The organism is Gordonia effusa NBRC 100432, from assembly GCF_000241305.1.
Lineage (GTDB): Bacteria > Actinomycetota > Actinomycetes > Mycobacteriales > Mycobacteriaceae > Gordonia > Gordonia effusa.
On sequence record NZ_BAEH01000036.1, the window covers coordinates 57,672 to 158,645 of the forward strand.

92 protein-coding genes, 1 tRNA gene and 1 riboswitch (1 of these 94 cut by a window edge) are annotated in these 100,974 nt (G+C 62.2%); of the genes, 38 read left to right on the top strand and 55 right to left on the bottom strand.

The genetic code is table 11. The features are described from left to right. The 10 genes in view from GOEFS_RS05720 to GOEFS_RS05765 are tightly spaced (at most 44 nt apart) and all read right to left on the bottom strand, a layout consistent with a single transcriptional unit that may run on beyond the window. Positions 1-4,328, bottom strand: partial view of a non-ribosomal peptide synthetase gene (locus GOEFS_RS05720; protein ID WP_007316945.1) — the 5' portion only. The gene continues 103 nt to the left of window position 1, outside the view; 4,328 of the gene's 4,431 nt are visible here — the first part of the coding sequence; it begins with the start codon at positions 4,326-4,328; its stop codon lies beyond the left edge, outside the window. After that, positions 4,325-5,272 carry a methionyl-tRNA formyltransferase gene (locus GOEFS_RS05725; RefSeq protein ID WP_007316946.1) on the bottom strand — a complete coding sequence of 316 codons (948 nt, stop codon included), beginning with the start codon at positions 5,270-5,272 and terminating at the stop codon, positions 4,325-4,327. Before GOEFS_RS05725 ends, GOEFS_RS05720 begins: the two co-directional genes overlap by 4 nt. 5 nt (positions 5,273-5,277) lie before the next feature. Beyond that, positions 5,278-6,591: a SidA/IucD/PvdA family monooxygenase gene (locus tag GOEFS_RS05730; protein WP_007316947.1), complete on the bottom strand. Its 1,314-nt coding sequence runs from the start codon at positions 6,589-6,591 to the stop codon at positions 5,278-5,280. An 8-nt stretch (positions 6,592-6,599) separates the two neighbouring features. Further along, complete coding sequence (locus GOEFS_RS05735; protein ID WP_007316948.1) at positions 6,600-7,976, bottom strand: acyltransferase domain-containing protein; 1,377 nt, start codon at positions 7,974-7,976, stop codon at positions 6,600-6,602. After that, positions 7,969-9,294 carry a beta-ketoacyl [acyl carrier protein] synthase domain-containing protein gene (locus GOEFS_RS05740; RefSeq protein WP_007316949.1) on the bottom strand — a complete coding sequence of 442 codons (1,326 nt, stop codon included), beginning with the start codon at positions 9,292-9,294 and terminating at the stop codon, positions 7,969-7,971. Before GOEFS_RS05740 ends, GOEFS_RS05735 begins: the two co-directional genes overlap by 8 nt. Beyond that, positions 9,291-12,779: a non-ribosomal peptide synthetase gene (locus tag GOEFS_RS05745; protein WP_007316950.1), complete on the bottom strand. Its 3,489-nt coding sequence runs from the start codon at positions 12,777-12,779 to the stop codon at positions 9,291-9,293. Before GOEFS_RS05745 ends, GOEFS_RS05740 begins: the two co-directional genes overlap by 4 nt. A 24-nt stretch (positions 12,780-12,803) precedes the next feature. Further along, complete coding sequence (locus GOEFS_RS05750; protein ID WP_007316951.1) at positions 12,804-13,607, bottom strand: ABC transporter permease; 804 nt, start codon at positions 13,605-13,607, stop codon at positions 12,804-12,806. Beyond that, positions 13,604-14,407, bottom strand: a complete 804-nt coding sequence (locus GOEFS_RS05755) for an ABC transporter permease (RefSeq protein ID WP_007316952.1) — start codon at positions 14,405-14,407, stop codon at positions 13,604-13,606. The genes GOEFS_RS05750 and GOEFS_RS05755 overlap by 4 nt, the downstream gene beginning before the upstream one ends. Continuing rightward, positions 14,404-15,357, bottom strand: a complete 954-nt coding sequence (locus tag GOEFS_RS05760) for a daunorubicin resistance protein DrrA family ABC transporter ATP-binding protein (RefSeq protein WP_007316953.1) — start codon at positions 15,355-15,357, stop codon at positions 14,404-14,406. The genes GOEFS_RS05755 and GOEFS_RS05760 overlap by 4 nt, the downstream gene beginning before the upstream one ends. Positions 15,358-15,401: 44 nt before the next feature. Further along, positions 15,402-16,733 (bottom strand): salicylate synthase, encoded by a 1,332-nt coding sequence (locus GOEFS_RS05765; RefSeq protein ID WP_007316954.1) that lies wholly within the window; start codon positions 16,731-16,733, stop codon positions 15,402-15,404. Between the two features lie 162 nt (positions 16,734-16,895). Here GOEFS_RS05765 and GOEFS_RS05770 point away from each other — a divergent pair, with 162 nt between their 5' ends. Together GOEFS_RS05770 and GOEFS_RS05775 are read left to right on the top strand one after the other, a co-directional pair. Then, entirely contained in the window at positions 16,896-18,548 is a 1,653-nt protein-coding gene (locus GOEFS_RS05770; protein ID WP_007316955.1) for a (2,3-dihydroxybenzoyl)adenylate synthase, read from the top strand. Between the two features lie 283 nt (positions 18,549-18,831). Further along, positions 18,832-19,329, top strand: coding sequence for a lipoprotein LpqH (locus GOEFS_RS05775; protein ID WP_007316956.1), 498 nt, complete (start codon positions 18,832-18,834; stop codon positions 19,327-19,329). Positions 19,330-19,357: 28 nt separating this feature from the next. On the opposite strand, the gene GOEFS_RS05780 is transcribed toward GOEFS_RS05775, so the two are convergent. Further along, on the bottom strand, positions 19,358-20,119 hold the full coding sequence (locus tag GOEFS_RS05780; protein WP_007316957.1) for a siderophore-interacting protein: 762 nt from the start codon (positions 20,117-20,119) through the stop codon (positions 19,358-19,360). A gap of 239 nt (positions 20,120-20,358) precedes the next feature. On the opposite strand from GOEFS_RS05780, the gene GOEFS_RS05785 reads away from it, so the two are divergent. Then, entirely contained in the window at positions 20,359-20,628 is a 270-nt protein-coding gene (locus tag GOEFS_RS05785) for a hypothetical protein (protein WP_007316958.1), read from the top strand. A 12-nt stretch (positions 20,629-20,640) separates the two neighbouring features. On the opposite strand, the gene GOEFS_RS05790 is transcribed toward GOEFS_RS05785, so the two are convergent. Continuing rightward, positions 20,641-20,985, bottom strand: coding sequence for a GNAT family N-acetyltransferase (locus GOEFS_RS05790; RefSeq protein WP_007316959.1), 345 nt, complete (start codon positions 20,983-20,985; stop codon positions 20,641-20,643). Between the two features lie 255 nt (positions 20,986-21,240). Continuing rightward, a riboswitch (TPP riboswitch) is annotated at positions 21,241-21,354 on the top strand. Here GOEFS_RS05790 and thiC point away from each other — a divergent pair. Then, positions 21,347-23,014: a phosphomethylpyrimidine synthase ThiC gene (gene thiC / locus GOEFS_RS05795; RefSeq protein WP_007316960.1), complete on the top strand. Its 1,668-nt coding sequence runs from the start codon at positions 21,347-21,349 to the stop codon at positions 23,012-23,014. It overlaps the preceding riboswitch by 8 nt. Before the next feature lie 59 nt (positions 23,015-23,073). Further along, complete coding sequence (gene thiD / locus GOEFS_RS05800; protein WP_050949800.1) at positions 23,074-23,874, top strand: bifunctional hydroxymethylpyrimidine kinase/phosphomethylpyrimidine kinase; 801 nt, start codon at positions 23,074-23,076, stop codon at positions 23,872-23,874. Positions 23,875-23,972: 98 nt separating this feature from the next. On the opposite strand, the gene GOEFS_RS05805 is transcribed toward thiD, so the two are convergent. From GOEFS_RS05805 to GOEFS_RS05835, 8 genes are all read right to left on the bottom strand, one after another. Continuing rightward, complete coding sequence (locus GOEFS_RS05805) at positions 23,973-24,671, bottom strand: response regulator (protein WP_007316962.1); 699 nt, start codon at positions 24,669-24,671, stop codon at positions 23,973-23,975. Continuing rightward, positions 24,655-27,231, bottom strand: a complete 2,577-nt coding sequence (locus tag GOEFS_RS05810; RefSeq protein ID WP_007316963.1) for a sensor histidine kinase — start codon at positions 27,229-27,231, stop codon at positions 24,655-24,657. Before GOEFS_RS05810 ends, GOEFS_RS05805 begins: the two co-directional genes overlap by 17 nt. A gap of 41 nt (positions 27,232-27,272) precedes the next feature. After that, on the bottom strand, positions 27,273-27,905 hold the full coding sequence (locus tag GOEFS_RS05815) for a potassium-transporting ATPase subunit C (RefSeq protein WP_007316964.1): 633 nt from the start codon (positions 27,903-27,905) through the stop codon (positions 27,273-27,275). An 8-nt stretch (positions 27,906-27,913) separates the two neighbouring features. After that, positions 27,914-29,995: a potassium-transporting ATPase subunit KdpB gene (kdpB, locus tag GOEFS_RS05820; protein ID WP_050949801.1), complete on the bottom strand. Its 2,082-nt coding sequence runs from the start codon at positions 29,993-29,995 to the stop codon at positions 27,914-27,916. A 53-nt stretch (positions 29,996-30,048) separates the two neighbouring features. Next, on the bottom strand, positions 30,049-31,734 hold the full coding sequence (gene kdpA, locus GOEFS_RS05825) for a potassium-transporting ATPase subunit KdpA (protein WP_007316966.1): 1,686 nt from the start codon (positions 31,732-31,734) through the stop codon (positions 30,049-30,051). Next, positions 31,734-31,832 (bottom strand): potassium-transporting ATPase subunit F, encoded by a 99-nt coding sequence (locus GOEFS_RS22790; RefSeq protein WP_083837245.1) that lies wholly within the window; start codon positions 31,830-31,832, stop codon positions 31,734-31,736. Before GOEFS_RS22790 ends, kdpA begins: the two co-directional genes overlap by 1 nt. Before the next feature lie 425 nt (positions 31,833-32,257). Beyond that, positions 32,258-33,196: an ABC transporter ATP-binding protein gene (locus tag GOEFS_RS05830; protein WP_007316967.1), complete on the bottom strand. Its 939-nt coding sequence runs from the start codon at positions 33,194-33,196 to the stop codon at positions 32,258-32,260. A gap of 19 nt (positions 33,197-33,215) precedes the next feature. Then, a complete protein-coding gene (locus tag GOEFS_RS05835) occupies positions 33,216-33,593 on the bottom strand; it encodes a cupin domain-containing protein (protein WP_007316968.1) in 378 nt (125 codons plus the stop codon). A gap of 23 nt (positions 33,594-33,616) precedes the next feature. Between GOEFS_RS05835 and GOEFS_RS05840 the strand changes: the two genes are divergently transcribed. Continuing rightward, entirely contained in the window at positions 33,617-34,102 is a 486-nt protein-coding gene (locus GOEFS_RS05840) for a MarR family winged helix-turn-helix transcriptional regulator (RefSeq protein WP_007316969.1), read from the top strand. 15 nt (positions 34,103-34,117) lie between these two features. On the opposite strand, the gene GOEFS_RS05845 is transcribed toward GOEFS_RS05840, so the two are convergent. Genes GOEFS_RS05845 through thiO form a run of 3 tightly spaced genes read right to left on the bottom strand, consistent with a single transcriptional unit; the run spans position 34,118 to position 36,098 of the window. Next, positions 34,118-34,876, bottom strand: a complete 759-nt coding sequence (locus tag GOEFS_RS05845) for a thiazole synthase (RefSeq protein WP_007316970.1) — start codon at positions 34,874-34,876, stop codon at positions 34,118-34,120. Further along, positions 34,869-35,066, bottom strand: a complete 198-nt coding sequence (gene thiS / locus GOEFS_RS05850) for a sulfur carrier protein ThiS (protein ID WP_007316971.1) — start codon at positions 35,064-35,066, stop codon at positions 34,869-34,871. The genes GOEFS_RS05845 and thiS overlap by 8 nt, the downstream gene beginning before the upstream one ends. Before the next feature lie 18 nt (positions 35,067-35,084). Next, positions 35,085-36,098 (bottom strand): glycine oxidase ThiO, encoded by a 1,014-nt coding sequence (gene thiO / locus GOEFS_RS05855; RefSeq protein ID WP_007316972.1) that lies wholly within the window; start codon positions 36,096-36,098, stop codon positions 35,085-35,087. 145 nt (positions 36,099-36,243) lie between these two features. Here thiO and thiE point away from each other — a divergent pair, with 145 nt between their 5' ends. Beyond that, a complete protein-coding gene (thiE, locus tag GOEFS_RS05860; protein WP_007316973.1) occupies positions 36,244-36,912 on the top strand; it encodes a thiamine phosphate synthase in 669 nt (222 codons plus the stop codon). On the opposite strand, the gene GOEFS_RS05865 is transcribed toward thiE, so the two are convergent. Then, positions 36,904-37,311 carry a winged helix-turn-helix transcriptional regulator gene (locus GOEFS_RS05865; protein WP_007316974.1) on the bottom strand — a complete coding sequence of 136 codons (408 nt, stop codon included), beginning with the start codon at positions 37,309-37,311 and terminating at the stop codon, positions 36,904-36,906. The two genes, thiE and GOEFS_RS05865, sit on opposite strands and share 9 nt — an antisense overlap. A 132-nt stretch (positions 37,312-37,443) precedes the next feature. On the opposite strand from GOEFS_RS05865, the gene GOEFS_RS23605 reads away from it, so the two are divergent. After that, the gene (locus GOEFS_RS23605; protein WP_007316975.1) at positions 37,444-38,013 is read left to right on the top strand and encodes an alcohol dehydrogenase catalytic domain-containing protein; all 570 of its coding nucleotides are present in this window, start codon (positions 37,444-37,446) and stop codon (positions 38,011-38,013) included. A 131-nt stretch (positions 38,014-38,144) separates the two neighbouring features. After that, positions 38,145-38,351 carry a zinc-binding dehydrogenase gene (locus GOEFS_RS23955; protein WP_373278185.1) on the top strand — a complete coding sequence of 69 codons (207 nt, stop codon included), beginning with the start codon at positions 38,145-38,147 and terminating at the stop codon, positions 38,349-38,351. Between the two features lie 2 nt (positions 38,352-38,353). Here the strand turns inward: GOEFS_RS23955 and GOEFS_RS05875 are convergent, their stop codons facing one another. Both GOEFS_RS05875 and GOEFS_RS05880 read right to left on the bottom strand, forming a co-directional pair. After that, positions 38,354-39,676, bottom strand: a complete 1,323-nt coding sequence (locus tag GOEFS_RS05875; protein WP_007316976.1) for a lipase family protein — start codon at positions 39,674-39,676, stop codon at positions 38,354-38,356. Further along, positions 39,673-40,470 (bottom strand): MBL fold metallo-hydrolase, encoded by a 798-nt coding sequence (locus GOEFS_RS05880; protein ID WP_007316977.1) that lies wholly within the window; start codon positions 40,468-40,470, stop codon positions 39,673-39,675. The genes GOEFS_RS05875 and GOEFS_RS05880 overlap by 4 nt, the downstream gene beginning before the upstream one ends. A gap of 111 nt (positions 40,471-40,581) precedes the next feature. On the opposite strand from GOEFS_RS05880, the gene GOEFS_RS22360 reads away from it, so the two are divergent. Further along, complete coding sequence (locus GOEFS_RS22360) at positions 40,582-41,172, top strand: TetR/AcrR family transcriptional regulator (protein ID WP_007316978.1); 591 nt, start codon at positions 40,582-40,584, stop codon at positions 41,170-41,172. Between the two features lie 297 nt (positions 41,173-41,469). Beyond that, positions 41,470-41,847: an alpha-isopropylmalate synthase regulatory domain-containing protein gene (locus GOEFS_RS05890; protein ID WP_007316979.1), complete on the top strand. Its 378-nt coding sequence runs from the start codon at positions 41,470-41,472 to the stop codon at positions 41,845-41,847. A 115-nt stretch (positions 41,848-41,962) separates the two neighbouring features. On the opposite strand, the gene GOEFS_RS23390 is transcribed toward GOEFS_RS05890, so the two are convergent. Beyond that, the gene (locus GOEFS_RS23390; RefSeq protein ID WP_170323132.1) at positions 41,963-42,115 is read right to left on the bottom strand and encodes a hypothetical protein; all 153 of its coding nucleotides are present in this window, start codon (positions 42,113-42,115) and stop codon (positions 41,963-41,965) included. Between the two features lie 836 nt (positions 42,116-42,951). On the opposite strand from GOEFS_RS23390, the gene GOEFS_RS05900 reads away from it, so the two are divergent. Next, on the top strand, positions 42,952-43,308 hold the full coding sequence (locus tag GOEFS_RS05900; RefSeq protein ID WP_138917903.1) for a hypothetical protein: 357 nt from the start codon (positions 42,952-42,954) through the stop codon (positions 43,306-43,308). 22 nt (positions 43,309-43,330) lie between these two features. Here GOEFS_RS05900 and GOEFS_RS05905 read toward each other — a convergent pair whose 3' ends face one another. Next, positions 43,331-43,810 (bottom strand): NUDIX hydrolase, encoded by a 480-nt coding sequence (locus GOEFS_RS05905; RefSeq protein WP_007316983.1) that lies wholly within the window; start codon positions 43,808-43,810, stop codon positions 43,331-43,333. 179 nt (positions 43,811-43,989) lie between these two features. Here GOEFS_RS05905 and GOEFS_RS23395 point away from each other — a divergent pair, with 179 nt between their 5' ends. The 4 genes from GOEFS_RS23395 (at position 43,990) to GOEFS_RS05925 (ending at position 50,050) form a co-directional block, all read left to right on the top strand. Continuing rightward, positions 43,990-45,531 carry a GlnX family signal transduction membrane protein gene (locus GOEFS_RS23395; RefSeq protein WP_007316984.1) on the top strand — a complete coding sequence of 514 codons (1,542 nt, stop codon included), beginning with the start codon at positions 43,990-43,992 and terminating at the stop codon, positions 45,529-45,531. After that, positions 45,531-46,532 (top strand): glutamate ABC transporter substrate-binding protein, encoded by a 1,002-nt coding sequence (locus GOEFS_RS05915; RefSeq protein ID WP_040524555.1) that lies wholly within the window; start codon positions 45,531-45,533, stop codon positions 46,530-46,532. Before GOEFS_RS23395 ends, GOEFS_RS05915 begins: the two co-directional genes overlap by 1 nt. A gap of 5 nt (positions 46,533-46,537) precedes the next feature. Continuing rightward, entirely contained in the window at positions 46,538-48,967 is a 2,430-nt protein-coding gene (locus tag GOEFS_RS05920) for a serine/threonine-protein kinase (protein ID WP_007316986.1), read from the top strand. 156 nt (positions 48,968-49,123) lie between these two features. Continuing rightward, complete coding sequence (locus GOEFS_RS05925) at positions 49,124-50,050, top strand: TIGR03564 family F420-dependent LLM class oxidoreductase (protein WP_007316987.1); 927 nt, start codon at positions 49,124-49,126, stop codon at positions 50,048-50,050. 32 nt (positions 50,051-50,082) lie between these two features. Here the strand turns inward: GOEFS_RS05925 and GOEFS_RS05930 are convergent, their stop codons facing one another. The 6 genes from GOEFS_RS05930 to fgd all read right to left on the bottom strand — a co-directional run bounded on the left by GOEFS_RS05930 (position 50,083) and on the right by fgd (position 56,186). After that, positions 50,083-50,481: a DUF2834 domain-containing protein gene (locus GOEFS_RS05930; RefSeq protein WP_007316988.1), complete on the bottom strand. Its 399-nt coding sequence runs from the start codon at positions 50,479-50,481 to the stop codon at positions 50,083-50,085. A gap of 118 nt (positions 50,482-50,599) precedes the next feature. Next, positions 50,600-51,817, bottom strand: coding sequence for an acetate kinase (locus GOEFS_RS05935; protein WP_007316989.1), 1,218 nt, complete (start codon positions 51,815-51,817; stop codon positions 50,600-50,602). Next, the gene (gene pta, locus GOEFS_RS05940) at positions 51,814-53,925 is read right to left on the bottom strand and encodes a phosphate acetyltransferase (RefSeq protein WP_007316990.1); all 2,112 of its coding nucleotides are present in this window, start codon (positions 53,923-53,925) and stop codon (positions 51,814-51,816) included. The genes GOEFS_RS05935 and pta overlap by 4 nt, the downstream gene beginning before the upstream one ends. Before the next feature lie 46 nt (positions 53,926-53,971). Beyond that, entirely contained in the window at positions 53,972-54,520 is a 549-nt protein-coding gene (locus GOEFS_RS05945; protein ID WP_007316991.1) for a TetR/AcrR family transcriptional regulator, read from the bottom strand. Between the two features lie 42 nt (positions 54,521-54,562). Further along, the gene (locus GOEFS_RS23400) at positions 54,563-55,129 is read right to left on the bottom strand and encodes a hypothetical protein (RefSeq protein WP_040524556.1); all 567 of its coding nucleotides are present in this window, start codon (positions 55,127-55,129) and stop codon (positions 54,563-54,565) included. Positions 55,130-55,169: 40 nt separating this feature from the next. Then, positions 55,170-56,186 carry a glucose-6-phosphate dehydrogenase (coenzyme-F420) gene (gene fgd, locus GOEFS_RS05955; protein ID WP_007316993.1) on the bottom strand — a complete coding sequence of 339 codons (1,017 nt, stop codon included), beginning with the start codon at positions 56,184-56,186 and terminating at the stop codon, positions 55,170-55,172. A 162-nt stretch (positions 56,187-56,348) separates the two neighbouring features. Here fgd and GOEFS_RS05960 point away from each other — a divergent pair, with 162 nt between their 5' ends. Further along, positions 56,349-58,223 carry an ABC transporter ATP-binding protein gene (locus GOEFS_RS05960; protein ID WP_007316994.1) on the top strand — a complete coding sequence of 625 codons (1,875 nt, stop codon included), beginning with the start codon at positions 56,349-56,351 and terminating at the stop codon, positions 58,221-58,223. Positions 58,224-58,260: 37 nt separating this feature from the next. Here the strand turns inward: GOEFS_RS05960 and GOEFS_RS05965 are convergent, their stop codons facing one another. Genes GOEFS_RS05965 through GOEFS_RS05980 form a run of 4 tightly spaced genes read right to left on the bottom strand, consistent with a single transcriptional unit; the run spans position 58,261 to position 61,060 of the window. Then, positions 58,261-58,509: a hypothetical protein gene (locus GOEFS_RS05965; RefSeq protein WP_007316995.1), complete on the bottom strand. Its 249-nt coding sequence runs from the start codon at positions 58,507-58,509 to the stop codon at positions 58,261-58,263. Then, positions 58,506-59,693: an acyl-CoA dehydrogenase family protein gene (locus tag GOEFS_RS05970; RefSeq protein WP_007316996.1), complete on the bottom strand. Its 1,188-nt coding sequence runs from the start codon at positions 59,691-59,693 to the stop codon at positions 58,506-58,508. The genes GOEFS_RS05965 and GOEFS_RS05970 overlap by 4 nt, the downstream gene beginning before the upstream one ends. A 37-nt stretch (positions 59,694-59,730) precedes the next feature. Next, a complete protein-coding gene (locus GOEFS_RS05975) occupies positions 59,731-60,111 on the bottom strand; it encodes a YidH family protein (RefSeq protein ID WP_007316997.1) in 381 nt (126 codons plus the stop codon). Beyond that, positions 60,086-61,060 carry an alpha/beta hydrolase gene (locus GOEFS_RS05980; protein WP_007316998.1) on the bottom strand — a complete coding sequence of 325 codons (975 nt, stop codon included), beginning with the start codon at positions 61,058-61,060 and terminating at the stop codon, positions 60,086-60,088. Before GOEFS_RS05980 ends, GOEFS_RS05975 begins: the two co-directional genes overlap by 26 nt. A gap of 310 nt (positions 61,061-61,370) precedes the next feature. Between GOEFS_RS05980 and GOEFS_RS05985 the strand changes: the two genes are divergently transcribed. Both GOEFS_RS05985 and GOEFS_RS05990 read left to right on the top strand, forming a co-directional pair. Beyond that, positions 61,371-65,273: a Pls/PosA family non-ribosomal peptide synthetase gene (locus GOEFS_RS05985; protein ID WP_007316999.1), complete on the top strand. Its 3,903-nt coding sequence runs from the start codon at positions 61,371-61,373 to the stop codon at positions 65,271-65,273. Between the two features lie 48 nt (positions 65,274-65,321). After that, positions 65,322-66,377 (top strand): LLM class flavin-dependent oxidoreductase, encoded by a 1,056-nt coding sequence (locus tag GOEFS_RS05990; RefSeq protein ID WP_007317000.1) that lies wholly within the window; start codon positions 65,322-65,324, stop codon positions 66,375-66,377. Here GOEFS_RS05990 and GOEFS_RS05995 read toward each other — a convergent pair. Continuing rightward, positions 66,374-66,787, bottom strand: a complete 414-nt coding sequence (locus GOEFS_RS05995; RefSeq protein WP_007317001.1) for a DoxX family protein — start codon at positions 66,785-66,787, stop codon at positions 66,374-66,376. The genes GOEFS_RS05990 and GOEFS_RS05995 overlap by 4 nt on opposite strands. Positions 66,788-66,923: 136 nt before the next feature. Here GOEFS_RS05995 and GOEFS_RS06000 point away from each other — a divergent pair, with 136 nt between their 5' ends. Together GOEFS_RS06000 and GOEFS_RS06005 are read left to right on the top strand one after the other, a co-directional pair. Beyond that, positions 66,924-68,276 carry a M1 family metallopeptidase gene (locus GOEFS_RS06000; protein ID WP_040524589.1) on the top strand — a complete coding sequence of 451 codons (1,353 nt, stop codon included), beginning with the start codon at positions 66,924-66,926 and terminating at the stop codon, positions 68,274-68,276. After that, positions 68,273-69,568 (top strand): lipopolysaccharide biosynthesis protein, encoded by a 1,296-nt coding sequence (locus GOEFS_RS06005; protein WP_007317003.1) that lies wholly within the window; start codon positions 68,273-68,275, stop codon positions 69,566-69,568. Before GOEFS_RS06000 ends, GOEFS_RS06005 begins: the two co-directional genes overlap by 4 nt. Positions 69,569-69,665: 97 nt before the next feature. Here GOEFS_RS06005 and GOEFS_RS06010 read toward each other — a convergent pair whose 3' ends face one another. Continuing rightward, complete coding sequence (locus GOEFS_RS06010) at positions 69,666-70,499, bottom strand: glycosyltransferase family 2 protein (RefSeq protein WP_040524557.1); 834 nt, start codon at positions 70,497-70,499, stop codon at positions 69,666-69,668. A gap of 67 nt (positions 70,500-70,566) precedes the next feature. On the opposite strand from GOEFS_RS06010, the gene ppgS reads away from it, so the two are divergent. From ppgS to GOEFS_RS06040, 6 genes are all read left to right on the top strand, one after another. Next, positions 70,567-71,277: a polyprenyl-phospho-N-acetylgalactosaminyl synthase PpgS gene (ppgS, locus tag GOEFS_RS06015; RefSeq protein ID WP_007317005.1), complete on the top strand. Its 711-nt coding sequence runs from the start codon at positions 70,567-70,569 to the stop codon at positions 71,275-71,277. A 4-nt stretch (positions 71,278-71,281) separates the two neighbouring features. After that, positions 71,282-71,626 carry a DUF2304 domain-containing protein gene (locus tag GOEFS_RS06020; RefSeq protein WP_007317006.1) on the top strand — a complete coding sequence of 115 codons (345 nt, stop codon included), beginning with the start codon at positions 71,282-71,284 and terminating at the stop codon, positions 71,624-71,626. A gap of 68 nt (positions 71,627-71,694) precedes the next feature. Next, positions 71,695-72,237, top strand: a complete 543-nt coding sequence (locus GOEFS_RS06025; RefSeq protein WP_040524590.1) for a Uma2 family endonuclease — start codon at positions 71,695-71,697, stop codon at positions 72,235-72,237. A gap of 69 nt (positions 72,238-72,306) precedes the next feature. Then, positions 72,307-72,699 carry a guanyl-specific ribonuclease gene (locus GOEFS_RS06030; RefSeq protein ID WP_007317008.1) on the top strand — a complete coding sequence of 131 codons (393 nt, stop codon included), beginning with the start codon at positions 72,307-72,309 and terminating at the stop codon, positions 72,697-72,699. A gap of 17 nt (positions 72,700-72,716) precedes the next feature. Beyond that, the gene (locus GOEFS_RS06035) at positions 72,717-72,986 is read left to right on the top strand and encodes a barstar family protein (RefSeq protein WP_007317009.1); all 270 of its coding nucleotides are present in this window, start codon (positions 72,717-72,719) and stop codon (positions 72,984-72,986) included. A 108-nt stretch (positions 72,987-73,094) separates the two neighbouring features. Then, entirely contained in the window at positions 73,095-73,691 is a 597-nt protein-coding gene (locus GOEFS_RS06040; protein ID WP_007317010.1) for an LGFP repeat-containing protein, read from the top strand. 26 nt (positions 73,692-73,717) lie between these two features. Here GOEFS_RS06040 and GOEFS_RS06045 read toward each other — a convergent pair whose 3' ends face one another. Both GOEFS_RS06045 and rfbA read right to left on the bottom strand, forming a co-directional pair. Next, positions 73,718-74,302 carry a dTDP-4-dehydrorhamnose 3,5-epimerase family protein gene (locus GOEFS_RS06045; RefSeq protein WP_007317011.1) on the bottom strand — a complete coding sequence of 195 codons (585 nt, stop codon included), beginning with the start codon at positions 74,300-74,302 and terminating at the stop codon, positions 73,718-73,720. A gap of 3 nt (positions 74,303-74,305) precedes the next feature. After that, positions 74,306-75,181: a glucose-1-phosphate thymidylyltransferase RfbA gene (gene rfbA / locus GOEFS_RS06050; protein ID WP_007317012.1), complete on the bottom strand. Its 876-nt coding sequence runs from the start codon at positions 75,179-75,181 to the stop codon at positions 74,306-74,308. Between the two features lie 95 nt (positions 75,182-75,276). Between rfbA and rfbB the strand changes: the two genes are divergently transcribed. Together rfbB and galE are read left to right on the top strand one after the other, a co-directional pair. Next, positions 75,277-76,281: a dTDP-glucose 4,6-dehydratase gene (gene rfbB, locus GOEFS_RS06055; RefSeq protein WP_007317013.1), complete on the top strand. Its 1,005-nt coding sequence runs from the start codon at positions 75,277-75,279 to the stop codon at positions 76,279-76,281. Positions 76,282-76,283: 2 nt separating this feature from the next. After that, on the top strand, positions 76,284-77,303 hold the full coding sequence (gene galE, locus GOEFS_RS06060; RefSeq protein ID WP_007317014.1) for a UDP-glucose 4-epimerase GalE: 1,020 nt from the start codon (positions 76,284-76,286) through the stop codon (positions 77,301-77,303). Positions 77,304-77,427: 124 nt separating this feature from the next. Here galE and GOEFS_RS06065 read toward each other — a convergent pair whose 3' ends face one another. Beyond that, positions 77,428-79,497 (bottom strand): DUF6541 family protein, encoded by a 2,070-nt coding sequence (locus GOEFS_RS06065; protein ID WP_007317015.1) that lies wholly within the window; start codon positions 79,495-79,497, stop codon positions 77,428-77,430. A 343-nt stretch (positions 79,498-79,840) separates the two neighbouring features. Here GOEFS_RS06065 and GOEFS_RS06070 point away from each other — a divergent pair, with 343 nt between their 5' ends. Continuing rightward, complete coding sequence (locus tag GOEFS_RS06070) at positions 79,841-80,443, top strand: class I SAM-dependent methyltransferase (protein WP_007317016.1); 603 nt, start codon at positions 79,841-79,843, stop codon at positions 80,441-80,443. Between the two features lie 44 nt (positions 80,444-80,487). Here GOEFS_RS06070 and GOEFS_RS06075 read toward each other — a convergent pair whose 3' ends face one another. Next, on the bottom strand, positions 80,488-81,708 hold the full coding sequence (locus GOEFS_RS06075) for an MFS transporter (RefSeq protein WP_040524558.1): 1,221 nt from the start codon (positions 81,706-81,708) through the stop codon (positions 80,488-80,490). A 29-nt stretch (positions 81,709-81,737) separates the two neighbouring features. Further along, positions 81,738-82,394, bottom strand: a complete 657-nt coding sequence (locus tag GOEFS_RS06080; protein WP_083837247.1) for a GntR family transcriptional regulator — start codon at positions 82,392-82,394, stop codon at positions 81,738-81,740. Positions 82,395-82,670: 276 nt separating this feature from the next. Here GOEFS_RS06080 and GOEFS_RS06085 point away from each other — a divergent pair, with 276 nt between their 5' ends. After that, a complete protein-coding gene (locus tag GOEFS_RS06085) occupies positions 82,671-83,873 on the top strand; it encodes an NAD(P)-dependent malic enzyme (RefSeq protein WP_007317019.1) in 1,203 nt (400 codons plus the stop codon). Positions 83,874-83,931: 58 nt separating this feature from the next. On the opposite strand, the gene GOEFS_RS06090 is transcribed toward GOEFS_RS06085, so the two are convergent. Beyond that, a complete protein-coding gene (locus tag GOEFS_RS06090; RefSeq protein ID WP_040524559.1) occupies positions 83,932-84,243 on the bottom strand; it encodes a 4a-hydroxytetrahydrobiopterin dehydratase in 312 nt (103 codons plus the stop codon). A gap of 95 nt (positions 84,244-84,338) precedes the next feature. Here GOEFS_RS06090 and GOEFS_RS06095 point away from each other — a divergent pair. From GOEFS_RS06095 to GOEFS_RS23405, 4 genes are all read left to right on the top strand, one after another. Continuing rightward, a tRNA-Thr gene (locus tag GOEFS_RS06095) sits at positions 84,339-84,411 on the top strand. Between the two features lie 324 nt (positions 84,412-84,735). Next, entirely contained in the window at positions 84,736-85,380 is a 645-nt protein-coding gene (locus GOEFS_RS06100; protein WP_007317021.1) for a hypothetical protein, read from the top strand. 139 nt (positions 85,381-85,519) lie between these two features. After that, complete coding sequence (locus GOEFS_RS06105) at positions 85,520-85,726, top strand: cold-shock protein (protein ID WP_007317022.1); 207 nt, start codon at positions 85,520-85,522, stop codon at positions 85,724-85,726. A gap of 138 nt (positions 85,727-85,864) precedes the next feature. After that, positions 85,865-86,029 (top strand): hypothetical protein, encoded by a 165-nt coding sequence (locus tag GOEFS_RS23405; RefSeq protein ID WP_007317023.1) that lies wholly within the window; start codon positions 85,865-85,867, stop codon positions 86,027-86,029. Between the two features lie 10 nt (positions 86,030-86,039). On the opposite strand, the gene GOEFS_RS06115 is transcribed toward GOEFS_RS23405, so the two are convergent. Beyond that, positions 86,040-86,924: a LysR family transcriptional regulator gene (locus GOEFS_RS06115; RefSeq protein WP_007317024.1), complete on the bottom strand. Its 885-nt coding sequence runs from the start codon at positions 86,922-86,924 to the stop codon at positions 86,040-86,042. 134 nt (positions 86,925-87,058) lie between these two features. On the opposite strand from GOEFS_RS06115, the gene GOEFS_RS06120 reads away from it, so the two are divergent. Beyond that, entirely contained in the window at positions 87,059-88,336 is a 1,278-nt protein-coding gene (locus GOEFS_RS06120) for an NAD(P)/FAD-dependent oxidoreductase (RefSeq protein WP_007317025.1), read from the top strand. 8 nt (positions 88,337-88,344) lie between these two features. Here the strand turns inward: GOEFS_RS06120 and GOEFS_RS06125 are convergent, their stop codons facing one another. After that, positions 88,345-89,856, bottom strand: coding sequence for an FAD-dependent oxidoreductase (locus GOEFS_RS06125; protein ID WP_007317026.1), 1,512 nt, complete (start codon positions 89,854-89,856; stop codon positions 88,345-88,347). Between the two features lie 51 nt (positions 89,857-89,907). After that, positions 89,908-91,194: a DNA polymerase III subunit delta' gene (locus tag GOEFS_RS06130; RefSeq protein WP_040524563.1), complete on the bottom strand. Its 1,287-nt coding sequence runs from the start codon at positions 91,192-91,194 to the stop codon at positions 89,908-89,910. A 117-nt stretch (positions 91,195-91,311) separates the two neighbouring features. Here GOEFS_RS06130 and GOEFS_RS06135 point away from each other — a divergent pair, with 117 nt between their 5' ends. Further along, positions 91,312-92,826: an adenylate/guanylate cyclase domain-containing protein gene (locus tag GOEFS_RS06135; protein WP_007317028.1), complete on the top strand. Its 1,515-nt coding sequence runs from the start codon at positions 91,312-91,314 to the stop codon at positions 92,824-92,826. A 135-nt stretch (positions 92,827-92,961) separates the two neighbouring features. On the opposite strand, the gene topA is transcribed toward GOEFS_RS06135, so the two are convergent. From topA to GOEFS_RS06150, 3 genes are all read right to left on the bottom strand, one after another. Continuing rightward, entirely contained in the window at positions 92,962-96,054 is a 3,093-nt protein-coding gene (gene topA / locus GOEFS_RS06140) for a type I DNA topoisomerase (protein WP_007317029.1), read from the bottom strand. A 160-nt stretch (positions 96,055-96,214) separates the two neighbouring features. Beyond that, on the bottom strand, positions 96,215-96,802 hold the full coding sequence (locus GOEFS_RS06145) for a hypothetical protein (RefSeq protein ID WP_007317030.1): 588 nt from the start codon (positions 96,800-96,802) through the stop codon (positions 96,215-96,217). Between the two features lie 106 nt (positions 96,803-96,908). Beyond that, on the bottom strand, positions 96,909-97,112 hold the full coding sequence (locus GOEFS_RS06150) for a cold-shock protein (RefSeq protein ID WP_004022110.1): 204 nt from the start codon (positions 97,110-97,112) through the stop codon (positions 96,909-96,911). Between the two features lie 415 nt (positions 97,113-97,527). On the opposite strand from GOEFS_RS06150, the gene sftH reads away from it, so the two are divergent. Beyond that, positions 97,528-99,840 (top strand): Zn-binding domain-containing protein, encoded by a 2,313-nt coding sequence (gene sftH / locus GOEFS_RS06155; protein ID WP_040524566.1) that lies wholly within the window; start codon positions 97,528-97,530, stop codon positions 99,838-99,840. A gap of 3 nt (positions 99,841-99,843) precedes the next feature. Here sftH and GOEFS_RS06160 read toward each other — a convergent pair whose 3' ends face one another. The 3 genes from GOEFS_RS06160 to GOEFS_RS06170 are packed head-to-tail and all read right to left on the bottom strand — an operon-like array spanning position 99,844 to position 100,762. Further along, positions 99,844-100,200: an Rv3654c family TadE-like protein gene (locus GOEFS_RS06160; RefSeq protein WP_007317032.1), complete on the bottom strand. Its 357-nt coding sequence runs from the start codon at positions 100,198-100,200 to the stop codon at positions 99,844-99,846. After that, entirely contained in the window at positions 100,181-100,570 is a 390-nt protein-coding gene (locus tag GOEFS_RS06165) for a TadE family type IV pilus minor pilin (RefSeq protein WP_007317033.1), read from the bottom strand. The genes GOEFS_RS06160 and GOEFS_RS06165 overlap by 20 nt, the downstream gene beginning before the upstream one ends. 3 nt (positions 100,571-100,573) lie before the next feature. Further along, positions 100,574-100,762 (bottom strand): DUF4244 domain-containing protein, encoded by a 189-nt coding sequence (locus GOEFS_RS06170; RefSeq protein ID WP_007317034.1) that lies wholly within the window; start codon positions 100,760-100,762, stop codon positions 100,574-100,576. Positions 100,763-100,974: the final 212 nt, after the last annotated feature.

The following is a 100,974-nucleotide window of genomic DNA, read 5'->3' on the forward strand; positions in this document are numbered from 1 at the left end:
TCCAGTGCGCGCTTCACGGTCCGGGCGAAGACGTCAAGTTCTCCGTGTCGGTAGCCGCTGTCGCCGGCGGTTACCCGAACCTGGAAGCCGCCGTGGGGCGCATCGATGAACTCAAATCGCAAGCCATCGCCCGGGCCGATGCGCGAAGTCCGCACCTCGCCGAGCAACCCCGGACCGAACTGAACCTGCGACGGCCAGTTCTCTTCTCGCACTTCAACAGTCGCCCAGACATTCGGCCGCGACCGCTGCTGCGCAATAGCCTGTGCCGCGAGGACCTCCGCCGGAAGGTCGCCGACGCCATACGCGCCGAGAGCCGCATCTCGGGACTGTTCGAGCACCATGCGCAAGGTCGGCGAGCCCGAAAGGTCATGGCGCAACACGAGCACGCCGGAGAGCGGTCCGACCATAGTCGCCATCGCCGCATCGGCTCGACCGGAAACCGATCCGGCGAGCGCGATAGTCGTACCAGCACCGAGCGCGTTGAGCGCGACGGCAACCATCGCCTGGTAGAACATGAACTCGGACGCGCCGTCGGCGGTAGCGAGCCCGCGCAGTCTGCGTCGCAGACCGGCGTCGATCTCGAAATTCGCCGGATCCGGCGAAATATCCTGTCCTCCAGCGATTTCGGTATCCGATAGCAGCAGGGTTGGCTCCGGGATACTCGCCAACATGGCATCGAGTCGGTCCACTTCCGCGGCGAAGATTTCTACGCACTCAGCCTGCCAGTAGACGTGATCGGTGTAGTCGAACTCAGCGGCGGCTCGTCCGGGCCGTGGCGCGGCGTCCTCGTGACGCCCATATGCGTGCGCCAGTTCGTCCACGATGACCTGCAACGACCAGCTATCGGTGATCGAGCGATGCATTGCCAGGGTAAACACCCCGGTAGTTCCATCGGTGAATAGCCTGGCCCGCCAGAGCTTTTCACTTCCCAGATCGAATCCCCGCCGCTCATCCTCGACGAGGACCGTGGCGAGGTCGTCGGCTTCCACTCGCTCAACCGAGAAATCGATGGGCGCCATGCCCAAAATCTCATGCCGCGCAACGACCTCAGAGAGCGCATTCGCCACCAGTGCCGAATCGGGCTCAGCATCGAAGGTGACTGTCGCCCGTACCTGAGCATCACCGCCGTGGGCGGACGCAATGTGTTGCGCGGGAGACGGCGGCACCTGACCGGTACGTGCGTAACTGCGGATCGCAGGTGCACGGCGCGTTGGCAAAGTCTTCGGGGCGGCCTCAACCAGGGCCGCGAGGCCCGCGACGGTGGGATGTTCAAAAAGGTCGCGGATCGCAGTCGCTACCCCAAACTCCGTTCGCAGCGTATTGACCAAACGACTCGCGATCAGCGAATGCCCGCCGAGTTCGAAGAACGAATCGTCGGCGGATACCTCTTCGGCTCCGAGCAATTCAGCGAAGATTTCAGCGATACGGCGTTCTGCACGCGACTTTGGACGCCTGCGGTCTCTGGTTCCTACCCGCTGGGCTGGCGGCAGAGTCGCCTTGTCGAGTTTGCCCGCGACCGATCGCGGTATGTCGGCGAGTACTGCGTAACGCCCTGGAATCATGTAGTCCGGCAAAGTCTTCGCCGCGTAGGCGCGCAGCTCTGCGAGGTCGATTTCGGTATCAGCCGCAGTGAGGTAGGCGGTGAGCCCGCCCAGGGGGTCGTGGTCGTCGTCGACGACCACGACAGCGTCACGCACCGTTGGGTGACTGTTCAGCGTCGCTGCGATTTCACCGAGTTCCACTCGATGACCGCGGATCTTTACCTGCTGGTCCGCACGGCCCACGAACTCTATGTCACCCCGGTGACTTCGTCTCGCGAGATCACCGGTCCGGTATAACCGCCGCCCGGAGCAGAACGGGTCGGCTACGAAATGTTCGGCGGTCATCGTCGGCCGAGAAAGGTATCCGCGGGCCAATTGTGGCCCGCCGAGATAGATCTCGCCGACCACGTTGTCGGCGACGAGTTGCAGACGCTCATCGAGGATATAGGCGGTGACGTTGCGATTGGGCTGCCCGATCGGCACGATCTGGCTTCCCTGAATATCGCGGATCGAGTAGTGGGTCGCCGACACCACCGCTTCGGTTGGTCCGTAATAGTTGCGCAGATCAGCCTCGTAGACTGCCGCGAACCGATCGGCGACATCGCCGGGCAGGGCTTCACCGCCTACCGGAACATGGGTCAAATCACGCCACTCACGCGATTCGGGAAGCGCCAACAGTGCGCGTAGCAGCGACGGAACCACATGAAGTACGGATATGCGATGACGCGTAATGACTTCTGCCAGATAGGACATGTCGCGGATCCGCTCCGCATCGGGAACCACTAGTGTCGCACCATGATTCAGAGTGACGAATAGGTCAAGCATCGATGCGTCGAAGCTGACCGACGATATCTGCAGTACCCGTGCGGCGGCTGTCAGATCCCACTGAGCGCCGAATCCCGTGATGTGGTCGCAGATCGCGGCGTGCGAAACCGGCACGCCTTTGGGTGTGCCCGTCGAACCCGAGGTGTACATGACGTAGGCCAGATTGTCCGCCATGAGCGGTCGCACTCGTTCGGCGTCGGTGACCCGATCCACCGATTCGGTGCGGGCCTGCGCTTGGGCGTCGGCCAGCGCCGCCGCGTCGATGACAATCCGCGGCTTCGCATCCGCGATCAGATGTTCGATACGTCCTTCTGGATATGCCGGATCGATCGGCAGGTAAGCGGCACCAGATTTGAGCACCGCGAGCATGGCAACTACGAATTCAGCCGACCCGGACAGCCGGAGCCCGACTAAGTCTTCGGTTCCAATTCCGCGAGCGATTAAGTTGCGCGCCAATTGATTTGACTGAGCATCGAGGTCACGGTAGGTGAGCCCACATTCGTTGACGGCAACGTCGGAGACGATCGCCAACGAATCAGATTCAGCTCGCGCGGAGACCAGATCTACCAAGGTGCCGGCTGCGGGGCGAGCTTGTACGCCGGTGGATCGCGCAATGATGTTGGCTCGCTCCGCGTCGCCCAACATATCGAGTTCGGCGACCGCGCACGATGGTTCGCGTGACGCCGACTCCACTAGCCGCCGAAAATGGCGAAGCACCTGCTCGACCATCGCGTCGTCGAGATGGCCCGTCTGCGCGTCGAGCACCAAGGCCGCGCCGTCGACGCCGACATCGACGCTCAACTGTATCGGTACACCGACAAGGGTGGGGCCGGCATGTCGCAGTGAAGCCCGGTTACCGTCGAGGGCAAGGACACCAGATCGATCGACCATGGAGAAGCCCAGGCGCACAACCTGTTCCATGCCATCGCGATATCGGCTACGAGTAGGATTCAGCGCGCGGACAACATCGTCGATACCCACCGCGCGGTGGGTATCGGCGTCGGACAGCGCCGCATCGACTCGCGTCACAAGCTCGGCGAACGACTCACCGGGATCGACACCTGCGCGCAGTAGCATCGTATTGGCATAGCAACCAATGGAATTCGCGCTACCGGCGTCGCGTGTCGAGGTTCCCACCGCGATCGCGAAATCTGCCGCGCCGGTATACCGCTGAATGAGCACCGCATATACGGACAGCAACACAGCTTGAAGTGGAAAGCCACCCGAGGCAGCGAACTGATTGGCCGTTTCGATCTCGGCGCCAGCATCCACTCGAATGCGGACCGCCTCGCGCGATGGCGTGGACCGTATACCGCCGGACAGGTCAACGGGTTCGGGCAGTGGCTGAAATTGCCTGCGCCAGAACGTGACATCGGTCGACGCACTCGAGTCAGGGGTGGACTGCGGCGAGATCGCGGGGAGCTTCGCCGAGTGGTCGGTATAGAGCGCACTGATGTCACTGGCAACCACCGACAACGACTCGTCGTCAAACGCGATTGCGTGCGCCGAAAGAGCAATAATCGCGTCATCCCCGTTGCGATGAATCAGGGTGATTCGCAACGGTGCTTCAATCCGCAGGTCGAACGGCCGCATGGCGTCACGCCGCAGCAGTACCTCCGCCCGACGGCGGGCCGCTCCGGGCGAGAGGTCGGCCAGATCAACGGTGTCCCACCGCGGTGCGACCCCGCTGATAACCCGCGAGGGTTCGCCGTCGGCGGCCTCGGCAAATGTACTGCGCAGCACGTCGTGGCGAATCGCCAACGCGTCGAACGCGCGGCGTAGCCGGTCGGCATCGACCGGACCTGCCAATTCGTAGACCGCGCGGAAGTTGTGCACCGCCGACCCAGGCTCGCACAGATACCGGAACCATGCCCGGCGTTGCGCCGCGGTCAGCGGATATCGCGGTGCTACATCGGGTGATTGGACCTCCGGCGCTTTCCTACCGGCCACCGACGCCGTCATGAAAGTTGGGGGGTATCACACAGATACCCGCCGCGCCGGAAGAAGTCGGCGCCCTCGTGTTCTGTGCCGTCAGCGGTACGGATGCGGTTGACGACGAGCGCATAGTTGTTGCCACGCTTGGGATCCGGTCCGCAAACGACCGCACCGCCACCTTCTTGGACGATGACGCGACCCGCGGTTCCGCCGTAACGTGCCGTGGAAATTGCCGCCGCGAGGATTTCGATCTTCTCGCCGCGATAGAAGGAGTACGCGCGCGGGTACGGCTCGGACAGGGCACGCACGAATCGCTCAAGGTCCTCTGCGGTATCGGTCCAGTCGACAAGACTGTCTCGTTCCGAACGCTTATGGAAGTAGGTTCGTGCGGCCTTATCTTGCGGTCGCCACTGTGGTTCACCCGACTCAACCGCCGCCAGCGCCTCTTCCACCGCCCCAGGGATGAGATCCATTCCGGCGTAAACCAATTCGGTTCCAGTGATTCCGGGCGGTATGGGTAGTCGCTTCTGTACCAGGATGTCTCCGGTGTCGAGTTGTTCATCCATCCGGTGCACGGTGAGCCCAAATTCCTCCGCGCCGCTGATGAGTGCCCACAGCACCGGCGAGAAGCCGGTGAATTTCGGCAGCAACGAGTCGTGCAGGTTCAGGGTGCCGTGTGGTGGAAGGTCGTAGAGTTCCTTGGGCATCCAGGTGTACCAGCTATTGACCACGATAAGGTCCGGCTCGGCGCGCTTGACGATATCGATCGTCTCGGCGTCGGCGCGCTCGGTCAGATGGACCGGAATGTCGTTGGCGCGCGCGAGATCCTCGACCGAATCAGCCCAGCTTCCCTTGTACGCATCGTCGCTCGCCGGGTGGGTCACGGCGAGCACTACGTCGTGGCTGGACGCGATTAGTGCGGCGAGGGTGCGTTGGCCCCACGTTTGGAAGCCGAATGACACGATGCGCATATGATCTAAACCTTCTGGTTGGGAGTTGGACGTATGTCGGCACCAGCACGCGTGGCACTTAGTGCGGCGGCATTCGACAGGACTCGATCGGATAGTTCGCCGAGGCAGCTCAGATTCGGAAAACCGGGCCCTTGAGCGAGACCGGCAAGACTGGGCAAATGAAGTCTCGCCGCTAGCCCGTCGATCGCGAGGTCGTGTCCGATTGATGTCTCGATGCGGTCCTGGGTGATCGGACCGCCGACAGCTAGTTCGATGAAATCGGTTGCCTCAGCGTCGAATAGATCGAAGAACCACAGCGGCTGGCCACCGGTGGCATCGACCACCAAGTCGTAGCCGTGCACCTGGTCGGGGCGGAATTCGTTACGCAGGGTCAGCGCTACACCATCCCCTTCGGGCAGCACACGTATTACCCTGCCTTGCAAGTGATGCACCCGATCGTCATTGAGTAACGATTCTTGTACGCGAACCGAGAACACCCCGCGATCGGTGCGCCGCACCACATCTCGCCGTTCGGCCAGACTCAGGGCGCGCCACTTGATCGGGTCGCTATAGAGCGAATTCTCGAAGAAGCTCTCGCCACGCGTGTATATCGTGGCGCCCGGCGAGATGACCGACACGGTAAGCACGTCATGCCGAACCAGTTCGTCGAGTGCGGACCCGGCGGTTTCGCCGCCACCGATCACCGCGGCCCGCGAGGATACCGGCAGTTCCCGACGACCGGCACGGCGCCAGAATTCGGCGACGCTCAACACCCGGGGATGCTCGGCGAGTGCACGGGTGGACTGTCCGGGCCCGGTGAGCATCAGCCGTTCTGCCTCGACGGTCGACACATTGCCATCGGCCCCGACGACGGTGACCGACCAGCGAAAGCCGCCGCGATCGTCGGTCGATGTGCAACCGATCGCAGTAGCGCGACCGCGGATCAGATCCAGGTCAGCCTTTTTCGCCACCCATTGCAGGTACTTCGCCCACAGGTTGTGTTCCGGGCTAGGCCGGCCACGATCGACCCACTCGGCGTAGGTTCCGCGTTCGACCAGAAAGGTAGTCCAACTGAACGCGAGCATCGCCTCGTTGATCTCATGATTGTGACCGCGCGCCCAGGTGGAGTGATACGGAAAGCCCACATCCTTTTCGGGGTTGGTACCGAGGCGGTGCCGCCCATCGGTCCAACCGCCCGATTCCATCCAATTGCCGCCTACCGCAAGCGGTTCGATGACGCTGACACGCGGAGCGGGCAGACCGAGTCGACGAAGTACATGAGCCTTCGCCGCGACTGCCATTGCCTTGGGGCCGGCACCGATCACCACTAGTCGTTCCATGAGTGCGCTCACTTCCTCACCATGTCGGGGGCCCAGTAGGTGGACGTATCGAATCGGGTGTGGGGGAAATCGGGTAGCGGCAATCCGTCGCCCGTCTGCGGCCAGGTATATCCGGCATCGTCGACGATTACCCGGGCGAGATTCGCACTGAACTCGGTAAGTGGGTCGGTACCGCGTTTCGCGGTGCCGACGGTCACCGTCCGCTCCGGCGCGGTTACCTCGGCGGCATAGACATTTTCCTGAATCGACAGCAACATGGTGGGGTGCTCAGACATCTCGACGAAGGTGTCGACGCCGGCTCGTACCGCATTGATGATCGCCAAGTCAAAGCGGACCGTATTGCGCAGATTCCAGAACCAATAGTCGTTCAACGGCTCGGCGGGGGTGATCCGATTGCCAAGTGTCGCACCGAAACACGGCAATGTCCCAGGAAGGAACTCAGTGGCGGTCAGACCGGCGTTGGCCCCACCGAATTCCTCACGGAAGTCGTTCACGTAACTCGTGTGCCCCGGATAGTCGACTTTGATCCGACGAGCGAAGGCGCCCGCCGCTTCGGCTCGCGCCAGAATCTCGACGACAGCATCCTTTTCACCCGATATCGCATGAATATGGCCGGAATTGACCACCGCGAGTTCGGCCCAGCCCGAACATCGGGCGAGAAGATCCTCCACTTGGTCGCGGGTCTGCCCGATCACACCCATCGTGTGGTTCATGAGACCGGCAACGTCAAGTTTGCGAATCTCTTTGGCACGCATAGTGACTACTCGGATCGCGTCGGCGACGCTCATCAATCCGGACACCGCGGCCGCGGCGATCTCGCCTTGACTGTGCCCGATCGTCGCGGCCGGCACGACGCCAGCTTCCCGCCACATCTCGTACAGTCCGAGGGTCAGGAGAAAGATGGCAGGCTGCACCAACGTGACCTCGTCGGCCGCGTTGTCATCGAGCAGGTAGCGCAGCGGCGACAGTCCCACCGTGGCCTGGAAGTCGCGGTCAACATCGTCGACCCGCGCACGGAACACCGTCGACGCCTCGTACAGTGCAGCACCCATCCCGGCGCGTTGGCTGCCCTGACCGGGAAACACGAAACCTATCTGACGGTTGATCGCCGGCTTTGAAGCGACCACAACGTCGGGGTGAGGTCGCGACGTCGCTAGTGCCTGTAGGGCGCCGAGTGTGTGGTCACGATCGCCCGCGATGATCAGCGCTCGATGTCGGCGGACCGGACGTGCGCGCATCAACGCCGCCGCGAGGTCTGCCGCCCTCACCTCGGAATGTATGTCGAGGTAGTCCGCCAAAGCCGCGGCCTCGAGCGCCACACCATCCTGCCGCTCAGATGAGACTAACAGCGGCACAAGACCATTGGGCATCGTCATGTCAGACATTCGCACTGTCCGCCGTATTCATCGCGATGATCGCGTGTGCGTTGGTGCCCGCTATGCCGAACGACGACACCGCCGCATAGCGCGACTGGTCCTCGACCGCCCACTCGGTGAGCGAATCGGCCAGTCGTAGCCCGGTCGATGACCAGTCGATGGATTCAGTGGGAGTCTGCACGTGTCGAGTCGGCGCGATCTGACCGTGGAGACCACACAACAGCACCTTGACGAGTCCGAGCATCCCCGACGCCGCCTGCGCGTGGCCGAGATTCGATTTGACCGACCCGACGTAGGCTGGTCGAGCCTCGTCGCCGCGTTCGCCGTAGATCTGTTGCAGCGCTTCAAGTTCCAGCGGGTCACCAACCGCGGTGCCGGTACCGTGTCCCTCAATCAAGTCAATCTTGCGGGGGTCGACTCCGGCTAGGTTAACCACCCTGTCCATCAATCGCTCCTGGGCGGTGGCGCTGGGCACCGCGATCCCCAAGCCGCCACCGTTGTGGTTGACGCCGGTAGCCAGTACCTCACCATAGATTCGATGACGATCGCGCAGTGCGGCGGACCGACGCTGCACTACAACAACTCCCGCGCCTTCGCCCCACAGTGTGCCGTCGGCCTGTGCCGAGTAGGGGCGGCATTGTCCGCCCGACGCCAGCGCATTATTCTTCGAGAACTCGTAAAACGCTGCGGGCGAACCCATTACGCAGACACCGCCCACGATCGCGGTTTCCGCCTCTCCGGCCCGGATCGATTTGACCGCGAGATCGAGGGCGGTCAACGACGACGCGCACGCGGTGTCGACGGTCATCGACGGGCCGGTCAACTCAAGACAGTGCGAGATGCGACCAGCCAATGCCCCCAGTGCCGTACCACTCGCGCGGTATCCCGAATACTCATTGATCTCGGCTGCACGTGGGCCATACTCGGTGATTGAACCACCAACGAAGACCGCCGTATCAGTGCCGGACAACGACTCCGGATTGATGCCGGTGTTCTCCAATGCCCGCCAAGCCGTCCGCAGGATTACCCGCTGTTGCGGATCCATCGCGACAGCCTCGCGTGGTGAGATTCCAAAGAAGAGTGGATCGAACTCGCTCGCCGACTCCAGAAAGCCGCCCGCATCGGTGACCTTCGACCATCCATCAACGTCGGCCAATGCAAACAATTCGTCGATGTCCCAGCCGCGGTCCCGCGGGAATGGGCCAATGAGGTCGGCCCCTTCCGACAGTGCCGACCAGTACGCCGCGAGGGTGTCTATCCGCCCCGGCGCTTCGACTGCCATTCCGACGATGACAATCGGATCATGGTCAGTTTCGGTGGAACTCATTGGTGCACTTCCTCTTCGATGGAGATGTCGGCGAGTTCGAGGAGGATTTCAGCAACCCGCGATAGCCGCTGATCACTGCCTTCAGCCTCAACGAGCCTGATAGAGATGTCCCGCGCCGTGCGCGCAGAGAACACCTCCGCTGCACGAAAACCGCTGAGCGACAACAATCCACGCAGTCGCGCGGTCAACGTGGTCGCCAGAATGGAGTTGCCGCCCTGGGCAAAGAAGTCCGACTCAACACCGAGCCGGTCCACCTGCAAGACCTGGGCCATCACATAAGCGACTGCCGCTTCGATCGCATTGCGCGGCGCCACATACTCATCCGGCGCCGGACCGCCCCGTGCCGCGGCAATTCGCGCCGCCGCAGCTCGGTCGAATTTTCCGTTGGCGGTCAGTGGAACGGTATCCAGAATGTTGATTTGGTCAGGAATCATATAGTGCGGCAACAGAATTCCCGCCTGAATGAACAGATCGTCCGCATTGGGCGTCGCGGCCGTTTCGGCGACAATGACTGCTGTCAGACCATCGCCGGCATTCTTTACCACGACCGCGTCACGCACGCCGTCGACCGACATCAACGCCGCCTCGACTTCGCCCAGTTCGACGCGATGTCCGCGAACCTTCACTTGGTGATCGGCGCGCCCCTGGAAGTCTAGCGAGCCATCGGGGCGGTAGCGCGCGAGGTCTCCGGTCCGGTACCACCGAAGCCCGGCATGGGTGACAAACCGCGCCGCTGTACGCTCCGCGTCACCGCGATATCCGTCCGCGACACTTGCCCCACCGATCCACAGTTCTCCGACAACCCAATCCGGGCAGTCGTGACCCGACCCATTGACGACGCGGCACGCCACTCCGCGCAGCGGGACTCCATAGGGCACCGACGTCGCGTCGGCCGGAAAATCATCTCGCACTTCGCAGATCGTCGAATGGATAGCCGCCTCGGTGGCGCCGCCCAATCCGGCGAATCGCAAGCCGGGCACGGCTTTTCGGAGTGCACGCGCCGATGCCGCGGGTACCCGGTCACCGCCGGTGATCACGGTCCGCAGGGTGCGCAACTGCTCTGGGCGGGCAGTGTCGACGATCATGCCGATCAGGCCGGGTGCCGCATTGAGAACGCTTACTCGCGACCGCTCGATGGCATCACTCCACACCTGCGCGTCCCGGCGGTCGGCCTCGTCGATGCACACGATCGCGCCACCCGAACTCAGGGGACTGAACAGATCGAACACCGAAAGGTCGAAGTCTAGGGCCGACAGCGCTAGCGTCCGGTCGTCCGCGGTGAGACCGAACTCGGTGCCAATGGCGTCGATCGTGTTGGCGGCAGCGCGATGACTGACCTGCACGCCCTTGGGTTCGCCGGTAGAACCGGAAGTAAATAGCACATACGCCGGCGACTCCGGGGAGACGACTGCCGGCACGGAAAGCGCGGCTCCCTGCGCCGCATCGGCCAGGGCGATTGATGTGACGCCGGCCAGCTCGTCGGCGGCGGTCGCCACCAACGCGACCCGGGCCCCACTTCGCTCGAGCACGCGTTCTGCTCGCGCGGCTGGTTGGTCCACACCGATCGGGACATACTGTGCCCCGGCCGCGAGTACCCCCAGAACCGCGGCGACCTGATCGGCTCCCTTAGGCAGAACGATGGCGACGGTGTCACCAGCGCGTACACCCGCGTCGGCGAGTGTTTGTCCAACAGAGAGAGCACGCGTCGCTAGGTCACCGTAGGTGATCTCGCCGTCACTGGCCACCACGGCGATACGATCGGGCTCCGACAGCGCGTTTCCGAAGAATCCCTGATGCAGGGTCCGCGACGGAAATGCCTGTGTGACAACCGAATTGACGCGGTCCCGTACTGACCGCGCCGGTTCGGATAGTTCCGACGGCCCGGCGTCGTCCCAGGTCCGCGGAGCGGCGATGAGGGTGTCGAGGATTCGACAGAACTCGGCGAACATCTCTTCGGCGACGCCATCGGGCAATGCGTCCCGCCGGATATCCCAGTTGGTCAGCAGTCCGCCGCCCATCTCCACGACCTGCGCGTCGATGTCGACCTGCGGACCCTGCGAGATGATCCACACCGGCTCTCCGAACCGCTCGGTCACTCGCGGGGAGAAGACTTCACCCAACCCCAGGCCGGAGGTAAAGACCACCGACGCGGTCACCGGGCCGCCGCGCAGACTACCGAGGTCACGCAGCACGTCGAGGCCGCGATAGGCCGAATGTGAAGCGGCCGTGTGGAGCTCACGCTGCACCTGGCGGGCGGTTTCAACTAGCGACGTTGTTGCCGAGGTGTCGACATCCACCAGCACAGAGTTGGTGAAGTCACCCACGACCAGATCGACGTCGGGGTGCAACGCTTCTCGGTTGAATAGCGGTACGTTGAGCAGGAACCGTTGCTCCGACGACCAGCGTGCGATCACTTCCGAGAAGACCGTCGCCAAGGCAACCGCGATGGTCACACCACGCGAGCGGGCCGCCGACTCCAACGCCGACATTGCCTCGGCGTCGAAATGCCGTGCCAATCGGAAGCTGCGCGACGGGTCGGCGCGTTCGGCTTCGGGGACGAATGGCAACGACGCTGGCTCGGGCAACTGCTCGTACCGCTGCGCCCACCACTGCCGGTCGGCGTCGATGTCCTCTGAGGTCGAGGCGGAATCCCCTTCGCGCGCTTGGAGATACTCGCGAAAGGTGTAGCCGATCGGCGGCAGCTCGATGCCGTCGTACAAAGCGGCGAGATCGTCGAGCAGGCGCCGATAGCTCTGCGCGTCGGCGGCGAGCATGTCGACGTCGAGTTGCAGACGATGCCGGTTGTCGGGCAGGAGAGTCAGCGTGATGTCGATGACCTGCCCGGCGGCGACATCCATTCGCTGGTGGCTCTTCGCATCACGGATTTGGTCCAGTCGTGCAGCGATCACCGTCGAACTTTTGTCCCGCAAATCCTCGGTCGACAACACCGGGATCGTCGGTGCCGGCAGGATACGTTGCGTGCCATCATCGGTGATGGCCGCGCGCAGCATCGGGTGCCGGGCGACGAGTTCGCGTACCGCGGTGGCTAACCGTTCAGGATCTATTGGGTCGACATCCGGTCCGCCACCATCGAATTCGGCGTAGAGGTGAGCGGCCACACCGCCGAGAGTCTGTTCGTCGCCTCGACCGATCCAGTACGCGTGCTGCATACCCGCCAGTGGGAAATCGTCGGATTGTTGTTCGGGCTGACTCGGTGCGGATTCGACCGGCGTCGCCACCACCGCTTTACGCTTCTTGGCGAGCCCGCCAGCCTTGGCGAATACTCCCGACCAGGCTTCGATAGTGGGCTCGAGCACAAGTGCCGAATAGTGGACGCGCGCGCCGCTGGCTCGCCAGCGTGAGGTCAGCGCCATGAGCTTGAGCGAATCCAGCCCCAGTTCCAACAGGTCTTGATCGTCATCGATGTCGTCGATCGGCAAATCCAGCGTCTGCGCGACGACTGCCCGAAGTTCGTCCTTTGTCACGTGTCTTCCTCTATCCCTAACCTGCTATCCCTGGACCGCACGGCGGTAACCACGCGCGGCAAGTACTCCGAAGACCGCCGAGATCGCCACGGCCCACCCCACGGTCAACGACAGCGGCACCGCGATCGGACCGCCTTCGGTCAGCGCGACCATGGTGTCGATCGCCGGGCTCATCGGCTGATATTCGACAATCGGCTGTAGCCACCCCGGATATTCGGTCGCCGGAGCGAAACCCGTATTGAAGAACAGCAGCACCAAGAACAGCACGCCGAGGTACTGGATCTGCGCCTTGCCGGATACGGTCGCGAGCGCTATCACCACCCACGCCCACGCCACTCCGAACAACACCGGAACCAATACCGCGCCGAGGCCAGCCAACAATCCCTGCTCGAACCGAAAGCCCATCGTCATCGCGAATACGAGCAGAACGACGGTGCCCGCCAGAATGCGGACAGCTTCGGCGAGAATTCTCCCGAGCAGAAATCCCGATCGCGGTACCGGCAGCGTCCACAATCTGCTGAGCAGTCCACTGTCACGGTCGTTGATCAGGGCGACGCCAGTCAGCATGGTGCCTTGCATCGCGCCAACGAGCGCGACCAGTCCGGCATTGCCGAAGATGCTCTGCCCAGCACCGATCGCGGTGGTCGACTTGCCGAAGACCACCTGGAACATGATGAGCAGGAAGGCGGGAAAGACTAATGCCTGAATGATCACACCGGGATCACGGAGCCACGCGCGAAGCAGCGCACCACAATGCACCGCCGACTGAGTAAGTACATCCACCGGGGCGCGCGACGCCGATACCGGAGGTGTGGACAGCGTCGTCATCGTCGGACCTCCGACCGTGCCGCAACCATCACCGCGACCACCCCGGCGACGAGCAATCCGAGCGACCACGCCACGACCGGAAGGTAGTGCGGCGCAACACCGTTACTGAGCGTGCGCATCGAATCGGAGAAGATTGACACCGGCTGGTTGCGCACCACCGGGGCGATCCAGTCCGGAAACGCTTGTGCGGGAACCAGTCCGGTGGACAGCATGACTAGAAGCAATTGCGGAATCATCAGGATCTGCACCAGGCTGTCCGGATGGGCCGCGATCTGCGCGAGCGAATCGGTCAGCATCGACAGACCAACCGCGAACACGATAGCGAGTACTACGAATTGCGCACTCTGCCACCATGATCCGTGGAATCTGAACCCAAACGCCGAGCCGATCACGACCGCACCGGCGGTAGCGACGAGAATTCGTACGGCCGCGTAGAGAATTCTGGAGGCTACCGGCAGCCATCGTTCCATCGGCAACGAGGCAAGTCGGTCGCGGACACCGTCCTGCGCCTCGGCAGCGGCGATCTCCGCCGAGATGATCGCCGCGAACATCGCGGCCTGCAGGATGATCACCGGGGTCAGATATTGCGCGTACCCGCCGTCGTAGGCGGCGAAGCGACGGTACAGCGGCACGTACAGGCAGACGAAGAACACGATCGGCGAACCGAACGAGAAGAAGAATTGCCCTTCGCGCACCCCGGCCCGCATCAATCGGGCCGTCAGCACCGAGAGTGCGGTCGGCGCGGCGATCGAATCGCGCGCCGGCACCCGGCCGTCCGGCCGGGTGTCGAGAAGGGTCATGATCGTTGCTCCGCGGGCACATCGGAGACGAATCGGAAGAACACTTCGTCCAACGACGGCCGACGCAACGCGATGTCGGAGACGTCGATAGCGGCCTCCTGCAACACCGAGACAACCGTGCCGATCGAATCGAGTCCGTCCGGCGCGGCCAGCGAAATCTTCGGGCGCGCACCGGCGACGGTATCGCCGGGAGCCGGATCGAACCGTGCCAATACCTCCTCGGCGCGTGGCAGATCGGCGCCGTCAGCCAGGGTGACGTCGCAAATCGCCGCGCCGGCAAGGCCTTTCAACTGCTCGGGAGTTCCGGACAGCACGACCGAGCCGTGATCGAGCATGACGATATTGTCCGCGAGCCGGTCGGCTTCCTCCAGATATTGGGTCGTCAGCAGTACCGTGATGCCCTCGTCGCGTAGCGCGGCCACGGTCTGCCAGACCGCCGCCCTACTCTGTGGGTCCAAGCCGGTTGTCGGCTCGTCGAGAAACAACACTCGCGGGCGAGTAACCAGCGCGCAGGCGATATCCGCGCGGCGACGCATACCGCCCGACAACGCCGAAACTTTGCGATCGACGAACTCTCCGAGTCCAAATGTCTCGATGACCTCGTCGATCCGTCCCGCGACGTCGCGGCGGCCCAGACCGGTCAGCCGCCCGAACATCGTCACATTCTCGCGAACAGTCAACGCACCGTCGAGCGACGCGTACTGGCCGGTGAGCGAGATAACCTCGCGGACCTTCGCAGCCTGCGATGCGACGTCGTAGCCGCAGATCGACGCACGCCCGCCGTCGGGCCGCAGCAAGGTCGACAGGATGGATACCGTCGTGGTCTTTCCGCTTCCGTTGGGGCCGAGCAACCCAAGGATTTGCCCCTCAGAAATCTCCATCGAGACACCATCGAGGACCCGCGGTCCGCCATAGCTCTTGACCAAGTCTTCGAGTTCAACAATGGGCATGGCTACGCCCTCCTTAGGTGATTCATCGGCACGTGTTGACCAGATCAGTCGGCGGCGGGCACCACGAAAGGTGCGACGCTGCCGAGCTTTTCGCAGGTCTCCTCGAATTCGCGGTCGGGGGTGGACTGATCGACGACGCCCGCGCCCGCGCAGAGCCATGCCTGGCCGTCGTCGGAGAAGGCGGTCCGCAGCGCGAGCGTCGCTTCGAGGTCACCGGCCGACGACGCCGTCAGCACCGCGCCGGAATACAACTCACGGCCATGCGGTTCGAGGCGGTAGATCGCTTCGATAGCTTCCCGCTTCGGGATACCGGAGGCGGTAATCGACGGGAACAACACGGCCAGCGCGCGCCACGGTCCGGCGGCGGGATCGAGCGAGCCGCGCACCGTCGATGCGAGGTGCTGCACGCTGCCCCGCTCGCGGACCACCATAAACTCACTCACCGCGGTGGAGTCGGCAACCGCGATCGACTCGATCTCGTCAAAGCACGCTCGTACCGAAATCGCATGCTCGGCGATCTCTTTCGAATCCGAGACCAATTCCGCGCGCGCCGACGAGTCCTGCTGTGCCGATCGTCCGAATGCGCGTGTTCCGGCCAGGGGCTCGGTTACCACCGTGCCGCGCTCGTCGACGGCCACCACGAGTTCCGGGCTGAATCCGGCTGCCTCTAGTGACCCCAGGGAGAGCAGGAAAGACCGCGCCGGGTTATTTCCCGCTCGGCCCCGCGCGTAGGTCGCGGGCATATCGACCGAAAATGGGATGGACACCCGGCGCGACATGATGACCTTCTGATAGTCACCGCGACGGATCTCGGCGACCGCGGTAGCGACCCGGCCTCGGTAGTCGTCAACGTCGGCGGTCACGTCGATCGGCGCCGATTCCGCCAATTGGCCAGTGTTACTTGCGATTTCATGTAGCCGCTCGGCACGGACCGGGTCAACCGAACTAGTATCGATACCTGTCGCGTCGACATAGGCTTCAAACTCGGGAACGATCAGATGCGCCAGAACCGCATCGTCGAGCACCCGGTCGGTCAGGTCGTGGTGTGAAGCACAGAAGTCGAAACCCACCCAGCCATAGACCCGCCACTGTGGCAGATCAAGAGCACGCAGCGCGGCGTCGAGCGCGATAGACGGATCACCGGCCCATCCGCGCGAAGTCTGGTCGGCGTCGCGAGTGACCGTGATCGTATCTTTGGTCAATACGATGCGGACCCGAGCACCGGCCGCAAATACCCATCGCCCGTCACGTTCGTATACAACGTGATCGCCGAAACTTCCTTCGTCGGCCCATGCTGCACAAATCCGAGCAGCCTGCTCAGGAGTGATCGCGGATAGCGAGTGATCGACATTCTGCTGGTCGGTGGTCAGCGACATGATGTTTCATTCCTCGAACATGGGTTGACGTGGGGTTATCGGAGGCAAGGACTCGGCTGGGTCTTAGGTCAGCCTAACCTAGAATCGTACAAAACCCACTGTTAGCTTCGTCGCAGGAATTATCATAAGGCTAACCTAAAGATCCATGTTTTAATAACCCCCGTGGATTCCCCCAGCGACCTCACCGTCGGCTATCACGCACATCCTGAAATTGCGGCACAGACATACCGAAAAGCGGACATATTCGACAATCAGCCTCTTTGGCGAATCTACGAGTGGGCAGTTGCCAATCGAGCGAATTCACCCGCGATTACCGATGCGTCGATCGATGGGCCAGTCACGCTTACCTACGCCGAGTTGGATGCCGCGGTAGCACGCCGAGCCGCGGGATTCGCCAACGCCGGGCTACGCCCCGGCCAGCGGATAGTTCTGCAGTTGAATAACTCCGGCGCGTTCGCTATCACGTTGTTGGCCCTGCTGCGTGCCGGAGTGGTCCCGGTGATGACTCTTCCCGCTCATCGAATCTCCGAGATCGCCGGACTCGCAGACCGATCGGGGGCGGTCGCGTATATCGGCGAGGATCGTCGGCGCGGCTTCGACTACCGAACACTCGCCGCCGAACTGCGCATCAGGGTGCCCACCGTCGAGCACGTCTTTATCGACGGCGACCCGGGCGAGTTCATCGCGCTGCCCGATGCGGACCCCGGCTCGATCGCCCTCCCCTCACCCGCCGATCCCGACCTCCCCGCGTTATTCCTCGTCTCCGGCGGCACCACTGGACTCCCCAAGCTGATCGCGCGCACCCACAACGACTACACCTACAACGCGCGACAATCGGCCGCGATAGCGGAACTGTCAGCCGACGATACCTACCTGGTCGTGCTGCCCGGCGCACACAACTTCCCGCTATGCTGCCCAGGCCTGCTCGGAATGCTCTCAGTCGGCGGCCACATCGTGTTCACCGACGTCGCCAGCCCGGACAACACCTTCGACCTGATCGAGGACTATGGCGTCACCGTCACCGCGTTGGTTCCGGCGCTGACCCAATTATGGTGTGCCGCAAGCGAATGGGAGCCCGCCGATATCAGCTCGCTGCGGCTGCTCCAGGTCGGCGGCGCCAAACTGGCCCGCCCGGACGCACAGGCCGCGGACGCCGCGTTTCCGAACGCCATCCAACAAGTCTTCGGCATGGCCGAGGGCCTCATCTGTTACACCCGACTCGACGATCCCCGCGAACTGGTCCACGAGGTCCAGGGGCAACCGATGTCGGAATACGACGAGGTACGCGTCGTCGACGAACAGGGCAACGACGTCCCCGATGGGACCGATGGCGAATTGCTCGTCCGCGGCCCCTACACGATTCGCGGTTACTACCGCGCCGACGAACATAACGCGCGATCGTTTACCGAAGATGGCTTCTATCGATCCGGCGATCAGGTTCGGCGTCTGCTCTCGGGACACCTCGCGGTGACCGGTCGGATCAAAGACACCATCGTCCGCGCCGGCGAGAACGTAGCGGCCGACGACATCGAAGAGGCGCTGTTGGCACATCCGAATATCAGTCAGGCCGCCGTCGTCGGCTTGCCCGACGACATGCTCGGCGAAAAGATCTGCGCCGTTCTTGTGCCGCCTTTCGATCGATCCGATGCCGATGGACTTGACCTACCCGCGGTCCGGAAGTATCTCACCGACCGCGGGCTCGCCTCGTTCAAACTTCCCGACGCCATCGCTATCGCCGGCAAATTGCCGGTGACCGCGGTCGGAAAGATCGATAAGTCGGCACTGCGCGCCGAATTGCTCGCCGACACCCAGTAGTGCCGACCCCAATTATGGTGTTCCACACCTAGTCTCGGTTGATGTCGACGACGTGCTACGGCACCGCGAATGGAAAATGTAAATCACCACACATTATTTCGTGTTCACGCGCCCGTTCGGAATCGAGCAAAGCCGAAATACTAAGCAGCACAAACGATTATCTAGATCTGGACCGATCCAAGTATTCCGATCTACGATCGGTTTGCCCCTTTCCCGATTAGTTTTTATTCCAGCTCGCCGGCATGGCAGCAGCACCGAGTACATCAACCAATCAGGAGTAGTCATGCGAAAGATTCAGATCCTCGTCGCCAGCGTCGGCGCTATCGGCCTTGTCGGCGCCCTGGGTGCGTGTTCCGATGATTCGTCAAGCGATAGCGGCGATAACACCGGAAATACCACTGCGATGAGCACCGCGATGGGTACGGGCGGTGAGGCCTCGGTGACTGTCGATGGCAAGCCGCTGGAAATGTCGTCAAAGACGGTGGTCTGCAACGAAACCGCGGGCAAAGTCATGATCGCCATCGGCGACAGCACCTCGGCCGGGAGCGCCGCCGTTGGCGCCACGCTGACTACTGGAGATAACCCTGAGGTTGAGTCGGTCGGCCTCGGCGCCACCAACGGGCAGGCGCTGGGCTGGTCCAAGGGCGTCCCCGGAGGGGATGCCAAGGCCACCAAAGACGGCAAGAACTACACGATTACCGGCAATGTAACCGGCGTCGATATGGCCAATCCCACCGCGCCATCGAAGAAGTCCTTCGAAATCAAGGTCACCTGCCCCTAATCCAACCTCTGTCGGACCGATGGCGGGTCTACCCGAATGAACGCCCGTAGATCCAATACGCCTGCGACTTAACGCCTTTGCGGCCAAGTTTGTAGTCGTTGCGCAAGACCGCGGTAATAGCTCTTGTCGATACCGATTCTGTTGCTACCCAACCGAATTGACCCGTGGCGTCAAAAGCTTGCGCGGTGACCGCGGCGATCAGATCGGCACCGCCATCGGTTCGGTCGACGTAATGAACAGTGTCCTGCGCGCGCGTCTTCATGGGCAGCGTGCGCTCGGAGGCGTGGCTTACTTCGAACCAAATAGTCGCCGCCGCAGCCGGATTCGACGATCCGTCGATGGCTTCGAGAAGTGAATTGATCGCCGGGAGCGCAGCGGAATCTCCGACAATCAGCCATCCCGACGGCGCCGGTTCCGGGTATGCGAACTTCGATCCCATGAAGGTGGCGTTGATCTGGTCGCCAGGTTCGGCGGCCTGCGCCCACCGCGCCGCGGTGCCGTCGTGGATGGCGAACTCGATGTAGAAGGTGTCGGCGGCAAGATCGGTATCGACGAGCGTGTACCCACGCTGGTGCAGTTTGCCGTTGTCCTCGAACCAAAGTCGCACCCACATCGTCGGATGGATCGGCCGTGAGGCCAGCAGCCCGCCGCCGGTGAAACCGAGCCGCACGTAGTCGTCGGTAATCGACTCGTTGCTGGTAACAGTGAAGACGAAGTCATCAGCTCCCAAGAGCTTGAGTACTCGCCCCTGCCAACCGCGGGACAATGTTTGTGTTGACGCGTCAGCCATTTGGCGCACCCTTCGCTAGATTCGACGGCCACCCTACCTGAAGTAACTTAGGCTAACCTATCTAACCAACCCGGAGCGGTCGCGGCCTCGGGGCAACACGCCGTAAACGCACAGGTCATCGGCATTGCTCATCATTTGCTCAGCGACCCGGGGCATGCTCGAGTGATGAGCCCGCAATCAGTTCAGGCGATCTCGCGACTTCCCCAGCCGACAATCCCCATCAACGTTAGGATCGCGCAATGAGCACCCGAAAGCGCGACCGGCAAATCCCGCAATGGCTCGGTGTGATGATGACCGCCTACGGCTCACTGGCCTCGCTCGCTTTGGTGGTGCTGTACGCAAAGGCCGGCACCGGCTCGTCATCTGGAACCCTCACCGCGATTGGGGCGAGTTGGTCGGCAGCAATTAGTGTCGCCCTCGTCGTGGCCGCGACGATGACCGCTGGAATTCGCTTGGCCAACAGTCGTTTACAGCCAGCAGCGCTGCGTGAGGGCCGGACGCGTCAATAGTCGATCTGCGCGTCACGCCGCAATCGGCACAACCCCCGGATGGGCGTCAAGGTACTGCTTGGTGAAGGTGCAGACCGGGCGGATGCGCGCACCTTGTTCCCGCGCGTAGTCGAGTGCTCCACGGGTAAGTCTGGTACCCAGACCATGCCCGGTGTATTCGTCGTAGATAACGGTGTGGAGCACGGTTATCACCGACCCCTCGGGTGATGTCTCGGTCTGATATCCGAGCACACCTACCAGGTCGCCGGCGACCCACAACTCGAAGCGTTCACGCGTTGGATTGTGCACAACCTCGGCGATTCGCTGCAGGATGGCCTGCGCCGATTGCGGCGGGCGATGACGACGTTTGAACTGCACTCTGACTCCTTACTCCCAGGAAAGCCGGCCAAGTTGTGACTCTAGTCACAGCATAGCGGCGAATATCCACGCCAGCGAGCCAACGTGACGTCGATTTGTCACCTGTTTCCGTTCTGTATGCAAAATGCGATCAATTTCCCCATTAATTAATCTTTACCACTTGCGTCACATCCGATAACTCGGACATTGCGCGCATTCGGTGGCGAGGTGACGCATCTTGACGGCCACAGCGGTAACGTGTTGGGCGCACATCACAAATGAACACGCGGGGGCTCTCACGAACCGAGGGCTGAGATGGCGACAGGACGGTCGCCGACCGCCGGAACCTGTCCGGATAATGCCGGCGTAGGGAGTTGAAATTATGGGCACACCTGTATCCGCTACCGAGATCACCACTGGACCGATCGAAGGCAGCAACAAGCGCTACCTCGAACTCGACCATCTGAGAGTTCCCCAACGTCGGGTGAATCTGACCAACGGCGAGTACCTCGATCTGTACGACACGTCCGGTCCCTATACCGACACCAACGCCGTTATCGACGTCGAAGCCGGACTTGCCCGCACTCGCGAATCATGGACCAAACCCCAGGCCGTCGGCGGCGCGGCTACGCAACTGGCCTGGGCTCGCGCTGGCATCATTACCGACGAAATGCGTTTCATCGCCGCGCGCGAAGGCGTCGATCCCGAGTTGGTCCGTAGCGAGGTCGCCATCGGACGCGCCGTCATTCCCGCGAATCATCGCCACCCCGAATGCGAGCCGATGATCATCGGCAAGGCATTCGCGGTCAAAGTCAATGCGAATATCGGCAACTCCGCGGTAACCTCATCGATCGCGGAGGAGGTCGAGAAGATGGTGTGGGCGACCCGATGGGGTGCCGACACAGTCATGGATCTGTCCACCGGCAAAGACATTCATCAGACCCGCGAGTGGATCATGCGCAATTCACCGGTACCCGTCGGGACGGTCCCGATCTATCAAGCGTTGGAAAAGGTCAACGGTGATCCAACCAAACTCACCTGGGAGTTGTACCGCGACACCGTAATCGAGCAGGCAGAGCAGGGCGTCGACTACATGACCGTGCACGCCGGAGTTCTGCTTCGCTATGTGCCGCTGACGGCACGTCGGGTCACCGGAATCGTGTCGCGCGGCGGATCGATCATGGCGGCCTGGTGCCTTGCGCACCACGAAGAATCCTTCCTCTATACGCATTTCAACGAACTCTGCGAGATCTTCGCGCAGTACGACATCACGTTCTCACTCGGCGACGGCCTGCGTCCCGGTTCCATCGCCGACGCGAACGACGAGGCCCAGTTCGCCGAGTTGCGCACCCTTGGAGAACTCACGAAGATCGCGAAATCCTTTGGCGTGCAGGTAATGATCGAGGGACCCGGCCACGTGCCAATGCACAAGATCGCTGAGAATGTTCGCCTCGAGGAAGAACTCTGCGAGGAGGCGCCGTTCTACACACTTGGGCCACTCGCCACCGATATCGCACCGGCGTATGACCACATCACCTCCGCGATCGGCGCTGCGATGATCGCCCAGGCCGGTACCGCGATGCTCTGCTACGTAACGCCGAAGGAGCACCTCGGGCTGCCCAATCGCGACGACGTGAAGGTAGGCGTGATCACCTACAAGATCGCCGCGCATTCGGCCGATCTCGCGAAAGGCCATCCTCGCGCGCAAGACCGCGACAACGCATTGAGCAAGGCGCGCTTCGAGTTTCGCTGGACCGACCAGTTCAATCTTGCTCTGGACCCCGACACCGCCCGCGAGTACCACGACGAGACGATGCCGGCCGAGCCCGCGAAGACGGCTCACTTCTGCTCGATGTGCGGCCCAAAGTTCTGCTCGATGCGTATCTCCGCTGACGTGCGTGCCTACGCCGAAGAGAACAACTTGGTGACCACCGAGGATATCGACCGCAAGATCGCCGCGGAGATGGCAGCCAAATCGCAGGAGTTCATCGACGCCGGCAATCGGGTCTATCTGCCGCTGGACACCGTCGAGAGTATCGGAACCGCTTGAGCCACAACAGTATTCCGCTGCTCCCCACCGCCCGGATCGGTGCGACGCCGATCCGGGTGATGACCGTCGCCGGCTCAGATTCCGGCGGCGGAGCTGGGATTCAGGCGGATATGCGAACGTTCGCACTCCTCGGTCTTCATGCGTGTGTCGCCGTCACCGCTGTGACGGTGCAAAACACTGTCGGCGTGAGTGACTTCGTCGCCATCGATCCGGAAATCGTTGCCGCTCAAATGACTTCGGTCGTCACCGACATCGGGGTGAATGCCGCGAAGACTGGCATGTTGGCATCAGGGGCGATTATCGAATCGGTCGCGCATACCGCCGACGACCTCGGCATCGGGCGCGACCACGACACACCGCTGGTCGTCGATCCGGTGGCAGCCTCGATGCATGGCGACCCGCTGCTGGCAGCTGAGGCATTCGATGCGTTGCGTACCAAGTTAATTCCGCGCGCCACCGTGGTGACCCCGAACCTGGACGAGGTACGTCTGATCACCGGTATCGAGGTCAACGACCCTGCGTCACAACATGATGCCGCACGAGCACTGCTGGATCTCGGAGCACGGTGGGCGTTGGTCAAAGGTGGCCACCTACGGAGTTCTCAATACAGTCCCGACCTCCTCAGCGACGGTAGCGAACAGCACGAGTTCACCGCCGAGCGCATCGCGACCGGCCACGACCACGGAGCGGGAGACACCCTGGCGGCGGCGATCACAGCGGCTCTGGCACATGGGTTTTCCGTCCCCGACGCCGTCCGGTTCGCCAAATCATGGGTCACCGAAGGGTTGCGGTGGGCCTATCCCCTCGGTGCCGGGCATGGTCCGGTGAACCCGCTGTGGCGGGTGTCGGAAGCGGAGTAGCCGAGGTTGATCGCCTTGTCGCACACTCTTCCAACGCCTTCTCGATTGGCATGCGCGCCTGATGAACTCAGCAAGAATCTAGTCCCCACTGGACATCCCTACTCGACCAACCGGTACCCCATCCCCTGTTCGGTGATCAGGTGTCGGGGGTGAGTGGGGTCTGTTTCCAGCTTTCGTCGCAGCCCTGCCAAATAGACTCGTAGGTAGTGGTTTTGGCCGGCGTACGCTGGCCCCCATACCGAATTCAGCAGTTCCGCCTGGGTGACCAGCTGCCCGACGTTGTTGGCCAGTAACTCGAGGATTCCCCACTCGGTGGGTGTCAGGTGAACATCGACACCGTCGCGGGTCACACGTTTCGCGCCGAGATCGACGGTGAAGGTTTGGGTGGTCACCACCGGTTTGTCGACCCGCGTTCCGACCGCACCACGACGCACCGCGGCGCGCAACCGAGCCAGAAACTCTTCCATGCCAAAGGGTTTCGTCACGTAGTCGTCGGCGCCGGCGTCGAGAGCATCGACTTTGTCCATCGCATCGGTACGAGCCGACAGTACGATCACAGGCACGTTGGTCCAGCCTCGCAACCCGTCCAGCACGGTCCGACCATCCATATCCGGCAAGCCGAGATCCAGCACCACAACGTCGGGTCGATGGCGGGCGGCCAGTGTGAGCGCCTGAGCCCCGGTAGCCGCCACCGCCACGTCAAATCCCCTGGCGTTGAGATTGATTCGCAACGCACGTAGCAACGCGGGTTCGTCATCGACGATCAACACGCGGACTCGTTCAGGCGACGACGCCATCGATTCCCTCCTCGCTCGGCAACTCGATCACCATGGTCAATCCGCCGCCCGCGGTCTGCCCGGCGTGGATGGTGCCGGCCATCGCCTCAACGAAACCACGCGCCACCGAGAGCCCCAGTCCCACACCAGCGCTAGCATTGCGATCGCCAAGTCGAGTGAATGCCGCGAACATCGCCTGACGTTCCCGTTCCGAGACGCCGGCGCCATGGTCGACGACCAGGATGCGACATCGCCCGCCCGCCGTCGCAACATAGCGCGCGGTAACTTCGACCGCGGGTCGGCCGGCATCATTCTGTCCGGAGCCGCTGTGCCGCACGGCATTGTCGATCACGTTGGCCAAGACGCGTTCTAGCAGACCGACATCGGCGAAGGCCACGATGCCAGCGGTGCGATTTTCAATCAGTGCTGACACGGGTGTGCCGTCAACAGTGGGCGGCAATGTGGCGATCACGCGGTCAACGATCTCCTCGACCGCGACTAACTGCGGATGGGCGGTTACCACCCCGGCCGCGAGGCGGGAGGAATCAAGCAGGTTGCCGACGATGGCGGTGAGATGATCAGTTGATTCTTCGATACCGGCCAATAGTTCCGCGGTGTCGTAGGCGCTGAACGTGACGTCGGTCGCGCGCAAACTCGATGCGGCCGCTTTGATCGCGGCGAGCGGCGTCCGCAGATCGTGGCTCACCGCGGACAACAGCGCCCCGCGCAACTGGTCGGCAGCCGCGACCGCCTGGGCATCGGCGGCACGTTCGGCCAGTTCGCGGCGAGTGACCACACCGGCGACCTGGGCGGCGACCGCATCCAACACACGCCGCTCGCGGACCGCTACCACCGGCCCGCGCAACAGCAGGGCGAACTCACCGTCAGAAACCGAACACACCGTGTCAGCATCGGCCACCCCGGTGGGAGCGTCACCGACGCCCGCGACGACCGTCTGGCCGCCACCATGGTCGCGCAACAAGCAAACACCTTGCTGCGCATAGGCTTCGCGCACTTGAGCGAGCAACGATTCGATGCCGTCGCCGCGCATCGCCGCAGACGAGAACGTGGCGATGACCTCGGCATCGCGCGCGGCACGCTGCGCCTCGACACGTCGAGCGGCCACCGAATCCACCAGTACCGCAACAGCTATCGCGACCGCGAACATGACGACGATCGTGATCACGTTGGCTGGCTCGGAGATCGTCAACGTGTGGCGCGGGGCGGTAAAGAGCCAGTTGAGCAGCAAAGCCGACACCAGCGCGGACAGCGCCGCCGGTCCCCAGCCGCCCAGCAAGGACACCGCCAAGATCACCGCGAAGAAGATCGCCGACTCGCTACCGACGTTGAGCCACCGGTCGACGACACTGATCGCCGCCGACGCCGCGAGCGGAACCACAACTGCCGCAGCCCAACTCAAGGGACGGCGGAAGCGAGATCGCCGGATATCCAAGTAGTTGCGTCGCTTCGCGGATTGGTCGTGGGTGACCATGTGAACGTCGATCTTCCCGGAATCTCGCACGACGGCAGCGCCCGCACCTTCGGAGAGCAGCCGTCGCCACCGCGAGCGACGCGAGGTGCCCAGCACCAACTGTGTCGCGTTGACCGACCGAGCGAAGTCCAATAGTGCGCTGGGAATGTCGTCGCCGACGACGGTGTGCACCTGAGCGGAGAATCCTTGTGCCAGTCGAGTGAGTTCGGCGAGATCCGAGGTGGCCGGATCCATCAGACCATCGTCGGAGATCACATGCACGACAATGAGTTCGGCGCCCGATCGCGAAGCGATCCGACTGGCCCGCCGCAGCAGCGTCGCCGATTCCGGCCCGCCGGTGACCGCCACCACCACACGCTCGCGCGCCTCCCAGGTGGCGGTGATGTTATGTTCGGCGCGATAGGTCGCGAGCGATTCGTCTACTCGATCGGCGAGCCACAAGAGTGCCAACTCACGCAGCGCGGTCAGATTCCCGCGGCGGAAGTAGTTCGCCAGCGCACCATGTACCCGCTCAGCCGGATACACCTTTCCGGCAGTGAGCCTCTGCTGCAACGCTTCTGGCGCGATATCGACCAACTCGATTTGGTCGGCGGCACGTACGACGGCGTCGGGTACGGTTTCCCGCTGTGTGACACCGGTAATCTGCTCGACGACGTCATTGAGCGAGTCGAGATGCTGAATATTCACCGTCGTGACGACATCGATGCCGGCCGCGCGTAACGCGTCGATGTCTTGCCAACGTTTGGCATGCTTGGCTCCGACCGCATTGGTGTGCGCGAGTTCGTCGACCAGCACCACCTCCGGTGTCCGCTCAAGCACCGCGGTCAGGTCCATCTCCCACAGCACGGTATCCCGGTACGAATAGGACGTCGGGGCAATGACCTCCAACCCGTCGACGAGAGCCGCCGTCGCCGCACGCCCGTGTGACTCCACGACACCTACAACGACGTCGCGTCCCTCGGAGACAAGTGCGTGTGCGTGCTGCAGCATCTCGTATGTCTTTCCGACGCCGGGGGCGCAGCCGAGGAACACCGTGAGTGCACCACGCTGGTGTCCTTCACCGTCCTTCGGTGACGCGCCCTCGGTCATAGATTCGACGATACTGTTCGCCCTATCCGCCGGTCGCGCACCTACGTGTGACACACCGCTGCGACATGCCCCAGCGCGAGGTTGACCCGCATAACGTTCACCCTGGGCTGTCCGAGAAAGCCCCACTGCCGGCCCGTCGTGTTGTCGTCGAGGATCTGCCGCACCTTCGATTCCGGCAGCCGCCCCTCCCGAGCGATCCGCGCTACCTGGAGATTCGCGTAAGCGGCGCTGATGTCGGGGTCGAGCCCAGAACCGGAACCGGTTACGGCGTCCACGGGAACGGCGGACGGCGCCACCCCGTCGCGCGCGGCGATATAGCTCCGGCGCAGCTCGATCCGTGTCTGCAGATCTGGATTGTTCGGGCCGAGATTGCTCGCGGCCGACGACGCTGGGTCGCCCGCGGCCATGGCATCGTCCGCTGTTCCCGCGACTCGGGAGTGCAGGTACCAATCTGGCTGCCCTGCGGCTGGTTTCGGATCCACCCCGATCAATGCCGACCCGACCCCACAGCCTTTCGCATCGGTCAGTTGATCGCCTTCGGCGGCATGGGAATCGATGCGCGAGACGAGCCATACTCCCGCCGGGTAGGCCACTCCCAACAGCACGGTCAACGCCGCTAGCACCGCGAAACCGACGGCCAGTTGTCGTCCGAATGTCTTCAGAAGGTTGGTCATCGTTGCTCCTAGCCCATGCCCGGCAACAGCCGGACTATCAGATCGATAAGCCATATCCCGACGAACGGTGTGATCACGCCGCCCAGTCCGTACACCACGAGATTGCGCCCCAACAAGCGTTGGGCCGAACTCGGTCGGTATCGAACCCCTTTGAGCGACAACGGAATCAGCGCGATGATGATGAGCGCGTTGAAGATGACCGCGGAGATGATCGCAGAATTCGGTGAGCCCAACCGCATGATGTTGAGACTGTCCAGTTGCGGATAGACGGCGCTGAACATCGCGGGCAAGATGGCGAAATACTTTGCGAGATCGTTTGCCAACGAGAATGTGGTCAAGGCGCCTCGGGTGATCAGCAACTGTTTGCCGATCGCGACCACCTCGATGAGTTTGGACGGGTCCGAATCCAGGTCGACCATGTTGCCAGCCTCTTTGGCGGCGGACGTTCCGGTGTTCATCGCCAGCCCGACATCGGCCTGCGCCAGTGCCGGTGCGTCATTGGTGCCATCACCGGTCATCGCGACGAGGCGGCCGCCGGACTGCTCCGATCGAATCAACGCCAACTTGTCTTCCGGAGTAGCCTCCGCGACGAAGTCGTCGACACCGGCCTGCTCGGCAATCGACGCAGCGGTCAGCGGGTTGTCACCGGTGACCATAACGGTACGAATACCCATCGCACGAAGCTCGGCGAACCGTTGCGCCATACCGGGTTTCACCACGTCGGTAAGCTCGATGACGCCTACCACCTCGGGTGCGGTGCTGTCGTCGGCATACGCCACCACCAACGGGGTACCGCCGGCCGAGGCGATCTCCTCGACGCGGATCTCGGTTTCGGTCGGCACGGCGCCATCGGCGTCGCGGACCCAGGAGAGGACGGCGTCGGCGGCCCCCTTGCGAAGTCGGCGGATTCCGGTGCCCTCGGGGATATCTCGCCCGCTCATCCGGGTCTGCGCGGTGAAGGGCACAATCACCACACCCTCGGCATCGTCGGCGCGGTCGACGATGCTGGCAGTCTGAGCACCGCCGCGCTCGAGGCACAGTTCGATGATGCTGCGGCCCTCGGGAGTGTCATCGGCGAGGCTCGATTCGCATGCGGCACGGGTCATTTGGTCGTCAGTTACTCCAGGAGACGGCCAGAGCGCGGTTGCGCGGCGGTTCCCGAAGGTGATGGTTCCGGTCTTGTCCATGAGCAGGGTGTCGACGTCGCCGGCAGCCTCCACAGCGCGGCCGGACATCGCGAGAACGTTCCGCTGAACCAGCCGATCCATACCGGCGATTCCGATCGAACTGAGTAACGCGCCAATCGTAGTCGGAATCAAACACACCAGCAGCGCAATGAGTTTCACCGGATCAGCCTGCGCACCGCTGTAGGACTGCATAGGTCCGATGGCGACAACGGCAAGCAGGAATACGACTGTGAGTCCGGCTAGCAGAATGTCGAGCGCGATCTCGTTGGGCGTCTTCTTTCGCGAGGCCCCCTCGACGAGTGCGATCATCCGGTCGACGAAGGACTCACCTGGCGGAGTCATTATCTCGACAACGATTCGGTCCGAGAGAACTGTCGTGCCGCCAGTGACCGCACTGCGATCACCGCCCGATTCGCGGATGACCGGTGCCGACTCGCCAGTGATCGCCGACTCGTCAACAGTCGCGATGCCTTCGACGACATCGCCGTCACCGGCGATCACTTCGCCGGCTTCCACGACGATGCGGTCGCCGATAACCAGTTCTGCGCCGGGCACCTCTGTGATGGTGCCATCTGCGTTGAGTCGGCGGCCGATGGTGTCGCGCTTGACTTTTCGCAGGCTGTCGGCCTGCGCTCGACCGCGCCCTTCAGCCACTGCCTCGGCGAGGTTGGCGAACAGAACGGTGAACCACAGCCAGATGGTGACGCCGAACGCGAATACCGAGGGATGCCAGCACGCGAGCACGAGAGTGAGCACAGATCCCAGGTAGACGACAAACATCACCGGGTTGCGCGCCTGCGCTCGCGGTGTCAGCTTGCGCACCGCCAGCGGCAGGGCGGTGAGCATCTGGCGCGGCGAGAACGCGCCGGCCGACACCCGGTGCGCATCCGCGCCCGAATCGATGACTTTCCCGGATTCCGTTGTCTCGGTGTGTGTTTGAGGTTCACGCGTCGTTGTCACGCCAGTGCCTCCGCGATCGGTCCCAGCGCCATCGCTGGGAAGAAGGTCAATCCGGCAACGAGTACCACCGTGCCGGTAAGCAAGGTGCCATACAGAGCACCGTGTGTCGGCAAAGTAGCGCTTGACGTCGAGGATCTGGGTTTCTGCGACGCCAACAGACCGGCAAGCGCGAGGGTGAAGATAATCGGCAGTAGCCGGCCAAACAGCATGGCCAGTCCCAGTGATGTCTGGAACCAATCGCTGGTGACGGTGAGGCCGCCGAACGCACTGCCGTTGTTGTTGGCGGCGGATGCGTATGCGTAGAGCACTTCGCTGAAGCCGTGGATGGCGTTCACCGAACCGGGATCACCACCATTGCTCTGAAACCCACTGGTAGACGGCAAGATCAACGTAATCGCCGCTCCCGTCAGCACTAGCATCGGCATAACCAAGATCGACAGGACCGCGACGGTGATCTCCCGCTGTCCAATATGTTTGCCTCGGAACAGCGGCGTGCGTCCGACGAGTAGACCGCCCACGAAGACGGCGATTATTGCCAGCACCAGGAGGCCGTACAGGCCGGTGCCAACGCCGCCGGGCGCGACCTCGCCGAGGAGCATGTTCCATAACAGGGCACCGCCACCGGCTGGCGAAAAGCTGTCATGGGCCGAATTGACCGCGCCAGTTGATGTTCCGGTCGTAGCAACACCGAACAGCACCGATGCCGGTACTCCGAATCGCTGTTCTTTGCCCTCGAGCATGGCACCCGCGGCATTTCCGGCAACGCCCGAGGAGCGCGACTCCGCAAGCCACGCAACACTGAGCACGATGCCGAATAGAACTGTCATGACGCCGAGCAGAGTCAGACCCTGGCGATGGTCGCGAACCAGCGAACCGTAAGTCCGGGTGAGACAGACGGGTATCAACAGGATCGCCAGAATCTGCACGATATTGCTCAGCGGCGTCGGGTTGGAGAATGGATGGGCCGAGTTGGCGGCTAAGGTACCACCACCGTTGGTGCCCAACAGTTTTATGGATTCCTGTGAGGCGAACGGACCGACGACACTTCGGTGATCGACGCCGTCGAGCCCGGTGAAACCGAATCCTGAGTGGAAGGATTGAATGGCTCCTTGAGTGAGAAAGACCAACGCGATAAGTGCGGCGATCGGCAACAGGATACGTACGCAGCCACGCACCAAGTCGACCCAAAAATTGCCCAATTGCGGATCGCCGCGACTGATGATGCCCCGGATGAGGGCGATGGCGACCGCCAATCCGACTGCGGCAGAGACGAAGTTCTGGACCGCGAGTCCAGCCATCTGGGTCAGGTTTCCCATCACCTGCTCCGGTGAGTAGGACTGCCAGTTGGTATTGGCCACGAATGAGATGGCAGTGTTGAAGGCGGTCGCGGGATTGATCGAGGAATGTCCGCCCGACATCGGCAGCCACTGCTGAATACGTTGCAGTACATAGAGAAACACGATCCCTGCACCACTGAAGGCGACGACCGCAACGGCATAGCCGATCCAGGTCTGGCCGCGGGCCGGGTCAACGCGAGCTGCTCGGTAGATCCACCGTTCGGGTGCAAGGTCTCGGGTTCCGGTATAGACACGGGCCATATAGTCGCCGAGCGGAACGTACGCGGCCGCCAGAAAGAAGACGACAAGCAAGATCTGCAGTGTCGCGGCAAGTGCGGGTGACATTAGAACCTTTCCGGATACACCAGAGCCGCCAGCAGATAGCCGACGACGGCGAGCGCGATGATGACCAGCACAACACTGGTCACTCCGGCGGCGGTCATGATTGGTTCCGGCGCGCTACGGCACGGATCACCAACAGGCACAACAGGATTCCAACGACTATCGCGCACAGGTAGGCAACGTCCGCCATCGTGCTTCACTCTCCACTCACTCGCTGATCATCTCGGCGCGATGAGGATCGCGGCCGCAGATCTCACTGTGCGACCGAATACAGCCAGCGGGCGCGTTCTTAACGCATTCCGCACACTGTGACCTGGGATCTCTACGAAATCTTTACGCTCGCGATCGACGACGCAGGATCGCCGACACACCTATTCCGACGATGGCCGCGACCGCCAATCCGAGCAACGTCTCGGCGGCGGTCGAGGTATCGGGCTCAGGCGATTGCGAGGACGGCGACGGTCGCACCCGGCCGTTCAGGCGAATAGCGGAGTAAGTGGCGGGTCGGGCGTCGTCGCGCCTCCGGTCATCGCTTCGCGGGAGGCTGCCCAACGCCCGGCGCACGATACTGCACGGCGTCGGCCGTCATCGCCATGAAGACGTCTTCGAGCGACGCCGTAACCGCGGACAGTTCATGCAAGGTAATCGCGTGTTGCGCAGCGAGTTCGCCGACCTGTTCGGTACTCGCGCCGTCGATGACGATCGCGGGCGTGCCGTCGGCGGTGTTGTCCGGGCGCACGGCGATACCGCCACGCACCAGAGTATCGCCGAGCTGCTGAAGCTGAGGACTGCGCACTCGCACGGTCTGTCGAGCCGAGCTGGTGAACTCGCCAATCGTGCAGTTCGCGATGATTCGTCCCCGGCCAATCACCACCACATGATCCGCGGTCAACGACATCTCGGTGAGCAGATGGGAAGATACGAGCACCGTCCGGCCTTGCGCGGCAAGCTGTTTCATGAAATTTCTGATCCAGACGATCCCCTCGGGATCGAGTCCGTTCACCGGCTCGTCGAACAGCAGAACCGCCGGGTCACCGATCAGCGCGGCGGCCAGTCCAAGTCGCTGCGACATACCGAGCGAGAAGCCGCCAGCACGTTTCCCGGCCACATCGGAAAGGCCAACCATGTCGAGGACCTGGTCGACTCGACCACGGTCGATCCCGTTCGACGCGGCAAGCCAGCGCAGGTGTGACCGCGCACTGCGATTGGGGTGCACCCACTTCGCGTCGAGTAAAGCGCCGACATGCCGCAGTGGCGTGGTGAATTTGGTGTAGGGCTGACCGTCGAAGGTGACCCTACCGTCGGTCGGGCGGTCCAGACCGAGCATCATTCGCATGGTTGTCGTCTTCCCGGCACCGTTGGGCCCGAGGAACCCGGTCACCACGCCGGGGCGCACGTCGAAGGAGACATGGTCCACAGCGACTGTGTTGCCGTAGACCTTGGTCAAATTCTCGACGGAGATCATGTAGGCAGCGTAATGGAGTTCACCGCACCCACGGCGGCACCGCGACCGTGTCGGGGTCGCCGTCGCGCCATACGCCTCCGGGCGCCGAGGTTGTGACGAGCGCGATGAAGCCATCGGCGCCCGCAATCCACGTGCGCGGCACGTCGGCTGGGAGCACCGCGGTATCTCCAGCGCGAACTTCGGACTCCACGCCCGCGAGGATGAGCGTGGCGGTTCCCTCGGTAATCGTCCAGAGAACCTCGCCGACAAAAGCGTGTTCGGGCCCCTGGGCGCCAGGTTCCATCTCAACTCTCCACAAACTCGCCGACGCCTCGCCCAACGTCGGTGAGGCCAACGTCGTCATAGTGGCATTCGGGGTGGTAACGGAACGATGGCTATCCGCCGCAACGATCGTCATTGCGTCCTCCTATAATAGACAACATGGTTGACTATAACGACAACCCGGTTGTCTATCAAGATTTTGGCGGAGAGTTGGCCTTCGCGCTGATGGGGGCGTTCCGGACCTTTGTCGACGAGGCGCACGAGTTGCTGGCAGAAGGCGGGTTCGAGGACGCCCGACCAATCCACGGATTCACCTTGCAGGCAATCGGTTCCGGCCGGACTGCCGCTCAGCTGGCGGACAGACTCGGTGTGACCAAACAGGCGGTCGCCAAAACTATTGCGCGCCTAGAAGAAGGCGGCTACGTCACACGGACAGTCGACTCGGCAGACTCGCGTCGCAAGGTAATCACCCCTACCGCGCGCGGCCAAGCTTTCCTGGCGGCATCCGCGCACGCATTCGACAAGGTGGTGGGCCGATGGCAGATCAGAGCCGGCACAGACGAGGTGAACAAGTTACTCACGACACTTCGAATCATAGTGTCCGGCAAACCAATACCTCTGGATCTTGCGGCCTGGTCCGAATAGGTCGCCTGGCCTGCCTTAACTCCGCGACGGCGACGACGCCTGTGCCCAGAAACGCTTGGGAATCCGGCCAGCCAAGAGCGCCTGGCGCCCGGCGAGGACAGCGTGCCGCATCGCGCTCGCCATCAACTCCGGGTCGTCGGCGCGGGTGACCGCGGTCGCGAGAAGCACTGCGTCACAACCTAACTCCATCGCCAGCGCGGCGTCGCTGGCGGTTCCGATACCGGCATCGAGTACCACTGGCACCGACGCTCGCGACACGATCATTTCGATATTGTGAGGATTCCGGATACCTAACCCGGTCCCGATCGGCGAACCTAGTGGCATTACGGCTGCCACACCGGCATCCTCAAGTCGCGACGCCAATACCGGATCGTCGTTTGTGTATGCCAACACCACGAAGCCATCGGCGACGAGTGTCCGTGCGGCGTCAAGTAATTCGACGGGGTCAGGCAGCAAGGTGGTGTCGTCGGCGATGACCTCGAGTTTCACCAGATCAGTCCCGATAGCCTCACGCCCCAGTTGCGCCGTCAGCACGGCCTCCGCAGTCGTATGACACCCGGCGGTGTTGGGTAACACCGCAATCTCCAATCGGCGCAACATATCCAGCAGCCCGGTCCCGCTCGACGGCGATATCCGCCGCATCGCGACGGTGGTTAGCTCGGTGCCCGATGCCACCAATGCCCGTTCCAGCACAGCAAGATTCGACGCCCCACCGGTTCCGGTGATCAGCCGCGACGTGAACTCGCGGCCAGCGACGGTGAACACATCAGCCACCCTGCACCGCCGTCACGATGTCCACTTTCGCTCCAATGGGGATCTGCCTGTTCCAATTTCCCTGCGGCACAACAAATCCATCAACCGCGACGGCGATACCGGTTTCCGGCAACTCCAACTGAACAACAAGTCCCGCAACGGTCACATCGGCCGCCACTTCGGTGTCATCGCCGTTGACGGTGATTGTCATGGATTCTCCTAAGTCTTTCTACGACGTCAATAACTCTGCGACCCGGTCAGCGGTGTGGGGCGCTAACAGAATTCCGTTGCGGCCGTGGCCAGCGGCTACGACAACACGGTCATCCACTCGCTCGACGACAGGTACGCCGTCGTCGGTCATTGGTCGTAGGCCCGCGCCAACTTCTGTCAGGTCGTAGGTCCGTAATCCCGGCATGATCTCGCACGCGTCGCTCAACAAATCAGCAACGCCACCCACCTGCGGTGTCCGATCATCTGGGTCGGCCGATTCATACTGCGTCGCGCCGACTACAACACCGTCGCCTCTCGGCACCAGATATACATTGCGGTTGTCGATCCGCCCGCGGATCACGTGCCGAGGCGGGGCGACCGACCACCGGGTGCGACCCAATCGCAGGACCTCACCCTTGGCTTCGTATATTCGCAGCCCCGGCCACAACCTGGCCGCATCCACGCCAGCCGCCAACAGAATCCGATCTGCCCGCACATCGGCGAGGTCAGTCACCCGGGCGTCGATGAACTCGACGCCCACGTCGGCAAGCGCGCGGCGCAACGCCGACAACAGGCGCCGATTGTCGACCGCCATCTCCCCGCGTGCCTGATACCCGCCCTGCAATCGCCCGCTGAGCATCGGCTCTTTCGCCCGTACCTGCGTCGCGCTGACCTCGGTCAATCTCGATGCCACCTCATCGTCGGACGACCAGACGAAGCGCGCCAATTGATGCAGATACTTCATGTCGGCCGCGGTGAACGCGACGAACAGCGAATCGCGGGCCGCGACGATGTCGGGATCATCGAGTCTGCGCAACAGTTCGGGCCAGAGCCTTACCGAGGCGGCCGACAGTTCAAGCAGCGCCTCTTCGCCGGGGTGGCCCTCGCCGAGGGAGCCGAGCATGCCGGCTGCGACGTCGGAGGCTCGACGCGACACGCCGGCGTCGAATACGGTGACCCGCCACCCGGCGTCGGCGGCACGCAACGCACAGGTCAACCCGATGACACCGCCACCGACGACCGCGAGATTCATGATGTGATTCCTCCCTTCGCCGGCATGACCCGGATCAGGTTGTAACGGTCAGCGGATAGAAGGTCCGCACTCTCAGTCCAGCCCGTGCCCGCTTTCGGCACCCTCGGACTCCCGTGATCTCGCCGTCTAGCCTACCGTTGCGCGGGTGGACCTTCGCGCGCGACTTTCCCGAGCCCGCCTCTACCTATGCACCGACGCCCGCCGCGAACGCGGCGATCTGATCGAATTCGTCAGTGCCGCAATAGCGGGCGGCGTCGACATCGTGCAATTGCGCGACAAAGGTTCACCTGGTGAGCGCGAATTCGGGGCGCTGGAAGCCGGCGAAGAGCTGCAACTGCTCGCAAAACTCCGTGAGGTGACCGAGGCTTCGGGCGCTCTTCTCTCAGTTAACGACCGTGCCGATATCGCCGCGGCGGCGCGGGCCGATGTGCTGCATCTCGGCCAGGGCGACTTACCGATTGCCGTTGCCCGCGACATCGTCGGCGATGACATGATCGTCGGCTTGTCCACCCACGACGCTGAGCAAGCACGGGCTGCCGCGACGGCACCCGGCGTCGACTATTTCTGTGTCGGACCGTGCTGGCCGACACCGACTAAACCCGACCGCAGCGCGCCCGGACTGGGCCTGGTCCGCACCGCGGCGTCGTTGGATACCGATCGCCCGTGGTTCGCGATCGGCGGTATTGACGAACGACGCCTGCCCGAGGTGCTCGACGCCGGCGCCCGACGCATCGTCGTCGTGCGGGCGATCACGCACGCGCCGGATGCTCAGGTGGCCGCTCGACAGCTGCGGTCGGCGACAGCTTCAGTCTGATCGGTTGTCGTAACTGTCCCGAGCGGCGAGTATCTCGTCCATGTGCGCCTGCGCCCATGTCTTGAGTTGCCCGCACAGGATGCGCAGCGACGCGCCGAGTGGAGTGAGCGCGTAGTGCACCGTCACCGGAACGGTCGGGGTGACCGTGCGAGTAACCAAGCCGTCACGTTCGAGGTTGCGCAACGTCTGAGTCAACATCTTCTGACTTACCCCCGCGATACTGCGGGACAGCTCGGAAAACCGTTGTGGCTCACCAGCTTCATCGATGGAGCAGAGCACCAACGCGACCCATTTGTCGGCGATCCGCTCAAGTAGCTGACGGCTCTTGCAGCCTGCCATGAACGCGTCGTAGGAACTCTTCTCCGCAGCCTTCTTCTGTGCCGCGGTCATGGTCGGCATAAGCGATAACCTTTCCTCACAGATACCTACTTACTTCTGGGTGCCTACTTACCAATAGAGACTTACTCGTCCAGAGTGGACTACGCATCGCACACAAGGCAAGCGTCCCCACGGACGAGAAGGTAGGAAATCATGCGGGCGGCAATAATCAACTCACCCGGCGGGCCGGAGCAGATCGAGATCATCGAGGTCGCCCCTCCGATTCCCGGCCCCGGAGAAACGCTATTGAAGGTCGCGGCGGCGGCAATAAATCCGGTGGATCTGGCTACCAGAGCGGGAGTCTTCCACCAAGCTGGAGTAATTACGTCCGTGGGCTCAATCGGACTGGGCTGGGATGTCGCGGGCGCCGTCGTCGCGCACGGACCTGACGTCGAAGACGCCATACCTGTCGGCACCCGCGTCGCAGCGCTCGCCGTCGGCATGGATCGACCGTTGGGCTCGCACGCGGACTACGTCATCGTGCCGGCGAGTTCGGTCGCCGTGATACCCAATGAGATCAGCGATGTCGATGCGGCCTCGATTCCGTTGAACACCCTTACCGCGGCGCAGGCTCTCGACATATTCGGCGCAGCGCGCGATCGAACCTTGCTGATCACCGGGGCGGCGGGCGCTGTCGGTTGTTATGCGGCCCAGTTGGCTACGGCGCTGGGCTGGCGAGTCACCGGACTCGCGCGCCGGACCGACGCTGCACTGCTCACCTAATTCGGCGTCGAGTTCATCGAATCCCTCAATGCCACAATTCAATTCGATGCCATTCTCGATGCGGCTGGCCTCGACGATGACGCACTGAGCGCACTGCGTCCGGGCGGACACTACGTTGGGGTGACACCTCCATCTCCGACCACTCCCCCAACGGATCACGTGTCGACCTAGTCGGCGTCGTCCCTGACGGAGCGCGGCTGGCCACTCTATTGACCAGGTCGGCAGCGGGTGAACTGACTACCCGCGTCGCGACAACCCTGCCGCTCGCCGACGCGGCCGAGGGGCACCGACTCGTCGCCAAGGGCGGCCTACGAGGCCGAGTGGTGCTGGTCCCGTAGTCTCACCTAGCCCGCACCGGCTGCAGCGAATTCCCTCGCGGAATGTGGCCGCAGCTGGTGGGGGCAGGTTTGCCGGCGAACCGGTCGTTGATCCAAGGGAGTGCCTGTGCCGCCCAGACCAGTGCCGCGGTCTGATGGCTGGCATATTCCACCTGCTCATAGCGCACGCTCCGATTGCCGTCCGCACAGTACTGACGCGCCAACGATCGGACATCGCCCGCGATCATCACACCGTCGCCCACACCTACACCCGGTAGGTTTCCGGCGGTGCCTTCTAATTCGCCGCGGGTGGACTGCACCAACAGGAGCGGCATCGTCGGAGTGGGCGCCTGACCCAGGTTGAGCTTGTTGGCGATCTCGACGAAGGGTTTCACGCTCGCCGGGTCGGCATACTGCGGTTTCACAATGTCGCGCCAGGCCAACAGCGGGTGGCGGTACAGCACGTCGGCGATCGACGCATGCGACAGCTGCCGCGTCAGTGCACGGCCTCGCGCACTGAGATACGGCGTGAGATCGGCGTCGTACGCGCGAATCGCACCGATGATCGCCATGACGGCGACACCCGACCAACCCAGACTTCCACTGACATAGCGCAGATTGTTGAACGGCGCGACCAGCAGACCACCGCCTGCGGCACCTACGAGTCGGGTGTTCACGTCTGGCGCGTACTTGGGCGCCAGGGTCGCGGCCCAGTTGGTCGCGATCGATCCGCCCGAATAGCCCATCAGAGCGACCTTGGTGCGACTAGTCAGACCGGTGTGCGCCGCGCGGCCGGCGGCCCGGATCGCGTCCAGAGTGTTGGTTCCGTATTCGGGTCCGGCCGCGAAGTCGGCGCGCTGTCCCTGGGTGTCGGTGACGATGACCGGGTAACCCTGCAGGAGCAGCGGGGTGATGAATGAGGTCTCGACCGTATTGATCAATCCGCCGAAAGTGACGTCGCCCGCGATCGATCGCGACGGGCTGTCAGCCGGATTGAGCGAGTCATAGAACGAGTTGTAGGCGATCGCCTGACCGCGTCGCGGCTTGCCAGGGGGCCTGAGGATCGACGTCACGTTCGCCGACGGCCGGCCTTGCGCATCAATGGTCCGATAGACGAGTTGGACTACCGAGACTGGCGTAGAGATACCGCTCAGGTGGTAGCTGAGCTGCCGCGTCGCTAGGACATCGCCCGGCTGGGAATGCCCGATCTCTGCTGTCGATCGACTGTAGAACGGGTCAGCCTCGGCGATGCTGGCCGGCAGCGCGGTGATCAGCCCGATGGCGACGAGCGTGCACACTACGCGCACAACGACTCGGCGGGTCTTTGAACCCGATTCGATGCTCATCGGCCGCCAACCTCCGTCTGCTGCGCCTCCGCGAGCATGACCGGATCATGTGCGCACACGATTCGCAGATCCGAATCTCCACGCTGATACAGATCAGCCAGCGTCGCGTGATTACGCCTCACCGCGCGCATATCCTCGGCGACGGCCTTCTCGAATAGTCGAAGGGACAGCGGCGTTTTCGTCGTGCCGTCGACCGTGCCGCGATGAAAGAACGCGTCGCCGCAGTGCAGAATCCAATGGTCTCCAGCGTCGACGGCGACCGCCGCATGGCCAAGTGTGTGTCCCGGCATCGCGATGAGGGCGATGCCTTCGGAGATTTCGGCCAGTTGCATAACGTCGGTGAATCCCCGCCACCAATCTCCGCGCGGTGTATGCGTCACGATGCGGTCGGCAACCGAATCAAGTTGTCGGCGACGGTATCTGGCGCGAGAGCGAAAGCCCGAGGAGAATGCCACCGCATTCTCGACCGCCGTGGTGTGCACCTTGGCATCGGGAAAGTCAGACGCGCCGCCGATGTGATCGACGTCCAGATGGGTGGCGATTACGTGACGGACGTCGGCGACGTCGTAGCCGAGCGCGACCACCTGCGCTGCCGCTGTCTCCTGAGTAACTAAGTCGGGCCTGATCACCCTCTTAATCGCGCCGATGCGGGCAGGGTCGGTTCGGTCGTCGTGCCCGTACCCGCTATCGACTAAAACCAAACCCTCGTCGGTCTCGATCAGTAGCACGTGACAGATCACCGGATCCGCTCCTGGTGGGCGCATGGTGCCGCAATTGAGATGATGGACTTTCATTCGAACACTCCTATTGAACTCAGTTCAATGAACGAGGTTCACTCTGGCAGAGATACTCGAACAATGTCAACAGCGCACAGTTGGTCGACACGTCGCAGCTACAATTCGGCTATGGCCCGGCGAGTCGACAAGTCCGCGCGTCGCGCGGAGATCCTGCGGGCGGGCGACAGACTCCTGCGCGACCGCGGACTTCAAGCGTTGCAAATCCGGGAAGTGGCCCGCGAGGCCGGCGTCGCGGCTGGCACCGTCTACACCTACTTCGCGACCAAAGAGTCACTGTTCGCCGCGTTGTACGCCGAGCAGATTCTGCGGACCGTCGAAGAATTCAAGCCATACCTCGATTCTCCGCCGAGGGAGCAGTTCATCAGATTCGCCACCAGTTACCGCGACATGTACGGCGTCTTCGGTCGCGAAGTCGACGTCGCCTCGTTCGTTACCCCCGAGTCGCTTGTCGACGGACGAACGGTCGAGGAATTGCTAAGTGCGACAAGCCAACTGGTCGAGTTGATGACCGAGTTCATCGCAAAACACGATGTGCCGCAACCGGAATTGACCCTCACCATCCTCTGGTCACTACTATCGGGACTCGCCATGCACTACAGCGGACCGCGGCAAATGTTCGGCGCTTCCGACTGGGATGAGGCAGTTGGGTTCGCGGCCGACAAATTGGTCGACATCTTGCTGCCGAGCACCAAGCAATAGCGCCCGCGAGTCAGGGAAAACCGAGTTGACCCGAGCCTTCGGCCGGAACTAGGCTTGGTCCCGTGCTTCAACTCATTCTCGTAACCCGCCGTAGCGGGGTCTGGATCTGACCGACCCCCCGCTGCGGGTTGTTACGTCTTCTGTCGGTCACTCGAACTTCGACCGAAATGATCACACGAGATGCGTACTCTTCACTTTTCTGCGTCATCCTGTTCACGTCAGCCCCAATCTGGTTCCGCGCGGGGCGAGTTCCTCGGTTACTCGCTGCCTCGCGGTATTGCGCAAGAGGCAGCGAATATGGACTGGAACGGATTTACCTCAACCTATGCCCCCGAAGGCTCCATCCGACTGGGTTCGTGGACAATCGAACCCGCAGCACGAGACCAAATCGATTGTCGTGCAACACTTTCCATTGATGATCGCACAATGTCGTTGCACGCCAAGGCGTCCGGGCCGATAAGCGCGATGACATCGATGCTCTATGACATCGGAGCACCGATACAGATCCTTAGCCTGCACCAGCGCACCAGCGGTGATCAGGTGATCACTTTTTTGCTCTGCGAAAACGATGATCGCCAATGCTGGGCAGCGGGATTCGGCGCCAGCTCAGACGAGGCCAGCGTCAACGCGTTGATTGCCGGAGCCAATCGACTACTGCCAACGGCGCGACTCTGACCAGGCGGTTTTGCCACCTCTTGTATACCGTTCGACTGTATTGTTTAGACCACTAAGCCGGATCCGGACACACTGATGTCATGGGGACACCTAGCAAACCGTGGTCCGAGCGCGCTCAGACGCGGGCGACCAGTGCGGTATTGCTATTCACCAGAACTTCGGCGGTTGTGCTGGCAATCGCTTTCGTATCGACGATTGGGTTGGGTACCGCAACCGCCTTTCCGACGTCGATTCCACCGCGGTCCGGCCCCAACCAAGCAACGACCACGGCAGCTCAGACGCCTAGTCAGCAAACCCGCGTCGAACAGCTTCCGGCGAACGTGGATGCGAATAGGGATACCGACAGTGTGCCGATCCCAACCAACTACAGATATGACGGCCCCGGCACTAAAGATGCCCGACATGATTACTGCTCATACTCACCCGATCAGTATCCTGCTCCAGGACGAAATGCCAATTTCAGTGGTGCCTGCGCCCGGCACGATATGTGCTACGACGCGGCTGATGCCGCAAACCAAGGCTACGCAGGGTGTAACAATGCACTGTGGGTGGACATGACAACCGTTTGTAGCCACCAATACAAAATTTACGACCTACGGAGGCAGGGATGCTTGAGAGCGGCAGACGTCTATTGGATAGCTGTTACCGGCTCTCACGTAGGGCATCTATAGCCACACTAGTCGCCGTATTCGTGTTGATCGCGGTGTCGGGGTGCGATCGAAAACAGGATGAGAACGACCCTGGGCAAGCGACGATCGCCTACTTGAACGCTCTCGCGACGGGAGATCGAAACACAACACTGTCCACCACGTGTGGGCCTATCAATTGGTTCCTGGAAAAGACAACTGACAAGCAATTTATGGAATTTCGAAGCAGCGTTTTCGGCAATTCCAAGTCGCCAAAATTCGAAGTGGCACGGTCGAAGAAGACAGGCGACGACTATCTCGTAGTGGTACGTCAGGACGGCGTCGAGAAACCGGATGATGCGCTCCTTGTTTCCCTGGACCAAGACGGGCACTACAAGGTCTGCGATAGTCAAGCCGAGCCGGCGGGAACGCCCGCGCCATACTCACCCGCTCCATAGGCTTAGATCGGGAAATGCACATGCGAGTCGGAATCGCATTGTCGCTCTTTGTGGTGATGTGTCTAACCATGATCGGGCTAGGTCTCTTCACTACAACTATGTGGGTCTTGTACCTGCTGTTCGGTATCGCTGAACTCGCTGGCGCTGCATATCTGCGGCATCGCCGAGGCAGTTGGCTGGTGGTAGCAACTCTCCTCGTCTTGGGTGTTTACCAGCTCGTACAGGGGATCTTCTGGCGATCTGCGACCGCCGAGCAAATCAATTCGGCCATCCCCATCGATAATGTTGGCGCGGCGATGATCTGCCTGCTAGCAATCGTCTTGGTCCTCGCGGTGCCGTTGACAAATGATCCACACCGCCGCGCCAGGGGTCTCTGAAGCGTGAAGGCAACGACGCGACCTAGTCGCGGGCGAGATCAGCCAACCGCTCGCGCAGCGCTTGCCAGCTACCACCGAAACCCGGATGCAGAGGCAATCCGTCGACGTCGGATTCCGCCACCCAGCGAAGTTCAGCGGATTCGCCATTAGCTGTCGTCGCCAGCGGTTCGTCCACGTCGGCAATGACAGTCGTATAGGTCCACCCGCTCGGTGCCGAGTGAGTTACCAACGCCGCGCGCACCCGCAGGTCGTTGCCGCCGATGCCAGCCTCCTCGTCGGCCTCTCGGACTGCGGTGTCGACCGCGCTCTCGTGCGAATCTCGCGCACCGCCGGGCAGGCCCCACGTGCCTCCCTGATGGGACCATACCGCTCGATGCTGTAGCAGGATCGCCACCTCACCGTCGGCCAACGGCGCCCGCAACAGCAATCCGGCCGCGCCGTGTCGTCCCCAATAGCGCGAACCATCCGCATCGAAAACCCAGCCGTCGCCATCTCCGCGCACAGGTGCCTCCACAATCCCAACGGCACCGCCGATGTCGTCGTTCCTTGCCCAAAACGGGCACTCCCAAACGTAGGCGAGTTCGTCCCGCCTAGCCACCGCATCCGGTATTAGGGTTGTGTGGTGAGACGGTAGTGATTAATCGGGTCAGGTGCTCGGAGTGCGAGAGGGAGGATCAACTGGTGGCCGGCGACGCATCTTCTGTGCGGTCCCGGTTGGGTCGCGCACAAGTACCGCCGGACGGCAAACGCGGCGGCAAGCCCCGCGCTGAGCGCACTCGCACGCCAACCCCGCTCAGCAGTGCACACAGTCTCAGTACCGAACGAGCGGGCGGACGGCCGCCGAGCCCGCAGCTGCGCCGCGCGCTGTCCGACCGCCGTGAGCTGATGGCCGCAGCTCGCGTGCGTGCGCAGTCTCCACTGATGTCCGCCCGCCATCTCGTGGCGTCGAGCATCGGCAAACTCATCGCGATGGCGCTCATCTTGGCCGCGGCATGTTTCCTCGCCGGCTGGTACGCATCGCTAACACTCAACAGTCGCACACAGATCTTGCAAGACACCGTGAATCACACCGAGCCGCTTTCGGAGTCCTCGCAGGTGCTTTACAGTTCGCTCTCGATCGCCGACGCTGCCGCCAACGCCGCGTTCATCTCGGGCGGTCTAGAGCCCCCGACTCTGCGCAAACGCTATTCCGACGCGATCGCGACGGCATCGAATGCCTTGATCATCGCCGCCAGCAATTCCACCGGCGTCACCCCAACCGGAAACAACGACCTACCTGTCGATCCGGTACACACCGACCTCGCGCTACTGGCAACCAACGTTCCCGTTTACACCGGCATCATCGAGACCGCTCGCACCAACAATCGCCTGGGTAACCCGGTTGGCTCGGCCTATCTCGGCGAGGCGTCTTCGTTGATGCAGGACACGATTCTGCCTGCGGCCCAACGACTTTACGAGCGACGATCAGCAGCAATCGCCGATCCGCAGCGCTCACTGACCCAACCGCCGTGGGCAGTTTACGCGGTACTCGCGGTGGTTCTGGTCGCTTTATTTCTTGCCGCTCGATACCTCAGTCGCCACACTCGCCGCCGCTTCAACATCGGCATCCTTATCGCGACGATCGCCATGGTGGTCGGGCTTACCTGGTTATTGGTCGCCGGGCTGATGTCGGTCGCCGCGACCAACGATGCCAAGAATAACGGCGCCGATCCGCTGCGCGAACTGACTCAGGCGCGGATCGAAACACAGCAGGCGCGGTCGGCGCAGACCCTTTCCCTGGTACGACGCGACCAAGACTCGTTGGAGCAGACCTACCGAAAAGCCAGCGACTCGATCGCTCGCACCCTGATCACATTGAAGGACGAACGGCAGACCGGTGCGGCGACGTCGGTGTCCGACGAATTGATCCAACGCGCGATCAACGCTCACAACGGCTGGGACCAAGCCAATTCGGAGATCAACCGCCTGGTGGCCGGCGGAGACTTCCGCGGCGCGCGCTCCCTCCTCGTCGGCGACACCGCCAACTCGGCGGCGCGGTTCTACGGCGAACTCGACATGGCGCTCGTCGAGGCGATCACCAGCGCGCGCACCGTTTTTCGAGATGACATCAACACCGCACAGCGGGTGATGGGCTTCTCCGGAAACGGTATCTGGACGCTCGGCATCATCGCGGCCATAGTGATACCGATCGGCCTCGCTCCGCGGGTACGGGAGTACATGTGATGGCGCGCAACAGATCTACATCAGTCCAGCGACGGCGCCTCACGTTCGTGGTACTGCTCGGCGTGCTTACCCTCACCCTCGCCGCGTGTGTCAAATTCGCCGCACCGCAAAGTCTTCCGCCCACGGCAACCGCGACGCCGCCAACGCCAGCCGACGTCGAGACCAACGTCTCCCGTGAACCTCCGCCGAACGAGTCATGTAATCCATCGCTGACGTTGCGGCCCACCGAGCTGCCCGAAGCCGGAAAGATGGCCCCCAACACCACGATGGCTGCGATACACGGTCGCGGGCGGCTGATCGTCGGACTCGACATCGGTAGCAATCCATTCAGTTTCCGAGATCCACTATCGGGGGATATCAAGGGGTTCGACGTCGATATCGCTCGTGAGATTGCTCGCGCCATTTTCAACTCTCCCGACCGCGTCGAATACCGTGTACTCAGCTCGGCCGACCGCATCGAAGCCTTGCGCAGCAACACCGTCGACGTAGTGGTCAAAACGATGAGTATCACCTGCGACCGGATGCGCGATGTAAATTTCTCCGCACCCTATTACGTTGCTTCACAGCGAATCCTCGCGTTGCGCGACTCTACCATTGAGGACGCCGAAGACCTTGCTGGGCAACGAGTTTGCGCCGCCCGCGGAGTAACGTCGATCGGCCGTTTACAGCAGCTCGTGCCCAGCGTCAAGATGGTCGAGACCACCACCTGGGCGGATTGTCTGGTATTGCTGCAACAGGGCGAAGTAGTGGCTGTGTCTACGGACGACGCGATCCTCGCCGGCCTCGCGATACAAGACCCCTGGCTCAAGGTAGTCGGCCCCGGCCTGGGCACCGAATACTACGGCGTCGGTATTCCGCGGGGTCAGGACGACATGGTTCGCTTCGTCAACGCCGTTCTGGCATCGATCACCGTGAATGGCCGGTGGCAGCAGATCTACAACGAGTGGCTGTCGGTGCTGGGCCCCCAGTACATCGCCCCCCAACCGATCTATCGGGACTGATCGACATGACCTCAGAATCCGCCGACGTGAACGACTCCAATTCAGACGATCCTGAAATCAGTACGCAGGCAGTACGTTTCGACCCCTTTGCCGACGACGAGGACGAGTCGACCGATACCGCTGGCACCCAAGCCGTGCCGTTTGATCCGTTCGCGGATTCGGGTCCGACGTCGGGCGGTTCGCAACCTACCGCGCCGGTCGAAGATACGTCGCCCCGACGCGATTCGTTCAGTTCCGGCGGCACCCGACGCCTAATCCCGTCAAAGCGGTCACGGGTGCACGATCGACGCCTGGGCAGCAATCTTGTTGAACTGCCAAGGATTTCCGACACGGATCCAGCTGATGCCGTCATTGACGACCCGGTCATCGTCGAGCGCAAGCGCAATTGCTGGAAATGCGGCGAACCCGTCGGGCGCGAATCTGGCCCCGGCACCGGCCCACTCAGCGGCGACTGTCCGCACTGCGGCGCGCGGTACTCGTTTGTGCCAGGTCTGGCCAAGGGAACCCTCGTCGCCGACCAATACGAGATCCAGGGTGCGATCGCGCACGGCGGCATGGGGTGGATTTACCTCGCCACCGACCACAACGTCTCCGACCGTCCGGTGGTGCTCAAAGGTCTTCTGAATTCGTCTGATTCGGAGGCACAGGCGGTCGCGGTAGCGGAAAGACAGTTCCTGGCTTCGGTCAACCATCCCGCTATTGTGAAGATTTACAACTTCGTCGAGCACACCACCGAAGAGGGAAATCGCTTCGGCTACATCGTGATGGAGTACATCGGCGGCCAAACTCTCAAACAACTTACCTCTGCCGAGCCCGGCGATCCCAAAGAATCCACAAAGCTGCTCTCGGTGGAGCAGGCGATGGCGTATCTGCTCGAAGTCCTCCCCGCTATCGGATACTTGCATTCGGTCGGTTTGATCTACAACGACGTGAAACCCGACAACATCATGGTCAGTAGCGATGAGGTGAAACTCATTGACATGGGCGCGGTTTCGCCCATCAACGGGTTCGGCCACCTGTACGGAACGCCGGGATTCCAGGCGCCCGAAATCGCGAAAACGGGCCCACAGATTGCCACCGACATCTACAGCCTCGGCAGAACCCTTGCCGTGCTTACCATTCCGATGCCGATGCGCGGCGGGCAGTATGTCGCCGGCCTGCCAAGCGTCGCCGATGTGCCCGAATTCGAAGAGAATCCGTCCTTCCATCTACTGCTGCAACGAGCGACCGCACCCGATCCCGCCGACCGGTTCACCAGTGCGGAAGAAATGACCACCCAGGTCCTCAACGTGTTGCGCGAGACCGTCGCGGTGCATACCGGCGTGCCACGGCCAGCGCTGTCTACGGTGTTCACCCCACCAAGGTCAACATTCGGCGCCGACCTGCTGTTGGCCCCCATTGAGGCATTCTTCGATCCCGATCAGACCGCCTTCTACGATCCGGCCGACATCGCCCGGGCATTGCCCGTCCCCTTGGTTGACCCCAGCGATCGGGCGGCTCCGCTCCTGACGTCGGCGGCATTGAGCGATCCGAGGCAGATCCTCGATTCGATCCGTGCCGCACGCGCCAACGGATTTCCGCAACTGCTCGACGCTAACGACGGCCACCCGTCGATCGAACTTGAACTAGTTGAGGTGCGCGCCCACCTCGAACTCGGCGATGTCGATACCGCGTTGGACCTACTATCGTCGATCGCTCGCTATTACGGCGAGAACTGGCGCATTGACTGGTATCTCGGCATCTGCGCGCTCTACAACGATGAACCCGAGCTCGCCTTCGAGCGATTCAACGAAGTCCTTGAAGCCATGCCCGGCGAGATTGGCCCAAAACTTGCCGTCGCGGGAACCGCTGAGTTGATCGGTCGCTGGATTACGTCGGCCAAGACGAACCGATCCCCTTCTGCCGCAGCGAAAGCCAAGGATTGGTACAACATCGCCGGGCATCACTATCACGACTTATGGTTCACCGATCATGGCATTGTGACCGCGGCATTCGGTTGGGCACGGTTAGAACTGGTCGCGGGCAATATCGATGCCGCCATCGCCCCGCTCGATGATGTTCCAGCAACGAGTCGGCACTACAGTACCGCTCAAGCGACGGCCATTCTCGTGCTCGTTCACGGTCGGCCGTCGGGCGATGTCACGTACGAGCAATTAACAAGGGCTGCTGAGCGTTTGGACAAAATGCCCGATGCTGAGCTCTACAAAGCACGGCTCACCCTCATCGTTCTGGGTACGGCACTGGGCTGGATCGTCGCCCATCCACCGACCGAACCGCTGCCGGATTTCCTCGGCTATCCCTTTACCGAGGGCGGCCTGCGAGTCGCGACCGAGCAAACCCTGCGTCGGCTGGCACATCAGACTCGCGGCAATCGGGCACATCGGTTTATGTTGGTGGACCTGGCAAATTATGTGCGGCCGGAGACGTTGTTTTAAGTAGTTGTTCCGCGACCGTGACCGACTACTGGCCCGATCCTAAAGAGCGAAGTCGTTACCTCACTAATCGAGCGGCTCGGAGAGGGACAGTTTTACTCAGTGCGCGCCGAAGTCTCCCTAATGGAAGTAGCCAGCGCCGAGGCGCCTTAACTGAGTATGACCATTATCGGTGCGGCTCTTTCCACTCCTGAGTTCGGCAACGCGGTGGATCATGGGGTCGATTCAGCGCGCGCGGCAAAAGAGTCGGGTCTGTCAGGAATCTGGCTCGGTCAGCGTTTCGACTATGACGCGATCGCACTGGCCGGCATCATCGGCCGGGAGGTGGATGACATCACCGTAGGCACGTCCGCCGTGCCGATCTTCGGTCGTCATCCGCTGATCGTCGCCGGTCAAGCCCAGACGGCGCAGGCTGCGACCCATGGGCGGTTCCAGTACGGTCTCGCGCTGGGCGCGGCGGCGCTAACCGAGAAGGCATTCGGAGTTGAATTCCGTCGTCCCGCAAAACGATTGGCAGACTTTCTTACCATCACCCGTTCGGTATTGGAGACCGGGGAGGTAGATTATCGGGGTACCGAGATTAGTGCCGTCTCACCCATCCCGACAACACTCGCCGGCGTGGATTCGCCGCCGCCTGTGCTGGTCGCGGCATTGGGACCCCGTGTCCTCGAGGTTGCCGGGCGATTTGCCGACGGAATCTTGCCTTTCCTAGCTGGGCCGAAAGTGCTTGAGACGCAGATCATTCCGACTCTTGCCGGGGCGGCCGTCGACGCAGGGCGCCCGCCTCCGCGCGTCGTGGCACTGGTGCCCGCGCTGGTAACCGATGATCCCGACGCCGGCCGCGCAGCGCTGGCCGCCGCGACCTCCTTCTACGAGCAGATTCCGTCCTACCAACGGGTGATCGAGCTTAGCGGGGCCCGACGGGCCGTTGAACTGGGACTGGTCGGCTCCGCTGACGAGGTGCGGGCCGGGTTGCGTGACTATCTCGCTGCTGGAGCCACCGAAATCGTGTTGACCCAGACCGACTCGCTGGGCCCGCAGACCGAGCGTGCGACCTGGGAGGCCGCCGCGGTTCTCGGGCGGTAGCTAGAACCGCGGCGACTTCTATGCAATGGGTCCTACGAATGCACTCGGCGTTCGACGGCGAGGAGGAAGAACGGGATGGCGGATGCGATTCCCACACTGAAAGTGAGAACTACACTGGCTAGCCACCAGTTGAGGATTCGCAGCCGGCGAGCTTCAGCGAAGGCCCAGGTATGAAATCCGATGACGACGAATGTGAGGTCAACCATGGCGAAGCGGCTAGGCGTCGACGCTGTCCAGACTTCGCCGCTGAAGAAATCTTTCGCCGATCGCAAGCCATGGCGCCGTACGTAGGGCAGCGCTATTGAATTTTGACCTATCAGCGCCGCGACGAAAATGACTCCTAGCGCGCGTGCACGCGGCGTGGCCAGCCAACGCTTACTGTCGCGATCCGTGTCGGCAGGCCGGCTTCGAGCAGGGGACGAGTCAGTCATCGAACACCTCTTCGCTTTGGAACATTCAGTGCAGATTGTTCCAACGAACTCTACTGCTGGCCACGATCGGAGTCAACCGCCATCGACGCCGGAACATCGAAAAGTCCACGCGCAGGACTCAATCCGCCGAAGCCACCAACGCTGCCGACTGCTGGGCTATCGCCAACTCCTCGTTCGTTGGCACCACCAGTACCGTTACCGCTGAGTCGTCTGTCGAGATTCGACGAGGTTCTTTGCCTCGCAAGGCATTTCGCTCGTCGTCCACAACGATCCCGTAGTTCTCCAAGTTCGCCAGGCTGTCCGCTCGGACCGACGACGCGTTCTCCCCGACGCCGGCGGTAAACGAGATGACATCCACACGACCCAGCTCGATCATGTACGCGCCGATATAGCGCCGGAGTCGGTGGATGTACACGTCGTAGGCAGCGCGGGCATCCTCGTCACCCTGCACAATACTGGCGGTCAGCGTGCGAAAGTCGTTCTCCCCAGCCAAACCTTTGAGCCCCGACCGCTTGTTGAGCAAGGTATCGATCTCATCGACGCCCAGACCGGCGACACGGTTCAAGTGCAGGGTCAGACCGGGGTCAAGGTCACCCGATCGAGTGCCCATGACGAGCCCTTCCAACGGAGTCATGCCCATCGAGGTGTCAATCGGACTGCCCGCCTTGATCGCCGACGCCGACGCCCCGTTACCCAGGTGCAGGACAATCTGATTGATGTCGTCGTAATCGCGGCCCAGAAACTCGGCCGCCGCCTTGGAGACATACTCGTGGCTGGTGCCGTGGAATCCGTACCGCCGAATGGCGTGCGCCGCCGCGACGTCGCGGTCGATCGCATAGGTGGCCGCGGCATCGGGCAAAGCGTGGAAGAACGCCGTGTCGAAGATAGCCACCGACGGCACGTCGGGGAGCAGTTCCTGGGCTGCCCGGATGCCGATCAGATTCGCCGGGTTATGCAGCGGCGCAAGAGGAGAGATGCGTTCGATCTCCGCGATCACCTCCGGGGTGATCAACGTCGGACGGTAGAAACTGCGGCCACCATGCACTACCCGATGTCCAACGGCACACAGATCCGCGTTAGCGATGTCGGTGCCATTGGCCGCGAAGAACTCCAGCGCCCGCGCAATGGCCGCGCCGTGATCGGCCAACGGCAATTCGTCGGAATCGGTGTGCCCGTTCTGAGTATGAGAAATAACTGACTGGCTTTCACCAATTCGCTCGGCCAGCCCTTCGGCTACGACATCACCCGAAAGTGGATGCACCACTTGATATTTCAGCGAAGACGAGCCCGCATTGACGACAAGAACCGGCCGGTCGGAAGTTTGGCTGGGACTCACTTGTCTTGCCCTCCAGCGCTATTCGCCAGGTTCTGGGCCTGGATCGCGGTGATCGCTACGGTGTTGACTATGTCGGCGACCAACGCGCCGCGCGACAGGTCGTTGATCGGCTTATTCAGACCCTGCAATACCGGGCCGATGGCGATAGCACCGGCGCTGCGCTGCACCGCCTTGTAGGTGTTGTTGCCGGTGTTGAGGTCGGGAAAGATCAGCACCGTCGCCTTCCCCGCAACCGGGGAATCCGGCATCTTGGTGGCAGCGACGGACGGCTCAATCGCCGCGTCATATTGAATCGGCCCTTCTACCAACAACTCCGGAGAACGTTCACGCACCATTTCGGTCGCCGCCCGAACCTTGTCGACATCGGCGCCCGTTCCTGACTCTCCGGTTGAGTACGACAGCATCGCGATTCGAGGATCGATGCCGAATACCGACGCGGTCTCCGCGGACGAGATCGCGATGTCGGCGAGCTGCGTGTCCGTCGGATCAGGGACCACCGCACAGTCGCCGTAGGTGAGCACCTCATCGGCGAGGCACATGAAAAAGACCGACGACACCGTGGACACCCCGGGCTTGGTCTTGATGATTTCGAATGATGGCCGAATGGTGTGGGCGGTGGTGTGCACCGCGCCAGACACCATTCCGTCCGCCATTCCCAGATGCACCATCATCGTGCCGAAATAGGAGACATCGCGCATGAGATCACGCGCGCGGTCGAGTGCGACGTTCTTGTGTTTGCGCAACTCCGCGTAGGTCTGCGCGAACTGTTCGGTGAGTTCACTCGTCAGCGGATCGATGACGTCGACGTCGGTCAAGTCGATGTCGAGCGCCCCTGCCTTCTTCGCGACGATGTCGATGTCACCGAGCAGAGTCAGCCGCGCGACGCCGCGTCTCAACAAATGGCCGGTGGCCCGCAGGATGCGGTCTTCCTCACCCTCTGGAAGAACGATATGCCGCCGGTCAGCCTTGGCCCGCGCGACCAACTGGTATTCGAACATTTGCGGAGTGACGACCGCAGGAATGTCGAGATCCACTTCCTTGAGTATCTGATCGACGTCGATATGCTCTTCCATCAACGCGAGCGCGGCCTCGATCTTGCGCGCGGACTGATAGGCCACCCGGCCGCGAGTATGTGCGGCAATTCGTGCCGTGTCGTACGTCCCCTGTTCGCAGGAAATGATCGGCAACGTGGGGTTCAGTCCGTTCACCAATGCTTGAATCATCGGATGCGGTTTGAGTCCGCCGTTCAGAATGATGCCGGCCAACCGCGGAAAACCTTGTGCCGCATTAGCATTGACCAAGGCCAAGAGCACATCGGAGCGGTCGGCCGGCGTGATCACCGCGGTGCCGTCGACCAGTCGCTCAAGGATGTGTTCGACGGTCATCCCGCCGACCATCACATTCAAGGCCTCGCGGTCGAGTAGGTCGGCATCGCCGCTGTAGAGATAGCCACCGAGCGCTTCCGATAGCTCGCCCATCGTCGGCGCGCTGAGGATGGGCACTTCCGGTAGCGCCCACGACGCCACCGGAATTGCCTTGAGCGCCTTAGTAATACCGTTCAGCAGGTCGGGCTCACAACGATTCGCGACAACCGCGACAGCTGTTGCGTGAGCGGCCGACACTTCATGGAGCGCATGCTCTGCTGAGCCGACCACTTCATCCGCACTCCGACCAGATGCGTTGAGCGCCAATACAATCGGGCTCGACAGGTTCGCGGCGATCCGCGCGTTGAATCCCAACTCGGATGGGTTGCCAACGTCGGTGTAGTCCGAGCCGACCACGAGGACCGTGTCGCACTGAGCCTGCACGGCATGGAATCGCGCGACAATTTCACTGATCGCGCCTTCCGCGTCTTCGTTGACCTGGTCGTACGTCACGCCGATACATTCGTCGTAACTGAGGTCGACCGAATCGTGTGCGAGCAACAATTCGAGGATGTAGTCGCGCTCCCCTTCGCTCACGGCCCGAGAGATCGGTCGGAAGACTCCGATCCGACCGCCAGTCGCTGACAAGATCGCCAGAAGACCGAGCGCGATGGTCGATTTTCCGGTCTCCGCAGCCGAGGAGGCGACATAAATGCTGTTCGACGCGACCGTGTCTAAAGCCATACGCCTACCCTATCGTCAGTCTCCCGGCCGCTACGGGACAGGCGCGCTACCGCACGATCGCTCGAACAACGAGATCGGCTGCCTCCTCGTCGGACAACGCACCTTCGGGAATCAGCATGAACGAGTAGATTGTCCGCACCATGAACTCGGCGGCGGCGGCCGGATTGGGATAGAGCTGTTCGCCGATCTCGGGAGTCAGGTCTGGAATTGCAGCGTTGATGATCTGGTGAATCAATGTTGGCCCGGTCGCGTCCTTAGTCGACACCAGGGTGCGGACGATTTCTTCGGGTTCATTACGGAGGAGGTACTGAAGTGCTTCGTGTTCGCGGATGTATCGCATCGTTTCAACGACCTGAATACGGACCTTCCCCGCCGCATCGGGTCGAGTATCTGACCACTCGTTCAATCGAGCGCGCAGCAGTGAGACCTCACGCTCGACGATCGCCGCGATAAGGGCGTCCCGCCCGCCAAAAATTCGGTATGCCGTGGCGCGCGCGACACCGGCCTGCCGAGCGACCGACGTCAGGCTCAATGCCTTGGCGCCGAAACGGGATACCAAGGCGACACCAACGTCCACCATGCGCTCACGATCCATTGGACAACCGTAGCGAAGGCACGCGACGAGCAGCCGCCCCGATCACCGAACAGGCGTCGTCGTGGGGGTGGTCGTTGGCGGAGTGGTGGTAGTCGACGGAGTGGTAGTCGTCGGCGGAGGAGTGGTGGTGGTAGTAGTAGTAGTTGGCGGAGTCGTGGTTGCCGGCGGCGGGGTTGGGGTGGTGGTCGGAGTCGGGGTGGACGTGGGCGGCGCGATTGGCTCCGACCGCACGTAGACACTGATCGTGCCTGATCGGCTAACGCCGCCGCTACCACCCCGAAGCGTCGAGCACGCGACGTCGAATCGATGGAAACCGCTAGACAGGTTGCGGGCGTTAACCGCACCCGACGCTCCCGGACTCAACCGGACCGCCCCGATGCCTTCCACGCGGCACGTCAACGTCGATGTCGTTGACGGAGCCGAGCGGAAGCGCACAACAACGTCATCGTCACTCAGTTGGTAGGAACACGACGGCGCGGGCCCAGCTCCCGACAACTCGCACGACCCCATCGACGTTTCCGCATTCGCGGCGGTCGGCGCGACGATGGTGACTGTCGCACCGACCGTCACCATCGCGGCGAAGATGCCGACAGATTTGGTCACGCGCATCGTCGTGCTCCCTGCTCGGTGCCGAGTTATTTCCCTACGGCTATACCGACAGTTTACGCAAACGAGGCGCGAGATCGCGGGCGAAGTTCTCGAGGAATCGGCTCTGATCGTGACCGGGCGCGTGGAACACAAGATGATTGAGGCCGGCGTCGGTATAGAACTTCACCTTCTCCACCGCCTCGTCGGGATCCGACGCGACGATCCACCGCTTGGCGACCTGCTCGATCGGCAGTTCGTCGGCCAGTCGCTCCATCTCCGTCGACGAGTTCACGCTGTGCTTTTGCTCCGGCGTCAACGACAATGGCGCCCAGAACCGGGTATTCTCAAGCGCCAGTTCAGGATCCGGATCGTAGGAGATCTTGATCTCGATCATTCGGTCAATCTCGTCGAACTCGCGCTCGGCCTTGGCAGCGCCTTCTTTCACCGCCGGAATCAGCTTCTCCGTATACAACTCGACACCCTTGCCCGACGTACAGATAAAGCCGTCGCCGGCCCGTCCCGCGTACCGCGCAACCACTGGACCGCCTGCCGCTACGTACACCGGAATCGGTTGTGCCGGAATGTCATACATGTAGGCGCCCTGCGTGTGGTAGTACTCGCCGTCGAAGTCAGTCTCCTCGCCCGACCACAGCGCGCGCATCAGCGCGATCGACTCACGCAGCCGAGCGAACCGCTCTTTGAACTCGGGCCACTCCCCCTGAAATCCGGTCGCGTACTCGTTCAGCGCCTCGCCCGATCCGACACCGAGCATGATTCGGCCGGGATACAGGCATCCCATCGTCGCGAATGCCTGCGCGATCACGGCGGGGTTGTAACGGAACGTCGGAGTCAGCACCGAGGTGCCGATTTGCACCCGCTTGGTCCGTTCGCCCACCGCGGCCATCCAGGCCAGCGAGAACGGCGCATGACCACCGTTGTGACGCCACGGCTGGAAATGATCGCTTACCGCAACCGAATCCATACCCGCGTCTTCGGCGGCGACCGCGATCTCCACCAACTCGCGCGGATCAAATTGCTCGGCCGACGCTTTGAATCCAAGTTTCAGTTCCTGGGGCACCCGTTTCCTCCTGATCGTCACATTGTCGCCGCGTTACGCGACGCGGCACTGCTATCTCAGTTCTACCCGGTGCGGTACGCGGCAGGCTAGGTCGGCTACCGCCCGATTCTTCTCCAGGAATAGCTTGACTTCAAGTTAACTTGAAGTTCTACGGTGGCGTCCATGAGTATGGAATCGGTTGCCTGGGACACCATGTACAAATCATCGACGTCGCCTACCCAGCGGCGCCTCACTCGCGATAGCCGCACAACGCTGCAACGCATCGTCGCATTCGTCGCTCCCCACCGGGCACGGATCGGGGTCTTCCTATTACTCAGCGTGGTGGCCGCGATACTCACGGTGCTCACGCCGCTACTTGCCGGTCGCGTCGTGGATCTGATCACCGATGGTGGTCCGGCCGGCGCGATCGCCGGTATCGCCGCCGCCATCGCAGGTATCGCGTTGCTGGAAACGGTGGTCAGCCTGGTGGTCCGGTGGCTGTCGGCAAATCTCGGCGAGGGATTGATCTACGACCTTCGTCGAACCGTCTTCGATCACGTGCAACAGATGCCGATCGCGTTCTTCACCCGCACCAGAACCGGGGCTCTGGTAAGCCGGCTCAACAACGACGTCATCGGGGCTCAGCGCGCCTTCAGCGACACCCTCTCGGGGGTGGTGTCCAACGCTGTCACCTTGCTGCTCACCGTGTCGGTGATGCTGGCGATCAGCTGGCAAATCACCGTTGCAACGCTAATCCTGTTGCCTATCTTCATCATTCCCGCGCGACGGATGGGCGCCCGGATGGCAGCATTGTCCCGCGAGGCATCGGCGTACAACGCCGCGATGTCGAGCCAGATGACCGAACGGTTCTCGGCACCCGGCGCGACGTTGGTCAAACTCTTCGCCCGGCCCGCCGATGAGTCGGCCGAATTCGCGAGCCGGGCAGATCGCGTGCGCGACATCGGCGTTCGGCGCGCGATGCTCCAGGCGATCTTCTTCAACGCGCTGATGTTGGTCAGCGCATTGGCTCTCGCGCTCGTCTATGGCCTCGGTGGCTACCTTGCGGTTCGAGGCAGTCTCGATGCCGGGGCGGTCGTGTCGATGGCACTGCTGTTAACCCGGATGTACGCACCACTGACCGCGCTCGCCAACGCGCGGGTCGAGATCATGAGTGCCCTCGTCAGTTTCGAGCGCGTCTTCGAAGTACTCGACGTGGAGCCGCTGATCATCGACAAACCCGACGCCGTCGCGGCTCCCGACGGGCCAGCCTCGCTCACCTTCTCGAATGTCGATTTCGCCTATCCCAGCGCCGAGAAAGTGTCCCTCGCATCGCTGGAAGAGGTTGCCCAACTTGATAATCGGGGAGGTGAACAGATCATCCACGACGTCAGCTTCACCGTTGAACCCGGCAAGATGCTCGCCCTCGTCGGCAGTTCCGGCGCCGGCAAGTCCACCATCGCGGCACTGGCCACCCGGCTCTATGACGTCGATTCGGGGTCAATCATGCTCAACGAAAACGATATTCGCGATATCACCGCAGCATCTCTGCATCGCCGCGTCGGTCTGGTGACCCAGGATGGCCATCTGTTTCACGACACCGTCCGGGCGAATCTGCTGCTGGCCAACCCGCTGGCAACTGAAGCCGAGATCCAAGAGTCGCTTCGCCGGGCACGGTTGAGCGATGTAATCGCTTCTCTCCCAGAAGGACTCGACACCATCGTCGGCGAGCGCGGGTATCGCCTGTCCGGCGGCGAACGCCAGCGTCTCACGATCGCCCGACTGCTCTTGGCGCAACCGTCGGTGGTCATCCTCGACGAGGCGACCGCACATCTCGACTCGACGTCGGAGGCGGCGGTGCAATCGGCGCTCGCCGAGGCACTCGCCGGCCGCACGTCTATCGTTATCGCACACCGTCTTTCGACAATCCGCGACGCGGACGAGATCCTTGTACTCGAAGATGGGCAGGTCGTCGAACGGGGGCGGCACACGGCACTTTTGACTGCCGGCGGCCGTTATGCGGAGCTGTATCACACGCAGTTCGCAGATCAGGCGGCGTGAGACGGGATCCGGGTCGGGGCTTCCTTGTTTTCAGCCCCTACTTCGGCGGCGACGCCGGTTTGGTCCCGATCTTGCGCAGCTTCTTCAACTGCAGCACAACGAAAACGACGTTGACGACGATCACCACTACGCCGAGAATCACCCAGCCCCAGCGCTCGTCGCCCCACCAGATCGACGTCATCAATCCGACGAAGATCATCAGGATGAGCGATCCCACTATGGTGGTGATCGTCGAAACCCGTTGTGCCGCAGCCATAGCGCCCGGATTGAGGCCACCTCGACTCATCGGAACGCGTCCTTTCCGGTCAGCGCTTTGCCGATCATCAGTTGATGCATCTCACTGGTGCCCTCATAGGTAAGGACTGATTCCAAGTTATTGGCGTGGCGGATAACCGGGTACTCAAGCGTAATTCCGTTGGCGCCCAATATCGTTCGACACTCCCGGGCGATCGCGATTGCCTCTCGGACGTTGTTGAGCTTGCCGAGACTGATCTGTTCCGGGCGGATCTTGCCGGAATCTTTGATCCGACCAAGATGCAGCGCGAGCAACTGCGCCTTGCCGACCTCAAGCGCCATATCGGCCAACTTCGCTTGTGTGAGTTGATAACTCGACAACGACTTATCGAAGACTTCCCGGTCCGCCGCATACGACAACGCCGTCTCGACGCAGTCACGAGCGGCGCCGACCGCGCCGAAAACGATGCCGAACCGCGCCTCGTTCAAACAACTCAACGGACCGCGCAAACCCTCGACACCGGGCAGCATCGCCGACGCCGGCAACCGCACATCCTCGAGCACCAACTCTCCGGTCACCGAGGCGCGCAACGACATCTTGCGTTTGATCTCCGACGTCGAGAAGCCTGGAGTGTCAGTTGGCACCACAAATCCGCGGATCCCCCGTGCCCCGTCATCGAGGTCGGTTCGGGCCCAGACCACCGCGACATCGGCGACCGAACCGTTGGTGATCCACATCTTGGCGCCATTGAGCACCCAGTCGTCACCATCGCGCCGCGCGGTTGTCCGCATACCCGCCGGGTTGGAACCGAAATCGGGCTCGGTCAGTCCGAAGCAGCCGATCGCCTCTCCCGCAGCCATCCGCGGCAGCCACTCTTCGCGCTGTTCCTCGCTACCGAAAGCGCGGATCGCGTACATCGACAGCGACCCCTGTACCGAGACGAAACTGCGCAACCCACTGTCCACGGCTTCGAGTTCTAAACAAGCCAGTCCGTAACTGGTCGCCGAAGTATTGGCGCATCCGTACCCCTCCAGATGCATACCGAATAGACCCAGCTTGCCTAACTCGAGGGCAAGTTCGCGGACGGGCAACTCCCCAGCCTCGAACCAGTCCCCGACGTTGGGACGCAACCGTTTGTCGCCGAAGTCGCGAACGGTCGCGATGATCGCTTGTTCCTCGCCATCGATCAACGTATCCAGCGCGAATAACTCCGCTATCGACTGCACATCACTCATCGGCTGCCTTCTGTCGTCATTGTCGTGAATAGCCTGCTCACACACCACTAATTGCCAGCGCGGCGATCAGCGCGACTGCGATGACCACAATGGCGCCGATCAATACGAAGATCATCGTCGGCGAGGGCATCGCACCCCCGTCCCGCAGGGCACGAGTAGTTTGCCGCCACCGCACACCTCCGGTCACCGCGACTGCCGTTCCGACGAGAACCATCAGCCCGCCCACCGAATATTTGATAGCCGGGTGATGCGCTTCTGGGGTGACGTAGATCAGCGCAACGCCACCAGCTACAAATCCGAGTGCCGTCCTGATCCAGGCCAGCACGGTGCGTTCGGCCGCGAGAGTGAATCGTGCATCGATACTTCCCGGCGGCCGAATCTGCGATTCGCCGTCAGCCGGTGAGCGCTTCTGGTTCATCGGCAGAACTCGGAACCTCTCTGATCACGTCGGCGACGAAGGAAGCCACCGCCTCGATCGCGTCTAACACCTCGCGGTGCCGGAACGCCAGCACTGGAAACGCGTGTATCTGCCAAGAGTAGCTGTGCAGCTCGGCCCGAACACCTGCCGCGTCAAGTTTCTCGACGAGTTCGATAACGTCTGGTTCGATCATCTCGTCTTCGGCGGTGATCATCACCGTCGGCGGAAAGAGGGCGGGATCGAGCGAGGTGATCCGCCGTGTACCGACGAATGGGATTGGGCCCCAATCAAATTTGGGTGCCAGCTCGGCCATCTTCTCTTTCGGCAAGTAGGCATCGGAGCGACTGCTCCGATCTGGGTTAGAAGCCAGATCCAGATCGAGTAGCGGCGCGATGCCGACGAATGCGATCGGCGGTGTAAGCCCATTCTCGGCGGCCAGCTCAATGACCTTGCCACACAGGAACCCGCCAGCCGAATCGCCAGCGACAACGAGATGCCGAAATCCGCGCCGTTCGATGAGTTCACGATAGGCGGAGAACGCGTCATGGACCGAAGTGCCGACGCCACCTTCGGGCAGCTGGCGATATTCGAGTGAGAACACTGGGAGCTCGGCGCGCTCACACAAGCGGGAGGCAACCGCACGGTGCGTCCCGCGGCCGGCTACCACAAACGCGCCACCGTGCAGATAGAGAACCGCGGTGTCACCGTCGCGGCGACTCGGCCCCTTGGGCAACATCAGGTCGGCCGGACGGCCGCCGAGGGTGAGCGTCGAAAACATCACGGTCTTGGATTTCGGCGCGGTCTGCGCCAATTTGTCGATGAGATGCAACCGGTTCAGTCCACGTTCGGTGAGCGGGTACTTCGAGAGCAGCGGTTTGAGTACCGCTCTCGCTCCGAACCAGATCGGGTATGACGCGAAACTCGGCTTTCGATGCGCGACGAAGGACATGCTCAGCTCCGAACTGTGCGTAGACGAACTCCTTGGTGAAAATACACCCAGTGACATTCTTCATAACCCATCGGGGCGCCGCGCGACCACGCGCGAGGCGGCGAGTCGCAGATACGTGGCAATCCCGTGCATCTGGGCCTGGTGGGGCACAATAACGAGTGCCGATTTTCCGACAGATGGGACGCCCGTGCTGGTGAAAGCGCATCACACCGCGACAGCGTTCGCGGAAATGTTCATCGGCGGCACACCCTGTGGTCGTATCCGACGGTTACACTTCACCGCCCCATGTCGAGAGTTAAGGCGGTAATCGGTGCCCGACCCGATCAGTGACGCGATCCCCGCGCAATATCTGTTGTCTGGCCAAGCCAGCACGCCGCGGACGCTTGTTGACATCCTTGCCGAGACGGCAACCCGGCACCCGGACGCGCCCGCCATCGACGATGGCGATCGGACACTGACCTACGCGCAGCTGCATGCGGTGATTCGTCGTGGAGCGGCGCGATTCAGCGCCGCCGGCATCGGGCGCGGTTCACGTGTCGGCATTCGTATGCCGTCGGGCAGTCGCGATCTATATCTGGCGATACTGTCGACTTTGCAAGCTGGGGCGGCATATGTACCCGTCGACGCCGACGATCCGCCCGAACGTGCAGAGTTGGTCTTCGGCGAAGCCAGAGTTGATGCGATCGTCACCGCCGACGGCATTCACCGCGTACGCGACGGCGAAGTCGGCGACCCGGTACCCGACGACGCGGCGAGTATCGTCGCGCGTCCGACGCCGGACGACGATGCGTGGATCATCTTCACCTCCGGATCGACCGGAACTCCGAAAGGTGTTGCGGTGACTCATCGCAACGCCGCGGCGTTTGTCGATGCCGAAGCACAGATGTTCCTGGTAGACGAGCCGATAGGTCCGGGCGATCGAGTTCTCGCCGGCTTGTCGGTTGCCTTCGACGCGTCCTGCGAAGAGATGTGGCTGGCGTGGCGCTACGGCGCGTGCCTGGTCCCCGCACCGCGCTCGCTGGTGCGTAGCGGCATGGATCTTGGACCGTGGCTGGTCCAGCGCGACATCACCGTCGTCTCGACGGTCCCTACGCTCGCGTCACTCTGGCCGCCGGAGGCGCTCGAAGCGGTGCGGCTATTGATCTTTGGTGGCGAGGCTTGCCCGCCCGAACTCGGCGAGCGACTCGCCGTCGACGGCCGTGAAGTGTGGAATACCTACGGCCCAACCGAAGCGACCGTCGTCGCATGTGCGGCACCACTGGACGGCTCGCTGCCGGTACGCATCGGATTACCGTTGGCTGGTTGGGATCTCGCCGTCGTCGATGCCCAGGGACAGCCGGTCGCCGTCGGCGAGATTGGCGAACTCGTCATCGGCGGTGTCGGCCTGGCCCGATATCTCGATCCGGCCAAAGATGCCGAAAAGTATTCGCCCATGCCATCTTTGGGCTGGGAACGCGCCTATCGCAGCGGCGACCTGGTGCGGCTCGACGAAGAAGGCCTGGTCTTTCAGGGGCGCGCGGACGACCAGGTCAAGGTCGGCGGCCGCCGCATCGAACTCGGCGAGATCGACAATGCGTTGCAACATCTTCCGGGAGTAGCCGGTGCGGCCGCGGCCGTACGAAAGTCGGCGGCCGGCAATAGCTTGCTCATCGGGTATCTAGTGTCAGCCGATCCCGACTTTGATATCGCCGCCGCACACGCCGCGCTCGCCGAACAACTACCGGCCGCACTCGTCCCACGACTTGCCCTCGTCGATGAATTGCCCACGCGCACTTCAGGAAAGGTGGATCGTAACGCCTTGCCGTGGCCGTTGCCGTCGGCATCCGATGCCGACGTCGAGGACTTGTCCGCAACCGAAGCCTGGCTCGCCGAGCAATGGACCCGCGTGCTGGGAGTCCAGGTATCCGACGCCGACGCCGACTTCTTCGCCGAGGGCGGCGGCTCGCTGTCGGCGGCACAGTTGGTGACCGCATTGCGCACCCGGTATCCGGAGATTACCGTCGCCGAACTCTACGACCACCCGCGGCTGGGGTCGCTCGCCGAGATGCTCGACGAATTGAACCCGTCCGAGGATGTCGAACCGCGCCAGGTCGTTCCGGTACCGCGCCGCACCGGATTCCTTCAACTGCTAGCGGCAATTCCGCTCACCACACTGACCGGCCTGCAGTGGGCGACCTGGCTCGGTGTGGTGAACAATATCGGCGCCTGGGCGGCCGATCGCGCCGATCTGGACGTGCCGTGGCTGAACACCGTCAACTGGTGGGCACTGCTCGCCGCATTCCTCGTATTCATCACGCCTCCCGGCCGAATGACGATCGCGGCGGTCGGCGCGCGGCTACTACTGCGCGGCGTCGGTCCTGGCGCCTACCCTCGTGGCGGCAACGTCCATCTGCGGTTGTGGATTGCCGAGCGCCTTGTCGAGGCGAGCGGAGCCGCCAACCTTTCCGGCGCGCCGTGGATGATTCATTTCGCCCGCGCGATGGGCGCGTCCATCGGGACGGGCGTCGACTTGCACACGACACCACCGGTCACCGGGCTACTGACAATCGGCGACTTCGCCTCGGTGGAGCCAGAAGTGGATCTGGCCGGTTGGTGGATTGATGGCGACGTGCTGCATATCGGCGAGATCGTCATTCGCGACGGAGCATCGGTTGGCGCACGATCGACGCTGTTACCTGGCGCCGTCGTCGGCCGAGAAGCCGAAATAGCCGCTGGCTCAGCGGTTATCGGCAAGGTGAAGGCTCGTCAGCACTGGGCTGGCTCGCCCGCGGTCAAAGCCGGAAAGGCCGCACATCCGTGGCCGGTCGAGCGGCCGAAGCGACGGGGCTATTGGGTGCCGCTGTACGGACTGTCGTCGCTGGCACTGGCATCGATCCCGCTCGTCTCGCTCGGCGCCGGTTTGGCAGTCCTCGGTTCCTGGTCGCTGTCGGCCGATCGACTGCAGTCAGTCGCGGTTCGCTCCTTGATCCTGCTGCCGGCAGCAACGTTGGTCAGCCTCGGCGTTTACGCCACTATCACCGCGGTATCCGTCCGACTGCTGTCGTTCGGTCTGACCAAGGGGTATCACCCGGTTCGATCGCGGGTTGGGTGGCAGGTCTGGATGACCGAACGGCTACTCGACGCCGCACGTACCTACCTCTTCCCGCTGTACGCCAGTCTGTTGACGCCGGTCTGGTTCCGAATCCTCGGCGCCAAGATCGGCACGGGTACCGAGATCTCGACGGCGCTGGTTCTCCCGAAGTTCACCACCGTCGGCGACGATGCCTTCCTCGCCGACGACACCATGGTGGCATCGTACGAACTTGGTGGCGGCTGGATGCATATCGACGAGGCGAAGATTGGCAAGCGCTCATTCCTGGGTAACTCCGGCATCACCGGCCCGGGTCGCAAAGTGCCGAAAAACAGTCTCGTCGCCGTGCTGTCGGCGACGCCGAACAAGGCGAAGTCCGGATCGAGTTGGCTCGGCTCGCCGCCAGTTCGATTGCGGCGCACCGCCACAACGTCGGATACTTCGCGGACCTTCGACCCGCCGACCAAACTCAAACTCGCTCGGGCGACGATCGAGACGTTGCGGTTGATCCCGGTGATGGTTTCCTTCGGACTGGGCGTGTTTATGTTGCTCGGCCTGCAATACATCGGCTCACAAGCCAACGTCTGGATCGCGGCCGCGGTCAGCGGACTGTTGCTATTGGTTGCCGGCATGGCAGCGTGTTGCATCGCAGCAGCAGCGAAATGGATTGTGGTAGGGGCGATTCCGGCGTCGGAGCATCCGCTGTGGAGTTCATTCGTGTGGCGCAACGAGCTATCGGACGCGTTTGTCGAGACCGTGGCAGCGCCGTGGTTCGCCAACGCGGCGACAGGTACACCTGTTCTCAATATCTGGTTGCGACTGCTGGGCGCGAAGATCGGGCGGGGCGTGTGGTGCGAAACCTATTGGCTCCCAGAGGCAGATCTCGTTTCCCTCGGCGACGGCGCGACCGTTCAGCGCGGCTGCGTGGTGCAAACTCACCTGTTCCACGACCGTGTGATGTCGATGGACGAGGTGGTGCTTGAGGCTGGCGCAACGCTTGGGCCCCACTGCGTGGCGCTGCCCGCGGCAGGATTGGGCGAGTCAGCGACGGTCGGCCCGGCGTCGTTGGTCATGCGCGGCGACGTGGTTCCGGCGCACACGCGATGGCAGGGCAATCCGATCGCGCCGTGGCCTAAGCGGTAACCGGACCACAGTCCGGAATACTATCGGCGGGCTCGACGTTCCCCGGTCATGAAGGGTTTCGGGTTCCTGAGTTTCGGCCACTACCAGCACGGATCGACGGTCGGTACTGCCGAGATGATTCGACAAGCAGTCGATATCGGTGTCGGCGCGGACGAGTTGGGCGTCAACGGCGCATATTTCCGTGTCCACCATTTTGCGACGCAGCAAGCGTCGCCAATGCCGCTGCTGAGCGCGATCGCGGCGAAAACGCGCGGCATCGAAGTGGGTACGGGTGTCATCGACATGCGCTACGAAAACCCGCTCTACCTCGCCGAAGAGGCTGCGGCACTGGACATTCTCACCGACCAGCGAATCGCGTTGGGTATCAGCCGCGGATCACCAGAGCCAGCCGACCGAGGGTGGGAATCATTCGGCTACACCGGATCGACAGACCCGCGAGGCTCGGATATCGCTCGGGACAAATTCGAGCTGTTCCTGCGTGCTATCGACGGTGACGGCGTGGCCCCCGCGGCGTCGGGCGGGCCCGCGTTACCGATCGAACCTCGCTCCCCCGGCCTGCGCGAGCGCATCTGGTGGGGGTCAGGCAGCGCCAACACCGCCGAGTGGACTGGCCGGCAAGGACTGAACATGATGTCGTCGACGTTGGTCTTCAGCGACGAAGCCCGACCGCTACACGAAGTTCAGTACGAGCAGATTGAGCGCTACCGCGTCGCATATGCCGATGCCGGATTCACCCGCCCGTCGCGAGTATCGGTGAGTCGCAGCATCTTTCCGATCGCCAGCGCCGACGACGCGCAGATGTTCGCGATTCTCGGCGCCCGCGAAGGCCGGGACGGTTTCGGTTCGATCGACGGTAAGACGGCAACTTTCGGTAAGACCTACGTTGGCGAGCCCGATCAGCTTGTCGCCGCATTGCGGGCCGATACCGCGGTGATGGCGGCGGACACGCTGATGATCACCATTCCGTCGCAGCTCGGCGTCGACTTCAATCTGCGCGTCTTGGAATCATTTGCGCGTCACGTGGCACCGGAGTTGGGGTGGCAACCAAACACCGCGGGACCCGTGACCGGATATCCCGCGGCCGTGGCGCAGCCCGCCGACTAGTCTTCGCGCTGCTGGCGGAACAGATAATGATCCGCGGCGGCGAGTCCCGGCTTGGCAAAGCCGACCGCCAACGATGCCGCGATCAGCACGAGGACGAGTTCGTAACCGCCATCGGAGGCCCAGAATCCGGCATCCCAGTGTGCATACGCCATCGCGCCGATCATGTCCGCGGCCAGCAGGATTCCGACGAGCGGCAACAACAGCCCCAGTATCAGCAGGATTCCGCCGATGAGTTCGACCCAGGTCGCGTACTGAGCGGCCAGTGCCGGTGCCGGAATTCCCATCGCGTCGAAGCCCTTCTCCACGTTGGAGATTCCGTTGGTGTGCAGCTTCTGCCAGCCGTGCATGATGAAGGTGAAACCAAGGATGATGCGCGCCGCGAATAGGGCGAGGCTGCGGATGGCGGTCATTGCTGTTCCCTCTTTCCAGGTTTGGTGTCGGTGGCCGGTGTGGCCCCCGGCGCGGGGTCGCCGAGCCGAGTAGTCTTTAAGAGCCGCGATGCCGGTGAGCATCGCGAATCCGAAGTCAATCGAGCAGGGAGATTGGGTGCCAGGAAAATTGGGCCGACGGTCATTGCATCAGCCCCTTCTCGGTGCTCCCGCAGACCACATCGATTCCTACCTGCCAAATAACGGCAACCTGGGTTATCGCATCTCCCGATACGACCTCGAGCTCACGTATAAAGTAGCGACAAACAGGTTGGTTGTCACGTCAACCATTACCGCGACTTCATTTCAGCAGCTCAATAGCTTCTCGCTCGACCTCGCCACGACGATGAGCGTCGCGCGAGTCACCGTAAACGGGCAGCGGGTCCGCTACACCCACCGTCGCAACAAACTAACCATCACCCCACCCGGCGTCATCGACCCCGGCGGTGCGCTAACGGTGATCATCCGATGTTCGGGCAACCCGCGCCCGATCAAGGGAACGTGGGGCGAGGTCGGCTGGGAGGAGCTGTCCGAGGGGGCGCTCTGTGCCAACCAACCGAATGGAGCGGCGTCGTGGTTTCCGTGCGACGATCACCCGGTCTCCAAAGCCTCCTACCGATTCACCATCACCACCGATTCGCCGTTCTACGCATTGGCCAATGGCGTGCTGCAGTCCAAGCGTGTCAAAGCCGGCCAGACCACCTGGGTGTACGAACAGGTTGAGCCGATGTCGACCTATCTTGCATCTGTGCAGGTCGGCCCGTACCGCCTCCGCGAACTCGCAACACGGCCGGTTCCAGTCAAAGCCGTACTGCCCCAACGGTTGATGTCGACGTTCGACATCGACTTCGGACGGCAACTGGAGATGATCGAGACCTTCTCGGAGATGTTCGGGCCGTATCCGTTCCCGCAGTACTCCGTAGTGGTCACCGACGATCCACTTGAAATACCCATTGAGGCACAAAGCTTTTCGATCTTCGGCGCCAATCATTGCGACGGCACTCGCGGTTCCGAACGTCTGGTCGCACATGAGCTGGCACACCAGTGGTTCGGCAATTCGGTGACCCTGGCCCGCTGGCGGGACATTTGGCTGCATGAGGGTTTCGCCTGCTACGCCGAGTGGTTATGGAGCCAGCACTGCGGCGGCAAATCCGCCGATGAATGGGCCAGCCACTATTACGCCAAGCTCGCCGCCCGACCGGTGTCGGTGCCGCTGTCAGATCCAGGGCCATCGCAGATGTTCGAGGATTGGGTCTACAAACGCGGCGCGATGACCCTTCATGCTCTCCGACTAACGATCGGCGACGGCAACTTCTTCGCCCTGCTGCGACGTTGGACCGACAAGTACCGATACGGATCAGTGACAACCGAGGACTTCACCACGCTGGCCGCCGGCTTTTCGTCGACGTCGCTGACCGGCCTGTGGCAAGCGTGGCTACATCAACCCCAGTTGCCGCCATATCCGCGATGAGCGCGGCGTCGGACGCACCCGGGGTCGCGACGGATGAGACGAGCGCCGGGGATCTGCGTCAGGTAACCGTTGCCACGGTGATCGCCGCGGCATCGGGCTATGTGGTGATAGTGCTCGCGGGCCGGCAACTCGGAGCGGCGGCCTACGCGAGTTTCGCCGTGTTCTGGGCTGCCTACGGGATGGTGACCGGCGCGCAGAACGGCCAGCTACAGGAGACAACGCGGGTGATCCGCAGTTCGCTAACGGACTCACCTCACGTCACGTTCTGGCGACGACCGCTTTGGGTCAACGCGGCGATTGGTGTGGCGCTCGGCGTAGTCGTAGCGGCAACGTCGTGGCTGTGGGCTCCGCATGTCTTCGATTCCCATGTCGGATTGTCGGTGGCACTGCTAGCCATCGGGGTTGTGAGTTTCGCGGTGTACGCGCACCTCTCCGGGACGTTGTCGGGAACGCTGTCGTGGTCGACTTTTGCGACGCTACTGACCGTCGACGCCCTCATTCGCCTGATAGGTGCGATCATCGCCTTCACAATGGGATTGTCGCTCAACGCTTTTCTCGTCATTACGGTGATCGGCTCGGTGTCGTGGCTGCTCATATTGGCGATCTCCCCAGCGGCACGTCGGGTGATCGGCTTGGGCGCCGACGTCGGGCCGGGTGTATTCGCCACGAACACGCTGACCGCGATGGCAGCGGCGCTCGCCAGCGCGGTACTCGTCATGGGCTTTCCGGTGTTGATCCAAATCACCGCACCGGACTCCGACAACGCCGACGTGATCGGGGCGGTCATTCTCGCCATCACCCTCACCCGCGCCCCGCTCCTAGTGCCGCTCAACAGCTTTCAGGGCGTCCTAATTACCCGGTTCGTTGATCAGCGACATCGGCTGGTCGCCGCACTCGGTATTCCGTTCGCCGCGGTCACTGGCGTCGGCGTAATTGGCGCGGTCGCTGCCTGGCTGATTGGACCGTGGCTGATGACCACCGTGTTCGGGGGCGAGTATGAATTGCGCGGGATCACGTTGGCGTGGTTCACGATTGGCGCCACGATGCTCGCGCTGCTGACGATTACTGGTGCGTGTGTGCTCGCGGTCGGCGCACATCGATGGTTCGCGGTCGGCTGGTGGTTGGCCACCGCGGCGTCGATCGGATTGCTTTTTGTGCCGCTGGGAGTGCAGGGCCGGGTGTCGGTCGCGCTGATCGTCGGGCCGGTGGTCGGGATCGTGCTGCATTTGGTTGCGTTGCAGTGCAATGGTTTTCGAGGGAAGTCGCGGGGTCTCGATACACCTCGTCGCTAGCGCTCCTCGGCACTCGACCATCGGGGTGGCACTCGACTAGCGCAGGTGGCACTCGACCATCGGAGGTGGGCACTCGACCAGCGCAGGTGGCACTCAACTATTGGGAAGAGCGGCTCGACCATCGGGAAATCGCCTGATTCAGCCGCGACGTCGCGTGGATTCGTGCGGCTCGCTCCGCGCTCGTCCAGCCCAGCTCCCGACATCGGTCCGCCTGCTCGGCGAAGAAGCGATTCTCCTCGTCGAACCTGCGGCCATCAACGGCCTGGACCGAACTAACCGAGCCGCCGTGACGTCGATAGGAGAAGACGACCGTTGGGTCGTAGGCGAGCGACCCGCCGTCGACGGTAAGGTCGATGAGCAACGCGAGGTCGAGTACGACGTCGAAACCCGTTCGAAATCCGACCGCGCGAACCGCTGAGGTGCGCCAGAGCAAGGACGGAAAATACGTCCAGTTGCCGTGAAAAAGGCTGCGCGCCAGCGCTTCCCCGGATAGCACTGACGCGCGCGACGGAGCCAGGCGCGACTTGATCCGGTCACCGAGGGGCCGAACCGGCGCGCCCGCGTCATCGATGACATCGACACCCGGCTGCACGACCACGGCATCGGCGTTTGCGGCAGCAAGGCGCGTGACAGTCGCAAGATAGTCGGGAGCCATCACGTCATCGCAGCCCATGACGACGAAGTAGTCGGATTCGACAAGGTCGACACAGCGTCGAAAATTGCCGTTGACGCCGAGGTTGGTGTCATTGCACAGATAGACGATGCGGGGGTCGTCGAGAGACTTAAGCCAACGCGCTGGCTCTGGGTCTGGATAGCAGTCGTCGACAACGACGAGGCGCCAGCCAGTGTCGGACTGACCTACAACGCTGGTCACCGCCTGTTTGAAATGTGCGACGTCGCCGTAGAAGGGCATCATCACATCGACAGTCACCAGGCCAGCGTAGTGGGCGGGCGCGCTGATGCGAATTCGGCGCGAGCAGCGCGATAGGGTTACCGGCATGACCGCTGCTGCCCCGTCGGGCTCCAATGCCGACGTCTGGTTGGTGGTGCCGGTATACAACGAAGCGCCGGTTATCCGCGAAGTGATGGAGAACGCGGCACAGACTTTTCCCAATATCGTGTGCGTCGACGACGGCAGTTCCGATGGTTCGGCGGCCGAGATCAAAGCCTCTCCCGCACGATTGGTGCGACATCCGGTCAATCTCGGACAGGGCGCGGCAATTCAGACCGGAGTCGAATACGCACGTAAGCAGCCCGGCGCCAAGTACTTCGTCACCTTTGACGCCGATGGTCAGCATCAGGTCGATGATGTGGTGGCCATGATCGAACGGCTACGTTCGGAGCCGATCGACATCATCGTCGGAACCCGGTTCGCCGACGGTCGCAGCGAATCGGTGCCGCTGATCAAGCGGATCGTGTTACGGACCGTGGTGCTGTTGAGCTTCCGGACCCGCCGGCTCGGCCTATCCGATGCACACAACGGACTGCGTGCCTTTAACAAGAAGGTGGCCGACGAGCTCGACATCCGAATGAATGGCATGGCGCACGCGTCGGAGTTCGTGGCGCTGATCGACCACCACGAGTGGCGGGTCGCCGAGCAGCCGGTGACCATTTTGTACACCGACTATTCGCGGGCCAAGGGGCAGTCTCTGATCAACGGGGTCAATATCCTGGCCGACGGCATGCTGCATGGCCGGACGAGGAAGTGATGAGATGATCTGGTTCCAGATTCTGTCGGTGCTCATTATCGTCGCGCTCGTCGGCTTCTTCATCGCCAACCGCGGAACAGCGCGAGCGTCGGCAGGCGTCAAGTTGCTATTCGTCGGATTCATCGTATTTGGCGCCTACGCGATGCTCCGCCAGAACGACGTCACCTGGGTCGCCAACAAACTCGGTATTCAGCGTGGCCTGGACCTCGTCCTATTCCTCCTGGTGATCGCTTTCGCGTTCACGACAATATCCACCTACCTGCGGTTTCGGGATCTGGAGATCAGGTACGCCCAGCTGGCCCGGGCCGTCGCCCTGCAGAACGCGGAAGCGGAGAACGAGAAGCGATAAAGACTTATCCACAGGGCTGTGGATATTTGTCTATGCGCTCGGCATCTGACCGGGTAATCTTCACGAACATGGTGGCACCACTTCATCTCCGACTACTGACGTTGGACGAGTGGTATGCGCTACCAGAGGACTCGGCTGGGAGGGCCGAGTTGTCAAAGGGGGTCGCCGTAGTGTCACCAAGGCCGGGCATGCCGCATGCTGAGGCGAGTATGGAATTAGGGTTCCAGCTGCGTTCGCAGGTTCCCGCCACGATGAAGGTTCTACCCGAGTTCGAGGTGGTTCTTAACGCCGACTACCGGCCCACAATTCGTGTGCCAGATCTCGTCGTATGCCGTCGAAACGCGGGCGGGCGATCTCTCGTTGCCCGCGATGTTCTCCTGGCCGTCGAAATCGTCTCACCCAGTTCGCGACGGGTCGATCACGTAACGAAGCGCGAGGAGTACGCGGCTGCGGGAATCCAAGACTACTGGATCGTCGACCTCGACCGCGAAGTGCGGCTCACGGCCCTAACGCTGACCAAGGACGGGTACGACGAAGTCGCCGCGACCGGAGAGTTCTTCAGCGACAAGCCTTTTCCGATGAGGCTGGACCTTCACTCGCTGACAACGTAGCGCAATCGCGCCGCGGTCTTTTCACTTCGAATCCATCAACCGGTTACATGGACCCGGTATTCGTTAGACATGCTCACAAAGCGCGTAACCGTCTTGGTGGCCTCCCTCGTCGCCACCGCCGCCCTCCTCATCGGTCCGGTAGCTACCGCCGACGCCGCCGTCTCATCCTGCTACCTGTCGTCCTTGCCTTCGCAGGCAACCGACACCGTCGATCTCATCCACTCTGGTGGACCATTCCCCTACCCCAACAATGACGGCGTGGTCTTCGCCAATCGGGAAGGCATCCTGCCGTCCGCCGCGTCTGGCTACTACCACGAATACACGGTGATCACGCCCGGATCGTCCACTCGCGGTGCGCGTCGAATCGTCACTGGCGGAACACCTTTGACCAGCCCGCCGCACTACTACTACACCGGCGACCACTACGTGTCCTTCTGCGAGATCCGCGACGCGAACTACTGAGCAAAGGCGACTTCCACATGATCCGCTATCAGATCGACGGTTCGGTCATCTCGTCGACGAAGGATTTCTACGCCGAAATCGGACGTAGCGTCAACGGTCCCGGAGGCTACTTCGGTTCCAATCTCGACGGGCTAGCCGATTGCCTCCGCGGTAGTTTCGGTACACCGACCGACGAGCGGTTCGAATTCGAATGGATCGACTCCGACACTGCCCGCGCTCACCTCGACGTTTTCGACGACATCGTCGCCGTATTCGCCGACCAGGGAATCCCATTGCACCTGCGCTGAGGTCGGCTGGATGACCGACCCGGGTTAACGCCAGAACACCGCTCATTCGATGTAACCCATGTCAGCGGGGTGACAGCCGTATACATCGAATGAAAGGTCAGGCGCGGCATGAGAAAATCATCCTCCAATCGAATCGTCACCCTCCTCTTGGCAGTGTCGTTCGTCGTAACCGCATGGTTAGGCGCGGGCACAGCTCACGCCGATCATCTCTACGGCAACTTCTGGGTGGTGGGAAAAATCGAACAAGCCTACTTAGCCACCGGTGGACCGCAGAAATGGGGAAATCCGACGATAAACGAGTCCGCCGCTGCCAACGGCGGCAGGTTTCAGCGCTTCGCGAAGGACACCTCGTTCTACTGGCATCCCAATGTCGCAAGTGGCACCGCACATCAGGTCGGTGGTGCGATCCGAGCGAAATGGGCTGCGCTGCAATGGGAGCGTGGACCGTTGGGTTATCCGGTCAACAATGAACAGGCCCATCCCGAGTCGGTAACGCAACCCGGCGCTCGCTCGAACGATTTTCAGGGCGGCGCGATCTTCTGGTCCGCGCAGACCGGAGCACACCAGATCTGGGGCGAGATCTTCAAGAAGTGGGTACGTCTGGGGGCGACGAGGTCCCAATATGGACTACCCATCACCGACGAATACAAGGTGGGCAACCGATTCGAGCAGCGTTTCGAACACGGCCTCCTGGCTTGGCCGTAATTCCACCCTGGCCTGTTGCCGGACTACTACGAGTAGTCCGGCAACAGGCCAGATTCGGATGCCTGAGCCAAAGTCGGTGCGGCAGTGTCTTTTTCGGATAGTTCGTAAGTCAACGGCCTGCCGTCACGCCCAACCGTCGGCCAGTCGATGGCCAAGTCGGCGTCCAACGGATTGATTCCGTGTTCGGCGGTCGCGTTGTATCCAGTCGAGCACAGGTAGGTGACCGTCGAGCCGTCGGCCAGCGCCAAGAAGGCGTGGCCAAGCCCTTCGGCGAGATAGACCGCCCTACGGTCTACGTCATCGAGGAGCACGGTGTCGTAGGTACCGAAAGTTGGTGAGCCAACCCGGATATCGACGATGACGTCGAGAACCGCGCCTACCGGGCAGGTCACATATTTCGCCTGCCCGGGCGGAACATCGGCGAAATGTACGCCGCGCAGCGCACCTGTCGACGACACCGAGACGTTGACCTGCGCAAGGTCGAAGTGATGCCCGATAGCCTCGCTGACGAGCGGCGCCTTGAACGCCTCCAGAAATAACCCTCGGCTGTCGCCGTGTAGTACCGGGGTGAACTCCCACGCTCCGTCAATGGACAGCGGCCGAACCTGCATTTGCTAGAAACCCTTTCCGCGAGTGAGCAATTCAAGAAGGTAGTCACCGTATCCCGACTTGCGCAACGGCTCGGCACGACGTGCGAGCTCGTCATCGTCGATGAGGCCGCGACGCCACGCGATCTCCTCCGGCACAGCGATTTTCAGCCCTTGACGCTGTTCGACGGTGCGAACGAAGTTGCCGGCATCGAGGAGTGAATCGAAGGTGCCGGTGTCGAGCCACGCCGTGCCGCGCGGCAACACCGTGACCGCTAGATCGCCCCGCTCAAGGTAGTACCGGTTAATGTCGGTGATCTCGTATTCGCCACGCGCACTTGGGGTTAGGCCCCGCGCGACGTCGACGACATCGTTGTCGTAGAAATAGAGACCCGGGACCGCGAAATTCGACTTCGGTTGTGCGGGCTTCTCTTCCAGTGAGATCGCGGTGCCGTCGGCGTCGAAGTCGACGACGCCATATGCACTCGGATCGGCGACCCAATAGGCGAAGATCGCACCACCGGTCAGTCCGTCGAAGCCCGACAGCCGGCTGCCCAACCCCGGCCCGTAGAAGATATTGTCGCCCAGCACCAGTGCGACCGAGTCGCCGCCGATGTGCTCGGCGCCGAGTACGAAGGCTTGAGCCAAACCATCGGGTGACGGCTGAGCGAGGTAGGAGAGGCTGATACCGAACTGCTCGCCGGTACCGAGTAGATGCTCGAAAGCGGGCCGGTCGGCGGGCGTGGTGATGATCAGAATGTCGGTGATACCAGCCAGCATCAACGTCGACAGCGGGTAGTAGATCATCGGCTTGTCGTAGACGGGGACGAGTTGCTTGCTCACGCCCAGGGTGATCGGATGCAGTCGACTGCCCGTACCACCAGCCAGAATGATTCCTCGCATGCGATCACCCTAGCTTCTTCACAGGCCACGACCAGCCGCTGGGATGGCGCGGTTCGTACACTTGATTCGGTCAACGTCGTCTAGGAGAGGCCGTAATGCGCGTTCTCGTTACCGGTGGCGCCGGATTCATCGGCACCAATTTTGTGTTGCGGACCTTGAGTACGCGCCCCGACGTCGAGCTGACCGTGCTCGACAAACTCACCTATGCGGCGAACCCGGCGTCCCTCGCGGCCGTTGCCGATCGGGTGCGAGTGGTTGAAGGTGATGTCGCCGACGCCGAGGTCGTAGACCCACTGGTCGCGGCGTCAGACCTGGTGGTGCATTTCGCCGCCGAGTCGCATAACGACAATTCGCTTCACGACCCGTCACCATTTGTGCAGACCAATCTCGTCGGGACGTTCACGCTGCTCGAAGCGATCCGCAAATACGGGGTGCGCTATCACCACATCAGTACCGACGAGGTCTATGGCGACCTTGACCTCGATGACCCCGCTCGTTTCACCGAGGAGACCCCGTACAACCCGTCGAGTCCGTATAGCTCGACGAAGGCCGGCAGCGACCTGTTGGTTCGCGCGTGGGTGCGGTCTTTCGGCGTCGCGGCGACGATCTCCAATTGCTCCAACAATTACGGGCCTTATCAACATATCGAGAAGTTCATCCCCCGACAGATCACCAATGTGCTGTCCGGCCAACGTCCCAAGCTCTACGGTGACGGGCGCAACGTCCGCGACTGGATACATGTCGACGATCACAATGATGCGGTCTGGGCGATCATCGACCGCGGGCAGATCGGCGAGACGTATCTGATCGGCGCCGACGGCGAGGCGGATAACCGCACCGTCGTGGAGACGATTCTCGGACTACTCGACCAGCCATCGGACGCGTTTGATTTCGTCACTGACCGACCCGGCCACGATCGGCGATATGCGATCGATTCGACCCGACTGCGCGATGAACTTGGTTGGCAGCCAAACTATCTCAGCTTTAGGTCAGGATTGGCGGCTACCGTCGACTGGTATCGCGCGAATACGCGGTGGTGGCAGTCCGCGAAATCGGGGGTCGAAAGTCGTTATGCCGCAAGTGAAAAGGTGATCGGATAATCATGCGTGTACTGGTGAGTGGCGGAGCCGGCTATATCGGTTCACATACCGTCATCAAGCTGACCGACGCCGGGCACGACGTCATCGTCGTCGACGACTTCTCCAATGCTAAGCCCACCGTCATGGCCCGCCTGGAAGGCCTTACCGGACAATCGATTCCGACGCACAGTTTCGATCTCGCCGACGCCGACAAGACCGAACACCTTTTCGCAAGTGAGCAGATCGATGCCGTCATCCACTTCGCGGGCTATAAGGCGGTCGGCGAGTCGGTGGCAAAGCCGCTGGACTACTACGCGAATAACCTTGGCACCACCTTTGCCTTGCTACGCGCGATGGAACGACATTCGGTACGCAAACTGGTGTTCTCCTCATCGGCGACGGTGTACGGCGCCGAGCCGCGGTTGCCGATGACCGAAGACCTGCCGACGTCGGCGACAAATCCGTACGGCTGGACCAAGGTGATGATCGAGCAGGTGCTGGCCGACGTCGCGGCCAGCGACTCCGCTTGGCGCATAGCCGCATTGCGCTACTTCAATCCCGTCGGCGCACACCCAAGCGGGCTGATCGGCGAGGACCCCAGCGGAATACCCAACAATCTGATGCCATTCGTGGCACAGGTCGCCGTGGGGCGCCGGGCGAAGTTGTCGATTTTCGGCGATGACTACGACACCCCAGACGGCACCGGGGTGCGCGACTACATCCACGTGGACGACCTGGCCGCTGGCCACGTCGCCGCTCTGGACAGGATCGGTGCCGCCGACGAATCGATGTCGGTATGGAATCTCGGTACCGGACAGGGAGTTTCGGTGCTGGAAGTGGTCCAGGCTTTCGAGCGAGCCAGCGGTCGGCCGATCCCGTACGAGATCGCGCCACGTCGTGCGGGCGACATCGCGGCATCGTATGCCGATCCGACCCGAGCCAATGATGAATTGGGCTGGCGCGCAACGAAGACGATCGACGACATGTGTGTCGACACCTGGCGTTGGCAGTCGGAGAATCCCACCGGATACCCGGACGCGTAGGGGATCTCGATACACCTCGTCGCTAACGCTCCTCGGCACTCGATCAGCGGGAATGGCCACCCCCGATGGTCGAGTGCCGACCGACGAGCCTGCGAGTCGGACGGTGTATCGAGACCCCGCAAGATCACCTAGGTACCAGCACCTCGTCGCTCACCCGGTAGACAGTCACATTCCCCTTGCGGAAGACTGGCTTCAAACCCGGGGCACCCTTCGTTCGAACCGACAAGAACGGATCCCCTTGACGGCCGTGCTCGGGGTCGGGGACGCCATTCTGGAACCACCAGTAACTCGGCGGGCTGTCAATTACGTAGCGCACCTTCATATCTCGCACAATCGCATCGATCTTCGGATCGGCTCCGATTTGACCAACGCCCCAATACAGGTCACGTTGCCGCTGCGAAAAGTCGTTGGCCCGATAGAACGGGAACAGCGGCGTGAGGCCGGTCACCGGATAGATCCACCCGGTGCCCTGATCTAAGTTGTTGAGGATCAACGACTTACGTGCATCAGGTTGGTCGGCCAGCCAATGGTAGGCGGCCAGATCATTGGGGCCGATGAATTTGTCCCCGCGCTCCTTGGAAGCGAGCTGCGCATTCGCCGGGTACCGCAGAACTGCTCCGCCGGCGACCAGGACGAGAACTATGGCGAATACCGCCGGGACCGCGACGCGTGCGAATGGTTTGCGCCCCGTTTGCGCCGACGTTCGGGCAGCAAGTAGCTTCGCGACCCAATTCGTAACCACACCAACGGCAACCGCCGCCGCGGCAGCTGCGAATATCGCCGTGACGAAGGTCAGCCGGTGCCCCGAATTGTAGAAGTATCCACCCAGGGTTCCGAGGGGATCCGACAGTGGGCCAAGTGCGACAACTGAATTCGCCGCCACCAGTACGAAGACCAACCACGCCGCGAGACCGCCCCAGCATCGCAGCCAGATCAGCACAAGAAGTCCGATCATGGACGCCAACACCAGAATCCACACCGGCCCAAGCCGATTAAGCGGAATGGTGTAGTTGAATAGAGCCTGCTTCAGCGCTTCCACCAGCGTCGCGGATTCGTCGCGGAAGTCGAACCCAGAGAGTTCGTTATTTCCGGCGATCTTGATAGTGCCGTAGATGACCGGCGCCGAAAGCACTAGTGCACCAATACCGGTGGCCCCAAGGGTGCCGACGTCCGCTACACGGGCACGCCAGGCCGACCCCCCGCCCGACGTTGCGATCGGATGCCATAAAGCCTGGGTAACCCACCACAGTCCGACGATGACCACGACTACGACCAGACCCGACGGATGGGTTGCGGTGACACCAGCTATCGCGACCGCGGCCGGCAGGATGCGTCGTCGGTCCCGCACCGCGGAAATCGTGAGCACGGCCGCGATCGGCGCCATCGAGACACCGACGGCATTTGGCACCGCGGTCAGTTCCAATTCGACATAGGGCAGCGACGGGAACAGGCCCGCGATCGCCGCTCCGATTGCCGCGATCGTCGCCGATTCGGATGTAGAAAATCGGTGCCGGGCAAGCCAATACGCGAGAGTCGCGACCCCAAGGGGCACGGTGATCGCGAGCACGGCAGGCGAATACGTGTTGTATAGCTCGACCGGATTGGCTCCGGTAACCGGAAATATCAACGCTCCCAGCGCATGCCACGTGTTGGGATAGAAGTTGAATCCGTGCGTGTCGTAGTTCATCAACTCGCCCATGCGCAGCGAGGACCCGACCCCGGTCTCATGAATCCAGCGCAACGAGCTCGCGTGCCACAGCGAATCCCACACCTGAGAGATGTTGTCGAGCCCCCCGAACGCCGTGTTGACAATGGGACGCACCGCCGTTGTCACAATGACCACTACACCAACGCCCATGCCGGCGATCAATCGATAACAAGCATGGCGACTCAATGGCTCGTCGCCGGGTTCGGGAGCGGGGAGCAGTCGTCGACCTCGTCGCGAATAGAGGAAACGCGAGTATCCCCACGCCAGGACCAATGCGACGATCAGCGCGATACCGGCGGTAATGAGATTCCACTCAAACCCGACGGCCCCGTAAAAGACAGTGGCCAGGCTAACGATCAAGAACGTCACCGGCGGCCCCGCCGCGACCGCAACCGGCCAGGTCACCCCCAGTCGACGTGTCACCAACGCCCCCGGCGCCACCAACAACACCGCGGTGACCAGGGCGACCCACGCGGTGAGCATCATCTTCGGTCTACCTCCAGGGATCCTTTGGTTATCGACTGTCGAGTCGATAACCTGCCGAAGTCTGAGATTACTGGGCGCAGACCACTCGACAGATTGTGGATCGTGAGTTCGACGGCCGAACGTTGTCTGAGCTGGCCTCAACCGCCTGATCGACGTCGAACGGTCGCCACGTCAGTCAGTCCGGAACGTTGACAAAGGGCTCGACCATCGACTTACGATTGCCTCACAGGCACAACCGCCGAACGTAATTCGTTCTGTCGGCCTGGGGGGCCGACGCACTACCGAGTTCTACCTCTGGGGAAATGGCAGCTACGAGTGCGTCAACGATAGGGACAACCTAGACATGACTACACAAAGCAGATCATTTACCCCGGCCCTCACGAAAGTTTGGGATCTAGCCTCACGCGTCTATGACTTACCGGTCTTGCAGCGGCTCATCTACCGGCCTCCGCAAGACGAGGTGATCGCGGCGCTACGCGCGGACGGCAGTCGACGTATCGCCGATGTTGGTTGCGGCACAGGCATTCTCGCGGATCGCATCCAGACTGAGCTTCATCCTGAAGCGATGTACGGCATCGACCTGTCAACTGGGATGCTGGCCAAAGCCCGCGCTCGGTCGTCGGAGATAACGTGGCTCAACTCGCCTGCCGAGGACCTGCCACTCGACGATTCCAGCGTCGATGCGATCACCTCGACAACCGCTTTTCACCTATTCGATCGCGCCGCGGCACTCAACGATTTCCATCGCGCGCTCCGGCCAGGTGGCATCGTCGTGATCGCAACCGTTCATCCGCCGATAACATTCAACGCGTTCAGTCCACGCCCATCGGCGATGCGAAAACTGGTGCTCGACGCCGGTTTCTCGCTCGTCACTCAACACAAGATCAAACGGCCGCTGTACACCTGGCTGGTGCCTGACTACATCACAATCGGCCGCCGCGACTAGACGCTGCGAACCGCTTCGGCATTGCTACCGTTCCGCGGTCGCCGTCACATCTCTTCGGTGACCGTGGGCGGGTAACGCCGATGGCCGAGCAGACAGATCACCAAGCAGACGACCGCGGCAACCGCGCCAAACGCGAGCATGGCGGGATATGTCGGCGCCCATGATGTCTGGGCGAACCATGCCATTACCGCGGGGACTGCGAAACCGAGATATGTTCCGGAGTAGAAGACGGCAGTCAGACCAGCGAGATCGTCGGGTCCGGCGATGCGTTGTACTTCCAGAAGTCCGGCAATCATCGCCATTCCGTAGCCACATCCGAGAACCGCGGCGGAGACCAGCGCCAGCCACAGGGTGAGCGCGTGTGCGGCAGCCGCGGCCAGCACCATCCCGATCATCAGCACGACGAGCGCCACCACCGCCCCGCGAACACCAGTCGGATCATCGATGCGGCGACCCACCGATTGGATGCCGAAACCGGCGGTGAGGCCGACAACACAGCAGAGTGCGGCGAAGGCAATCGGGGCACCCGAGGTATGTGGCGTCATCACCGCGGGTATTACGGCATAGGCGACTGCACACGCGCCGAATACCCAGGGGGACACTAGAAGCACCACGGTCCAGAAACGGCCATTGGTCACCGAGGGGATCCTGAGGCCGTCGACAAATCTGACATCGTCGCCTTTCCTCGGATGCCGAGTCTCGGGAACTCGTACCAGCAAGACCAGGGCGACCACCGCCATTGCGACGTTGATCGCGTACGGCAGCACTGTCGGCCACGGTCCCCATTGAGCCAGGACCCCGGCCACACCCGCGCCGATACCGAAGCCAGCGGTCAAACTCATCGCGGCTCGACGGGCGCCGGTTCCCCCGGACGAGCCGTCGAGGTCGGACAATTCTTTGATCCACGTACCGCCGACAGCCATCGACAGTCCCAACGCGATACCGCTGAATACCCGGCCGGTGGCGAGCAACCCCGCCGAGTGAGCGCCGAGGGCAAGAATCAGCGAGCCCGCTGCCGCGGCGATCGGCGCTAGCACCATCAACTTCTTGCGACCGACGCGATCTGACAACGGTCCGGCGATCAACAGGCTCGGGATGATGCCCAAAACGTAGGTGAACAGCAGGGCATCGACCACGACCGCGGACATATTCGACGTCTGGCGGTACATCACCAACAATGGAGTGAATTCGTTTCCGCCCCAAGCACTTGCGAATAGCGCCGCTGCCACCGCGGCCCAATAACCTCGGTAGCGGGTGGCCGCCATTTGGCCTGTTCGCGATTGTGCGTTGGCGATCATCGGATCGCCTGACCATATGTGGACGGCCCCTGATGCACCGACGTCAGATGCGCGGCCAACGCGGCGTCGAAGGCCATAGGATCTCCCGATTCGATGGCGTCGATGAGTGCCGCGTGATCGTCGAAGATGCGGGCGACGACACCCGGATCGCGCTGGACACTCGCGGTCGTCATCCGCCGATGTCGTTCGCCGAGGCTGCTGAAGAACCCCGCGATCAGTTGATTGTCGCCAGCGGCGACGATGAGTTGATGGAACCGCGCGTCAATTCTCGAAAACGCCGCGATATCCGACGACTCGACGCCGCGATGGTCGGCCAAATTCGCGCGCAGCTCATCGAGCACCACCGCGCGGACGGCCGGCCGGTCGACGATCTGGGCGACGGCGTGACCTTCCAAGAGAAGTCGCGCCCGCAGTACGTCGCCGGCCTCACGATCGGTGACGGGCAGCACCAGCGCGCCACGTTTGGGGTAGAGCCGCATCCACCCCTCCGCCTCGAGCCGCAGGAACGCTTCGCGCACCGGGGTACGGCTGACCGCGCAACGTCGGGCGACATCACCCTCGCTGATGAGGTCCCCACCGGGGATTTCGCTGGTCAGGATGAGTTCCTTGACAACCTCGTACACCCGAGTGGCCGCCGAAGGTTCATTACTCATGACTACGACTGTAGGCATATGCGCAACATAGATACAAGTTGCATCCTTGCTTGTTGCCTAGGAAATGCGAGGGTGGCAGACTTTTAATGTTCTCGCCCCGCGCCGACGTTTGCGAACCGAATCCAGGCGACCGCGAGAAGGACGCTATGTGAGTGACGCACCAACCACGTGCGGCTCGTCGGCGACCGCTTTCTTGTAGCGCAACGACGCGCCTGCCAATCGCGCCTGTCACACTCGTGGCATTGATCCGCGACCCGTCTGTACTAAGGAGTGACCGTGACCAGCACGGCGAATGATCCCAGCACGCAGCCTGCCGAGACACCGTTACCCATTACCGACGAAGAGGTGTTCAACGCGCACGTCGGCGGCAAACTGTCAGTGGAGCTGCGTGCGCCGATCGACACTCAACGCGATCTGTCTATCGCCTACACCCCCGGCGTTGCTCAGGTCTCACGCGCCATCGCGGCCGAGACCGAACTCGTCAACAAGTACACCTGGACCGATCGCCTGGTCGCTGTCGTCAGTGATGGTTCAGCTGTTCTGGGGCTCGGTGACATCGGCCCCCGCGCCTCGCTGCCGGTCATGGAAGGCAAAGCGGCACTGTTCCGTTCGTTCGCCGGCCTTAACTCGATCCCGCTGGTACTCGACACGCAAGATCCCGACGAAATCGTCGAGACGCTGATCCGATTGCGCCCTAGTTTCGGCGCGGTCAACCTCGAAGACATCTCGGCACCACGATGTTTCGAGATCGAGCAGCGTGTTATCGAAGCGCTCGATTGCCCGGTCATGCACGACGACCAGCACGGCACCGCGATCGTCGTACTCGCCGCGCTCAAGGGTGCCGTACGGGTACTCGGCCGCGAACTCGCCGGGCTGAAGGTCGTCATCTCGGGCGCTGGCGCGGCCGGCGTCGCGTGTACCAACATCCTGCTCGCCTCCGGCATCGACGACGTCGTCGTGCTGGACTCGCGGGGCATCGTCAGCGCCGACCGCACCGATCTGACTCCCGTGAAAACCGATCTTGCCGCTCGCACCAACCCGCGTGGCCTTTCCGGGTCCGCCGCAGACGCTCTCAACGGAGCTGACGTTTTCCTCGGCGTCTCCGCCGGCCTCATCGCCGAAGAGCTGATCGCCTCGATGAGCGAGGACTCCATTGTGTTCGCACTGAGCAATCCCGATCCGGAAATCCACCCGACGGTCGCAGCCAAGTACGCCGCCGTGGTGGCCACCGGACGCAGCGACTTCCCGAACCAGATCAACAACGTGCTGGCGTTCCCCGGCGTCTTCGCCGGAGCACTCGACGCCGGCGCACGTCGGATTACCGAAAACATGAAAATCGCCGCGGCCGAAGCGATCCTGTCGGTTGTCGCGGACGACCTCGCACGCGACAAGATCGTGCCGAGCCCGCTCGATCCCCGTGTGGCGCCGGCGGTTTCGGCCGCCGTCGCCGATGCCGCGCGCGCCGACGGCGTGGTGTAGTCACTTCAAAATAAAGGCGCCGCCCGCTCGGGTGGCGCCTTTGTTGTTGTGTCAGTTATTACGCCGGCTCGACGTCGAGTTCGGTTGCGATTGCCGAGATTTGGCCTGCCAACTCCACGTCGAGGGCCGTGAGCGTGCCGACGCTATGCGTCGATAACTCGAAATGGATTGTGGCATAACGCAAGTCGATGTCCGGGTGGTGATTGAGTTCTTCCGCGGCGTCGATGACCCGCGCGACGAATTTTCCACCGGTGACCATGTTGCGGGTCAGGTAGTCGGCGTGCACCGCATTGCCGACGATGCGCCAGGGCACCGCGATGACTCGCTCGACTTCCGCGGGGTCGATTGGGGTCGGGTTGGTGGCAGCCATGTCTTCCACGATACGAGCATCCTGAGCCTTCGCACCCGGTTTGAGATTCCGGGTCCACGCTCGCTAGACTCGTGAGCGCTGTCGCGAGGCAGCGCGCCGCCTTAGCTCAGTCGGTAGAGCGATTCACTCGTAATGAATAGGTCAGGAGTTCGATTCTCCTAGGCGGCTCCGCGAAGAACAATCTCGCAGCAAGATTGTGCGACACGCCGGTCAATCGCACTATGTCTGCAGTAGCATCGCCGCGTGACGACCTGGGGGCCGCATGGGCGATAGATGGCCAGCATTGCGGGCATCCGACTTGGTCCGGATCATCGAACGACATTGCGGTCCCCCAACTCGACAACGCGGCTCGCATCGCCGCTACAAGGGCAAGGACGCCGAGTTCACCTTCGCTTATCATGACAATGTTGAAGTCAGCGGGAACATCGTCCGGCGTGTCTTGGTAAGTGACGTTGGGATGTCTGCGCAGGACGCACGGAGAGAGGTGAGTTGATGACTGACGAAAGTCAGCAAGTGGTCGTCTATCGCTCGTGCACGACTGATGGCCCACGGTGGCAGTTCTATTCGATGCCGGAAAGCATCGTGGGGGGCGCCGACGATCTCAATGCGGCACGTGAGCAATACCGCGACGCACTCGCCTTTTCACTCGACGTTCCGACCAATACATTGCCGGAGATCCGCGAACTCATCGAGCACGAAGCCAGTGAGGGAACCAATATCTGGATTCGCGGCGGGCTCAACTCACCCACATACAAAACGGCACTGAAGTTCCTGACCGCGTATGTGCAAAGTCAACCACCTGATCACGTCGACTGGTTCTTCGAACAACCAGCAGCAAGCGGTGACGTGATCATCGCCCCCGTCGAGTTCGACGACACCCTCAGGACAATCACCTCACAGATGACCGCATTCGACTCGGTCTGGGCCGTGGCTCAGGGCACGCATTCGGACGGAAGCGACATGCTGGTCTGGCTCGCTTTGGGAGGGAGCAAAGCGGCCTCTGGCGGGAGCGAGCAGGTTAACCTCGCCGACCTCGGCCTAACTCCGGACAGCCCGATGGTCGATGTCTTCACGCGGGTAATCACAAACGGCGAGCGTACCCATTCCGACAGCAGATACGCCCTCGCCACGGTATGACCTCCGCACATTAGACTGCCAATTTCATTACCCAGACTTAGAAAAATTCGGACTCGATGCAGCCGAGAGCCGCGGAGTGTGAAAGACTAAACGCCGGGATCTACACCTGATCTCTCTCTGAAGGAAGTAGTAAAGCAACATGGCACAAGGAACCGTCAAATGGTTCAACGGCGAAAAGGGCTTCGGCTTCATCGCTCCCGACGACAGCAACACCGGTGACGTCTTCGTTCACTACTCTGCGATCAGCGGTAGCGGTTTCCGCAACCTCGAAGAGGCGCAGCGAGTCGAATTCGACATCGAGCAGGGCCAGAAGGGCCCTCAGGCCACAAACGTGACCGTTCTCTAAGCTTCTCGCGACGAGAGCAGTCAAAAACCCCAGTCACCGTGTGACTGGGGTTTTTGCGCTCTCCGGGAAGGTATTTCACGCAACCGGACTTAACTCCATATAGTGGAACAGACACACGTCGATGGCGAGGAGATCAGCATGTCGAACTTCGGGAAGAAGATCAAAGACGAGGTCAAGGCCGTATCCGCCGCGATCGAGAACGAACTGACCGTACTCGAAGGCGCACCTGGCGGTTATGACCCACTCAAAGAGGACGACGACACCACCGATTCCGAGTCAGCCTCCGACGCTGACGACAAGTAGGCACACGAATCTACGAATCAGGGCCTTGCACAAGCACTTCCACTAGCTCGGCCAACAGTGGACTCGTCGGTTCGTCCGCACGCTCGACGGCGTTGACGTCCACCTGAAGCACCCCCGGAGACATCGGAAGTACCCGCACACCGGGCGTCGTCTCCCCTACGTAGAGAATCGTCCACGCATCGGGGTGGTTCACCAATTCGGCTACCGCGGTGCGATCCGGTGCGATCGGCGCACCCCATCGCACCGTCAATCCCGAAGCGGCGAAGGCGTCATCGATCACCGACCGCAACAGCCGTTGCTGCGCGAGCGAGGGCAATAGCAGCGGATACTTCGAAAGCTGTTGCAAATCAACAGATTTGGCGTTGGCCAGCGCGTGCTTCTCCGATGCGACAACCACCAGGTCCTCCGACCACAAGCGGCGAACCGCTAGCTTTGTGCGACCACCGGCCTCCGATTCGGGCAGTGACCCTCGTATCAGCGCGATGTCGACGTCACCCGAACGCACCGAAGCCACCCGCGCGGCAAAGTCGCGGATGATGAAGTCCACCTCGGCATCTGGGTGCGCATCTCGGATAACCGCGATCGCAGCCATCGCACGATTGGCGAAAGACATGTTGGCGGCCAACCGAATTCGCTGTCCGTCAGGCTGCACGGCAGCAAAAGCCAACTCCTCCAGTGCCAGCATCTGACGCGCGATCGGGGCCAAGCGATCAGCGGCGTCGGTCGGAATCACCCGCCGCGTCGAACGGTCGAAGAGTGTCACCGACAACTCAGCCTCCAACCGTGCGATCTGATGGCTGATCGCCGACTGCGACAGATAGTTGCGGCTCGCCGCTCGACTGAAACTTAACTCTTCGCAGACGGCGACGAAATAGCGCAGTTGACGCAGCTCCATATAGCCGAGGCTATCAGCATTTATTAGTGATTGAGATAACTGCGTTGAAATCTATGCGTTTTACCTCGGGATAGATCTGCCCCAGAGTGGTGTTGTTAATTAATGAGAGATACGACGCGAGAGAGGAATTCCCGATGACCACCACCCATACCGCCGACGTTGTGATTGTCGGTTCGGGCTTCGGCGGCATCGCAGCCGCACGTCGCCTCGCACGACGCGGATACCGCGCGCTGATCGTCAGCGACACCGCGCACTACCTGTTTCAACCGCTGCTCTATCAAGTAGCTACGGGCATCCTGGATCCGGCGATCATCGCTACCGCCGCCAAAGATACTGTCCCCGATGGCATTTCGATCCTCAAAGGGCATGTGACCGGGGTGGACGCCGCTGGTCAGAAGGTGTTCGTCACCACCGATGGCGACGACGCGGTGGTCGAATACACCTGGCTGGTCGCAGCAACCGGCTCGGCGCAGGCGTATTTCGGTCGTCCCGAGTTCGCTGAACACACCTTCGCCTTGAAGACCATTGAGGACGCGAAGACCCTGCGCGACCATATCCACGAACGGTTCGTCATCGCCGCCGATCAGACCGCCGACGATACGACGCGTCAGCGAGCGGCCAGCTTCGTGATCGTCGGAGCGGGCGCGACGGGCGTCGAAACTGCCGGCGAAATAGCCGAATTGGCCAAACGTCACTTCCACCAGGACGTACACATCACCCTCGTCGACGGTGCACCAGACGTACTACCGGCCTACGGTGGCAAACTCAGTGCCTACGCACGCCAGCGACTGACCGACGCCGGCATTACCGTGATCACCGGCGCGATGGTCACCGACCTCGACGCCACCGGCGCGACTGTCGAACATGACGGCGCGCCAACACGATTGGATGCCGACACGGTCATTTGGGCTGCCGGGGTGCGCGCCGCGGATTTCGCGGAAGCACTGGCTACCGCGACAGGCTGCGCTACCGACCGCGCGGGCAGGTTGCTCATCAACAACGACTTGACCGTCGGCGGCTACGCGAACGTATTCGCCATCGGCGATATGACCGCATTGCACGACTACCCCGGGCAAAGCCCCGTCGCGATGCAACAGGGTCGCCACGTCGCAGATACGATCACCGGAAAACGCCAGCGCGGCAGTGAATTTCACTATTTCGACAAGGGCAGCATGGCGATGCTCAACCGACTCGGCGCTGTCACCGACGTGCGAGACACGATCAAGATGACCGGACCGCTGGCATGGGTCACCTGGCTGGTTGTGCACTTGTACTACCTCGCGGGTCTCAAACATCGCACACAAGCTCTTGCCGATTGGGCACGCGCCTTTGTCGGACGCGGTCGCCCCGGGTACGCAACGTACGCGCCGGAGGCCGTACCCGACGGTGAAAAGGAGCATGCGGCGGCGTAGCCGCGGCATCACTGACTGACGTTGTGCAATGGGGCTGTCGCCGGGCCTTCGAGGATCGCGCCGTCCGGCGCGAAGCGCGAGCCGTGTAATGGACAATCCCAGGAACTCTCTGCATCGTTCCAGCGGAGAACACCGTAAAGGTGCGGACAGACCGCGGATACCTCGGTCGTGGCGCCATTGACGGTGCAAATTCCGACCGGTCGGCCGGCGCGGCGCTCGACACGCCCCTCCCCCTCGGCGGGAGGCGGCCCGGCGCCGCGCGTTTCGGCGGTTAACCAGCCACGCGTCATAGCTACCGCGACTCCGGCATTCGTCTGGATCATCGACGAAAGGCCCGCCAGTTCGCGCGGCGTCCATGTCTCAAGGACCCGCGCCCACCCGCCGCGGTCACCGAGCAGGCGAGCAGCAAGTGCGTGCGCGGCGGCCACGGCATTGGTCATCCCCCACTTGTTGTATCCGGAAGCGACCAGGATCCGATCACTTCCGGGCAATAGCGCGCCTGCGTAGGGAAGTCCATGGACCGGCGTGTAATCCTGAGCGGACCATTGGTGGGCGGGAGCGCCGATATCGAAATGCGCTCGGCTCCAGTCGATTAGGTCATCGACCTTCGCCTGCGGCGAAACCGCACGACCAACGATGTGGCCATTCCCGCCGACCAGAAGGTACTCACCTCCGACGTCGGGTGCGTATCGCAGCGATCGAGTCGGTTGATCCACCGAGACGTACATGCCGCGGGGAGTGTTCGCGGGGGCCCGGAATGCCAATCCGTAGGAACGGTGTGGACTCAACCTGGCGAAGAACCCGCCGCGATCAAGCACCGGCGTGCCAGTGGCAAGTACCGTCGCCGTCGCGCGCACGCGGGCTTTCACCGCGTCGACGACGACTCTCTTGTCACCGCCAACCGCTCCCGCGCCGTCGATCCTGACGTTCCTCACCCGACTGTGCTCGAATATTTTCACTCCGGCGGCGAGGGCCTCGGATACCAAGGCCCGTAACAACTCCATCGCGTCGAGTTGTATCTGATCGTCGAGCCGGACTCCCCCGCATGTGTCGAAGGGAAGTTCGGCGAGGTCTTGTTCCCACGACACATCCAGCCCCGCCGCGCGACACGCGTCATATTCCGCGCGGGCCTGCGAAACACCAGCGGCCGTCTGTGCGTACGAATATGCCGCTTCCCACTGAAACGGCACCCGCATACTCTCGCAGAAGTCCAGAATCCATTGCTGTGCTTGGGAATTGGCAGTCACGTAGTCATCAACCGTCGTAGCTCGGTGCCGTCGGGCGATAGTCGACAATTGAGAACCCTGCAAGAGACTCACCTTGCCGGTCGTATTGCCGGTCGTGCACGCACCGACGGTTCGACCTTCGATGACGGCGACACTCGCGCCGCGCCGTGCCAACAGCACGGCCGTCGCCATCCCGGTGAGGCCCGCCCCGACGATCGCGTAGTCGAATGAGCCATCGTCATCGAGGCTCGGGAAATCGTCAATCGAGACACGGTCACGCCATAGAGAGGACACATCAGCGGTTACCCGTCGTCGCCTCGATTGAAACCCGCTATCGGCGATGCCCTAGCGCGGTCGTTTACTCCTCATCGCCTGACCGATCTTCGCCACCATCGCATCGACCGCGAATTTGGGTTTGACGTTGAGGTCCAACGCTTCTCGGCATTCCAGAACCGCTTCGATGCACTGCAATAGTTGCTCCGGGGACGCGAACCCGGCCATGCCGGCCGTCGTGGACTCGACCATGTCGGGATGCATGAACTGCACTCGGGCCCCCGAAGCTGTGACCATCGCGTCACGGAAGAGCGCAGCCAAGTCCACCAGGGCTCGGTCTAACACATCGCGGGATGTCCGTGTCGCGCGAGACTTTTGTCGCTTCTCCAGTTCTTTGATGGCACCCGCCGACCCACGTGGTGCTCGTGCCGCGCCCTTACCGGTGCCGCCCGCACCGAGCGCGGTCTTGAGTTCTTCGGTCTCCGCCTCATCCAGCTCGGCACTGATAGCCTTCGCCGCTTCGTCGGCCGAGCGGACCAACGATTCGGCACCCGCATACGCCGTCGAATCACGGGTTGCCGCTCGGGCCAAGCCCAGTGCGGCTAGCCGTTGGCTGCGCGCGGCGGGATCAGTGGCTAAACGTCGGGCTCGACCAATATGCCCTCCGCATACCGATGCCGCCCAGAGCGCGTCTTCAGCGTCGATGCCGTCGTGGGTGGTCAACACGTCGGCGATATCGGCCACTGACGCAGTCGTGAGCGCGATATGACGACAACGCGACTTCAGAGTGACCGAGATGTCCTCCGGGTCGACTGACGGCGCGCACAGCAGGAAAACGGTACGCGGCGGCGGCTCTTCGACGACCTTCAACAACGCGTTGGCAGCCTGCTCGGTCAGCCGGTCGGCGTCTTCGACGATGACGATCTGCCACCGCCCTGTTCCCGGACGACGACTAGCCGTTTGCACGATGTCTCGGATTGCCAATACTGAAAGGCTCAATCCCTGCGGTACAACATGGCGAACATCGGCGTGTGTGCCACTCATCACAGTCGTACAAGAGCGACATATCCCACACCCGAGGTTGTCGGGTGTCTGACACTGCAGGGCGGCGGCAAAACAAGTCGCGGCGACTGAGCGGCCTGTGCCCGGTGGACCGGTAAAAAGCCACGCATGCGTCATCGACGCCCGCTGAGCGGCGACGCTATTCTCTACCTGACCTGCATCAGCGTCGAACATCGACACCGCGCCTGCACTCTGTTCGTCGAGCCGGGCGGACACCGACAAAGCCGCCCGCGCTGCCGCCGACAGTTCTGTCGCCACTGCCCGCTGGCCGATCAAGCGGTCGAACACGTTACTCACGTCAACAGACTAGAGGTCGCGCCGGACACTCGATGCGAAGCGGCAGTGTTTAACAATTGCAAGCATCCAGCTACCGTTGGTGGTGTGGTTGCACGTCGCTCGAGGTGGTCGAAGGGCATGCACCTGGCTCGCTGGCTAGTCCATACGCCATGGCCGGTGCTCGCCCTCGACATGCTGCGCGCCAATCTGCTCGGCGCACTGTTCACCTTCGCGTTCCTTCGATTCGGAATGCCCGACAAATATGCGGTCAGCCTTTCGCAGATCGACGCCCGGAACCAGCTTATTTTCGCGCTCTATCTGGTAATCGCGGCCCTCGTTGGCGGCTATCTCAGCATCCGTCTCAGTCTGCCGGTTCTGGTGTGGCATCGTCGGCGTTCACGTCTAGATGACACCTATGCCCGACGTCGCGCACTCGCGCTGCCGTGGCTGCTCACCGCATCGAACTTCGCGCTGTGGACGATCGGCGGCATCCTGTTCACCTATCTCAACCTCGGTATCAGCGGTCAGCGGGCATTCTTCGTCGCTGGCGCCACGGCTATCGGTGCACTGGTGACCTGTGTGCTCAGCTATATGCAGGCCGAGAAAGTCCTCCGGCCGATCACCGTCGCGGCGATGGCGAACGATCCCGATATCGCCGTGGCCCCGAGCGTCAGCACCCGAATCACCCTGTTCTGGCTGCTGACCGTTGCCATGCCGCTGATCGTCATCATCATCTTGATACTTCTGGCCCGGTTCCAGATCGCCGGCGCGACGGCGACTGAACTCATTCGCCCCATCCTCTGGATGGCCTGTGCCGGACTCGCCTTCGGCGTGCTCGCCATCGCGCGGCTGCTCGGTGCGATCACCGATCCCATCAAGCAACTCCGTCATGCCCAGAACGAGGTCCGCGCGGGCAATCTCGACATCGCGGTGAAGATCTACGACGGCAGCGACCTCGGCCTGCTGCAAGCTGGCTTCAACGAGATGGTGGCCGACGTCCGGGAACGCCAGGCGTTGCGCAACCTATTCGGCCGCTATGTGGGCGAGGACGTGGCGCGACGCGCCATCGAAACCGGCACCGAGTTGGGTGGCGAAGAACGCTACGTGGGAGTCCTTTTCGTCGACATCGTCGGCTCGACGCGACTCGCGGTCAACCGGCCACCGCGCGAAGTAGTCGGACTGCTCAATGAATTCTTCCAAGTCGTCGTCGACGTGGTCGGGCGGCATGGCGGCTTCGTCAACAAGTTCCAGGGCGACGCCGCACTCGCCATCTTTGGCGCGCCGCTCGAACTCGATGATTTCGCCGGTCGCGCACTCGCCGCGTCACGCGAACTGCGGGTGGAAATCGAACGGACACTTGGCAATACTGACTTCGGCATCGGCGTCTCCGCTGGCAAGGCGATCGCCGGCCATATCGGTTCGCAACAACGCCTGGAGTACACCGTCATCGGCGATCCGGTGAACGAGGCCGCGCGGCTGACCGAGCTGGCCAAGGACGAACCGACGCGGGTCCTGGGTTCGGCTCGCGCGGTATTCCTCGGCTCTGCCGACGAAGCCGAATTCTGGGATATCGGCGAAGGTGTCGAGTTACGCGGGCGCGGCATCGAAACGCTGCTGGCGCGGCCAAAGTTAGATCCGGTCGAGCAAGGCTGAGGCTAGGTCGGTCGGGCTCGGGCTCGGGCTCGGATCGCAAACCCCACCCTTTTCGCAAACCCCACTCGCCCGGACATTCCCGACTCGGTTTCCGTGTCGGGAACGTCCGCCCGGGTCGGGTTTGCGGGGGGCGCGTTACTCCGCGGCCGGCGGTGGTGTCTTCTTTGCCGCTGCCTTCTTCGCTGGAGCCTTCTTTGCCGCGGTCTTCTTGGCCGGCGCCTTCTTTGCCGCGGTCTTCTTTGCCGCGGTCTTCTTCGCTGCGGTCTTCTTCGCGGTTTTCTTGGCAGCCTTCTTGACCGGTCCGCGCGCCCGACGATCGGCTAGCAACTCCATGGCCCGATCGGGCGTAATCGTTGCGACGTCGTCGCCCTTGCGGAGGCTGGCGTTGGTCTCACCGTCGGTTACATATGGACCGAACCGCCCCTCTTTGATGACCATCGGCTTCTCGCTGACCGAGTCATTTCCCAACTCCCGCAACGGCGGAGCCGCAGCGGCCCGCCCGCGACGTTTCGGCTCGGAGTAAATCTTCAGCGCTTCGTCGAGAGTCACCTCGAAGAGTTGGTCCTCCGACGTCAACGACCGAGAGTCGGTGCCCTTCTTCAGGTACGGACCATAACGACCGTTCTGCGCGGTGATCTCGTCGCCGGATTCTGGATCGACGCCGACCACTCTCGGCAACGACAGCAGTTTGAGCGCGTCATCAAGGGTCACCGTCGCGATATCCATCGACTTGAACAGCGATCCGGTACGCGGCTTGGGACCGGCAGCTTTCTTCGCAGCCTTCTTGGTCGTCTTCTTAGCGGTCGCCTTCTTAGTGGTCGTCTTAGCCGTCTTGGTGGCGACACCGCCCGCAGCCGGATCGTCAAGGGACACTGGTTCTTCCGCTTCCGAACCGGACGTACCGCCAGGTGTGGCGCCGCCGTCGCGGGGTGTCGGGCCGGGCGGCACGGTCATGGCCGGGGCAGGTGTATCGCCGTCGTCGTCCTCTTCTGGCGTCGGCAGGATCTCGGTGACATACGGGCCGAATCGCCCTTCCTTCACCACAATTTCGTGTCCACTGGCCGGATCGACCCCGAGCACGCGCCCCTCTTGCGGTGTGCTGAAAAGTTTTTCGGCAACCTCGAGAGTCAGTTCGTCGGGTGTCATATCCGCGGGCAGGTTGGCGCGCTGCAGATCCGGTTCGGCATCGGGCGCGGCCACATTGCGTTCCAGGTAGGGGCCGTAGCGACCAACGCGCACGTAGATCGGTCGACCCTGCTCATCGTCGAACAGGTTGATGGAGTTGACTTCCCGCGCGTCGATCCCCTCCAGATTCACACCGACGAGAGTCTTGAGCCCGCCGAGTCGTGCGACGTCGGACCGAGCGCCATCCGCCGAAGTCGTTGCTGGCGTGGAAGATTCGTCGCCATTGCCGAAGTAGAACTCAGTCAGCCAACGGGTTCGGTTCTCGTTGCCGCTGGCGATCTCGTCGAGGTCATCCTCCAGCGACGCGGTGAAGTCGTAGTCGACGAGAGACTCGAAATGTGCTTCGAGCAAACCGATTACGGCGAACGCGATCCACGACGGGACAAGCGCGCTACCTTTCTTCACCACGTATCCGCGGTCCTGAATGGTGCCGATGATCGACGCATAGGTCGAAGGCCGTCCGATGCCGAGTTCTTCGAGTGTCTTCACCAACGAAGCTTCGGTATAGCGGGCTGGCGGATTGGTCGAATGCCCGTCTGCCTCAAGGTCATTGGCGGTAAGGGCCTGGCCTTCGACCAGATTCGGCAGGCGCGACTCCTCGTCGTCGGCCTGTCCCCCCGCTTGCTCATCGACGGTCTCGACATATGCGGACAGGAAGCCCGGGAAAGTGATAGTGCGGCCCGACGCGGCGAAGGTGCAGACCTCGCCGGTGCTGGCGGTCCCCGCGATTCGCAGACTCAGCGTCGTCCCCTTGGCATCGGCCATCTGCGACGCGACCGTGCGCTGCCAGATCAGTTCGTACAACCGAAATTCGTCCGATGACAGTGCGGAGGCGACCGCACCGGGAGTGCGGAACGACTCACCTGCCGGACGAATGGCCTCGTGTGCCTCCTGCGCGTTTTTCACCTTGCGGGTGTATTGACGCGGCGTGGGGTGCACAAAATTCGCGCCATAGAGCTCGGTGGCCTGCGCACGGGCCGCACTGATCGCCGATTCCGACAGCGTCGTTGAGTCGGTACGCATATAGGTGATGTAGCCGTTCTCGTACAACCGCTGTGCGATTCGCATGGTGCGATCGGACGAGAAGCGCAGTTTGCGGCCAGCTTCTTGCTGCAGCGTCGAAGTCATGAACGGTGCGTAGGGACGCCGCGTGTAGGGCTTTTGCTCGACGGAGGTGACTGACATCGCCGCGCCGGTGAGACCGGTAACGAGCGAGCGGGCTCGAGCCTCGTCGAGCACAACGACGGCGTCGGCCTTCTTCAGTTCTCCGTGGGAATCGAAGTCGCGGCCGGTTGCCACCCGCTGATCGTCGACGTTGACCAGGCGTGAGCGGAAGGTACGCGGCGACGTCGTAGCGTCACCGGAGGTATCTCCAGCGTCCATTGTCGCGGCGATATCCCAGTAGTCAGCTGAGACGAACGCCATCCGTTCGCGTTCGCGTTCGACGATGATTCGAGTCGCCACCGACTGCACACGGCCGGCCGACAGCTTCGGCATGACCTTTTTCCACAGCACCGGCGATACTTCGTAGCCGTACAGACGATCAAGGATGCGGCGGGTCTCCTGAGCGTCGACGAGGTCGATGTCCAGGTCGCGGGGGCTTTGCGCGGCCGCCTGGATCGCCGACTCGGTGATCTCATGGAACACCATCCGCTTGACCGGCACTTTGGGCTTGAGGGTTTCCAACAGGTGCCAGGCGATAGCCTCCCCCTCGCGGTCACCGTCCGTCGCGAGATACAGCTCGTCAACATCTTTGAGCAGCGACTTCAGCTCGGTCACCGTGGACTTCTTGTCCGCGGAGACCACATAGAGCGGCTCAAAATCATCGTCGACGTTGACGCCCAGGCGGGCCCAGGACTGCCCCTTGTACTTCGCGGGCACATCGGCCGCTCCGCGCGGCAGATCTCGAATATGTCCGCGAGACGATTCGACGACGTAGTTCGCACCCAGGTAGCCCGCGATCTTGCGCGCCTTGGTCGGTGACTCGACAATGACGAGCCGCCGGATTGGCTTCGTCGGTGCGGCGGTGTCAGTCTCGGCCACGGGCGCCTTTCGCGTTGTACTTCGGTATGCGGATTAACCGAAGAATAGGTGTTCTTATACGTCGTTGTACCTTATGTATAGCGTGCGCTGCACATCTGATTACACATTCGGGGGACAAGAGATTCCCTTATGTCACCGAACTAAACCATAGAGTCGCAGGTCAGGACAGTTGAGCCGCAGGCCAATCAGCGGCTGCACCAAGTTGTGTCGGCGCGGGGCCGATGGTCTCGCTCAGCCGGGTGAGTCGCCGCTTACCGGTGACACACAATGCCGGTGAGCCACCCCGGGCTCCGACAATGATCGGCGCGATGCCGACCCGCATCAACGCCGTCGCTAAATGCGGATGTGTGTCGGGTGCGTGGGTGTCGAGACCAAGTAGATATCGCGCGCCCTCGCGATGTCCGCCGGCAATCACCCAGAGACGAATCGCACGTGGAGTCGGCATCCATCCGGGCGGCACTGTTTTCACCGCTCCGGTGGACCAACTGCGATGCAACGCCGTCAGCCTGGGAGTTGGCAGCGTGCGGGCCATCGGTGAGCCCTCGTCGGAGACAACCGCTTCGGCTTCCAATCCGGCAGCGACGAGTTCGGCGACCAACGCGTCAGCCCGCCACTGATCAGCGACGACAACAGAAACCCTGGCCCCGGTCGCGGTGTGAACCGACTGTCCGTTGGCTGCGAGCAACCCTGCGACATCGGCGAGCGCGGGCTCGTCGGTGTCTGCGGAGAACATCGCGATCTGGGACATAGGTCGAGTCTAGTGCGAGTCGTACACCCACCTAGACCACAAATCCCGCCCCCGATCTATGACCGGGGGCGGGATTGCGCAAGCTCGTCGTTTGAGCGAACGAGTCCTAGACGGCGCGGACGCCGGTGGCCTGCGGGCCCTTGGTGCCCTGGCCGACCTCGAACTCCACTCGCTGATTTTCTTCGAGAGTGCGGAAACCGGATCCCTGGATCTCGGAGTAGTGGACAAACACGTCGTCCGAACCCTCATCCGGTGCGATGAAGCCGAAGCCTTTTTCCGCGTTGAACCACTTCACAGTTCCCTGTGCCATTACTGCATTCCTTTACATACAAACCAACAGAGGCAACACGATGGTCTCGTGCCGTTGGCCGGTTCCGACGCCATACATCAAAAAGCCTGGACGGACCAAACTAACCTTCAGTACCACGTTCGCAACATCGATTCCCCTCAGAGCCCTGATACCAACCGGGACTGACCAGAAGCTGCGACCGCTGACAAGTCAACCACGTTCAGCGGGTTCACAACAGTCACCAGATGCAAATTGAGTGAAAACCTGGTGTTGTTCAGCGAGTCGAAACCAAACAGTTATCTTTTGCCGCGGCGTAAGGTTGCGCACTGCCCCATACGCGTGATTGCCAACGGCCACAAGCCCTCTCTGCCCGATCTCGGACACACGGATAACATTGGAACTCACGAGACGACATTCGGTGAACGGCCAGGCGAACATGCGCAAAGTAGATTTCGGTAGCGAGTTACTGTCGCGCACACTGGCCGGTGTAGAAGCCGGTAACTCACCCCTTCGGCACAGCGTGGTGATCCCGTCGCGATCAGCGTCATACCTTCCGTGGCCGACGTGGGTCGACCAAGCTATCGTTAATGCCTTTGCCGCACAAGGAATTACGCAACTTTGGGAGCACCAGGCGCGCGCGGCCCAGCTAGCACACTCGGGCACGCACGTCGCTCTGGCCACCGGAACGGCGTCGGGTAAGTCACTCGCCTATCAAGTTCCGATTCTCTCCGAATTTCTCACCAATCCCAATGCGTGCGCACTGTATTTGGCTCCGACCAAGGCACTTGGCGCCGATCAACTACGTTCACTAGCGACACTGCTTGCCGGCCGTGCGGAATTCTCTCATTTGCAACCTTGCGCCTACGATGGCGATACCGATCCCGATATCCGCCAGTGGGCTCGCGCGCATTCACGATGGATCTTCACCAATCCGGACATGTGCCATATTGGTATATTGTCGGCGCACGGAAAGTGGCAACATTTCTTTCGAAACCTTCGCTTCATCGTGGTCGATGAATCACATCACTATCGGGGCGTATTTGGTTCGCACACCGCACTGGTGCTACGCCGAATACTGCGGATCGCGCGGGCGTTGGGCGCCGCGCCGGTCGTCATCGCCGCGAGTGCGACCAATGCCGACCCGGCCGGTTCGCTAACCCGACTGATTGGCGCACCCGCCGAGGCGGTAACCGATGACACCTCGCCGCATGGTGCACGAACCGTTGCCCTCTGGGAACCCGACTTCGTGCCGGAGGCCAGCGGCGAAAACGATGCGCCGGTTCGGCGGTCGGCGGGGGCGGACGCGGCCCGACTATTGGCCGATTTCGTGATCGAGGGAGCGCGAACGCTGTGTTTCGTGCGATCTCGACGCGGCGTTGAGATAACCGCGCGCAGCGCCCGCGATCTCCTCGCACAGTCCGCGCCCGACTTGACCGAGCGAATCGGCAGCTACCGCGCCGGGTACCTCGCCGATGATCGCCGGCGCCTCGAACGTGCCATTGCCGATGGCGAATTACTTGGCGTAACAACAACGAATGCGCTTGAACTCGGTGTCGATATCAGTGGCCTCGATGCGGTGATCGTTGCGGGTTATCCGGGAACCGTCGCATCCTTCTGGCAACAGGCCGGGCGAGCCGGGCGCCGCGGTGAGGCATCAACGGTCGTGCTAGTGGCCCGCGACGATCCGCTCGACACCTATCTGGTTCACCATCCCGAAGCGCTACTCGACAAACCCGTCGAAGCAACGGTGATCGACCCGTCCAATCCCTACGTTCTCGACGCGCAACTACTTTGCGCCGCTTGCGAATTACCATTGAAGGATCAAGACATCGAACTCTTCGATGCCCAGGCCGCAGTCGAACGACTCAGTGCCGCAGGCCTTCTCAAGAAACGGCCGGCCGGCTGGTACGTTGCCGCCGGTCTGGATCCACACTCCGACATCGATATCCGAGGCGGTATCGGCGGACAGGTTCTCATCGTTGATTCGACCACGTCGAGACTGCTCGGCACGATCGATACCGGCCGCGCGATGTCGTCGATACACGCTGGCGCCGTCCATATTCACCAGGGCGCCAGTTACGTGGTCGACGAACTCGATCTCGACGAGGGTCTGGCGCTACTGCATCCCGAGGAACCCGACTGGACGACGTCGGCGCGCGAGATCACCGAGATCACTATCACCAATACCGTTGAGTCCCAACGCTTCTTCGACCTAACCCTGGCCCTGGTCGAGGTAGATGTCACGCACCAGGTTGTTGGCTATTTGCGCAAACTGCTGACCGGTGAAGTTATCGACTCCGTCCCACTGGATATGCCGGAGCAAACGCTGCGGACCCGGGCGGTGATGTACACGCTGACCCCCGACGCCCTCGAGGCCATCGGGGTAAGCGCGGGCCGTTTTCCCGGAGCACTACACGCAGCCGAACATGCCGCGATCGGCATGCTCGGCCTGGTCGCAACGTGTGACCGCTGGGATATCGGCGGCCTATCGACCAACCTGCATCCCGACACCGGATTGCCGACGGTGTTCGTCTACGACGGATACCCTGGCGGGGCCGGATTCGCCGACCGCGGCTACGAAGCCTTCGCACAATGGATGACGGCCACCCGGGAGGCCATCGCCGCGTGTCGTTGCGAACGAGGCTGCCCCTCCTGCGTGCAATCACCCAAGTGCGGCAACGGAAATGAACCGCTAGACAAGCGGGGTGCGCTGTCGGTGCTGACCTTGCTGAGCCGGTTGGTGGCGTAGCCGCTACTCCACTGGACCTGCCCGCGCCGAGGCTCGCGCCTCACGAATTCCCCAGTGCCCCAACGTGATACCGATGATTACGGTCACCACGACGTCGTCGCCTACAGTTTCGCATCGGCCGAGTCGCGCGTTGGTTGCCTGACGATGCACGATGTCGGCGACTTTCTCGCACGCGTCCTGGCCGGCCAACTGAGAGATCGCACCACCGAGGGCGGCAAGGTCGGCGGCCGACTGCGCACGATGACGGCCAATAACCGCAGCGCCGACATAGAGCATCAACACGATGATCATCGTCAACGCGGCAATTGCCCACGCTCCCAACACCGTTGCCGACCCATCGTCATCGATCAGGCGGCGCATCGGGATCGTCATTACTGCTCTGCCCAGCGTCGGGCTCGCGAGCCGCGACAGCACGAGCCCGGATGTCGAGGCCGGGCAGCAGCGCCACTGTCGTCTCGACGGTTACCTCGACATACTCCGGCGAGGAGTCATTCACCGAGATAGTCGCGCCGGTCGGCGCCACCCGTGCGCCGGTATCACGAGCCGTCGCGTCGCCCGCCGCGATCAACCGAGCCACCTCGCGAGCAGCATCGACACATCGGACCTGGGCCGAAACAGTAGACACCCCAACGATTCCCAATATCAGCACCGCCACGATCGCAGCGATCGCATACGCCGACTCCACTGTCGACATCCCGGCGTCATCGTCGTGCAGACGTCGCGCCCGCATGACCTACCCCACCGATGTCGACAGCGCTTTGGTGATGATGCCGGTCAAGGCACTCACCACATTGTCACCGGTGACCACCGTGTACAAGAGAGCGCCAAACGCCGCGGCAGCGATCGTCCCGATCGCGTATTCGGCGGTCGACATACCGTCGTCCTCGACGATTAGTCTGCGCCACAACGATTTCTGATCCATGACCGTGCTCCTCCCGTGGTTCGCCGATCGAACCCCTCATCTTTAGACGCAGCAGGAGGGCATTTGGATCCATCGAGTTTTCTTGGGAGATAAGCTCGGGTGTCTGGCAAATATCGTCCCCCTCAATGAGTTTCGAGGGCATATTGCCCTTTGAGGGAACTCACGGGGACAAAATTTCATCTCGTTGAAGGTTGGGCGGCTGTGTTACGGGG

Bases quoted from the DNA above. Each gene is read 5' to 3' on its own strand.
- GOEFS_RS06165 (WP_007317033.1), bottom strand. From the start codon at position 100,570: ATGCGGGCGCGACGTCTGCACGACGATGACGCCGGGATGTCGACAGTG.
- GOEFS_RS05975 (WP_007316997.1), bottom strand. From the start codon at position 60,111: ATGAACCAGAAGCGCTCACCGGCTGACGGCGAATCGCAGATTCGGCCG.
- GOEFS_RS05805 (WP_007316962.1), bottom strand. From the start codon at position 24,671: ATGGCGTCGTCGCCTGAACGAGTCCGCGTGTTGATCGTCGATGACGAA.
- GOEFS_RS06070 (WP_007317016.1), top strand. From the start codon at position 79,841: ATGACTACACAAAGCAGATCATTTACCCCGGCCCTCACGAAAGTTTGG.
- GOEFS_RS05810 (WP_007316963.1), bottom strand. From the start codon at position 27,231: ATGACCGAGGGCGCGTCACCGAAGGACGGTGAAGGACACCAGCGTGGT.
- GOEFS_RS06135 (WP_007317028.1), top strand. From the start codon at position 91,312: ATGCACCTGGCTCGCTGGCTAGTCCATACGCCATGGCCGGTGCTCGCC.
- GOEFS_RS05880 (WP_007316977.1), bottom strand. From the start codon at position 40,470: ATGAAAGTCCATCATCTCAATTGCGGCACCATGCGCCCACCAGGAGCG.
- GOEFS_RS05965 (WP_007316995.1), bottom strand. From the start codon at position 58,509: ATGAGTCGAGGTGGCCTCAATCCGGGCGCTATGGCTGCGGCACAACGG.
- GOEFS_RS06100 (WP_007317021.1), top strand. From the start codon at position 84,736: ATGACTGACGAAAGTCAGCAAGTGGTCGTCTATCGCTCGTGCACGACT.
- thiD (WP_050949800.1), top strand. From the start codon at position 23,074: ATGACCGTCGCCGGCTCAGATTCCGGCGGCGGAGCTGGGATTCAGGCG.
- GOEFS_RS05925 (WP_007316987.1), top strand. From the start codon at position 49,124: ATGACCATTATCGGTGCGGCTCTTTCCACTCCTGAGTTCGGCAACGCG.
- GOEFS_RS06090 (WP_040524559.1), bottom strand. From the start codon at position 84,243: ATGGCTGCCACCAACCCGACCCCAATCGACCCCGCGGAAGTCGAGCGA.
- GOEFS_RS05765 (WP_007316954.1), bottom strand. From the start codon at position 16,733: ATGTCGCTGACCACCGACCAGCAGAATGTCGATCACTCGCTATCCGCG.
- GOEFS_RS05970 (WP_007316996.1), bottom strand. From the start codon at position 59,693: ATGAGTGATGTGCAGTCGATAGCGGAGTTATTCGCGCTGGATACGTTG.
- GOEFS_RS23405 (WP_007317023.1), top strand. From the start codon at position 85,865: ATGTCGAACTTCGGGAAGAAGATCAAAGACGAGGTCAAGGCCGTATCC.
- thiO (WP_007316972.1), bottom strand. From the start codon at position 36,098: ATGAATCTCGCGGTCGTCGGTGGCGGTGTCATCGGGTTGACCTGTGCG.
- GOEFS_RS06160 (WP_007317032.1), bottom strand. From the start codon at position 100,200: ATGCGCCGCCTGATCGATGACGATGGGTCGGCAACGGTGTTGGGAGCG.
- GOEFS_RS05725 (WP_007316946.1), bottom strand. From the start codon at position 5,272: ATGCGCATCGTGTCATTCGGCTTCCAAACGTGGGGCCAACGCACCCTC.
- GOEFS_RS06170 (WP_007317034.1), bottom strand. From the start codon at position 100,762: ATGGATCAGAAATCGTTGTGGCGCAGACTAATCGTCGAGGACGACGGT.
- rfbA (WP_007317012.1), bottom strand. From the start codon at position 75,181: ATGCGAGGAATCATTCTGGCTGGTGGTACGGGCAGTCGACTGCATCCG.
- GOEFS_RS06075 (WP_040524558.1), bottom strand. From the start codon at position 81,708: ATGGCGGCCACCCGCTACCGAGGTTATTGGGCCGCGGTGGCAGCGGCG.
- GOEFS_RS05840 (WP_007316969.1), top strand. From the start codon at position 33,617: ATGGTTGACTATAACGACAACCCGGTTGTCTATCAAGATTTTGGCGGA.
- GOEFS_RS05735 (WP_007316948.1), bottom strand. From the start codon at position 7,976: ATGTCTGACATGACGATGCCCAATGGTCTTGTGCCGCTGTTAGTCTCA.
- GOEFS_RS05995 (WP_007317001.1), bottom strand. From the start codon at position 66,787: ATGACCGCCATCCGCAGCCTCGCCCTATTCGCGGCGCGCATCATCCTT.
- GOEFS_RS05875 (WP_007316976.1), bottom strand. From the start codon at position 39,676: ATGAGCATCGAATCGGGTTCAAAGACCCGCCGAGTCGTTGTGCGCGTA.
- GOEFS_RS05740 (WP_007316949.1), bottom strand. From the start codon at position 9,294: ATGAGTTCCACCGAAACTGACCATGATCCGATTGTCATCGTCGGAATG.
- rfbB (WP_007317013.1), top strand. From the start codon at position 75,277: ATGCGCGTTCTCGTTACCGGTGGCGCCGGATTCATCGGCACCAATTTT.
- GOEFS_RS05915 (WP_040524555.1), top strand. From the start codon at position 45,531: ATGGCGCGCAACAGATCTACATCAGTCCAGCGACGGCGCCTCACGTTC.
- GOEFS_RS05960 (WP_007316994.1), top strand. From the start codon at position 56,349: ATGAGTATGGAATCGGTTGCCTGGGACACCATGTACAAATCATCGACG.
- GOEFS_RS06020 (WP_007317006.1), top strand. From the start codon at position 71,282: ATGATCTGGTTCCAGATTCTGTCGGTGCTCATTATCGTCGCGCTCGTC.
- GOEFS_RS23605 (WP_007316975.1), top strand. From the start codon at position 37,444: ATGCGGGCGGCAATAATCAACTCACCCGGCGGGCCGGAGCAGATCGAG.
- GOEFS_RS05780 (WP_007316957.1), bottom strand. From the start codon at position 20,119: ATGGCTGACGCGTCAACACAAACATTGTCCCGCGGTTGGCAGGGGCGA.
- GOEFS_RS05890 (WP_007316979.1), top strand. From the start codon at position 41,470: ATGGACTGGAACGGATTTACCTCAACCTATGCCCCCGAAGGCTCCATC.
- pta (WP_007316990.1), bottom strand. From the start codon at position 53,925: ATGGCTTTAGACACGGTCGCGTCGAACAGCATTTATGTCGCCTCCTCG.
- GOEFS_RS05785 (WP_007316958.1), top strand. From the start codon at position 20,359: ATGAGCACCCGAAAGCGCGACCGGCAAATCCCGCAATGGCTCGGTGTG.
- GOEFS_RS06150 (WP_004022110.1), bottom strand. From the start codon at position 97,112: ATGGCACAGGGAACTGTGAAGTGGTTCAACGCGGAAAAAGGCTTCGGC.
- kdpA (WP_007316966.1), bottom strand. From the start codon at position 31,734: ATGTCACCCGCACTTGCCGCGACACTGCAGATCTTGCTTGTCGTCTTC.
- GOEFS_RS22360 (WP_007316978.1), top strand. From the start codon at position 40,582: ATGGCCCGGCGAGTCGACAAGTCCGCGCGTCGCGCGGAGATCCTGCGG.
- GOEFS_RS05775 (WP_007316956.1), top strand. From the start codon at position 18,832: ATGCGAAAGATTCAGATCCTCGTCGCCAGCGTCGGCGCTATCGGCCTT.
- GOEFS_RS05900 (WP_138917903.1), top strand. From the start codon at position 42,952: ATGCGAGTCGGAATCGCATTGTCGCTCTTTGTGGTGATGTGTCTAACC.
- GOEFS_RS23400 (WP_040524556.1), bottom strand. From the start codon at position 55,129: ATGCGCGTGACCAAATCTGTCGGCATCTTCGCCGCGATGGTGACGGTC.
- GOEFS_RS06005 (WP_007317003.1), top strand. From the start codon at position 68,273: ATGAGCGCGGCGTCGGACGCACCCGGGGTCGCGACGGATGAGACGAGC.
- GOEFS_RS22790 (WP_083837245.1), bottom strand. From the start codon at position 31,832: ATGACCGCCGCCGGAGTGACCAGTGTTGTGCTGGTCATCATCGCGCTC.
- GOEFS_RS06115 (WP_007317024.1), bottom strand. From the start codon at position 86,924: ATGGAGCTGCGTCAACTGCGCTATTTCGTCGCCGTCTGCGAAGAGTTA.
- GOEFS_RS05815 (WP_007316964.1), bottom strand. From the start codon at position 27,905: ATGACCAACCTTCTGAAGACATTCGGACGACAACTGGCCGTCGGTTTC.
- GOEFS_RS06105 (WP_007317022.1), top strand. From the start codon at position 85,520: ATGGCACAAGGAACCGTCAAATGGTTCAACGGCGAAAAGGGCTTCGGC.
- GOEFS_RS05750 (WP_007316951.1), bottom strand. From the start codon at position 13,607: ATGACGACGCTGTCCACACCTCCGGTATCGGCGTCGCGCGCCCCGGTG.
- galE (WP_007317014.1), top strand. From the start codon at position 76,284: ATGCGTGTACTGGTGAGTGGCGGAGCCGGCTATATCGGTTCACATACC.
- GOEFS_RS06030 (WP_007317008.1), top strand. From the start codon at position 72,307: ATGCTCACAAAGCGCGTAACCGTCTTGGTGGCCTCCCTCGTCGCCACC.
- GOEFS_RS06045 (WP_007317011.1), bottom strand. From the start codon at position 74,302: ATGCAGGTTCGGCCGCTGTCCATTGACGGAGCGTGGGAGTTCACCCCG.
- GOEFS_RS06065 (WP_007317015.1), bottom strand. From the start codon at position 79,497: ATGATGCTCACCGCGTGGGTCGCCCTGGTCACCGCGGTGTTGTTGGTG.
- GOEFS_RS06120 (WP_007317025.1), top strand. From the start codon at position 87,059: ATGACCACCACCCATACCGCCGACGTTGTGATTGTCGGTTCGGGCTTC.
- GOEFS_RS05930 (WP_007316988.1), bottom strand. From the start codon at position 50,481: ATGACTGACTCGTCCCCTGCTCGAAGCCGGCCTGCCGACACGGATCGC.
- GOEFS_RS05835 (WP_007316968.1), bottom strand. From the start codon at position 33,593: ATGACGATCGTTGCGGCGGATAGCCATCGTTCCGTTACCACCCCGAAT.
- sftH (WP_040524566.1), top strand. From the start codon at position 97,528: ATGCGCAAAGTAGATTTCGGTAGCGAGTTACTGTCGCGCACACTGGCC.
- GOEFS_RS05830 (WP_007316967.1), bottom strand. From the start codon at position 33,196: ATGATCTCCGTCGAGAATTTGACCAAGGTCTACGGCAACACAGTCGCT.
- GOEFS_RS06080 (WP_083837247.1), bottom strand. From the start codon at position 82,394: ATGAGTAATGAACCTTCGGCGGCCACTCGGGTGTACGAGGTTGTCAAG.
- GOEFS_RS06025 (WP_040524590.1), top strand. From the start codon at position 71,695: ATGGTGGCACCACTTCATCTCCGACTACTGACGTTGGACGAGTGGTAT.
- GOEFS_RS06145 (WP_007317030.1), bottom strand. From the start codon at position 96,802: ATGTCCCAGATCGCGATGTTCTCCGCAGACACCGACGAGCCCGCGCTC.
- ppgS (WP_007317005.1), top strand. From the start codon at position 70,567: ATGACCGCTGCTGCCCCGTCGGGCTCCAATGCCGACGTCTGGTTGGTG.
- GOEFS_RS05730 (WP_007316947.1), bottom strand. From the start codon at position 6,591: ATGGAACGACTAGTGGTGATCGGTGCCGGCCCCAAGGCAATGGCAGTC.
- GOEFS_RS05920 (WP_007316986.1), top strand. From the start codon at position 46,538: ATGACCTCAGAATCCGCCGACGTGAACGACTCCAATTCAGACGATCCT.
- GOEFS_RS06035 (WP_007317009.1), top strand. From the start codon at position 72,717: ATGATCCGCTATCAGATCGACGGTTCGGTCATCTCGTCGACGAAGGAT.
- GOEFS_RS05755 (WP_007316952.1), bottom strand. From the start codon at position 14,407: ATGACCCTTCTCGACACCCGGCCGGACGGCCGGGTGCCGGCGCGCGAT.
- thiS (WP_007316971.1), bottom strand. From the start codon at position 35,066: ATGACAATCACCGTCAACGGCGATGACACCGAAGTGGCGGCCGATGTG.
- thiC (WP_007316960.1), top strand. From the start codon at position 21,347: ATGGGCACACCTGTATCCGCTACCGAGATCACCACTGGACCGATCGAA.
- GOEFS_RS06040 (WP_007317010.1), top strand. From the start codon at position 73,095: ATGAGAAAATCATCCTCCAATCGAATCGTCACCCTCCTCTTGGCAGTG.
- GOEFS_RS05990 (WP_007317000.1), top strand. From the start codon at position 65,322: ATGAAGGGTTTCGGGTTCCTGAGTTTCGGCCACTACCAGCACGGATCG.
- GOEFS_RS05865 (WP_007316974.1), bottom strand. From the start codon at position 37,311: ATGCCGACCATGACCGCGGCACAGAAGAAGGCTGCGGAGAAGAGTTCC.
- GOEFS_RS05760 (WP_007316953.1), bottom strand. From the start codon at position 15,357: ATGCCCATTGTTGAACTCGAAGACTTGGTCAAGAGCTATGGCGGACCG.
- GOEFS_RS05980 (WP_007316998.1), bottom strand. From the start codon at position 61,060: ATGTCCTTCGTCGCGCATCGAAAGCCGAGTTTCGCGTCATACCCGATC.
- GOEFS_RS05945 (WP_007316991.1), bottom strand. From the start codon at position 54,520: ATGGATCGTGAGCGCATGGTGGACGTTGGTGTCGCCTTGGTATCCCGT.